Source organism: Sphingobacterium haloxyli (genome assembly GCF_002980525.1).
In the GTDB taxonomy this organism is placed as follows: Bacteria; Bacteroidota; Bacteroidia; order Sphingobacteriales; family Sphingobacteriaceae; genus Sphingobacterium; species Sphingobacterium haloxyli.
In genome coordinates this window covers 1-100,431 of sequence record NZ_PVBQ01000016.1, presented here as the reverse complement: position 1 = coordinate 100,431, position 100,431 = coordinate 1, and the positions used below count along the sequence as shown (strand labels likewise).

The window sequence follows — 100,431 nt, the reverse complement described above, 5'->3', positions numbered from 1 at the left end:
AGATAGGGATCAGAACGCTGATATACAACAGGATAGATGAATAAAATATCAACAAAAAATAGAAATAATGTGGAGAATAGTAGAAAATAAAAAAAGGCTGCTCAAAAATTACTTTTGAGACAGCCTCATTTTTATTTGTATATTCTACTTCTTATACAAACGCGCTTATTCCTGTAATGCTCCTTCCAACAATCAGTGAATTTATCTCCTTCGTACCTTCATAAGAATAAATAGCTTCCGCATCAGCCAGGAAACGAGCAACATTGTATTCTAACAAGATTCCGTTGCCCCCCATCACTTCACGTGCCCTTGACACAATGTCTCGTGTACGCAATGTGCAAAAGACTTTAGCCAACGAAGCATGCTCGTCCTTTAGTTTTCCTTCATCTTGCAATTCTGATAGTCGAAAAGCGAGCGTTTGCATAGCCGTCAGGTTGGAAAGCATCTCTACCAAGTGATTTTGAATCAACTGAAATGAAGCTATAGGCTTCCCGAACTGTTTACGTTTTAACGTATAATCCAGCGCATTTTCATAAGCACCTCGGGCACAGCCAACCGCCATCCAAGCTACCCCTGCACGTGTCATCTGCAACACCTTGGCGGTATCCTTAAAACTATTTGCGTGTGGCAAACGGTCAGACTCTTGCACCAGGCAGTCTGTCAACGTTATCAGTCCGTTTTGCACGATACGCAACGCCATCTTACCCTTTATCTTCTCCACCATAAACCCCGGGTTATCCTTACGTACGATGAAGCCTTTTACCTGATTATCATCTACATCACGGGCCCAAATGATGGTGATATCGGAGAACGTAGAATTTCCAATCCATTTCTTCTGCCCGTTTAGTACCCAACCTTCCGCTGTCTTACGACAAGTCGTGGTCAAACCTCCTGCCGTTGCGGACCCCACTTCTGGTTCCGTTAATCCGAACGCACCGATTTTCTCTAATCGCTGCATTTGGGGCAACCATTCATTTTTTTGCTCTTCGGAACCGCACATATAAATAGATCCCATTGCCAAGCCGCTTTGTACACCAAGAAATGTCGCAATAGAAGGATCTATTCTTCCAAATTCCGCGGCTATTATGCCATCCATCAGCGAAGTGCCTCCCGCGCAGCCATATCCCTTATAAACATATCCGCATACGTTCAACTCGGCCAACTTGGGGATAATTTCAAAGGGGAATTCGTCATGCAACCAATATTTATTTACGATAGGTTTGATTTCCCGTTCTAAAAAATCCCTCACCTTTAATTGGAGACTGCGGTCATCGGCAGATAACTTAGCTTCTATGTCATAAAAATCAGCATCGATTTCCGGGGCAGCCCGTTTCTTTCTATCGCTCGTCAACAACTTTGCCATTCCTTTCAGCTGTTCTTCACTCATTTTCGACATTCCGTCCATGAGCGCCGGAATATCGACTTTCTTGGACAATGCATCCAGCTGCTCTAAATTTACGTGCTTCAATAATTGAAGCATATTTTTCAGTTTTTTTATCATGTTCCGTTATTTGGGGTTACTCTCCTAATTTGTAACATTTTTTTTATGAAAAATGTTTTTTATTATTGTTTTTCAGCAAAACACTACTATATTTGCGCCGGCTTTAGAACAGGGAATATACAAAACGTGATTCGTTTTTATATATATTTTTTTATAAAAAGGCGGGTTACCTTTTATGATTGCCGGTATTAAAGTGTAATAAACAAATTTGTTTCAATAAAATAGAAAATTAAAAATGAAAAATTTATTCAAATTCGGATTTTTAGGTCTAGCTTTAACAATTGGATTCGCTTCTTGTGGCGGTCAGCAAACTCAAAACGAAGATGCTACTGAAACAGTAACTGAAGGAATTGAAAACTCAACTGAGCAATTAGCTGACTCATTGGAAAATGTTGCTGACTCAGTTAGATCAGAAGGCGATTCTATCGTTGACTCTTTGGAAAACGTTCAGTAATCCGATCGATTTAAAAAAATAAGTCAAAACCCACACAACTGTGTGGGTTTTCTTTTTTTGAAAGCGTTTGTTTTCGAGTTTTTCTTATTTTTGTTCCGTAGTTATATCGCGCCCTGGAAGGCAGGTATCTAATTTTAACTTTTATTTTCGTGATCATGAGCTTATCATCGCTAACTGCCGTCTCTCCTATCGACGGACGTTACCATAACAACACAAAGGAACTCGCAGACTTTTTCTCGGAATTTGCCTTGATTAAATACCGCGTCTTAGTGGAAGTAGAATATTTCATAGCATTGTGTGAATCCGGAATTCCGCAACTGGCACATTTTGACGGTTCACTCAACGATCGCCTCCGCCAAATTTACGAGAACTTCTCGTTGGAAGACGCGCAATGGATTAAGGAGACTGAGAAAGTAACTAACCATGATGTTAAGGCAGTCGAGTATTTTCTAAAGAATGAGTTTGAGAAACTAGGTTTGCACGACTCGCTCGAATTCATCCATTTCGGATTGACTTCACAGGATATAAACAACACCGCTATTCCATATTCCTGGAAAGAAGCGCTGCGCGAAACATATCTCCCCAACATTCAGGAGCTGATAGAAGAACTAAAATCACTTGCTGAACAGTGGGAGGATGTATCTATGCTGGCGAGGACACATGGACAACCCGCCTCTCCTACTCGCTTGGGAAAAGAAGTTAAGGTATTTGTCGAACGCATAGAGAAGCAATTGGAGTCGGTACAACAAGTTCCCTTCTCTGCAAAATTTGGTGGTGCTACGGGTAACTTCAATGCGCACCATGTAGCTTACCCTGCCACGGATTGGGTAGCCTTCGGCAATCATTTTGTAAATGAAAAGCTCGGTCTCTCCCGTTCCCAAACCACTACCCAAATTGAACATTATGATAATTTTGCTGCAAGTTGCGATGCCTTCAAACGCGTCAATACTATCCTCATCGATCTGTGTCGGGATATGTGGACATACATTTCCATGGAATATTTCAAGCAAAAAATTACAGCAGGGCAAATCGGGTCATCGGCCATGCCGCACAAAGTGAATCCGATAGATTTTGAAAATGCAGAGGGAAATTTAGGTATTGCCAATGCTTTGTTTGAACATCTGGCAGCAAAGCTTCCTATTTCACGTTTACAGCGCGATTTGACTGATTCGACCGTTTTACGGACTATAGGTGTTCCATTTGCGCATACCATGATCGCGATCAAATCCACCCTTAGAGGACTGAGGAAGCTCATTCTTAATGAATCTGCTCTCGAAGCAGATTTAGAAAACAATTGGGCAGTAGTAGCAGAAGCTATTCAAACAATATTGCGAAGAGAGGGATATCCTAAACCTTACGAAGCACTAAAAGATTTAACGCGTACTAATACGCATATCACGCAAGAAACGATTGCCGCTTTTGTGGATAGCCTGAATGTAAGCGCCGAAATTAAGGAAGAGATCAAGGCAATTTCTCCCAGCAATTATACCGGCATCGTACGATAAGCTTTGACGTCAAAATGACCTGTATTGGCATATTTTTGGCGTATATTTGTCAACTACTAGAAGATTACAAAAAATATGGCAACAATTAACGTATATACAGAATCGACTCCTAATCCTTCTACCATGAAGTTTTTAGTCAATAAATTATTGATTAACGGTAGTTTAGATTATCCCGATCGGGAAAGAGCACAAGAATCCGATTTTGCCAGAGAGCTGTTCAAATTCAACTTTGTAGAGGGCGTCTTTTTTGCGAGTAATTTCGTAACCGTTACGAAAAGCGAAGGAGTCGAATGGTCTGATATCGAGCCTTTGTTAAAAGACTTTGTAAAAGGTGCGGTGGAATCAGAACTAGCGGTTAAACCAATCGAACACTCCGAGGAGGTAAACTTCGAAGGGACGGACATCGAAGTAAAAATTCAGCAGGTTTTGCACGACTACGTTCGCCCAGCTGTAGAACAGGACGGGGGGGCGATTGCTTACAGATCATTTGACAACGGCGTGGTTACCGTAGAACTGAGAGGTTCATGTAGTGGTTGCCCTTCATCTACCATTACTTTAAAAGCCGGCATTGAGGGCTTGTTGAAAAGAATGGTACCAGAAGTAGAAGAAGTAGTTGCCGAAGCACTGTAGCCCAAAATAAAAAAACAGAAAAAAGGGAAGATTGTATGATCTTCCCTTTTTTAGTTACGGTTTTTATCAGCTACTCTACTAAAAATCATTAACTTTATAGCCAAAATAACCGAAACAATATATTTCAAAAATGAGTGCAGATATCAACAAACTAGAACAGATTGCTTCACAGGTAAGACGTGACATCGTTCGTATGGTACATGCTTGCCAGTCGGGTCACCCGGGAGGTTCGCTTGGTTGTACGGATTATTTTGTAGCGTTGTACTTTTACGCGATGAAAAATGATCCTTCCTTCAATATGGACGGCATCGGAGAAGATTTATTTTTCTTGTCAAACGGACACATTTCTCCGGTTTTCTATAGTACACTGGCCCGTGCCGGATATTTTCCTGTGAGTGAACTTGCTACGTTCAGAAAAATTGATTCACGTCTCCAGGGCCACCCAACCACACACGAAGGGCTGCCTGGCATCCGTATCGCTTCGGGCTCGCTAGGACAAGGTCTATCCGTTGCTATCGGTGCTGCGCAGGCGAAGAAATTGAACCAAGACAATAAATTAGTTTACGTAATGATGGGCGACGGTGAGCTACAGGAAGGGCAAGTTTGGGAAGCCGCGATGTATGCTCCGCACAACAAAATGGACAATATTATTGCCGCAATCGATTACAACGGTGCGCAGATCGACGGGGCGACAGAGGACGTTCTGTCCTTAGGAAACCTCCGCGCGAAGTGGGAAGCATTCGGCTGGGACGTGATGGAGGTGGAGCAGGGAAATGACATGGCAGCGATTGTACAAGGTTTAGACGAAGCCAAATCACGCACCGGAAAGGGTAAGCCTGTCATGATACTGCTACATACGGAAATGGGTAAAGGTGTAGACTTCATGATGGGATCGCACAAATGGCACGGTATTGCCCCTAATGACGAACAACTGGCGTCTGCATTGGCACAGAATGCTGAAACCTTGGGAGATTATTAATTAGATGTTAGACAGGAGACGATACTAAGAAATGAAAAAATATACTTATACAGAATCGAAAGACACCCGTTCCGGCTTCGGTGCTGGTCTATTAGAGGCAGGGAGACAGAATGACAGGGTGGTGGCACTCTGTGCCGACCTGATCGGATCATTAAAAATGAACGACTTCATTAAGGAGTTTCCAGAACGTTTCTTCCAGATCGGGATCGCGGAAGCCAATATGATGGGCATCGCTGCTGGCTTGACCATAGGTGGCAAGATTCCTTTTACAGGTACGTTTGCTAACTTTTCTACAGGCCGTGTATACGACCAGATCAGACAGTCCATAGCCTACTCGGATAAAAATGTAAAAATATGTGCTTCACATGCCGGGCTGACGCTGGGGGAAGACGGCGCAACGCACCAGATCCTCGAAGATATAGGATTGATGAAGATGCTTCCTGGCATGACGGTTATCAACCCATGCGATTTTAACCAGACGAAAGCGGCCACGCTGGCCCTGGTCAGTCACGAGGGACCCGCTTACCTACGTTTTGGACGTCCGGTCGTACCTAATTTCACACCTTCCGACCAAGTCTTTGAAATCGGAAAGGCAGTCATGCTAAACGAAGGTACAGACGTGACAATCATCGCCACAGGACATTTGGTTTGGGAAGCAATCCAGGCAGGTGAAGAATTGGAGAAGCTGGGCATTAATGCAGAAATTATCAACATTCACACCATTAAACCTCTGGATGAGGAAGCCGTCCTGAATTCGGTTAGCAAAACGGGCTGTGTGGTCACCGCCGAAGAACACAACCGCTTAGGTGGTCTGGGCGATAGCGTGGCGCAGCTTTTAGCGACGAAGAGGCCCACTCCCCAAGAATTTGTTGCGGTGAATGATAGCTTCGGCGAATCGGGAAAGCCGGCACAACTGATGGAGAAGTACGGGCTTAATGCAGCTTCTATTGTAGCAGCAGCAAGAAAGGTAATCACTAGAAAATAGTTGCAGAGAACAAATGGAAGACGCCTTAATTATATCAAAATTTGCTGATGAAAGCACACGCGAAGAGGCGTTCGGCTATTTGCTCAAAAAATACCAACAAAAAATATATTGGCACGTTCGCCGGATGGTTATTGACCATGACGATGCGGATGACGTCGTGCAGGATATATTCATCAAAGTTTGGCGAAACCTTGAAAAATTTCGAGAAGATTCCCAACTTTATACGTGGTTATATCGTATAGCTACGAACGAATGTATCACTTTTCTGAATAGAAAAAAACAAAAGCAGAGCATGTCGCTGGACGACGACAGCTCTGCTTATCTAGCAGAAACGTTGACAGAAGGAAGCTATTTTAACGGTGACCAAGCTCAAATGAAATTGCAACAGGCACTTTTAACCCTTCCTGATAAACAGCGATTGGTATTTAATATGAAATATTTCGAGGATCTCAAATACGATGAGATATCGGAGATTCTAGGCACCAGTGTCGGAGCATTAAAGGCCTCTTATCATCTGGCAGTTAAAAAAATAGAGCACTTTTTTACATCACACGATTAAACCCTAACAGGCTTTTCGACTCTAAACAAGTGACTATGAAGGAAGATAATACATATTACGATGGAATGGATGGTTTAAACCTACCGGGATCATTACGTATAAATCCCTTTGTGGTACCCGAATCCTACTTTTCACAGTTAACAGACAACATACAGTTCCACATCAAAATGGAACAGTATAATGATGTTAGACGTAGAGAATGGAATGTTCCTTCAGGATACTTTGAAAGTTTATCGGATAAGATCCTTTCTCAGACGCGCATAGAGGCCGTTGCAAAACAAGAAGCATTCGATGTTCCGGCAGGCTATTTTGAGAACCTTTCTGAGCACATTCAAGCTACAGTATTTGAAGATAAGCTAAAAGACCGAATATCTACTGAGGGCTTTACGATTCCTGAAGATTATGCTGGGATACTGGAAGAAAAGATTCTTGTACAGACAGTAAGCAAAGAAAGACAAAAAACAACGGTGCGAAGGCTGAATTCCAATAAATGGATTCGGTATGTGGCAGCAGCTTGTGTGGCTTTAGTGATTGGAGTTGCTTCCTACAATAGTATAAACGTTGAAACTGAAGAAAGTTTCAGTGAGTCACATCTGTCTTCTATTCCCGACGACGAGATTATTCATTATCTAAGTGCTTTGAATGATAGTCATGATATTCTTTATATCATGGAATGTATAGATCATTCCCATGATGTTGAAGGGGTTTGTACGCATGTAAAGGAAAATGACATTGAAGACTATTTAAATTATGCGTTATAATGTTACGTTTTAAACATTTATTTGTCACGATCAGTGCAGTTATATGCTGTATATTATCAGCAAGTGCACAGCCTCGGGATTCCAAACGATTTGCAGCAATCGAGAGTGAAAAAATTGCTTATATCACGAAAGAACTTAACTTAACGCCTAATGAGGCACAGCGTTTCTTTCCAATATACAATCAATACAGCAAAGACGTATGGACTATTCGATCGCAGAAAAAAGAAAATACCGAAAGCCCTTCTCCGAGGGGAGTAAACTCTTTTAACAGATCCAATAATAGATCAAATAGATCGGAAAAGCGGGATGTACTCTCTTACGATGCCAAAGAGCTAGAGATTAAAAAAGAATATCGAAAAAAGTTTGCTGAAGTAATCGGTTCAGCTAGGGCTTCGCAGTTCTTCGAAGTCGAACAAAGCTTCCGCGAATTGCTCTACAAAGAACTGCAAAGAAGAAACCGGTGATTTGAATAACACAACTACTCATAACAGCCTAGCGAGAGCAAGCGATCAGCCACTCCGTGTTGAATACTCCTCGCTGGTTATCAGTTACTGATTACTTTGTCACTAAAAAATGATTAGCAACAGAGAACTTTTTCTTAAAAACACTGCCCAAACCTCCTCCTCCCCCCGACTATTTGAAATCGTAAAGGCTGAGGGGGTCTATTTATACGGAGCTAACGGAGAACGTTATTTGGATCTTGTATCCGGTTTTAACGTAAGTAACATCGGACACCGGCATCCTGAAGTGTTAATGGCTATCCAAAGGCAATTGGAGAAATATCTCCATGTCACGGTGTACGGCGAGTTTGTACAAGCACCGCAAGTACAGTTTGCCACCGAATTACTAGCAACCCTTCCTCCCTCGTTTGGCTCCGTCTACCTCACAAACAGCGGTGCAGAGGCCGTTGAGGGTTCCATGAAAATTGCAAAAAAGTACACAGGCCGTCGGCAAATTATCGCGGCTGAAAAAGCCTATCATGGCAGCACTCAGGGAGCTTTAAGTTTAATCGGTAACCCCGCGTATCAGAAAGCATACGCCCCCCTACTCCCCGAAATAGAATTTATCCAGTTCAACAACATCGGTAGTTTAGATAGCATCACAAAGCAAACCGCGGCGGTTATTGTGGAAGCCATTCAGGGAGAGGCAGGCGTGCGTGTTCCATCTATTGAATTTATGCGGGCCCTTCGCAGAAAATGTGACGAGACGGGTGCAATTCTGATTTTTGATGAAATACAAACTGGTTTCGGAAGAACCGGAAAGCTGTTTGCTTTTGAGCATTTCGGGATCGTCCCAGATGTCTTGATGTTAGCAAAGGGTATCGGAGGCGGCATGCCGCTGGGTGCATTTGTCGCGCGAAAAGAGATCATGGATGTCATCAAAGACAACCCGATGCTGGGGCATATTACTACTTTTGGGGGACATCCAGTAAGCTGTGCTGCTGCATTAGCTTCGTTGCAGGTCATCCAAAACGAAAAACTGTTAGATACAGTGGAAGCAAAGGCCGCTTTGTTCCGTGCGGAGTTGAGCAATCCTAAAATAAAAGAAATTAGAGGAATGGGATTGATGATGTGTATCCAATTGGAAACCTTTGAACAGGTGTATCAGGTGAGTAGCTTTTGTGCGGAACACGGCGTGATGATCGACTGGTATCTGCACTGTGAAACAGCCTTACGCGTGGCCCCGCCACTTACGATATCGGAAGACGAAATAAAACATGCTTGCGAAATAATACAACAAGGTATTGAAAAATTCGTCTGAAAAACCTAACTTGGTTTCCATAAACCTTCACTTTATATGGAAACCAGACGAAAATTCTTAGCAAAAAGCCTCCTTACCTTAGGGGCGGCCACTATAGGCACAACGACGCTATTTGGAGCAGAAAACAACGTAGCGAAAGGAAACAAGTTACGCATACAGCAAGATGATGTCATCCTATTTCAAGGCGATTCTATTACCGATGCGGGGCGCAAGCGAGACAACTTAAATCCGAACGATACCAGCGCCTTCGGTCATGGGTATGCGATGATGGCTGGTGCGACGCTACTGAATACCTATGCCGATAAAAACATTCAGGTTTATAATCGGGGCATCAGTGGAAATAGAGTTCCAGACCTTATCGGCCGATGGGATACCGATACTCTTCAACTCCGCCCAACGGTATTAAGCATCCTTATCGGTGTAAACGATTTTTGGCGTACCATCGACAGAGGTGCTCAAAACACACCGCAGCAATATAAGCAACAATATCAGCAACTCTTGGATACGACTTTAAAACATCTCCCACAAGTTAAATTGATTATCGGCGAACCATTCGGAGTAAAAGACGTAAAACACGTCACGGATGCTTGGTATCCTGACTTTCTAGGTTATCAACAAGCAGCGAAAGAAATAGCAAAAGAGTACAATGCAACCTTTCTGCCGTATCAATCGGTGTTTGACAAAGCCGCAAGCCATGGTGCCGGTGACTATTGGACAACAGATGGTGTACATACCTCCCTGGCGGGTGCGAATCTCATGGCGGAAGCATGGCTAAGCTTGATCAAGTCATAATTTAGGGCCAGGTTCATTCCTGGCCTAAAATTCACTATTCCAATAATACAAACCATCACGTAAGATAATCTGTTGTTTATCTAGAAGCAAACGGATCATGTGCAGCTTTGTGTCGTCGTCGCCGATTGTGAGCTCATTACCAAGCTGCTTCACATCTCTTTCGCCTGCCAGCAACACCGTCTTTATCTCTTCCTGTAATTTCTCGTGTATTTCATGCCGATGTTGGCGTACCAGACATAAATCACAAATACCACAAAACGTTTCCTCCTTTTCCCCAAAATAGGTCTGCAACGCTATACTTCGGCAATCCTTCGCGTCGAGATACGCATAAATAGCTTTTATTTGTTGCTCTTTAATATCCTTTCTCTCTTCAATAAAGGACGTATCGATAAAAAGGTGTTTATAATCGACACGTGCTTGACGAAATTCTAGTTGCGGGGCATCCGTCTTGGGCAGATAAGAAGCCACTTCTAGTTGCTGAAGTCCTCGCAACAAATTCACCACCGTATCATAAGAAACTTTAAGTTTTTTCGCCAGCTCATACTCGTTCAGCGCTATGTAAAAATCAAATACGCCCCCTGTGGTACGCAAAATAAGCTTAATAAGCAGATCATACTTCGCTGACTGTACCTGAAATTTATACAACTCTTGGTAATCGATTTCAAATTTAAATCGAGATGGGATAAAGACGGCTTCAGATAAAGCAATCCATCCATCCCTTTCCAAGAACTTCAAGGCGCTCAACGTCGGAAAAATATCAATTCTATAGCGTTTACAAAAATCGACTACATCAAAATCAAAAAAAAGCCCTTTTCCCGCACCATAAGCAATTTGGAAATAATTTCCTAAGTGATGGTAAACCTGCTGTATAAAAGGTACCGGTGGAAAGCTCGATATAAAATTCTCCCACAATTTTTCGCGATCAGCTTGTTGATACATCAACACCGGAAATGCTTTTTTTCCATCGCGGCCAGCCCGGCCTGCTTCTTGGTAATAGGCTTCCAATGAATCGGGAATATCCAAATGCAATACAAACCGTACATCCGACTTATCTATTCCCATGCCAAACGCGTTGGTAGCCACAATGACACGTACCCGGTTTTCCATCCATCTATCCTGCTTTTGCGAACGGGTTTGTGCATCAAGTCCGGCATGGTAAAAGTCCGCAGGGATGCCGTGATTAACTAAATACTGTGCTACTTCTTGTGTCTCTCGTCGATTCCGAACATAAATCACGCCCGCTCCCCCGATCTTGTGTATCATGCGCAACATACGTCCCATTTTATCTTCTTCCGCTAAGACCATGTAGGCTAAATTTTCCCTACGGAAACTCTTTCGAAAAATCTGTCCTCCGACTGCGAACCCCAGCTTTTCTTGGATGTCCCCGACGACGCGCGGCGTGGCTGTAGCCGTCAATGCCAAAAAGGATGTGCTGGGATGAATCTCCCGCAACTTCGCTAACTCTAAATAAGCCGGACGAAAATCATACCCCCATTGTGAAATACAATGCGCCTCGTCGATGGCGAAAAGACTTACTTTCATATAGCGTATCCGTTCTTTTACCAAATCACTATACAGACGTTCCGGGGCGAGATAAAGAAACTTTATTCGTCCATATACACAATTATCCAATGCAACATCAACCTCTCTATGCGACATGCCCGAAAAAATAGCGACGGCTTCAATGCCTCTTTTTCTCAGGTTCTGGACCTGATCTTTCATCAAAGCGATTAGGGGGCTCACCACGATACATATACCCGCCATTTGAAGCGCCGGCACTTGAAAACAAATCGATTTCCCGCCGCCTGTAGGCATTAACGCCAAGGTGTCACGACCTTGTAACACGGCATTTATAATATCTTCCTGCAGCGGACGAAAGGCCTCATGCCCCCAATATTGCTTTAATATACCTAGGCTTTTATTTTCCATTACTTCTTCTCCCAAACATAAGCAAAATTATTTTTCAAGACATAATACGGCAATCCCAAAGCATCCGCGTTTTCTTCCACCTCCGGTAAAATCTCCGATGTATTCGATCCATCAACTATCAAAAGTCCAACACCGTTGAAGTATCCAATATCTACTGTATGATAAGATGACATATTACGCCACAATAAAATATCGCACATAATTGGCTTTTTATCTACTGGAGCGCCGTTTATAACGCCCAATATACCCACCGAAGTTCGAATCTTCATTTGTTGTTCCTTTCTTAATTTCAGTTGGTAGAAAACGATGTTTTCCGCTCGTATATAATGATTGAGATCTGGCAGAACCTGCTTAGCTAACCGTGGATGCTCCACACTATCCAACGTGGAGATCAACGCAACCTTACCGCGGTCTATCACCGCAATAGCAACATCACGCCCCACGTTATATATTTTTATTCCATTGTAAGACATATATCGTATGGAGTTAACGGCCACAGAGGATATTAAAATAGCTACCAAGATGAGCGTACACCACAAAAATTGCTTCCATTGGGTATACCAAGTGACAAGCAAAAACATAATAACCAAAAAGAATACGACAAGTTGTGCTTCCGACAAGCTTACACCCTGCGCCGTCGCAAGAGGCAATCTTTCAATAGCTTTAAGCCCCCCTAAAAGTATGTGACACAAATAGGTGAGCGCTGTTCCGAGATAACTACTGACGAACGGAAAAGGACATATTGCTAAAATTATGCCTCCATACATCAACACGGCGGTGGGTAGCGGGACAAAAAGATTTCCGAGCAGAAAATAATTAGGAAACTGGTGGAAGTAATACAGTGTTAAAGGCATTGTAAAGAATTGAGCGCTGACCGAAACTAATATAACTTGCCATATGGCACGCATCCATTTACTGTTTACGGGAAATGCCCTATTAAGCAGCGGATAGATTGTAAATAATCCAAAAACAGCCAAATAGGACAATTGAAAACCTATTTCGAAAATTGCAAAGGGGTCGAACAGAAGTAAGCAGCAGGCCGATGCGAAAAGCGAATTGAGATTTTGGTTAGACCGTTGACTCCATCCGGCTATTAACAGAAAAGAAATCATCACTCCTGCACGTAGCACGGATGGTGCCATTCCAGTCAACAAAACATAACCCCAGATCGAGATAAGAATCAGCGTGAACCGAATGGGCCTACCATGGGGATACCGATCTACAAAGGCTAGCAAAAAATTCAACAGGAAAAATACCATGCCTACGTGCAATCCAGAAACACTTAGAACGTGCACCGTACCGGTATTAATAAAGGCAGTTAATGTCTCCGCCTGAAAATTGGCCCGATAACCTAGAATCAGCGCCGAGCAAATCTCCAGCGCTTCTCTATCTGTTATAAAGCCTTCAAATTTACGGACGAAATATTGACGTATGGCCAACGCTTGCGCCACCATACTATTTCCTTTCTGACTTCCAATAACCCGCACATCTGCAGGTTGTATATAGGCCTGATGATACATGTTTTTATGCGCCAGATACCTTTTATAATTGAATTGGTTAGGGTTATGCGGCGCACGTACTTCCACGACGCTATTACGAAACAACAATTCATCGCCATAAGATAGTGTTAAATCAGGCTCATCGTTCTTCCGAGCAATACTTAGCATAATCTGTCCTGTCGCCAAGCGAGCTTCGCCCGTCTTCACAGCATAACGGACCTCCACGGGAAAGCGGACACCAGATTCGCCAAGTACAGGCTCGTCTCTAACGACCCCTATCAAATATTCCGCGTCTGCGAACATAAAGTGTCGTGACTGGTGTGCAGGGAGTTGCCGTCCGATCCAAAATACACCTAGGAAGAACAACATGAGGTAAAAAACCGGTGGAAAGACAGCTCGCCGCCATCGCTTATTATATGCTTCACTGCACACCAAAAGCAGGAACATGATCATGATACAACCACAAACGATCTGAAAAAGCAAAATCGATAGCGTTATATAATAACCGCAAACAATGCCTGTTCCGAAAAACAAAAAAACTTTAGCAAACGGTGTTTTTCGTAAAACCAAATAAACAGATTGTCCTACCATCGATATCGGAATTGCACTTTGATATCTGACCGACGAGGCCCGTCGCTTCGATCTAATCCCGAACCTACAGTTTCAACATCTAAATAGTGATTTTGACTATAACGCAGCCAGAAATCTACTTTTCGGCCGACGCGATATCGTAGGTTGATATAAGAACGACCTCCCTTCCCATTATACATCGGGAATGCGCTCGCGTACAACACATCGTTCTCGTATGCGTACAGCCTTGCATCATACGAATCGGTAGAAAACACGGCAAAACGTATATTTGCCTGTAGAGGCAGGCGAGCCGGTTTCCAGAATACATCTTGAAAGGCAAGCCATCCAAAATCAATTCTTCCCTGCTTCTCATACCGCACAGCTTCTGCCCGGTTCCGGATCTCCCATTGTTTGGACAACTTATATTGAAAGGCTAGGCGTAACTGGTCTTTCAACACGTCCACGACTGCCCTATTTGGAGGTCTCTCACTATTGTTCTCTCGCTTTAGCCGATGACGATAACGAAGCGAGACACGGCCTACCTTGTACCAAGTATATGTAAATTGAGATAGAACATCCATTCCCTCACTAGGTTCATCAACCCGATAACGCAACCATGGAAAACGGAACATGTCTATATAGTTTATCCATTCTATCTTTCTATTGGGATGAAACATGAATCCGGCATAAATACCTTCCTCGTTGACCACCGAGCTCCCTTCTCCCAACGCTTGCGCGAAAACTGCATGGTAGTTCCGTTGATAATTTCGATAATTGGCGAATACTGATATTTTCGGATGCAAACTGGTGATCAAACCATTGAGTGTGGCCCATCCCCGTCCATACTCATGGGCGGTTTCGCCAAATAGATACGTGTTTTTAAATGTATATTGGTAGTTTACACCAATATTGGTCAATCGGTCCCCCTCGAACGAATACGCATGACGAGGCGCACCGTCGTGTACAATGGTGCCATCGTATTGGGTATAGATACCTATGGCACCTACCTTGAGGCGTTTATAACGATAGGTTAGATCTAGTCCAATGACTCCTTGATTAATAGCACGACGGTTACGGAGCTCATTGGGTGTACGATGTAATCCGGATGTCGAAATGGAGCTGATGATATAACTGTTGTCTTCTGTGATTGAACGGTTTCCCGATAATTTTCGCCAGGAGACAAAAGGCGTAATTTCCCAGTTATCAAAAGATAACCGTGTGGCGAAACCAGAAAGATAGTTATGCTCATTCATAGAAGTATAGCTCCGTAGCCCTGCGCCTTGCCTGGCACTGCTCGTAATCATTGCTCCTTTACCGAAGCTCAGACCATTCCACATCACAAGCCCTTGCCCGATCTGCAACGCGTAATTGCCTAACAATACTTCCTTAAACACACCTAAGTCTTTTACATACAGGCTGACGCCATAATGATCAAAGCCATAGCGTTGCTTCTCTCGAAAAAAAGGCTCCCCTGCATCTTTCTCCATATTGATCGCCAAGCGTAAGCGATTACGGAAATTGAAACGGTAACGTAGCATATACCGATTTGCATCCCCCAGATAACGTGATCGGGTACTGTCTGTAATCAGGTAACCTTGTTGCCGCTGGAATACGGTACCGTAACGCAACATCAGCTGTTGCTCACTATCATCAAAAAGCGTCCGCCAGGTTAATCCTTTGAGTGGAAATGTAGTAGATACCGTGACGAACGGGCTTAATCGCTCAATGGTAGGCAGATCAAAATGATCAATCCCCTGCAGCTCAAGAACCGAAAGAAATTTTCCTGCCTGTTTGCGATGTGCCAAAAGACTCGCAATCTGCATAGGCGACAAAAATAAGAGCGTAGCAAGTTCCCGTTCGTCCGTTTTGTTTAGATCAATTGGTCGTGTACTATAATAGCGAAGAAGCTCAAGAAATTCATCAACTTCGATTTCTTCGTCCAATTCCTCCACAAGCTGTTCCACAATTTGTTCTACGACTTGGTTTTCGTCCCATGTTTGGCTTTTTACCAGCGTACTATACCCCGATAAAATAGCTGCGGTTAAAATAAATACGAAAATAAACCGCATAGAGCATGAGCATTAAAAATAAACCAATAGGGAGTGTCGAACCATATGATCCAATACGGTGTGTTGTCCGCCAGACTGTCCGGCAGAAAAATTCTCATTTTACACGTCAAAGCCATATTCCCACCCCAATGCAGAGCGGATAAATAATACTGCTGAACGGATAAATAGAGCATTACAACGGTTAGTGGTAATCTTCCTTTCATCACAATTCATTATAATTGATAAAGTGAAAATACAGAATATTAGAACATTATCCAATTCTCCCTATTAATCTTTTTAAAAAAGCAGATTTCATTTTGGTTTAAGCATAAAAAACGCTATCTTTGTGGCACCAAAAACATTGCGGGGTGGAGCAGTTGGTAGCTCGTCGGGCTCATAACCCGAAGGTCATCAGTTCGAGTCTGATCCCCGCTACTAACAGAATAAGCAAAGCGCGAGGCTAAGCTAAAAAAAAGAAACATTGCGGGGTGGAGCAGTTGGTAGCTCGTCGGGCTCATAACCCGAAGGTCATCAGTTCGAGTCTGATCCCCGCTACTTTGAAAAAGAGGCAATTAACAAGAGTTAGTTGCCTTTTTTCTTTTTTATCCTAATCTACTGAATAAGCCATATACATAAACAACAAATTTGTTTCACAGCGTTCGCTTAAATAGTCCATCCAAATAACCGCTTTTTTTTGCGCTTGCCTTCCCTCGGAAAGCAAAACCAGAAGCGGACACAAAACCAACGGCTAATGTCATGTACTACAATCCCTAAAAACCGGGTTTTACCTATTATTTTGTTGCTCGATCAAACCCGTTTGAAATTCGCGCTGAACGAATCCGCTGGTGTCCACACCTTTTTCATACAACGCCGTTCGGACGATTTCGGCAGCTTGGGCAAAGCCCGACTGTGTAAGCCCGTGGAATTGCGACGAGGCCACGTAAAAGCTAATACCCGAAAAGCGTTCCAAAAACCAGCTCAAATCGGTCAAATTGGTATAGCCGGTACTCCCGACCATTTTTTCGGGCAATTCCTCCGGCTGCTCGTACTCCAGCATCCACATCAGGGTGAACGGCGTACGTGGCTTCTCCCGGGTCATCCCGATTCTGAAAAACGACGATAGTTCGGCCCGTTCGTCATACAGGAAAAAATAGAGTTTCTTGGATTCGCGTGCGGCTGCGCGGGGATGATACTGGATCTGTGGAAATTGGAGGGAGTCACGCCAAAGGTATATGCGGTAACCGAGTGAGTCTTTGTCGCGGATAAAATCCCGTGCCGCACGGGTAGTTTCCGTCATGGCAAGCAAAGGAAGGTCGGTTGTCGCACTTGCATCGCTATTGGGTATCAGTACCGGTTTCAGATCGGCTGAAGCATCATTGCTGAATAGGTACACATTCCCGTCATCCGCAATGGTGCGCCTGAGCGCTTCCTGTTGTTCGCTGTATTGTGTCAACGCATTTTGCTGTAGCCTTTCGATAGGATCCGGGTTAAGTTTTTTGACAATATCGGGAATATAGGTTCTGGCAAAAATGAACATTGATAAGACCAGCGACACCGGAATCACGATGTTCCTTGCCCGATTCTGCCGTTTACGAGCCGCTTCCAGCTCTTCCCGCGCTTCGGTATGGATGGCTGCGGCGACTCCCTTTTTGTTATTGGCGGGCACGGTCCGCGAAACAAGTATATCGTGCAGAGTTGGGGCATCGATCTCGGACCTTGTGCCAATCTCCGGAATCCGACCAGCATCTGTAACGCTTCCATGCTGTTGCCAGGCATCCATATGGCTGACAAACGTATCCAGAAATGCCATGTAAATTGGGATTTCCTGCTCGTATTCCTTCACGTGTAAATCGAAGCGATATCTTTTACCGGCTTTAGTGGATAGCAACAGCGAAGGCGCTGGTTTGTCAAAGTTCAGACGGGAGAGACCCTTCCGGATTTTATAATGATCGATATCATCAAAACGTATCTGGCCAAATATCCGGGAGCTGAACCCACCTGTCACAAAAGTGATTTCCTCTCTTTCATTCCTTGCGCGGGTCTGTTTTACGGCAAAATAAACGATGCTCCCAAACCAAACAGCCACTCCGAAAATAAGACATATGCCGGCGTATCTTGTATCCACACGGTAATGCTCCAGGAATAGCGCAACAGGAACGAGCACCAAAAGTCCCGCAAACAACGTGATGAGGATGGCGTAGGTGTAACGTACGTTTATGAAATAGAAGGTATAAGACCGCTGTGTATGCATATGTGGTTTCTTCCTATTTTTTAATATCCAAGCTTTCCCCGGCAGATACCCGCATATGGGCCGTATCAGCCGCCTGATGGTGAACAACGGGTGCAGCGCAGTCGCTAGCAATCAGGTTACGTAGCCAAGAAGTGCAACAGCGACAAAATGAATCGGTACATCGTCGTAAATTGTAAGTACGCAGCAAAAATACCACTTATGACACTGTATGGAAATAGCGAATTTCAGGGGTTTTGTAGTCAAACGGCACCGCATATCGCAGGAAGTAAACATTGCGGCATTCCATAACCTCAAAATAAGCTTCTAATTCGCGATGACAACAACTTACCCGCACTATCCCCAGGCGTACCAAAATCAAGGGCCGGCGAAGTGCCGGCCCTTGATTTTTTAGCAAACAGAATTATATCGACGCCTATTATTATTTGATTTCAAACAAGTCGGAAATTGACCCGTGTTCGTTTACGTTTTTAATCGCGCCTGCAAATAAATCAGCCGTAGATAACACCTTAATTTTACTGCAACTTTTTTGCTTCTCTGGATTAAGTCGAATGGTGTCACTGACAATCATTTCTGTTAGGACCGAGTTCTCAATTGTATCATACGCTTTCCCTGATAATACCGCATGCGTACACACCGCCCTTACCGAACGAGCGCCATTTTCCATAATTAATGCAGCCGCTTTTGATAACGTACCAGCTGTATCACATATATCGTCAATCAACACTACGTCCTGATCCTTCACCTCTCCGATAATCGACATCGATTCGATTTCATTGGCACGTTTACGACGTTTGTCACAAATAATAACCTCAGCATTGAAGAATTTAGCAAATGTCCGAGCACGATAAGACCCCCCCATATCCGGAGACGCAATGGTGAGGTTTGGCAAATTCAACGATTTTATATAAGGCACAAATATAATGGAACCGTCAAGATGATCCACCGGAATATCAAAGAATCCTTGTATCTGTGCAGCATGCAAGTCCATAGTCATGATACGATGCGCGCCGGCGGCCATGATAAGGTTTGCAATTAACTTTGCACCAATGGCTACACGAGGTTTATCCTTTCTGTCTTGACGAGCATAACCGAAATAGGGAACAACTACCGTGATATAATGAGCAGAAGCGCGCTTTGCGGCATCAATCATGAACAAAAGCTCTAAAAGATTATCGGTTGGTTGGTTCGTGGATTGGATTAAGAATACGTCGCTTCCGCGTACTGATTCATTGTAAAAAGGCTGCATTTCTCCATCACTGAACTTGGATAAGGTCATGTCGCCGAGCGGCTTCCCATAAGATGTAGAGATTTTTTCCGCTAATTCCACTGTCCCAGACCCTGCGAACAGCTTCACCGTGTTAAATTGCAAAGGCATTTCTTATGCGTGTTTTATATGTTTGTTGGATTACTAATATTTCCAATAGAAAAAGAAAATCAAAAAGTTGTCCGACCTGGATTCGAACCAGGACTAAATGAACCAAAATCATTTGTACTACCCTTATACTATCGGACAAAAAACGCCAAGATTAACTCAGCTTTGCCGCAAAGTTAGCCAAATGTTTCTTAAAACAAAAGAGTTAAATTACAATGGGTTAAAGAGGTTCTGAAATAAATTTGCTAATCAAAAAAAATACCGTATTTTTGCACCTCAAATTAGATAATTAAAAGATGAAACCGATCCCGATTTATCGGGGAGCTCTCATCAACCATTAAAAATTAAAAAAATTAGATGAAATCAATTGCTATTAGCGGTTCTGTTAGACAGAACGTAGGGAAAAGAGATGCAAAAGAATTGCGTTACGAAGGAAAGATTCCTGCAGTTCTTTATGGTGGCAAAGAACAAACCCACCTAGCTGTATCCGCAGCTGATTTGAAATCTGTTCTTTATACTGCTGACGTAGTATTCGTAGAATTAGATATCGACGGCAAAAAAACACGCGCCATTGTTCAAGACGCACAGTTCCACCCGCTTACCGACCTGGTAACACACGTGGATTTCTTAGAATTGTTTGACGACAAGCAAGTTTCCGTAAACATTCCTATCAAATTAACAGGAGATTCTCCCGGTGTTAAAATGGGGGGTAAACTTGTTCAGAAACTACGTAGCCTTCGCGTAAAAGCGTTACCAAACGACCTTCCTCAAGAAATTGAGGTTCCTATGGAATCCTTAGAGGTTGGTAAATCTTATCGCGTAAGACAAGTATCCTTGGAAAATGCGAAAGTTCTTAACAATGCTGACGATACCATCGTATCTGTAGTAATGTCTCGTGCATTGCGTCAAGCAGAGCAGGAAGCAGCAAAAGCAGCAAAAGGAGCTAAGAAATAGTACCCAGCATTTAGACAAATAAAAAAGCATCGCATAAGCGATGCTTTTTTATTTGTCTAATATCTAATCTTTATCTTTGCGTCCATGAATTATTTAATTGTCGGATTAGGCAACATAGGCAGGGAATATACGGACACGCGTCATAACATCGGGTTCATGGTAGCAGACGAAGCGGCAAATCAAGCCGGAGCAACCTGGTCGTTAATGAAGCTTGCTTACTATACAGAATTTAAATTAAAAGGCAGAAACGTATACATGATCAAGCCTACCACTTTTATGAATTTAAGCGGCAAGGCTGTAAACTATTGGATGCAGGAGCTGAAAGTTCCGATAGAGCACGTACTGGTTGTGGTAGACGACCTAGCGATTCCATTCGGTTCTCTACGCATCAAGCCCAAAGGCTCCGCCGCAGGTCACAATGGGCTCCGTTCTATAGAAGCTACTTGCGGTGGGCAAAACTACCCTCGTCTGCGTTTTGGTATCGGCGACAATTTCCCCAAAGGCCGTCAAGTGGATTATGTATTGAGTCCTTTTGATGCCGACGAGCAAAAGGAATTGCCCGCACTCATTGACCATGCTGTGAAAATGATACAGAGTTTTGTCCATATCGGCATCGAATTGACGATGACGAATCTGAATACGAAGTAAGGAAGATCCACCGGCTTGGGATGTTCCGGTTTACCGGGTTGTTACCTTGACCAACCCGTCGTGTTCACTCAAGCTGCCTTTTTTGTTATGCGCCTTTAAATAATCTTTGGCCTGCTCTTCTGTTAGGGTAACGATACTTGTTTTATCCTCTTCCTTTATCTTTGCATACACTTTTTTGGAAACCAGCTCGCCGTCTACCATATAGGCTGGATTCTTCAATGGCTTGGGTGCAACAAAACCCCATACACGTCTTCCTCTTCGATTTGCATCCGCGGTAGCTCCCATCGTATCGACTGTCACCGCTTTGCTATCAGGGTCCCTATATCCTTTTACGGTGATGACAGGAGCATCTCCTTGCGTATTTCCACCACTTTTAGTCGCAATGACTAATACTCCGTTTTTTCCTTTATCACCATATACTGAGATTGCCGATTTATCTTTCAATACTGTGATGGATTCTATTTCATTAGGATCCAAGGCGTCCAATGCGGTTTTGCCTTTTGACTGCACTTCATCATCTATTACGTACAAGGGCACAGTACCCGATTTCAGTCCCCTCGATAACAATAACGGCTGTTTTGTCGTATCCAACGGGTTCTTTTTTACTCCCTGTACCCTAAAATGACCAATACTATTGACCACCTCCGCTGAAGTTGTCCTGTCATTATCTCCAACAGTACCACTTAAAGTATCGGTCATTTCCTTCTGCGACTGTTCTTTTTTCCGAACAGCGTCCTGCCTAGCTTTCGCTATAGTAGTAATTTCAACAACTCCGTGTGCAGCTTCATTGCCATATTTCACTATAGCTTCCGCACTGTTCTTCCATACACTTACGCTCTCAATATCATCCGGATTCAACGCGTCTAAATCAAAGCCAGACAGCATCTGTTTACCGTCGACGATATACAACGGCTCTCTCTGGAGTCCCTTAACGTCCAGTTTACTTTCCTTGCTTGACAAGGCCTCTTGTTCAGACTTTGTCATATCTGGGCCGACAACCACACCTTCCAACGACTCCTGATCGTGATCATACCTTTCATTTTTTTCTTCAGCTTTGAAAGAATCTAATCGTTTTTCCCTAACCACTTCCGCCGCTTCTGTAATCTTCACATCAGCCTTGCTGATCGTAAATGCTCCTGCCGAGAAAATGAAGATCGGTAGCAGGAAAGCATATTTGCTCAATTCGAGTTTCGACGATTTTTTCTTGTTCATCATCATAATGCGCTTTTTTAAAAATTTAAAATTAAATTGGCTGCTCACGCCCAACGAAGCACCTTGTTTCGATACGTTCAGCAGTGAATACTGGTAGGTTTTCCGATCCACCCCCTTATTCAGCACTTGTTGATCTGTCAAATATTCCAAATTTTGACGTACGGCTCTGCGCATAAACCAAACGAAGGGATTATACCAACACAGTATCAGTAAAATTTCAAACATTAATATATCTATGCTATGAAGGCCTTTCACATGGATATTCTCATGTTCAAAAATGCCATAGAGTTCCGATTCTTGATGTTGTTCCTTATGGAGGTAAATCTTGTTTAAAAACGAAAAAGGAACAATGGGAAATAGCACATGTTGATACCAGTATGTTTTCCATATAGCTTTCCGTGAATGGAGATGAATACGCAATAAGCTCAGCAATTGTATACACAACCGGGTAACAAACCACAATCCAACGACCGCAATACCACTATATATCGCGTTCTCCAACGTATAAACGGACTCTTCTACTTGACGCATATAGAAACCGGGCAGATACGCCATCAATTCCCCTACCGGTTCTATATGGTCTCGAAAAAGGGATTTTATATCTAAAAAAGGATATGCGAACGAGAAAAAGCCACCCACAAGAAAGTATCCCCTATTTAGACGATAAAACGTCAATCTTTTCAATAAGACGGAATACCCTATATATACAACAGCTAATAAGATATTCACCTGAATGATATAGGCGAGTAGGGAATACATAAGCTAAGATTTATTTTTCTTTATCATGTCCATGATTTCTTCTAATTCAGCTGCGGAAAGCTTCTCCTCTTTCACAAAAAAAGAAACCATTTCCTTGTAGGAATTTCGAAAATAATCTCCTACGAATCCGTGCATAAATTTTCCTTTATACTGCTCTTCCGAAATGATAGGCTCATAGCGCTTTGCGTTGGCATACTTGACAGCTTTCACGTACCCCTTACGTTCTAGATTCCTAATAGTCGATGCCAAGGTGGTATAAGGAGGCTTTTCTCCCTTTAAATTGTCCAATACTTCTTTCACAAATCCACCGTTTAGCTGCCAGATCGACAACATCGCTTCTTCTTCTTGGATCGTTAACTTTTCCATAATCAAAATACTAATCTTTCACAATGTTACGAAAGATTCGTAGACAAAACAAATGTTTTAACAAAAAAATAATATATAGACTTACAATTCTTTGTCATTTAAATTGCCTCGCTATTAGATTTTATCGTCGATTTTTATACATTTGTAGAAAGTAGATTATTTTAGATTAATAACATATGTCGGATAAAGCAACAATAAATTTAGGCGGAAAATCTTACGAATTGCCAATTATTATTGGTACTGAAAACGAGAAAGCGATAGATATCTCCAAGCTGCGAGATCAATCAGGATACATCACATTGGACCCGGGATTTAAAAATACAGGAGCCACCAAAAGTGCAATTACCTTTTTAGATGGGGAGCAGGGCATTCTGCATTATCGCGGTTATCCTATCGAACAGTTAGCAGAAAAGTCTACTTTTCTTGAAGTGGCTTACTTATTGATATACGGAGAGCTTCCTACCAAAGACGTTCTAGAAAAATTTCGTTCCGATATCAGAAAGCAGATGATGATACACGAAGATATGAAGAATTTCTTCGTCGGTTTTCCTTCCAAATCTCACCCTATGGGCCAGTTGTCCTGTTTGGTAGGTGCGTTATCTGCCTTTTATCCTGAATCATTAAATCCGAACGCTACAGAAGAAGAAGACAACAAGACAATTATCAATCTAATAGCAAAGATGCCGACTATTGTTTCATGGATACAGAAAAAATCACTGGGTCAGCCCGTGGTTTATCCTAAAAACAACTATGGCTACATTGAAAACTTCCTGAATATGATTTTCGGAGAAGTGACGGGCGAAACTAATTTTGATCCCGTCGTTATTAGCGCAATGCATAAATTATTGATCTTGCACGCGGATCATGAGCAGAATTGCTCTACATCTACCGTCCGCATAGTGGGCTCATCCAACGCTAATTTATATGCTTCCATTTCAGCAGGTATCAACGCATTATGGGGGCCGCTACACGGAGGCGCAAACCAAGCGGTTATCGAAATGTTGGAAGCCATTAAAAATGATGGTGGTGATGCTGAGAAATACCTTGCAAAAGCGAAAGACAAAAATGATCCATTCCGCTTGATGGGATTTGGACACCGTGTCTATAAAAACTTCGACCCCCGTGCTAAAATCATCAAAAAAGCTTGCGACGATATTTTAGAAAGACTGGGCGTCCAAGACCCTGTATTGGATATCGCGAAAAAGTTAGAAGAAGCCGCACTCAACGACCAATACTTCATCGATAGAAAACTATATCCTAACGTTGATTTCTATTCAGGTATTATTTATCGTGCTTTAGGTTTCGAGTCAGACATGTTTACCGTATTGTTTGCCTTAGGCCGGCTTCCGGGATGGATTGCACAATGGAAAGAGATGCGCGACAATAAAGAACCTATCGGGCGTCCACGCCAAGTGTATGTCGGCGAGACGAAACGCGATTACGCCAATTTCGATAAGCGATAAACAGATAAACAAAAAAGACACGATTTATAATCGTGTCTTTTTTGTTTATTGTCATTGTTTCTTGTGCCAACGCATCACCACGATATCGTCCATAATCATGGTCAGTGTGGAATCCTGTGCGTCAAACGACGTCACACGCTCGATATTTTTAAAGAACACTGACTCGCCATTTCCTGGACAGGCCATTTTCGTCGACATCAGTGGGCCAAATGAAATAGCATGACCATCGACATTCACCGTTCCCGAAAAATTATTACAGCTGCTGTTGCCATTCACTTTATTATTTGCCAGATCAAACGTAATTGTTGGTTTCCGAGCGGCATATAAAGTATTAAAATCGGTTTCCGGCTCCATAATATAGTCCAGCTCCCAAGTGCCGGTCAACTTATCCGATTGATCCGCAACTAATGCAAACTTAGCCAATGCTTCTCCATCTCTCCCTTTCGATAGCGTCATTGTGTCCTCCATTACTTTATAGGTATCTGCTTCATCAAATAACGTACGTAGCCCGTTCTCGATGCTCATATCTTCGCATGCCATCATTGTCGACATACCGCGCGAGAATGAAATTCCGTTGTTCTTCTTTAGGCTATACTCACCTCCTACACCGTTACAACCTCCGCTCGCTCCATAACGACCGCTTTTTTCATCCAATTCCAAATAAGGCATTTTCCCATTTACTGTCGCCGGAACGGCACTGCCGTTCAGTTCAACCAATTGCCATTTCTTTCCTACCAACGCCGATACATTGTTACTGGCCGGTTTCCGGACCGCACAACCTGCCAACAAAATCATAAACAAGAGGCCGACATAAATAAAGTTATTCTTTTTCATTTGTATGTAGTTATTTGTAAGTATACGAAAAGTATTCGTTGTTCTTTCATTAAACAACCCTTTAAACGAAAGGTTTGAGAAGGGCGCTACAAGGTTACCATTTAATGGCCTGAAATAAAATCTACTATTTTAGTATATTTTTTTTCAAATATTATGGCGTTTTGCTACGTTTTCCGTATGTTTGCATCTAATTAAGAACTATTCTAAAAAGACAAATTGGCCGATTTCATTGTCCATATTATTGTGCCTGTTGCAATCTTTGCTTTCATTGCGGGGTTCACGCTGTTTGCCGTATATGCGGAGCGTAAAATCGCAGGCTTTGTACAAGACCGTTTAGGTCCAATGGAAACAGGAAAATATGGTCTTATGCAAACGTTGGCAGACATTTTAAAACTGCTCCAAAAAGAGTTTATCACGCCATCGGCGGCCGATAAGATATTGTTTGCAGTTGCCCCAATCGTGATATTTGTCGCCGTATTCATCGGCTTTAGTGTCATCCCGTGGGCGCCTGATTTCATCCCGGCGAACACCAACACAGGGCTCTTTTTCATCATGGCTATTGTAGCGATTGATGCTATAGGTATTTTGATGGCCGGCTGGGGTTCTAACAACAAATATTCGCTGTTGGGATCTATCCGCGCCATTGCACAAATGGTATCCTACGAACTACCTGTAGGACTTTCACTTATCGCGGCGGTCATGATTACGCAGACATTAAACCTTAATGACATAGCCTACCTGCAAGGAATTGCATCACCCGAGCAAATCTATTTTATGGGATTTTGGAACGTAACCGATATCGGTGGAATTTTCGCCTGGCATATTTTTCAAGCTCCTCATCTCCTGATTGTTTATGCCATTTTCTTTATCGCGTCGCTTGCGGAATGTAATCGTGCTCCTTTTGATATTCCAGAAGCAGAATCAGAGCTTATTGGTGGCTTCCATACGGAATACGGCGGAATTAAATTTGCTTTTCTGTTTCTAGCAGAATACGCGATGATGTTCCTAGTGGCGATATTGGGCGTGGTGATTTTCTTAGGCGGATGGAACAGTCCGTTACCCAACGTCGGGAGTTTACGTCTTGCCGACTGGACAACGGGGTTAGGTTGGGGAATTGTATGGACCCTGTTAAAATCACTGACAATCGTCGGTATACAGATGTGGATTCGTTGGACACTACCTCGTTTTCGGGCCGACCAACTGATGACATTATGTTGGAAAATTCTAATCCCGCTAGCGTTCGTTTGTCTCGCTATATCAGGATTATGGCGAATATTAGTTATGTTGTAAACGGAAGAGAGCTTTGGTATTAAAAACAACCATACAAGGATTTATGACTGCCGTTAAAGGTTTATTTTTAACGGTTAAACACCTCTTTGGTGCGCGCAAATCCCGTAATACGTTCGATATTCGTGACGAAAACTACTTCAGCCAACAAAAAGGTGTAACCACTGTACAGTACCCAAAGGAAAAAATGCCTATTCCCGAAGTTGCACGTTATCAATTGCAAGTTGACATTGAAGATTGTATTGTCTGCGATTTATGTGCAAAAGCATGTCCGGTAGATTGTATCGATATCCAGGCGATCAAATCAGTAGGTGTCATCGGGAAAACGTCAGATGGTAGCGTCAAACGGCTATACCCTGAGAAATTTGATATCGACATGGCAAAATGCATGTACTGTGGTCTATGTACAGTCGTATGCCCTACAGAGTGTATCACTATGACCGACCAGTATGACCGCAGCACATCAAAACTAACGGATCTGATCTACGGTTTCTCCGATATGACAGATGAAGAGATAGCGGAACGAAAAGAAGAGTGGACACGCTTTCAAGCTGATAAGGAGGCGGCTAAGAAAAAACAATAATGGAATCCTTATTATTCTACGCTTTCGCTTGCATGGCCATTGTTTCTGCTCTTTTGTTAGTCAACATACGCAATACCGCCCGTGCGCTGTTTCTGCTTTTCATCGTGCTTTTCGCCATGGCCGGGCTTTACCTTTTCGCATTAGCAGATTTTATCGCCATAACCCAGATTTTAGTATATGTAGGTGGAGTGCTTATTCTCTTAATATTTGCTTTTATGCTGTCCAATAAAGAATTGCTTACCGATTTGCAATCTGCATCCAAGCGGTTTATTTCATTGCCTAGTTGGCAGGCACTAGTTCTAGCCTTCGCTTTTCTCGGGGTGATGATATACAGTTATATCAGCTGGTCGCACCACATGCCGCAATGGATTACACAATCCGAGGCCAAAGGGTCAATCATCCTGTCCACAGATAACAATATCAAAGCATTGGGTTTCAAGTTCATGACCCAGTACGTACTACCTTTTGAAATTATATCTGTTTTCCTAATGTTGGCACTTATCGGGGCTGCGCACGTATCGCGAAAGGGGGACAACACATGATAAGCCTCACCCATTTTTTAGTCGTCAGCGCGTGCATTTTTTGTATCGGTTTGTATGCAGTACTTGCTAAACGCAACACAATTATGATTTTGGTGGGTATCGAACTCATGATTAACGCTGCTATACTGAACTTTGTAGCGTTCGGAAAATACGATAAGATAAATTATGGCGGTCAAGTATTTGCGTTGTTCGCGATCGTTCTTGCAGCCGCGTCCGTCGCTGTGGGGTTAGCCATTATCTTAAATGTGTATCGGCATTTTAAGACCATCAATCCTCAAGACATCCACGAATTGAAAGATTAAGCGTGAACACATTTGTCCCCATATCGCCCATTATTGCCAGCATCCTCGTGATCTCGTTTCCTTTGTTGGCTTTCGTTCTGCAGGCCATGCTTGGTAAAAAAGCGATTTCAGGCAATATGGCTTTAATAGCTATCTTAGGAAGTACCATCATCAGTCTATTCGGTGTATTCTTACCTGTGTGGAATAACACATCGCTTCAACAAAAATGGGAATGGTTCACTATTGGAGATCATACACTCCATGTAGGTATACTTGTAAATAACCTCACCGCGTTGATGCAACTGGTTGTCTGTGTTATTGCGTTACCTGTACATATTTACTCGCGCGCCTATATGAAGGGTGATACCGGAATACACCGTTATTGGATGTACCTAAGCCTATTCTGTTTCGCCATGTTAGGGCTCACGGTATCCCTCAATCTGTTGCAACTTTATATTTTCTGGGAACTAGTGGGCTTCGCCTCCTACTTGCTGATAGGTTTTTGGTTTACTAGAGAAACTGCAGCACAGGCCAATAAAAAAGCGTTTATAATTAATAGAATCGGAGATCTTGGTTTTCTAATCGGGATAGCCCTCGTTTATGCTCATTGTGGCACGCTAGATCTTTCTGCGTTGTTTAACCAAACAGGTTTCTTTAAAGACATTAATATCGGCCTTATCTCATCTATTGATAAGAACGCCCCATGGGTTACTTTCGCGGGGTTAGCATTTTTCTTGGGTGCTATGGCTAAATCGGCCCAATTTCCCCTGCACGTGTGGTTACCCGATGCGATGGAAGGACCTACTTCTGTATCATCCCTTATCCATGCCGCAACGATGGTAGCAGCAGGCGTATTTTTACTATGCACCGTTTTTCCACTTTTTAATGAAACGGTTTTGCTCATTATTGTTATTATCGGCACGCTCACTGCCCTCACAGCAGCTCTTTTTGCTTTGGGACAATATGATATAAAAAAGGTGCTGGCCTTTTCGACCATTTCCCAGTTGGGCTTTATGATGGTCGGCGTCGGCATCGGCTCCTGGGATGCAGCCATGTTCCACCTTACCACGCATGCTTTCTTTAAATGTTTGCTCTTCTTGAGTGCGGGTGCTATCATACACGAAATGGCCCATTTAAAGACAAAGGCAAGGCTGAACATCGATCCGCAAGATTTACGTCACCTGGGCGGTCTGAGACGTTTTATGCCCAAAACCTTTTTCTGCATGGCCATTGCTTCTTTATCCCTTGCTGGATTCCCATTTACATCGGGGTATCTTTCCAAGGACAGTATCGTGATTACTGCATACGAGTGGGCTATTCATTTTGGTGGTGTTTACGTATTGATTCCAATCGTATTGATTATCGTCAGCATACTTACGGCCTTCTACATCGGACGGCTTATTTTCAAGGCATTTTTCGGTTCTTTTAAATACGATTCACATGTTCAAGGAGGCTTTGCACTCCACGAAGCGCCTGGCGCAATGCTTATCCCGATGTTTTTCCTTGCTGCAGCTAGTCTATTCCCACTTTTCGGATTGTCATTAGCGGATTATCATAGTTCCTGGATTATGCAGACATTGGACGCTGACACCGCGTATCCTACGCTTGCACAAGCGCATTTATTCATCCCCGCCGTTTTAACAGGAGGAGCTATCTTGGCATGGCTTGTCGGATGGCACTGGTATGCAAAGGCGAAATATCCCCTTTCCGAGAACAACAGGCTGGTACACTTTGCGAATAAACAAGGTTATTTGAACGAATTTAACGAACGTATATTCGTAAAAGGAACACTAAAACTTAGCCGTATGCTATATATTTTTGATCGTTACGCGGTAGACGGAACCACCAAGCTTTTTTCCTGGTTTGTACGTCGGCTTTCTGCAGCCATTTATTGGTTTGACAAATATATCGTCGACGGACTGGTCAATTCGTTTGCCCAGATGGCGTACTATATCGGTCACCTTGTCCGGCATGTTCAGAATGGGCAGTTACAGGGGTATCTGGGCTTCGCGCTGACGGTTGTTATTTTGGGAATACTTTATCTGATAATTACATAAAAATGGGCTTGTTATCCATATTGATATTTTTACCATTAGTTGCTACGTTACTGATCCTAGCCATACCGTCATCGGCGAAAGCGACATATAAATACATTGCTTTAAGTTTCACCCTTGTGCAATTCGGTATATCGCTTTATCTGTACGGAAATTTCGATGCGACGTTGGGCGGTATCCAACAAGTGGATGCTTACCAGTATGTCGAGCAGCTAGCATGGATACGGATGGACTTAGGTAATATTGGAAAACTAGAAATAGATTACTTCATCGGTATAGATGGTATCTCGCTCCCCCTTATCGTATTAAGCACACTCGTAATGCTGATGAGCGTTGGCGCTTCATGGAACATCGATAAAGGCCCCAAAGGTTATTTCGCCTTGTTGATGATATTGAATATGGCGGTGATGGGTGTTTTTTCTGCATTGGACTTTTTCTTGTTCTATGTATTCTATGAGGTGATGCTGCTTCCGCTTTATTTCCTCATTGGAATATGGGGCGGAGAGCGGCGTGAATATGCCGCCATCAAGTTCTTTATTTATACCTTATTAGGATCAGTACTCATGCTTTTGGTGATCGTTGGGCTTTATTTCTCGGTCATCAACCCAGCAACGGGAGCTCATACGTTCAACATGTTGCACATGATGAACCCCGCCAACTATGTCGATGGTTCTTTCTTTGCGTATATAGCCAACTACCATGAAGTCTTTGGTATACCCGCTCGTTTGATCGGCTTTATTATTTTGTTTTTTGCGTTTGCTATCAAAGTACCGATTGTGCCGTTGCACACCTGGCTACCAGACGCACACGTGGAGGCACCTACGCCCGTTTCCATCATTCTTGCGGGTGTATTGCTAAAGGTCGGTGGATATGGTATCATTCGGGTCTGTTACAGCATCTTTCCCGATATAGCCGCCAGCACCAACTGGTGGCTCGCACTGATCGGGGTCATATCGATATTGTACGGTGCACTTAACGCTTTGGCACAAAAAGACCTAAAACGCATGATTGCCTATTCCTCCGTATCCCATATGGGATTTGTACTATTGGGAATCGCCTCGCTCACTGCGGAAGGACTCTCAGGCGCCATGTTCCAAATGGTTTCTCACGGATTCCTCAGCGCGGCATTGTTTTTCCTGGTCGGCGTGCTATACGACCGCGTACACGACCGCTATATCTATAACTTCCGCGGCCTCGCCTTACTGATGCCTAAATACACCGCTTATGTGGCTATAGCATTTTTTGCCTCATTAGGTCTGCCCGGTTTTTCTGCTTTCATTGGCGAAGCTTTCGTCATCATAGGCGCGTTCAATGCCGAAAGCATGTCAACTGGCGTACCGCGTTGGATGGCAGTGGGTGGCTCTATTGGTATTCTATTAAGTGCGGCATATTTCTTATGGACATTACAGCGTATGTTTTTCGGTCAAACACGACTACAAGGCGGACAAGCCTGGCAAGAAGCATTGACCGATCTGAATACCCGCGAACAGGTTATCTTGTTCCCTACAGTTGCGCTGGCATTGCTGCTCGGTATTATGCCCTCCCTTGTGTTTGGCAACCTCAACGCTTCGGTAATACAATTAATTGATTTAATAAGACCGTGAACATCTCTATCCCCAACATACTCGATCAAATTATAGCTTCTGTACCGCTTTTCAAACCGGAACTGACGTTGATTATCGGTTTTATCGTATGTATCTTCGTGGCTCTTTTTATCGAAAAACGTTGGAAAAATAGCACTTTTATTGGTTGTATGGTTACGTTGGCATTTTCAATGTACTACCTCATTGATCAACTTCCTAATACGGGAACCGGATTTTCGGGTATGTGGTTAGTCGATCCACTGAGTACCTATGCCCGCCTGGTGATTATTTGCAGTACACTGGTCATCGCCGTCTTTCTACAACAACGCCACCCGGGCAATAATGGTGATGTATACAGCATCTTGTTGGCCGCTACCTTAGGCATGCATGTATTGACCTGTACGAGCAACTGGTTAATGGCTTTCATCGGTATAGAAATGGTATCTATCGCTTCGTATATTTTAGTGGGTTATTTTTCGCAAAATAAAGTCCAATCAGAAGCCGCAATGAAGTATGTTCTTTTTGGGTCGGTATGTGCCGCCGTGATGCTCTATGGTCTTTCACTCATCTATGGATTAACGGGCAATCTGGACTTCCAGTCGGCCGCGCAACTACAGGGACTAATGGATGGGCCCGAAGCTATTATCACCTTGGCTTTACTTTTTATATTTGTCGGGATCGGATTTAAGCTTAGCTTTGTCCCTTTTCATGTATGGAGCCCGGATGTCTACCAAGGCGCACCTACCGCGATTACCGCTTTTTTATCCACTATACCAAAAGTTGGGGCAATTGTCTTATTTGCGCGCCTTTACCAATCCTGGTCATCCACAGCATTCTATTTTTCAGAACTAAGCACTTGGTTTATCGTTGGAGTGGCTATCGTTACGATGCTCGTCGGTAATCTCGCTGCACTTCGACAGCAGGACGTTAAACGGATGATGGCATATTCATCTATCGGACATACCGGCTTGCTTCTTATGGCCGTATTTGCTTATCAAGATGCTTTCAGCTACTTGCTATTCTACATTGTAGCATACGTCGTCATGAATTTAGCTAGTTTTATCTTTATCGACCAGATTGAGCAACAAACAGGCTCTACTTCCCTCCTTTCCTACGCAGGTCTAGGCAAAAAGATGCCGTTATTATTTACGGCATTTACCTTGGTTGCTGTCTCGCTTATCGGCATACCGCCAACAGTAGGTTTTGTAGCAAAGCTGATGGTGTTCACCTCCACATTTTCCGTCTTTCAATCATCAGGCGATACAGGTGTTCTCTTAATGCTTATTGTCGGCGCATTAACGTCGGTTATCTCGCTGTTTTTCTATTTCAAGATTCCGCTGTACGCCTTCTTGCGGGACAGCGATCAGCCCGTAACAGCCAAAAAACAAATCAGTGTTTTGCTTATCATAGCGTATATTCTAACGGTATTGGTTATTCTATTTGGGCTATTTCCTAATTGGTTAATGTCCTATTTATCAACTTCTTTTTCTTGATAAAAAGAAGCAAAAATCAAGGCTGAATATAGTTTTGCTATTTTTCTTTGTCTATTCCTAAACATTATAAAACTCGCTTCGCTCAGACATTATACTGTTTTTAACGGAATAGCCTATTGAAAAATGGTCGCAAAACAATATAAGGCCAATTTAATCCGCCCAGTCGCAATTGTTTATTAACCGTTTTGTTTACGCAATTGCACAATCCCCTCCTTAACCTCCAATGTCGCATCCAAATTTTTGAGGTATGTAGAAATTCATCCTTAGTACTACCCCTCTTCTCAAAGATTTGAAGCGACGACTTTTTTTGCATACTTTTTTTGAGAGAAAAAAAGTATGAAGAAAACATTATCTTTGCCTTCATGATCAGTGCAATTGCCAACAACATATTTCAACGCGCCATTGAGGATTATCATCGCTACGATAATATTGACCATCCTATGGAGAACCCATACGACAGTCAGTCGCTAGAACATCTATTGTATCTAAAGTGCTGGATTGACACTGTGCAGTGGCACATGGAAGATTTCGTTCGCAATCCGGATATTGCACCTGAAGACGGGCTGAGCTGGAAGCGCCGTATCGATAAACAAAATCAAGTACGTACGGATACGGTAGAATATATCGATAGTTACTATTTACAGCAGTTCCATGATGTGAATGCGAAAGAACATGCACGAATCAATACCGAAAGCCCTGCTTGGGCTATCGATAGGTTGTCTATTTTGGCGCTGAAGATATATCACATGGAGCAGGAAACCAAACGAACCGATGTTGGCCAAGCACATATTGCATCTTGTCAGTCTAAATTAACTATATTGCTTGAGCAACGTAAAGACCTGTCACAAAGCATTGATGAATTACTTACCGATATAGCGTCTGGAGATAAATACATGAAAGTCTATAAGCAGATGAAGATGTATAACGATCCATCCTTGAATCCGGTACTCTACGGAAAAAAACAATAAGAAAGATGGAGACAGCCCGCGTATTGGTTATTCGCTTCTCAGCGATGGGGGATGTGGCGATGGTGGCCTCTGTTTTACGAGAGCTCAGCGCGCAACATAAGCGGATACAGCTCGTGATGGTAAGTCGACCACAGTTTGCCGCCTTTTTTGAAGGTATTCCTAACCTTACTTTCCACCCTATATTTCCAGATGAACAACACAAAGGAGCCAAAGGGCTATGGCGGCTTTTTAACGAGCTGAAAAAGTACGATATTGATTACGTAGCCGACCTGCATAACAACATTCGTTCGCGGATTCTCACCTTGTTCTTTAAAACTGCTGGTTATCGTCTAGCCATTCTCGATAAAGCACGCCATCGAAAAAAAGAGCTAATAAGAAAAAGACATAAAGTTTTCAAGCCCCTACGCCCCACTGTTGAACGTTATGCCGACGTCTTTAGAATGCTCGGGTTTTCATTGAAATTAAGCCATCAACTACAAAGAGAAGCACGTCCCGTACCCGATACCTATTCATCTTTACTGACAACAAAAACGATCAAAATCGGTATTGCGCCCTTTGCGCAGCATCCTTACAAAGTCTGGAATGTGAACCATTGGGATGTCATTTTCAGAACATTCCCAGCCTCAGCATATACATTTTTCATCTTTGGTGGCGGAAAACAAGAACTAGAACAGTCAACAAGGTGGGACGAACAATATCCACATGTACACAATACGATTGGCCAGTTGGGCGTAAAACGCGAGCTTGACCTCATCAGTCATTTAGACTTAATGATCAGCATGGACTCTTCCGGCATGCACATGGCTTCACTAGTAGGTACACGTTGTCTGTCTATCTGGGGAGCGACACACCCTTATGCGGGCTTCTTAGGCTATGGGCAATCGAAAGACGATTGTATCCAAGTAGAACACCCAAACCGTCCAAGTTCCATATATGGAAATAAATCATGTATTTGTAAAGGTGTCGAAGCGATCGAGTTAGTGACTCCGCGGATGGTCGTGGAGAAGATACAAAAAGAAATTCTTCCTATTTCCAAAGGTATAGGCCAATCGGGAGGCTAGAATCAACGGTGTACGTTCTATTTTTCTGGACAGCGATCGCCAATAATAAGTCATATTCTTCTTTTTGTTCCCCCAGGAATCCTCCCACCAATGGATAGCAATTGTATTCGGAGTAATACAACTTTCATCATACGTCTCCATCCACGAAAAGGGATAAAAGTAATCCTTTGTAAGTACAAGCACATCTTCTAATCGATGGGTTTCATAGGTTTCTACCCCATACCTCTTCATCAGGATTTCACTTGATACGACAGGAGCTGCCATAGGGTGATACTTCATACGTTGTAACTTCTCGGTTTCCTGTAAGCAAAGTTCGACAAAGCTACTACCTTTTTCAGATCCAATAATCGCCGTGTTAAAAGGAAACTTCGACACCCCTATCTCCGTTTGGAAACCGATAAAGGCTCTTTCTCCGAGTAAATGATCAAATGTTTTTATTACTTCTACATCCGTATCGAAATAGATGCCTCCGTACTTAAAAATAGCATATAAACGCATGTAATCCGCGATAAATGCCCATCGCTTCTGTTTATACAACACTTTTAGAAAAGGCATGCTGTCGAAAGGCGTATTGGATTCATCCCATCTAACAACATCATAATCAGGCAAATGCCTTTCCCACGATGTAATACACTTTTGAATGGTTTCACTATAGTCCCCTCCCCCATACCAACAAAAATGAATTATTTTAGGAATCATCGTTTTGCTTTCTAATTTATTTATCTTTGCCCAAACTTAGGTAAAATGCGTAGCATTCACCAATGCCTAAAAGAAAAAATTATTGATATGGGCGTAAGCGGACTGGTTATTACCTTCAACGAAGAAAAACATATTGAAAAATGCATCAAGGGTTTACAGAAGGTCTGTGATGAGGTTATCATTATCGATTCTCATAGCCAGGATAAAACCGTCGAAATCGCCACATCGCTAGGAGCAACCGTTATTTCCCAGTCTTTTCTAGGCGACGGACCGCAACGTACCTTCGGGCTGCAATTCTGTAAAAACGAGTGGATACTAAATGTAGATACCGACGAGTTTCTGGACCACGATTGCTATCCGTTCTTTGAGAAAAAGGAATACCTCCAGCTTCCTTATGATGCTTATAGCTTCAAACGAAGGAACTTTCTAAAAAACAAAGAGATAAATTTTGCAGATTGGTATCCGGATTATGCTTGTCGTTTTTTTAACAGAAACACAGCTAGCCCTTCCTCCCATCTGGTACACCAACGTATTATTGCTACTAACCTGAAAAAATCCGACATGCACTTATTACATTATGCATGGGATAGTTTCCACCAGTTGATTGCCAAAAAAAACCAGTATACCGATTGGCAAGTAGAAGAATTTATCAAAAAAGGAAAAAAAGTGAATGCACTTTCTCCTGTGCTCCATGGCGTTACAGCGTTCTTTAAAGCCTATTTTTTAAAAAAAGGTATTTTTCATGGTATTGATGGTGTAACGTTTTCGTTAATCCAATCGTTCTTCTCTTATATGAAGTATGCGAAGATGCTAGAAGTACAGCGACAACGTAACAAATAGGTGGCATATATTTTGCAACTTTAGCACTTCAACATATTCGGGGGCTGAGATACGGACTAAACATTAATAAATGATAAATTTTTTACCAACGCTTAAACACAGTACACAACCGGCAAAAAACAAAAGAGCTGTTGCACTATGCGTGGACAGCGCCTATCTGCCATATGCCTCTTTCGTTGCAAGTCAGATTCTGGAAAAAGAGACAGCGCGTGATTTCGACATTGTAATCTGTCTGCCCGATACCGAAAAGATTCCGGTATCTACCCAAGAGAATATCCGCTATTGTACCGTTGATTTCTCCGTAATCGATGGGCTTCCGGTCGGTCGGCTTTCTTCGGCAACTTACCATAAAATATTTTTACCGGCTCTTTTTAAAGACGAATACGAGCAAATCTTATATCTGGATGCTGATGTTTATGTAAGTGCCCCATGTATTTCACAGATTCTGGACAGCAATCAAGAAGGTAAAGGACTCATGATGGCTATCGATATATCGGAGATCGAGCGTAAGTCGGGCTTTAACTTCCATAATGCGTATCTAAACCGCTATATCGCTTTAAAGCATCAATACAGGAACGCCGGCGTGATTCTATTTAATACCAAGCGTCTGCTTAAAATAGGCTACTTGGAGAAGATGATGGCCTACGCACGAAAAAACAGACAAAAACTTCTACGGCACGATCAGACATTGATTAACACTGTGCTATATGACGAAATTGGATCTTTATCTTTTTTATATAATTACCAGCTTATCGACACAACTATACCTTTATTAGCAGAATTTCAGCCGAAAATCTTTCACTTTGTAGGCGAATTGAAGCCTTGGAATACAGAACATGGCTTTATTGGCTCCTTCCACGCCGAATATGAGCGTTATATCGGACAACATTTCCCTGCTCATCAGATCGTCTCTAAAACGGAGTTTCAACTGAAGTATGAAAGCCGTAAGAAAAAACGCAAATACAAAAATGTTGTTCGCGAACGGATGTCCTTGGGTGTATTTGTCGGCAAGGAAAAATTGAAACATGTGCTTTCTTTCTTTGACGAGAAATCTCCGGATAACGTTATGAACAACCCGAAGATACGTCGGATTGTATCACGATTCAGAAGCACGATCGATACGTCAATTTATGAGTGTGAAATGGGTGCTTCGAGGGTTTAAGAGGTAAGGGAACAGTCTATTTTAACCGACAAAAATGTTTAGGCAGAAAAGTATACTCTTTATTGCCCCTGATGAAGTTGTATTCCCAAGTGCTTTTGAGAAAAACTTGAAATTCTTGGGATTTGAAGTTCATATGATCACTCCATTAGATGCCAAAAACTTTCAATATAAGAACACCGGGCAACGACTCCATAATTTTTGGAGAAAAACTTTTTTAGGTGACAGAGGCTTTAAGCGGAAACTTATTCTCGAGCAACACAAAGAGCAACTACTTAATGACCTGAATTCCATAGGAAATATGGATTACGGTCTCGTTATCCGTCCAGACCTTTACCCTTTCGAGTTTATAGAGTCAGCAAAGAAAAAATGCAAGGAATTTGTGGGCTATCAATGGGATGGTCTAGGTAGATATCCAGAGATACAGCAGTACATGTCTTTAATGGATAGATTTTTTGTATTTGATGCTCGTGATTTATCAAGAAAGGGCACACTTCCGACCACCAATTTTTACTTCGATTATATAATCCCTCCTGTTTCCAGCATTCGAAACTATGCACATTATCTTGGTAGTTATTTGGAAGGTCGCATTGATATCCTAAGTGACATCAATACAAAACTGGAGATATTGAAAGTAGATAAGAATATAAAAATTGTTTCGGATAGGAATCGGGTTATGGAACTTGTGACATCAAAAAGCTTAACACCAACTTCCGAAGTCCTCTCCTATGAAGAAAATCTACGAGATGTTTTTAAAGCGAACGTCCTTATAGACATACAAAATCCCGTACATAGCGGATTGTCCTTTAGGATTTTTGAAGGAATAGGGTATAATAAAAAAGTAATTACAACCAATGCTGACGTGGTCAACTATGACTTTTATCATCCAGAGAACTTTTTAATTTGGACCGGACAAAGTATACAAGAACTTTCAAAATTTATAGCAACCCCATACAAACCTCTAAATGACACCGTCAAACAAAAATACAGCTTCTCCAATTGGATAGCGTATATGCTTAATCTGGCTCCTTATACATCGATAGAGCTTCCAAGAGCGTTATAAGAAATTATTATGATTTATTTTTTAACTTTGGGAAAATGTTCATTCATCATCCAGATGGATAATAATTTTCAATAGAAAAATATTAAAATGGCAAAAAGTTTTTTTCGTTCCCTTCTATATCAGTTTACAATACGATTTAATTCATCCGTACTAAAACAGCGGAAAAACCCCAACAGTATCCCTGTCATTATTATTAATTATAATCAGCTTGACAATTTAAAAAAGTTAGTAGACTTCCTTTTAGAAAGAAAAGTGGACAATATTGTTATTATCGACAATAAGTCAGATTACCCACCCCTATTGGAATATTACAAAAAAATTCAGCCTAGAGTCAGTGTCGAACTAATGAACAAAAATCACGGACACATGGTATTTTTTGAGAATGAAGACCTTCAAAAAAAGTATGGACAGGGGTATTATTTTATCACGGATGCCGATATCCTGCCGAATCCCAATTTACCTGCCAATTTTATCAAAATGATGATAAAGAAAATGGATAAGTACAATAAGAAAATCGTCAAAGTAGGTCTGGCCTTAGATATAGATACCATTCCCGACTATTATCCTTTGAAAGAGAAAGTCGTTAGCTGGGAACGAAAATTCTGGGAAAAAGAGTTAGAAAAAGATGTATTCCTAGCCGACGTCGATACGACGTTTGCATTGTACAAGCCCTTCTATCCCACTAAATTTAAAGTTAGACAACGTAACTTCTATCGAGCAATACGGTTAGGGGGAAATTTCACGTCAAAACATATAGGCTGGTATCTAAACCCCAAAAATCTAACGGACGAGCAAATACATTACATGAAAACCTCCTCAACTTCCAATTCTTGGAAATTTGATGATGAGGGAAATTTAGATTCCCCCTCAGCCTACTAGAAAAATATCTATTTTATATTTAGCACCTCTTTTATCCAATGGGAAAAACTATATCTCAGTCGTACGGAGTCGTCAATAGGATTAAAAGGATTATTGACGAATTTTAAAAGTTCTGTTTCATTAAGCGTATCGTAATTCAGCACATAGAAATTTTTAGGCGTATAAAAATCGTATTTAACAACGCTTGCGTTCGTTGTAATAATCTTTTTCTGATATTTTAGTCCTTCAAAGATTCGAAAGGAAAGACCTTTATGGTCACTAATAACAAAATCTACAATGACCTTCGCCTGTTCGACTCTTTGTAAATACTCCTCAAAAGGAACTAAATCAATCAGACATTCAATACCTCGCCGCTCATACTCAGGCATGCGATCCACGTCTTTGGGCAGAAACACAATCTGAAACTTAACGTTTCCCAAACAACGCTTAGCCAAGTCAAAAAATCTCAATAACAGCTCTTCTCTGGTTTCATTATAAAAACCTAGAAAGTATAAATCATAGACTGGATCTCTACCTTCTCCTCCATCATCGTCAAAATAAAAATTATGGGAAAGACAGGTTTTTACTTTTCCGTCCGATATTAAATCTTCCTCATCAAATACATAGAATCGGTCAAATAACGGTATCCGATCATAAATAGAAGGGTTTCGTCCTAGACCATCATAATGGTAAGAAACTATGAAATTAGATTTCTCCTTGGCTTTGAGCAATACATCTTCATGAAAAAAATCGGCCCGCATTACCAAACAATAATCAAATTGATCATACATATCAATTTCTTTAACCAAACATTCCGCTGTATGAATCTCCTTTAGTTTTTTCTTATAATTTGTGTTGCCGTCTAATACTTTTCGGAATAGGTTAGACAATCGTTGTGAGATGTTTTTATATCTAAACTTAACGGAGTTATGAAGGATTGTGGTGACCTCAAAGCCCAGTTGCTTTAAATTCCTCTCTATCAACACATACAATCTATAATCATCAGGAACGAGAAGTAGGATTTTCTTTTTCATCAAAGGAACTCTATCATTTATTATTAATATGCTAACTTAATAAAAAAACTCATTAATGCAATTAGTAAAGCCAATAGGGCTCAGCCTAAACCCATCATATATTATTTGAGATAATGGTGATTTTGAAAAAAAAGATTAGTTTTGCAACCATACCAAACTATATTTTATAATGTTAAAAAAGTATTTTTTATTTACGCTACCGATTTTATTTTTCATGTCCTCTTGTAATAAGGAAACGCTTCCAATTGATAATAAGAAAATAGAGAACCAGTTACCCATCGACAACAGTAAGAATGAATTTCGCTATTATAAAGAGCCCAAACAAGATTTATCGAACGCACATTCAGAAAATGTATCGTCTGTAAATATATCAACTCAAACCAGTACAGCAGGTTGTACCGTTGAAAAACGAACGCAATCGGCGACATTTGATAAGCTGGCCCTATTGGATCCAACGTCTGAAATAATGTATATCGGATCACTCTTAAATGGAGAATCAATCCAAGAAGGTGCGTACGCTCCGTTCTTTTTACCTTCTACTCATCAAATGAAACCTGTTACTTTTTCAGTTTCCATACAAGGATCGACAGGTGTCATAGCTAAAACCATTACACCTACGTTATCAAATTTTAGAATAGCGATGCAGGATATAACCAACGCCACGATTAACGGACAACAACCAGCAAACTTCACGTTTGAATTAACCCAGGCTAGATCAAAATCAGAAATAGAAATGAGTGTTGGAGCGAATTTAAAGTTCGGTAGCATTTTCAATTCCTTTGCAAACTTCAAGGAAAGTACAACTTCAACAAAAAACTATTATCTATTAAAGATGTTTCAGAAATTTTTTTCTGCCGATATTGATATTCCATCAGATGGCAATTTATTCACCAAACCTGCCGATTTCCAAGGTCCGGTTGCTCCTATATACATATCGTCGATAGACTATGGAAGAAGCGCATATCTTTTGCTAGAAAGTTCTTATGATTCGGCTAGCGTGCACAAATCTCTGTCTGCTTCTTTTTCTTATTGGAAAATTGGAGGCGGCACAGACCTAAGTCAAGATCAAAGAAAGGTTATGGAAGATCTAAGAATCAGTGGAACCGTAATTGGCGGTTCTTCAAATGAAGCTGTAAAAACTATCAACGGAATTGAAGGTTTCAAGGATTATGTAATAAACAGTGGTAACCTTACCTCAGATTCCAGAGGAGAGATTATTGCTTACAGACTTAGGAATGCCAAGAATCACGGCATCTATAAAACAATGATTAATGGTGATTATTATTTAAGAGATTGTTCCTCCTTACTGTTACCGCTTCGACGCTACTATAATGGATTAGAGCACCTTTACACTACACGACCTCAAGATGAGCTGCTCTCGGGATATGTCTTCGAAACAAACGAAGGTCATCTTTACAGGTCGCAAGTTCCTAATACCGTCCCCTTCCACCGATATTATAATGGTTATGATCACTATTATGTCCATGAGCTAGGTAATTATGTAGGGTACAAATACGAGGGTATAGAAGGTTATTTATATAAAGAACAAGTCGCTGGTGCTGTACCATTGCACAGATACTATAACGGGAAGGATCACTTTTACACTAAATATAAAGGAAATATTACGGGATACGTATATGAACGAATTGCTGGGTATGTAATACCTTAAACTCTTTATTTCCATTATTCATCCTTATTTGAGGACGTCCAAAAAGGATGTCCTCATTGTATCTGTGAATTTGGATCCGTTTACATTTTTGTAAAAAATGGATATATGAATATGTAAACCAATAATGACTATCAAAGGCAGACACGTCAACTATCTTCATTCAATCCCTTGTTCTCGCCCTGAAAAGACATAGCAGCAGAGACGAAATGTTATGCTGATTAGTGATTCCGACTACCGATGGTGGTCCATTAGAACGAAAGGTGTCGTTCTAAGCACTTTCTTCCATTGGTTTTATGCAACTTCCTTTCCAACGATATTGAATTTTCTCTAAAGCCGGCATGAGGCATTTAGCTAAACGTTCTGATCAGCTTGGATGTGTACACGTTTACACAATGTGACCAATCTGCATTTTGGAAAAGCTCACGAAAACAGTATCTTTACCCCTAGCAAACGTAACCAGTCTTACGGATATAATTCAGATGAAAATTGTCAAATTCTTAGGGGGGCTTGGAAACCAAATGTTCCAATATGCATTCTATCTTACCCTACAAAATAAGTTTAAAAAGGTCAAAGCAGATCTAACAGATTTCGAAACCTATCCACTTCACAATGGCTTTGAACTGAACAGCATTTTCGGTATCGAGTTAGATACCGTGTCCAAGTTTGAACTAAATCTCTATCTTCCACACAACCGAAAATGGATATGGCGTAAGCTAAGGCGATTATACCGTACCAAACACGCCTATATGGAAGAAACCATGTCGTTTGCTTATGACAAGGCAATCTTTAGCGATACACAAAACCGTTACTATTGGGGGTATTGGCAAGATGTTGATTATGTCAACATGGTTGCGCAGGAGCTTCGCGAGCATTTCCGCTTCCCAGTTCTTAACGACTCGAAAAACAAGGAGCTTCTCCGTCATATTCGACAGCATACCACCGTAGCGCTCCACGTGCGTCGAGGAGATTATTTAAATGAAGTAAATACCCATCTCGGAAGCGTCTGCGATACGGCCTATTACGAGAGAGCCATCGCTTATATCCTTGAAAAGGTAGCTTCCCCCCTATTTGTCGTGTTTTCCAACGACATTCCCTGGTGCCAAGAAACTTTCGCGCATATCGATGCAGTTTTTGTCGACTGGAATACAGACCGGCAGAGCTATATAGATATGCAATTAATGAGTTTGTGCAACCATAATATTATCGCAAATAGTAGTTTTAGTTGGTGGGGGGCTTGGCTCAATAGCAATACCGACAAAATCGTGGTATCCCCCAATAAATGGATCAACACCGAACGCGAGAACAGTGATGGTCGGGGGCTTATTTTAGATAGTTTTGTCACCTTTTAGAAGCTGCCACGCTAAATAACTAAAGGCCTACCGGCACAATCACTTCCGTCCAAGAGAAAGTAGATTCGACAATTGCATTGACATCTTTTTCCCTCTACTTTACGCTCTTTTAAGAAAAATAACCTATATTAGACGTTCATTACGATCGTACATCGTACGATGCAGATCATATATTGGCTGTTCGGGGCTTCTTCCCTAAAGTCAACCATAGTGAAAAGCGTTATATAAGCTGTTTATCCGATAGGACTATTGCATACGCAATGAAATGGGTCTCCGATATCCATCACGCAGCCATATAACGCCAATGATTGCGTAAACATGTCCAACGAGAATAAAAATAAAATCACCGTTTTTATGGCTGCTTACAATGCAGCTCCTTACATTGCCACGTCGATTGAAAGCGTGCTTAGGCAATCTTATCCGCATTTTGAGTTATTGATCGTAGACGATGGTTCTACGGACAATACGACCCAAATTGTACGAAGTTATGATGATCCCCGGATTCGGTTGATTGAAAATGGCGAAAACAAAGGGCTTCCTTTCACCCGAAATGTCGCGCTCTCAGAAGCTAAAGGAGAATTCATGGCAGTGCTCGACAGTGATGACATTGCTTTTCCGAACAGGTTGGAAACACAACTTCAACACTTTCTAGACCGATCTAAATTAGCGGTATTGGGAGCTTGTGCCTATATTATAGATGAGGAGGGTAATCGCACAGACCAAAAGATGGTGCCGATCTGCGAGTCTGAAAAACTTCATGCCGGGCTCTTGTTCTACAACTCGTTCGTCCACTCTACTGTCATGATGCGCACGGCCGCTTTTAGAGAGATGGGGGGATATCCCAATCACCCCGTTGCCCAAGACTATGGGTTGTTTTCGCGGATAGCATTAAAATACGAAGTGGACAACATTCCCGAATATCTCGGTGAATATCGCATACACGACAGCAATATCACCGATCGGAAAAGACATCTCGCCGAAACACAGCTACGGGCCATCCTATTTTATCAGCTAGACAAATTACTTCCTAATACGGATCATATCGATCCAGATATACTCCGTGCGCCGGTTATCGGCAGCAAATATTCACCTCAAGAATATTACGCACTCTACAGAGAAATCATTCTTCAAAACCGTAAACGAAAACAATACCCCACCCTGGAGCTGGAGCAAATCCTTTACAACAATTGGTATATGATTGTAATGGAGAAAGGGAAATCCAAGACACTCCCTCTTCTCTTACGAACTCCCGTATTCAATCGGTCCCACGCCACAGCTAAACATATCCGAAAAGCATTCAAACAATCGCTCCGATATATACTGGGAATCCGTCCGTAGTCCTAGAGCCCCACCAAACAGTGCCATTTTTCTTTTAAATGTCGATCAATTTTTTTTTATTCCTAAATAAAAAACTGACACAAAATAACCTTATTTTAGCTACACAAATTTTTGTCAATTATTAATTGAAGAGTATGAATGGAGCGTCGCATTGCATGATATATTATGCCTAAAATTACTGTATTCATGGCGGCCTATAACGCTGCCTCATTTATTTCGGAAGCGATTCAAAGTGTACTTAACCAAACCTTCACTGATTTTGAATTATTGATCGTAAACGATGGATCTACCGATAATACAACCGAAATAGTCCGAAGTTTTCAGGATCCAAGAATCCGCTTGATTGAAAATGAAAGAAACAAAGGGCTCGCCTTTACACGAAACGTGGCACTACAAAAGGCCAAAGGAGAGTTTTTGGCAGTACTCGACAGTGATGATATCGCATTCCCAAATAGGTTGGAAATACAATTGCAACACTTTTTAAGCCGGTCCAAATTAGCTGTTTTAGGCGGATACGCCTACGTTATCGATAAGCTGGGGCAGCGGACGGGTCAAGAGATGCTCCCGATATGCGGTACAGAAAAGTTACATGCTGGCCTATTGTTCTATAACTCCTTCGTACATTCTACTGTTATGTTGCGTATGTCCGCTTTCTTGGAGGTGGGTGGGTATCCATCTTACTTTGCCGCCGAAGATTATGGTCTTCTCTCCAGAATAGCATTGGAACAGGAGGTCGATAATATTCCCGAATATCTCGTAGAGTACAGGCTACATGACAATAATATTTCCATCCAAAAGAAAGATATACTTGAAGCACAACACACCGCCATCCTGTTGTACCAACTAAACAGATTGTTGCCTAATGCCTGTGATACCGAATCCGATATATTACTCACTCCGGTACTCGGAAGTAAATACTCATTGAAAGAGTACTACACACTTTATCGGGAAATTATCCTGCAAAACAGAAATCATAAGCAATATCCAGTAGAAGAACTGGAACGTATCTTTTTCAACAATTGGTATGCCATTACGATGGAAAAAGGAAAATCCGCCACACTGCCCTATTTTCTTCACACACCAGTGTTCAACCCGCGATACGTTACCGCCAAACAAATTCGAAAAGCGTTCAAACAATCATTGAAATATTTGCTAGGAATTCGCAGATCATAAGAAGGTCTACGAGCACTTATGTATAAACGTAGACACGTCCCCGCTTTGAACTCCTGATCGTCGACGATGGCTCTCCAGATAATGCGCCCCAAATTGTCTGGAGTTTCGATGACGACCTTCTGTGAATACAATAGATTCTTCATGAAAATCGACATACCAGCTCCATTTATTAAGAAAAAGAAACATGAATTAAAATAAATGCTTTATCTTGGCGCTTAAATGCAAACATTCCATTATTCTTGAGCAAATGCACACATCAAAGACCAAGTCAATATTCCCCTTAGCGCTAACAGTTGTTATTGCACTAACCTCCTGCGAGAAAAATACATTGAACGATCCCAAAACAACGAATCCTGAAACTACAGAACCAGAAACAAACACACCGACCGAGCTCAAGTTTTTGATCAAGAATCTATCTGACAACAAAAATACTACAGATGAGGAAGGATATGGAGATTACAACTTCTTGGGATTCGGCTATGATGTAACTGGCAAGCATTCACATAAGACTTCCATTAAAGAACCGGTAATTAATACCCCGTCATTTGCGCAGGATAATTCCGGTAGTTTCGATGTACTTCGTGTACTTAATTCGAGTTTCAAATCTATATATGCAACTGATGCGGAAAATTTTACTAAATGGTTAGCAGAGGGCACACCGAATATCGGCTATTTTAAAGGAAATATCACACATCCGTTCCCCGATACAGATCCACAGGAAGATCAATACATCTATGGTCTGTATGATTCGTATATAAAATACAGACGTCTCACACTATATGGCAGGAATAGTCAACTAATACCCTATTTAACCACAGACTTTCAAGCGGACAGTAAATCATTGGAACCAGCGGAACTTGTCAAAAAATATGGCACCCACGTCTTACTTTCTTTGTTTACAGGAGCAAAGTTTAGTTTAGATTACCGAGCCGAATATACGGGAACGGAGCGACGTAATGCAGTAGAAAGCAGCTTTCGAGTAGCTTTAAACGATTGTTTTGGATTATTCTCCGGCTTCCTTGATCCAATAGACTCCACAGCGTTCAAGGACGTTACTAATCCGACAATAGCTTTCGAAGCGATTGGCGGTGATCCATCGAAAATTTTCGTAGACAAGACCTCCATTTCAAAACCTAAAGTTGACAGAACAGAATGGGCGAAAACGATAAGTGAGGATAACGCTCGATTCGTTTACATTAACGGCTTAGAAAATCTATTACCGATCTTTGATCTAATTGAAGATGCTGAGAAAAAACAAGAAGTGGAGGCTTATATAGACGAATACACCAAAACAAGCGCGCTTACGCTGTAGTTATTCGATCATATCGGTTCGGCGTGTATTTCGTGTCCAAAGCCATTCACATCCGTGTCTTCACCCTTAATAAGGGCAATATTAGATTTTTCTGAACGCCAAATTGTTAGCACCTGCTCTTCTTTGAGCTTTGATTTGAAAAGCTTCAATAACTCGTCATGGACGGGTCCATCTGTTATATGATATTTTGCTTCTCCATACAATTCCGTAATATAAGAATCAAGCAGTTCCACTTCCCGATCTCCAATCTCCGCATTAGGTCTTCTATAATCAAACGAATCAAATCTCACGCTAAGCCGGGAGGATAATACATCATCTCGTAAACGGGTTAATATCTGAAATGAATAGTCTTCCATCCCGTTGTTCGTATACCCAATCATCTTGTTGAGATTTTCGTCCGATCGATCCCAATTAATATTTAAAAAATCACCATCTGCAAAAATCTCCGTTACAGCAGAATCCTGCACAACAAGCTGTCCGTCCTTATAACCGTACAAAAACGTCTTATAGTTTCCCGGCAAATAAAAATAGTGACTCCATTCGATCCTGAATTGAGAATTAATCGTACCATTTTTTTCTAGAAGATGTACCCCATCTTCATTTCCTTCTACCTGCCATATCAAAGAATCCAAAGCGTCAGCATAACGTAACAAAATAGCAAATCCTCCATTAGGCCCCGTATAAGTACTGTCCTCTAAGCTAAACCCCACCTGCTCATAAATATGTCCCTCACTCTTATCAGTTGTCAATATTAGGGGTAACACGTGGATTTCTTCTTCTGGTTCTGGATCGATTTCATCGTCTGGCAATACTACATTATCATCCTTGTCAGAACAACTTCCAAACAACAGTGCGGACATCACCAAAAAGCAAATCTTTTTTAACATACAAATCAGGACTAGAATAGGAGTAAATATAAAAAACATTTCAACCAATCATTAATCTTTTACCGTTAATCTCAGTCAGATTATCAATAAATCAAAAATCTATGTATAAACTATTCACTTTTTTAGCCGCTAGTATTTTATTATTCTTGGGATCATGTGCTGCATTGAGACATGGAGATATGAGTTTGATCAGTTTGGGAATGCCAAAGGAAACAGTTGTTAAACGAATCGGAAAACCCAACATGGTCGTCATGGCGCAAGTTACGGAAGACGGGCCACTCGAGGTATACGAGTATATGCCTATTGAACGCAACTCATATACGGATACCTTTGAACCACGCCCTATATGGGTGTATTTCCTCAACGGAGAAGTGATCGAATGGGGTCCCGGAGAGGATTGGCAAATTGATAACGCGTTTACCAAACGTATGTTGGAGAGATATCATAATCGTAAAAGGCCACGATAGACGTGAATAAAGATTAATCCTAAAGAAACCGCAGATTAACTCAATATAAAATAAATTTTATATCAGACTTTTTTTGAGAGTACAGAACGCTCGCTAAATTGACCGTGGCAACTTTTCCAAATGAAAGTCTGTTTTTAGGAAGTGACCACCCTAGTTTGTGCAAAACAAACTTTCATTTGGAGCGATCAAACGTCCAATTTTTTAAATGACCGCGGTCATTTCGAGACATTTATGCACAAAAAAGCCGGCATCCTAAGACGCCGGCTCAACCATTAAACTATAAAATGAGAATTACTCGCTTTTCCTGAAAGTTAAATCCGCTATAGCCTTCTTGATTCGCATGCCGTTCTGGAACAGCACACGTTTGCGGTGGATATTGGCAGCAGTCACGTCTTCTGCCGTGTCACTGCCAATACTGCCCGTCCCTAAGCGGAAGGAACCCAGACTGCCCAAACGGACGATGTAGCCTTGCGAGATGTTACGCGGGATTTCCCGTACCAAGCTGTACAATACCGCCATAACATCCGATTCCGTGACGGACGAAGCATGGGAGATGTCGGAAGCCAGATCTTCCAAAGTGATCTCACCGCTTCTTACCGGACGTGCATAGAACTTCTTAGGGGCAGCCGCATCCTGCGGGTTGCTGATTTCCTGTACATTGAATTTAATTGCCATAATACTTACGTTTAAAAATTTAAAAAATGTTTGTCGGTAGGGTTCACTGCTCCGTCGGCGAGCTCTTTCCGTTGGACGTTCCCGTTACCTTGTCTTCTTGTTCGTCTCCTCGCGAGTGGATGAATGAACAGCACAAACATAAATCTTCCTCCAAATCTCTTTGTCCGAAATGGCCGGAAAAGGCCGAAATGGTAGTAAATGTCCGGATATGACCGAAATGTCCGGATTTGGCACTTCAGCTCAATCCAGAGTTAACGGTGATAAGAATTAAACGATGTGGGATTACTCTTTTTCCTTCTCCAGCCAAGCTAAAAAAGACTCCACCTCGGTCTTCGAAACAAACACATCGGCTGGGTATCCTTCCGACAGCTGGAGTGTAATACCCTTATCTGCATTGGGATGATAGCCCACGATAATCGAACGGCTAATAACACAGTTGCGGTTAACCTTTCTATACTGGAAATCATCTAGATGCTCATGGAGCTTTTTCAACGACAGATTGTTCTCGTAGTATTGTTCTGGCGAATTATAAACTTTATTTATGCCATCCTGATGGGTAATGAGTTTCACTGCAATATCTTTTAGAAAAACCTTCTGACCATCTACGACAGCAATTAACGGATTATCTGAGATCTTGTTTTCCATCGCTGTTGGTTCATCTCCCTCCTCTCCATTTTCGTTTTCTCTCGTTTTAACTTTTTCTAACGATGCGTAATACTCATCTTTCAAAGATAACAGTGCGCAACAAAGCCCACAGACAATAGGAAGTATCAACGAATACGGCACCTGGAATACATTTCGCTTCATCCGCAGGAGGCTGCGGTCGGTTATTTGGATATACATACGGTCATAACACTCCATAAAAAACATCGCAGACGCGATGATCATCACTGTAATAACATACATGCGTATATGGAAATTGTTTTTCCAGCGTTCTTTCCCATCAAAGTATTTTGTACACCCATAAATCCACTCCACAACCATCACAATCAGCACCAATGACCAAAATACATCAATGAAATAATCCGGTTTCGCGACGACATGTTGCCCCAGCTTCCAGCCCTCGCCAATGCGATGCCCCACTAAAGGCATCATAAAAGCGACAGCACAGGAAACACCGAGACGGCTCCACCATCTGCGTGTTTCAACCTTGTCAGGTTGTGTTTCTTCCTGCTGTTTTTCTAACGATGTATCCGCCATAAAGTAGCCCTTTCATAATTTGTCGTGTTTAATATTTCTTTTAGGTATGATAATTATATAAAAATCCGATCAGAAAAACAAATCAAATCGCGGCAATTCACATTTTTTCATTTCAAATCATAGCTATCGGCCAAAAAATACGGAAAGAAACGAAAGCCTTATTTTCTTTGCTTTTGAGGATACGATAAAGTATGTAAACTAACGATATACGGAACGTACCGGGGTTCGGAACCATCCTCCCGATGGTAAAGTCCTCCACGAGGTAGCCACAGGCAGTGAGACCAGCTACTGTTATCCGCCGGTACGTAGATAGGGTGATCGGATGTGGTGGACAAAGGGACGCGGGTACAGCGATAAAGTGCAAAAAAGCCCAATGGGCAGGGGGAGCCAAGGCCGCTCCGCTGAACAGTAGGCAAATGGATGAGGGTAAAAAAATGGATGCAATGAACAGTAAAGGCACAGCAAAAACGAGAACAACAGATTTCCTCCACAGCATTGGAGAACTGCAGCTGTATATACAGATTAGACTGTACGCCCTGTTCTTGCGGATATCCATGGCGGTTCCATTAGTGAGCGCAATTCTCTTTCTGCAACTGCCCCCTTGTCGGATTGTCTTAGCCCAGCAGAGAGTCGTTAAGCGATTTTATTACCCACGTAAGTTTGCACCCTTCACGGGTAGCTAGGTCTTTTGGCTTCAAGGAAGCCGATAGACCAACAAACAGGATTCCTCGACCGCATCACTGTGAGGCAAAACCGGGGTGCAGATAAAAAATTATGTCATGAAAAAAATCGTGATTCTACTTACAGCGATACTAGGTGTCGCGTTTGTAGCGGTGGCTTTTAATAAGGCTGTCGAGAAAGAAATTGAAAAAGTAGTTCTTACGGACACTTATTTCGAATTTGTAGGAGCTCCCGGAGAAGAGGGTGATCCATCAAAATGGGAAGCCACGAATGACGCCAGCGGCTGCAGCGGTCAAGATCGAGCCTGTAAAATACAGGTAAAGTCGAGCTTCCTTCAGGAAATGGATGGAGAAACGCATATTAATACCGATATGCTACCTGAATTGCCAACGGCATTGAGTCCCGATGGAGTAAATTTAGTTCCGTCACCGAATGCTGCCGGAACTTCTCCTACACAACCGATAGTACCTAATCAGATCTATAATCAGGATTAGGGCTAGAGTAGGAAAATGGAGAAGCATTGTACAACAGAACAATACTTCTCCATTTTTAATTACAGCAGCAAAAAAACTGTTTTGGCCTTTTATCAAAAGTTCCCTTTTTAATTCTGGAGCATACCGCTTAATGCTATCACATCAGTTGGTAATGGCCGAGCATACTTGCTTTCATTAGGCAACAATAGATATTCCTCTCCATTAACATATCTTTTCAGAAGAATATTTCGACCTTCCTTGTTCAAGCGCTTTACGTCCATCCATCGTAAACTACGCATCACTAACTCCTTCCTCCTTTCCACTAAAACCATATCCAATGCCTCTTGCTGGGTCATTTCCATATTTAGGGCAGGTCTTATTCCATTGCTATACCGATGAGTGCGTAGCCAATCTATTAATTCCAAGCCCTCACGGACAAAATTCTCCCGAACCATACATTCAGCCCTAACTAACATCATCTCTGCCGTTGATATTCCAGTAAAATATTGGGAACTACTCTGTGAATAGTTTCCTCTCATAGCCGCTCCATTAGCGGTGTTCCTAAAGAAAACTCTACGTCTTAGATCCGTATCGTCGTAAGAATAGATCAACATTGTGTCTATAACAGCATATGTTGGACTTACAGCGAAATAAAAACTACCGATAACCGTTGAAAATATAACTTCCTTATTAAATATGTTAAATGGATTTACCGAGCTTGTAGGAGCAGGTATGTTTATATCTGTGTTAAAATTCATTAATTCGTTATTAAGCTGCAGACAGGAATCCGCATAGAGGCCTGCGGTTTCATATTGCCTCATTGATAAATATGTTCTTGCGAGCAGCCCATAAGCAGCGGCTTTTGAAGGAGTGACCGGTACCTCGGCTATGTTCGGCAAATATTTTATCGCATCATTTAAATCCCCAATTATCTGTTGGTATGTATCCTTCACACTTTTCCTTACCGAAGGTTCATTGACGTCAGGATTTGTTTTTATAACCATACCCAGATCATTGCCCGCTGTTGATTCATCATACGCTTTCCCCCAGATCCATATTCCCTGAAGGAATGCATTCGACCGAAAGACCAAGGCAGCAGCTCTAGCTCTGGCCCATCTAACTTCCTGTTTCTCTTCAGCGGACATTTTCTCCAGTGCCTCCAGACAGACATTCGCATAAAAAACGGTTTCGTAGGTTGTTCCCCAAGGGCTCGAAGCCTGCCCATAATCCGTCTCTTTCCAAATGTAAGTATCCCTTGATGAATTTTTTGTTATCCGATCGTATACTTGATCGGGAATATAAATATCATCGGCAGACGCTTCCCCGAGACAAGGACTTCTGAAGTTCATAATCTGTGTATTATTAAGAATGGCTTCAACATCTTCGATTGTTGAAACCGTCGCGTAGTTATTCGATGACTTGAGGTCTAAAAAACTATCACAACCAGCCATAAAAACCATAATTGTAGCAATAGTTATAGCAACAATCATTTTTTTATTATACAATCTATTTTTCATTTTCATCTTAATTTGTTGCTTAGAGATTAATTCGTCCACCTACCGAAAATGACATCCTGTTGTCCAACACCTCCGTACGATCCTTTCTCCATAAATGTCCCAAATCGCTTATGTTAACAAACACATTGATTACGGGCCACCCCTGCCTCCACCTTGACGTTGGAATTCTATAATCGACATTTATAAATTCAAGATAAATATGATCTCCTCTTGAAACGGTCGGTGTCGAGTATCTATAAAACCTTTCCCTGTTTTCGTTCAACGGATAGGTCATCGATGGAACCGTTGTGAGTTCTTCATCTCCTAGATTCTTCCATCTCTTTGCGTAATCGGGGTGACCTACACCTTGTGTCAGCAGTTGGCTATAAGCGACCGTTGATCTTCGATAGTAATATCCCAATCGATAAGAAAGCAATGCTGTCAGAGAAAATCCTCTATAGGAAAAGGAATTCGACAAACTCCCTTGATAAACCGGTGTTGAAGAACCGTGATAGACCACATTTTTATCAATCCCCTGAACACTTACTTCATTGAATATTTTTTGATAGTCTACACTTATATCATCCTCAAGATAACCTTGAGGATTACCTTCCCCATCAAGCCCACCCCAACGATAACTTGCCAAAGAATAAAGAGGTCTGCCAACTACGGGTGTAATGGAAGTCCCGTTCCCAATGAGACTGCCTAGTCTGGAAGCCTCTGTTATATGATAGGCAGCTGTACGGTTCCTAACGATATTAAAAATATAAGTTGTCCTCCAGCCTAATGCCCGGTTGAGATTTACCGACGTCAGTCTTAAATCAATCCCCTTTCCGATCATGTCGGCACTATTCATGATTACAGTAGTATAATTTCCACGCACCGTATAGTCATAAAGTGTAGGTGCGTATAAGTCCGTACCTTTCTTCCTATAGAATTCCAGAGAACCCGACAACCTCCCTTTCGCGATAGCGAAATCAAGTCCGATATTCAACATCCCTACCTTCTCCCAGCGAAGTTGATTATTTGGCACCTCGGAGATTACAGCATGTGGAAGCAATGTCGTTATACCATTTGGATTCGCATAGGATATTATTGATTGGGACGTTTTTGTGGGATCAAGATTTCCACTATAACCGAAAGTACTACGAAGGGAAAGTCTGTCCATCCACGGTACATCAAAGAATTCCTCCTCATGCACATGCCAAGATAGACCTGCTGACCATAAGGGGTTCCACTTGTCATTTGCCTTTAAGCCAAAAATATTTGAAGCATCCTTACGCGTACTGAAACTAGCTGTGTAACGCTGATTGAAGGTATAGGCCACATTTCCAAAAAACGAAACGAATCTGTTTACCTGTAGATACTCATTTGCATTGCCCCCTAATACCCGCATTTCTCCGGTAACCAAAGTCGGGTAGGCATTGACGAAATCTACCTGCTGTGACTGATATGGATCTGGATTATATCCGTAAACGGGTTGCTGCGGCACATAGTTTTCATTAGTCTGTCTAATTTCGCTGCCTACAAGCGCAACAACCTCATGCCGGTCCCATTTTTTATTAAAATCAGCTTGAAACCTTGCGTTTTGTGTCCATAGGGAACTCGTACTTCGGCTAAACATTCCTCCCAAGGGAACTATTCTTTTAACCGTCCCCTTATCATAATCAATCTGACTGTACTGGTTGATAAGATTCCGCATTTTGTATGATCCGACTTCATCATGCAGTTCGCTTTCTCCTCGCTGTCTTTGATATTGATACATGGCGGTAAATTTGAGGAATGGGAACATCCGGTAATGAAATCCGATGTTGGCCATAATATCCTCTCTTGTATCTTTATTGGAGGAATACCTGTAGTCGTTTAAAGGATAATAATTCCAATCAAGTAGCATCCCCTGTCCCACAGTGTCTATATAATCTTGCCTCAGGTAGCTATAGACGGGAAGTGCGTTTCCTGCCTCATCGGCAAATGATAGATATGGTACATTTTTTCCATTTACCTTGACGCTGTTAAACGCCGGACGTTGCTTCCCTCCCGATTTGGCGTAAGTATAATAAGCACCCACATCAAGCTTGATTTTTTCGTTAACCGTATAGTTATGCTGTGTCCGAAGGTTTATTTTCACATCCTCATTCCCCAGCTCGCTTTCCCGGTTCTGATAGCCCAGTGAAAAAGCATACGTCATTTTCTTTTCTCCACCGCGGATGTTGGCAGAATACTGTTGCATCCGCGCCGGCTCGTAAAAGTACCTGTTATATTGGTTCCTGCTATCGGAAGCCTTTAGAACATCGATCATGCGCACGGAATCCTGACTTGAAAGGAGACCTCTAGCGCGGTCGTGGAATATATTCACGGCAGGGGTTATTGGTGTCTTTAGAATATCGCTCCATAAGAGGTCGGTATTATAAGCTCCCTGCTTATAAAAGAATTCTTCCGCTTCGATATATTCAGCAGGTGATAAGGCAGGAATTTTCCAAAGGTCAGTTTTTTGCGTTATTTGTGATATCGCATGCAGTTCGACTTTAGTACCTTGGTTCGCTCTTCCTTTTTTGGTGGTAATCACAATAACGCCATTCCCAGCCCGTGTACCCCATATGGATGCTGCTGCCGCGTCCTTCATTATGGTTATATTTTCCACATCATCAGGGTGAATGTTTTCGATGTCTCCTTCATAGGGGAAATTATCGACTATGATAAGCGGATCCAGCGGACCGTTAATAGTACTTACTCCGCGTACGCTAAGATTGTGTTTTCGTCGATCCGTGGAACTATTGAAGGTCACGCCGGAAACCATGCCATCTAGACGTTCCAGTATATTTGTCCCTACCTGTAAAGCAATTTCGTCTGCATTTAGCACTTCAAAGGAACCCGTTGCCCTTTCTTTGGGAATACTTTGATAGCCGGTGTTTACCTCAATATTTTCTATTAGATAGGAAAGCCGTTTTACCTCAATGAAATGAGGCCCAATATTATCGAATGGGTAATGTAACGTTTCAATACCCGTTCCTGTAATAATCAATGCTCCTTTAGTAGAATCCACTTGTAGTTCAAAGCTACCGTCATCGTTAGAGGAGGACACCGGAAGGTTCGTATTAGCAATCCTCAACGTTACTATGACCCCTTGTCCTTTTCCGTCGGTTACCTGTCCTTTCAGGATTGACTGCGCCATAGCATCATCCATTGTTGTTAACAATCCGATTACGTAAGCAAAAAAACCTATTTTCTTTGCTTGATCTATCATATTATAAAGAGACATCGTTGTAAGAATTTTGGAGTTTTACTTTATGAAAAAAAACGTATGGGATTGGCTGAACACTCAACTTATGGGATAGGCCGCTGTTTTCTAAAAAGCGCTGGATTGTTTCTAAGTCAAGCTTGTCAGCAGGGTCTGGCAGTTTAAATGTTATCCGTTTCCGTGCAAGTTCATTATCAACAATAATGGGAACTTCGGAAATCTTGTTTAACATTCGAACCAAATATCCTACGGATACTGCTTTTTCAGAAGTTTGGCCTAGTTTTTCAGAAACATCCGTGAGTTGGCATACCTGTTCTTCGCGCGTTTGACGCTTTACCATGACTCCAAATGTATGCACCAAGTCTGAACGCATCACCGTTTTGAGTAAGTCGATCGAGTCGGAATCGAATATAAGTTCGTAACAATATTTACTGCTATAATTTGCAGGAGATTTATATTGGTGTATAAATGTGTTATCAACTGACGCATCGAAAATAAAGCGGCTGACATTTACATCTTCTAGTATATCGGCAAACGCATATTGATAGAGAAAGTTCAAAGGTGTGTTTAAATAATACATCCGTTGTTTCCTTCCTACACTATCGAATCCGTATCCTGTCCCTATTCCCTCTATATAAGCCGTCAACAGCGAAGAGGATTTCAGCTTATCTACTCCTATTTTATCCAGTTGTTCCATTAACGACTTACTCTTGTCGAATTCCAGATTATCCCGTTTCTGATGAAAGCTGACCTGCTTTCCATGTAATATCTTTTCCATATTATCTTTAGTTAGTTCCGCTGAACTGGAACTGGCCAATAGCTTTCCCTCTCCATTTAACCATATATAATGTGGCAGTAATCTATGAGGAAATAGATGTTGGAAAATAGAATCGTGGTTTATAAACGGAAGGTTGCTATCCAGTTCAAGCGATTCGAATGTGTTTTTTATCTTTGCTTCAGTATCACCACTTTGCACGCAATTCACCATCAAGAACTGCACTTTATCGTCGAACTGTCTTTGTAGAGCGGAGACTTTAGGAAACGATCTTAGGCAGCTTCCGCACCATGTAGCCCAAAAATCCAGTATAATCAGCTTTTTATTCCTATAGTCATCCAGTGTAATCGTGCCCTTACTATCGGGATGGTTCACGACCTGTAAAGGCAAATGCCGTAACTCCTCCGGTATGGTATCCCCTATTTGTAAAGGCTTAATCTCAATTTGCCCTTCAGCAGCCCGCGTTTCCGCGGACTGCGCCCAGGCTTCTGATAGATTAAACAACATGAAACAAATCAATGCCAACACAAAAGGCATTGATTTGTTCTTCATTGCCTCTAACCTTACCACTCTCCCACTTTTACTGTGCCGCTGATCTACGCCAGAGGTACATGCGTTTAGTAGGTCAGTAGTGGATCTCCAGTAGCTTCTTAGTAGATCTCCAGTACCTTTTCGGTACACTCCCCGTACACTAACGGTACACTCGTGGTACATTAACGGTACCTCAGCTATCTTACGCAAAAGTTGCGTAAATAGTACTACATCCTTACTGCATCTATACTTGATCCTCGCTTTAAGCGCGCCTAAAAAACGGTAAAAAAACCACCTGTTTCTTCGGGTGCTGTTCGGGTGTCCTTCGGGAGCGCTTCGAGTCCGCTTCGGGACTGGTTCGGGACACCTTCGGGACTCCTTCGGGTGAGCTTCGGCTGTTCTTCGGGTACTACCCGAACAGCACTCGAACACTTCCCGAACAGCACCCGAACAAGTGTCGAATAAATTCCGAGGATTTCTCGAAGAAACGTCGACAACCGGCCGAACGGTTGCCGAAGGCAATCCAAATGATTCGCCTCCTACTGGATGGGTTAAAATTTTTGATAATCGAGGTGGTTTTTCTTTTCGGAAACTAGCTCCTCCTTCGCGTTGGCTAAAGGCCAGTCCTCTCCCACCCTTGTAAAAATGTTTCATTTTTCATGGATTAATTAAACCTTAAAAGGAATGAAAGAGCTCGTTTCACTCGGTTTTCGAGGTTGTTTAAGGTGTGGACTAAGGCGCTTCGGCGATTTTTTCCTTTGCTAGCTCATCACTGTGCCTAAGCTGTACCTAGGCCACACAATTAGTAAAATTGATTTGATAGGAATGCGAATTTTGACGGTCTTCATATTGGTGTTAGTATATGGTTTTGCACCATCGCACTCTTGGTTTACGGCTTTAGATACTCCGGTTATTCGGGGTTTCTGATAATGTTCTTGTACTGTTGTTTTTTTGAGGTTTTCATTGCCTTTTAAGTTTATCATACCTAAAAAGCTTAGAGGAAGTTATATTATGCAGGCTCTCTCCGTACGCTCGACACCCCCTAGGAGAGGTAGAAACCGAAGTTTCTAAGCATGTGTACGGAGAGAGCCCACATTTGATATGACAAATATACAAATAGTGGGCATTTTCTCACCGCAGCTTTACATGCTTTAAGATTTCCTAGGTCTGTCGAGCAAAGCTTCTTAGTGCAAAAACACGATACATCACATCATCTAAATATGTGAATGTATAGGCAAATATAAATAAGCAGGATTAATAATGCAAATTAATTGAATAATTTTTAAGACAAAATAATTCGTGATTTTGAATATGGGAAATCACGAAGGAAACATTATTGGAAATAGGATTCAATTAATAATGGAAATCTTAGGTCTGGAGGTATCTGGCTTCGAAATGCTGACTAGTGTCTCTTCAAGTCACCTATATGCTATACTTAATGGTAATCGTAGACTTACAATGGAAGTAGCGAATCAAATAGGTGAAAAAATAGGCTTTGATGGGTGGAAAATACTCCATGTAAACTATGAAATACCATTATCTATCAGACAAAATTCAAATATCTTGCGTTTCTACAAAGAATACTCATCTGTTCCTGACTATTTTATTGACACCCGAGATGAAAGAAAAAAGTCCTATTTCGTCAAACAACTTGTTATATCCTCAAACTTTTTTAATGAGGAAAGATACGTGTGGGAAGTTAAAAATAAGACTAAAGAAGCAAATAGGAAATTCACAAGTAAAGAACTAAGCCAAATTTTGAAAAGCCTATATGAAAATAAATTTTTGAATAGACAAAAAAGACAATATAGAAATAAAAAAGGTGCTGTTTTAGAAAGGTTGGTTTGGGTTTATTATAAAGATTAGACCATTAAAAGAAGATTCGCAAACAGATTCCTAAGTCTTCTCAGCCGTAAGCTTTCGACCGAAAGCAATGTCTAAGAGGATATGCTCCAGCTTTTCATCACTCACGTTTAATTTTTATCTTTGTTTGCTACATAGCGATCTTTTCAGTTCGTTATGTTATCTTACGCATTATTGGAAGATAAAAGAAGAATAGTCATTCTGACCATAGAGATATAACCTTTACAGAAAGAATAATTAGTGACGTATATGGAAATTACTGCTGAATATAAAGATTGGATTACTGAGGTCAAGGCGAAAGTTCGTTCTTCTCAGATCAAGGCTGCTTTGGCAGCCAACTCAGAACTTATAAGGTTCTATTGGGAACTTGGTCAAATGATCAGTGAGAAACAAGTCAAATGGGGAGATAACTTGATTGACCTTGTAGCGAAAGAATTAAAATCAGAGTTTCCAGATATGAAGGGATTGTCTCGAAGTAACCTCTTTTATGCCCGCCAATTTTATATATTTTATCAGGACACAGAAAAGTCCAACGATTCGTTGGACAAATTATCCAACAATATGTTGGACAAAGTCCCTTGGGGACACAATATACTGATATTCAGCAGATCAAAGAGTATTATCGAAGCTTTATTCTATGTTCAACAGACGATAGAAAATGGCTGGAGCAGAGACATATTAGCACTACAAATAAAATCCAAATTGTACGAACGGACAGGAAAGGCAATTACAAATTTCACAACAACACTACCCGATACTAAATCCGAACTCGCACAACAAACACTCAAAGATCCTTATATTTTCGACTTTGTCAACATGACAGCAAGAAGTAAGGAAAAAGACATTGAAGAACAGTTGACACAAAACATACTACGGTTCTTGCTTGAGTTAGGCAAAGGATTTGCATTCATCGGCAGACAATATCGACTGGAATTAAGTGATAAAGAGTATTTCATCGATTTATTGTTTTACCATATCCCTATGCAATGTTATGTGGTCGTTGAATTAAAGAACAAAGATTTTCAGCCAGAATATGCTGGAAAACTTAATTTCTATCTGACACTGGTTGACAAGACACTCAAGCGTCCAACCGAAAATCCGACTATCGGTATATTACTCTGCCGAGATAAAAATAACCTTGAGGTTGAATATGCTCTACAAGATATAAACAAGCCAATGGGTGTTAGCGGATTTGAAATAACCGAAATATTGCCCGATGAACTAAAGAGCAGTCTTCCAACAATAGAAGAAATTGAAGAGCAATTGAAAATCGACGGCAATGGCGAAGACTGATTTACGTGAGATAGCCTTAAATACACCATTATGTAAACATTTATATAAAGTCTGATCTATAGAAACTACAGAAGTCCAATTGATATACAGATAAAGCTATTCGATAATTACGTATCATTTTTCAATCCGGGAAAACTTATGGGAGACCTTACCACGCAAGATCTAGAAAAAGACAATTATCGTGCCTACGCCCGGAATAAGCTGATAGCGGAGGCTTTTTATCTAACAGGGGATATCGAAAAGTATGGAAGCGGCTTTTTGCGCATCCGTCAAGAGATTTCCACCTATCCAACCATGAAACAGCCTGTTTTTGAAAACTTCCAACATGGGTTTAGGGTCATTGCCTATGCGCATAATATAGAAACTGTGGGAGAAACTGTGGGAGAAACTGTGGGAGAAACTGCAAAAGGAACCTCTGCTTTAGTACTCTCTTATATAAAGGACAATCCGCACATCAGGAGAGACGAACTCGCTGAAAAAACCCAGCTCTCCGTTAGGGGGGTCGAATACCAATTGGCAAAGTTGCGTCAAGCTAAGTTAATAGAAAGGATTGGCTCTACGAAAAGTGGATATTGGAAAATAATAGAGTGATTTCATGATAACTGCATTTCAAATAGCGAATTTCTTGGGGTTCAACTCCATGGAGGCAACACATTTAGCTGCTGTCGGGAACTTGTCAATAAGGAAGCGCGGATAAGCTGACGACCAATATAACGTTCAAAAATCAGCAAAACATACAATTTTCCTTTGGTGACAGTACAACCAACAGTATCGTGGAATACTTGTTAGGGATTCGTCGATAAAATTGATAATAGGCAATATTGACAGCTTAATATCAAATTTTCTATTTTAAACTGACAAAATGAATCGTTTTTGTTATCTTCAAGCCAAATCATAACGAATGGAATATGGTTTGCAGGAGAAAGAGAAACAGCAAAAAAGTTAAAAGAAATAACGACTATGTATTGGATTATATTTATTGGGATTGCGGTTATCAGTTGGATTGTGCAATCGAGGTTTAAGAACAAGTTTAAAAAATATTCAGAAACCCCCTTGAGTTCGGGACTTTCCGGCGCTGAAATTGCTCAGAAAATGCTCCATGAAAATGGGATCTACGACGTGAAGGTTCTTGTAGCTAACGAGGGCGGTCTGTCCGACCACTACAATCCGGCAAATAAGACGGTGAACCTCAGCAACGAAGTATACCATGGCCGTAGCGTAGCTGCTGCTGCCGTTGCGGCGCACGAAAGTGGTCACGCCGTACAACATGCGACTGCCTATTCCTGGTTACAGTTTCGTTCGGCGATGGTACCTGTTGTGAGTATAGCTTCTCGCCTAACTTCTTGGGTATTGATAGGTGGTGTTTTGTTAATGGCCTTTAGCGGGAATCCATGGATCTTAGCAGTTGGTGTGGGAGCGCTTTTCTTGACGACACTATTTGCCTTCGTGACCTTACCGGTAGAGTTCGACGCATCGGGCAGAGCACTGAAATGGCTGGAGTCAGCTAATGTTACACACAGCCGAGATGAACACGATGGCGCGAAAGACGCGTTGAAATGGGCCGCAATGACTTATGTGGTGGCAGCTTTGTCAGCACTGGTAACATTATTGTACTATGCTTATATCCTCTTCGCTAGAAGAGATTAATGATAAGATGGATATACACATAATAAAAAATGCGACTGACTCCGTCGCATTTTTTATTGTTTAATGGATTCCCCGTTGAATGATGAAATAAAATTCGACACTATTTTGTAACTTTGGCACTTAGCACATTTTAAGACGAGAAATAAAACATGTTTCAGAATTTACAGGATAAACTGGATAGAGCCTTTAAAGTATTAAAAGGGCAAGGAAGTATCACTGAAATAAACGTCGCGGAGACGATGAAAGAAATTCGCAAGGCATTGTTAGATGCCGATGTGAATTATAAAACAGCCAAAACATTTACCGACGAGGTCAAGCAAAAAGCGTTAGGTCAGAATGTACTCACCAGTATTTCGCCGGGGCAATTGCTGACTAAAATCATGAACGATGAACTGACTTCCCTTATGGGAGGAACAGTCACCGATCTGGATATAACACACAACCCTACGATTATACTGATCGCGGGTTTGAACGGTGCGGGTAAAACCACATTCTCCGGCAAGCTGGCTAACTATCTTCGTGACAAAAAGGGTAAGAAGCCGCTGTTAGTTGCAGGAGACGTTTATCGTCCGGCTGCGATTGACCAATTGCAAGTATTGGGTGAACAAGTGAACGTTCCTGTCTATGTCAATCGCGACTCCACCGACCCTATAGCTATTGCTATGGAAGGTGTAGCGGAAGCCAAACGCAATGGAAATAACATAGTTATTATTGATACAGCCGGACGGTTGGCCATCGACGAAGCTTTGATGACCGAAATAACGGCAGTGAAAGAGGCAACTCAACCGCATGAAATCCTGTTTGTGGTGGATGCTATGACGGGACAGGATGCTGTCAATACGGCTAAAGCGTTCAACGATCGTCTGGATTTCACGGGGGTAGTGCTGACGAAATTGGACGGTGACACACGTGGAGGTGCAGCGTTATCCATCAAATCCGTAGTCAATAAACCGATTAAGTTTATTGGTACCGGCGAGAAAATGGAAGCGCTAGATGTATTCCACCCAGACCGCATGGCCTCTCGTATCTTGGGGATGGGAGACGTAGTTTCTTTGGTTGAACGTGCACAACAGCAGTTTGATGAGAAAGAAGCGGCAGAGCTACAAAAGAAAATCCGGAAAAATAAATTTGACTTCAACGATTTCAAGTCCCAGATTCAACAAATTAAGAAAATGGGTAATATGAAGGACTTGATGGGAATGATCCCCGGAGTCGGCAAAGCCATTAAAGATGTAGAAATAGAGGACGATGCTTTCAAACCGATCGAAGCAATTATCGACTCTATGACGCCTTTTGAAAGAGAAAATCCAGATGCGATTGACACAAAACGCCGCATGCGTATAGCGAAAGGTTCAGGAACAGATATTAACGAGGTGAATAAGCTCATGAAGCAGTTTGCAGACATGCGTAAGGTCATGAAACAAATGTCTAATCCGGCTATGGCAGCGAAGATGATGCGTAATATGCCCAAAATGCCTGGAAAACCTTTTTAAAATAATATTTTGTAATTTTGCCTTATGGATGACCCCGCGCAGCTCTCGGAATATGGAAAGATACTATTAATAGCGATAGTAGGTATCCTTTTGGTGTGCGCAACCATTTTGTTGGCAAAAATACTATCGCCAAAGAAACCAAATCCTGAAAAACTAAGTACATACGAATGTGGTGAAGAGGCCACTGGAAACGCCTGGATACAGATAAACCCACGGTTTTATGTCATTGCTTTGGTCTTCCTACTATTTGATGTGGAACTGATTTTCGTATTTCCTTGGGCAACGGTTTTCGGGAGTAGGGAATTGGTCGCTGCCGATGGGCGTTGGGGATGGTTTACCTTAGTGGAAATGGGTATGTTTTTGGGTATCCTAGTCGTGGGATTGGTATATGTATGGAAACGGGGTGACATTTCGTGGATTAAACCCGCACATGTAGAACCTCGTGTTTCTGTAGGTATTCCAGCTACGGCCTACGAGCAATTGAATAACAAACAATATCACGTCCGTGACTATAAGGCAGCAGTTCTTGAGGATACTGCTGATACAGGTGTAAAAGTGGCTCGCAGTGGAGGGTTGGCATTTCGGCCAAAATTCAAGAAGTCAAATTGATTAAAACATGGATGCAGCACAAAATGGAGGGGTAATCATCGCTAAGATGGACGATTTGCTGAATTGGGCAAGGTTATCGTCTATGTGGCCGGTGAGTTTCGGGATCGCTTGTTGTGCGATCGAGATGATGGGCGCTATGGCTTCGACCTATGACCTAGATCGCTTAGGCGTGTTTCCGCGTCCATCTCCTAGGCAATCGGATGTAATGATCATTGCGGGCACCGTGACCTTCAAGATGGCCGATAGGATAAAAAAACTCTACGAACAAATGCCAGACCCCAAATATGTCATATCGATGGGTTCCTGTTCAAATTGCGGCGGTCCGTATTGGCAACACGGCTATCACGTGGTAAAAGGTGTAGACAAGATTATTCCTGTAGATGTATATGTACAGGGGTGCCCACCGAGACCAGAAGCACTAATCGGTGCATTTTTAGAACTTCAAAAGAAAATACAGACAGAAAATATATTACAAGATCAATATTTTTCTGAACAAGCTTAATATATTTTTAAAAACACTATGGCAAAAGATTTTTATGGCGAGTTGCAATTAGGTATTCTTGGCGGAGGCCAGTTGGGCCGCATGCTCATACAAGAAGCTATCAATTATAACGTAAACGTGCATATATTGGATCCTGATAAAAATGCACCGTGCCGTAAATTGTGTAACCGTTTTGAATGCGGTTCCTTAAATGATTTTGATACAGTCTATAATTTTGGTAAAGATTTAGACATGATCACCATCGAAATCGAAAAAGTAAATGTAGATGCTTTAGAGAAGTTGGAGGGCGAAGGTGTTATTGTATATCCACAGTCCCGAATCATTCGATTGATTCAAGACAAAGGTTTACAAAAACAATTTTTTAAACAGAACGATATTCCTACCGCAGCTTTTCAGCTAATTTCTAACAAAGAAAATTTATATGAAACGGCTATCCCTTTACCGTATATTCAGAAGCTCCGCAAGGATGGCTACGATGGTAAGGGCGTAAAAAAGATCAATAATCCATCAGCAATAGAACAGGCCTTTGAAGAGCCTTCTTTAGTAGAAGAGTTAGTTGATTTCGAAAAAGAAATTGCCGTAATTGTTGCCAGGAACGATAAAGGCGACGTATCGACCTTTCCGTTGGTAGAGATGGAGTTTAATCCAGATGCGAATTTGGTGGAGTTTTTGATATCTCCATCGACATTACCTTTTGAGATCCAGACGCAAGCTGATGAAATTGCTAAAAAGATAGCAGAGGACCTACAAATTGTCGGACTCTTGGCAGTCGAAATGTTTCTTACAAAAGAAGGCGAGATTTTAGTAAATGAGCTTGCTCCTCGCCCACACAATAGTGGGCATCATACGATTGAGGGAAATATCACCTCTCAATTCGCACAACATTTGCGTGCGATTTTCAATTTACCACTGGGCGCTACGACGGCGAGAACGAATGCAGTAATGATAAACCTATTAGGTGAACCAAGGTATGAGGGGCTTGCTAGATACGAGGGCGTGGAGGACGTACTTGCCGTTGAAGGCATATTTGTTCATTTATATGGAAAGAAGTATACAAAACCTTTTCGCAAGATGGGTCATGTGTGCATTGTGAATGACGACCGTGATTTAGCGATAAAAAATGCACGTTGGGTACAAAAAACATTAAAGGTAAAGGCTTAAAAAGATGAACCGAGAAAATATTGCACAAGTAGGTATAATCATGGGTAGCAAATCCGATCTTCCCGTGATGCAGGATGCCATCGAAGTATTGAAAGAGTTGGGAGTGACTTTTGAAGTGTCCATTGTTTCAGCCCATCGTACACCCGAACGTATGTACGAATACGCGAAATCAGCCGCAACACGCGGACTGAAAGTTATTATCGCAGGAGCCGGCGGTGCCGCGCATCTACCGGGAATGGTTGCTTCAATAACCCATTTACCTGTAATCGGTGTTCCGGTAAAATCCTCCAATTCTATTGACGGTTGGGATTCGGTGCTTTCTATATTACAAATGCCTAATGGAATTCCGGTGGCAACCGTCGCATTGAATGCCGCAAAGAATGCAGGAATTTTGGCGACCCAAATTTTAGCAACTTCTTCGGAGGAACTAGCAACGGCGGTCCTGGCCTTTAAGGCAGGGCTGAAAGCAAAAGTCGAAGAAACTGCTGAAGAAGTCGAGAATATGGGTTTTTAACCCATATTCAATAGCATATTATGTTCCTCGATCATTTTCCGTAAATTGTTGAGTGCATAGCGCATCCGACCAAGTGCCGTATTGATACTCACATCGGTTATTTCAGCAATTTCTTTGAAGCTCATATCACAAAAATGTCGCATAATTAGAACCTCTTTTTGGTCGTCAGGTAACTTTTGAATAATCTTTCGCAAATCCACATCGCGTTGATTAGTCATTAATTTCGACTCGGCGTTATCGTCAGCAAACTCCAACACGCCAAAAATATCATATCCCTCGCTGCTCACCACCGTGGGGCTACGTTTTTCTTTCCGAAAATGGTCAATCACCATATTTTGAGCAATACGAACTACCCAAGGCAAAAATTTACCTTCGTCGTTATAACGTCCGGATTTTAGTGTTTTGATTACCTTTATAAAGGTTTCTTGAAAAATATCTTCCGCGAGATATTCGTCTTTCACTTGTAGATAGATAGATGTATATATTTTCGTCTTATACCTATTCAGTAGTACCTCTATCCCCGACTCATCCCCTGATACGTATGCCTGAATCAACTCAAGGTCACTCTTATCTTTTAACGTTTTCATAGTAAATCACCAGATTTATGTTTGAATTTATTTTAAAGAGTAAAGTGTTTTATAGGCGTCCTTCCGTTTGTATAATCATACCTCAAAGCAAATGAAAAATAACGATGATTCAAATTAAACAATTGTTTTTTAACATTTATTCACACATGTTCTGCATTTCTGTATACAACAAATAAATGTATAGAATGGTTTATTTATTAGCCGCTTTATGCTGTAGATACCATAAAAAAAGGTGAGCAGTATGTGCCCACCTTTATATAATTTAATAATACTAGTTACTATCTATATAATGGGAACTGTGCCATCAAAGTTTTCACTTTACCGTGGATAGCTTCTAAGGCAGCCTCATTCGCTCTGTTGGCCAAAGCTTCATCAATCAATTCACCAATTTGGATAATTTCGTTCTCCTTAATACCACGTGTGGTAACAGCTGCCGTTCCGAAACGTACACCCGAGGTTACAAAAGGAGATCGAGTATCAAATGGTACCATGTTTTTATTCGTTGTGATACCAGCTTTGCCTAACACCGCTTCGGCATCTTTACCCGAAATATCCTTGTTACGTAGGTCAACTAACATCAAATGGTTGTCTGTACCACCGGAAATGATCTTGTAATCACGGTCTACAAAGAATTGAGCCAATGCCTGTGCATTCTTCTGCACTTGTTTAGCGTATGTCAAGTAATCATCGCTCAATGCTTCGCCATATGCTATCGCTTTAGCTGCGATCGTATGTTCCAAAGGTCCTCCTTGTGTACCTGGAAATACAGCCAAATCCAGCAACTGGGTCATCGTACGGATCTCTCCTTTCGGTGTTTTAATGCCCCAAGGATTTTCAAAATCTTCTCCCACCATAATCATACCGCCACGAGGACCACGTAATGTTTTATGTGTAGTTGTAGTTACAATATGGCAATGCGGAAGCGGATCGTTCAACAAACCTTTTGCAATCAATCCGGCAGGATGTGAAATATCCGCCAATACCAATGCTCCAATTTCATCAGCCACCTTACGGATACGGGCGTAATCCCAATCGCGAGAATAAGCGGAAGCACCACATATGATCATTTTAGGTTTTTCGCGCAGCGCCGTCTCTTCCAGCTGTTCGTAGTCAATAAGACCCGTATCTTCTTTTACTCCATAAAATAATGGTTGGTAAATTTTACCCGAAAGATTTGCCGGCGACCCGTGTGTTAAATGCCCTCCGTGCGATAGATCAAGTCCTAAAATTTTATCACCCGGTTTTAATGTGGCTAAGAAAACCGCCGCATTAGCTTGCGCTCCAGAGTGAGGCTGTACGTTTACCCATGTTGCACCAAATAGCTTTTTTGCACGATCAATGGCAATCGCTTCAACTTCGTCAACCACTTCACAACCTCCGTAGTAGCGTTTCCCAGGCAAGCCTTCCGCATATTTGTTCGTTAAAACCGAACCAGCGGCTTCCATCACTTGTTTGCTTACAAAGTTCTCAGAAGCGATCAATTCGATGCCTTCTTCTTGGCGCTTTAGCTCATCTGCTATTAGGTTAAAAATGACCTGATCTCTTTCCATTATGTTATTATTAAGGAGTATTATAAAAAACTTCTATATTTTGATGCAAAGATAATATAAATCCACAAAAAATTTAGGAATGTTGTATTATTGTCAAAAATGGTCAGCTTCCAAAAGCTTCTTTAAAGAAAGATGTAAATTTGTAACAACGACATACATTAAACGACACGTAATGAGTACAGAAACTATAACAAATACGGCTCCCGTAACCTTGACTGAAGGAGCTGTAGCGGAACTGAAAAAGTTGATCGACCAACAGGAAATCGGCGCAGATTTCGGCTTGCGTGTTGGCGTAGAGGGCGGAGGCTGTTCCGGGATGAGCTACATACTGGGATTTGACCAAAAGAAAGACGGCGACAACGAATATATGATAGCAGGAATGCGCGTTTTCATGAATAAGTCCCACGGGCTCTATTTGGCAGGTATGGAAATAGACTTCAAAAGTGGTTTGGAGGCCCGCGGTTTCACATTCAACAACCCAAACGCCTCAAGTACATGCGGCTGCGGAAGTTCATTTTCAGCATAATTAAGGTGGCGGGCCAATCTCGCCCGCCTTACTTTTAAAAAACATCGCTTAACCTCCCAGCAGAAACAACCGTTAGCTGGTGCCCGGACGTTTCCTCGGTCAGGACACAAACCAAACCAAGTACTACTATTTTCAATTTAAAATCACTAAATTAGCGACCTTTAAAAAACAATCGCAATTTCGGATGTATAAGGAATATAAGCAGTTAAACCTGCCTGAAATAGGTAGAGAAATACTAAAACGGTGGGAATCGAATAATATCTTTGAAAAAAGTATATCAAATCGTCCGGCCAACAAACCCTATACGTTTTACGAGGGTCCTCCCTCCGCGAACGGTATGCCGGGCATCCACCATGTAATGGCGCGCTCAATCAAGGATATCTTTTGCCGCTATAAAACTTTAAAAGGTTTCCAGGTGAAGCGTAAAGGTGGATGGGATACACATGGCTTGCCTATTGAGTTGGCCGTTGAAAAAACATTGAACATCACTAAAGAAGATATTGGTAAAAAAATCAGCGTCGAAGCTTATAATGAGGCTTGTCGGAAAGAGGTAATGAAATATACCGACGTGTGGAATGACCTCACGCAAAAAATGGGCTACTGGGTCGACCTCGGTGATCCCTATATCACGTATCAAAACGAATACATCGAGACCCTCTGGTATCTACTGAAAGAACTTTACAACAAAGGTCTTTTATACAAAGGTTATACGATACAACCTTATTCTCCTGCGGCGGGAACCGGACTAAGTTCGCATGAATTAAACCAACCGGGAACCTACAAAGATGTAAAAGATACTACCATTGTTGCTGAATTCCGGTTAGACAAAGCACAGGTACATCCACTCATGGCTACCTTGGTAGAATCTGAGGATGAAGATGTGGCCTTTATCGCATGGACGACGACGCCGTGGACGTTGCCCAGCAACACAGCTTTGGTCGTTGGTAAAAACATTGATTACGTCAAGATAAAAACCTTCAATCAGTACACAGGTCTGCCAGTATCTGTTATTTTGGCTAAAAATCTTATCGGCAAGCACTTTAAAACGGAGGGGCAACAAGCGCCGTTCCAAGATTATAGTGTAGGTGATAAAATTGTACCGTGGGAAATAGCTGCGGAATTTAAAGGTGATGCGTTGGTAGGCTTACGCTATCAACAACTAATGCCTTATATAACCAGTGAAGAGTTGATCGAAAAAGCTTTCCGGGTCATTCCAGGGGATTTCGTGACCACAGAGGACGGTACCGGTATTGTGCATGCTTCACCGACCTATGGAGCGGATGACTTTCGTGTGTGTAAAGAGAATGACGTTCCGGCAATTTTGGTACGAGACGAAAATGGCAAAGATATGCCTACCGTCGATCGTACGGGTCGTTTCATCAAAGAGATAACCGATTTCGCAGGCCGTTTTGTTAAAGAAGAGTACTATTCTACAGAAGAGCGTGCAGATCCAGCTTTTCGCCCGACGGATGTCCTTATAGCTATCAAGCTCAAAGAAGAAAACAAGGCTTTTGATGTCAAGAAGTATGAACACACCTATCCACACTGTTGGCGTACCGATAAGCCGGTGCTGTATTATCCGCTAGATAGTTGGTTTATCCGAACGACAGCCGTAAAGGAAAAACTGGTTGCACTAAACCAAACCATCAATTGGAAACCAGAAGCTACCGGCTCCGGGCGCTTCGGAAACTGGCTGGAAAATTTGGTAGACTGGAATCTTTCCCGCTCTCGTTATTGGGGCACACCCCTTCCGATATGGCGTTCAGTGGACGAAAATGAAGAAATCTGTATAGGTTCATTGCCAGAGTTAAAAACATTGCTCGAGCAAGCTATACTGTCGGATGTACTCAACACAGAGGAGAAAGCTGTAAATCAATCTTATCTGGATAAATTCGGAACGGACACGTTAGATCTGCATCGCCCATATGTAGACGATATTGTCTTAGTTTCTGACAACGGCCAAAAAATGTTCCGTGAACCGGACTTAATTGATGTATGGTTTGATTCTGGAGCAATGCCTTATGCACAGTGGGGAATCGATCATGACAAGCTAGCTCGGGGCGAAGAATATCCGTTCAACGACGGCTACGAGCACGCTTTTCCGGCTGATTTTATTGCTGAGGGGGTCGACCAAACACGCGGGTGGTTCTTTACTCTTCACGCAATTTCCACCATGATTCGTGGATCGGTAGCTTTTAAGAACGTGGTATCTAATGGCTTGGTACTAGACAAAAACGGAAATAAAATGTCCAAGCGTTTAGGCAATGCTGTTGATCCCTTCATTACCATCGATAAATACAGCGCTGATGCAACCCGTTGGTATATGATCAGCAATGCAGCACCTTGGGACAACCTCAAATTCAATGAAGAAGGTCTGGATGAGGTCCGTCGCAAATTTTTCGGCACCCTATATAATACCTATGCTTTCTTTGCGTTGTATGCCAATATCGACAATTTTAACTACAGTGAACCAGACATCGCTATCGAAAAGCGTCCGGAAATTGATCGCTGGGTTATTTCTTTACTGAACAGCTTAACCAAAGAAGTGGATGAACACTACGCTGACTTTGAACCCACTAAAGCTGCGCGTGCTATACAAAATTTTGTCGACGAGCATTTAAGTAACTGGTATGTACGCTTATGTCGTCGCCGTTTTTGGAAAGGTGAATATACCGACGATAAAATTTCGGCATACCAAACGCTCTACACCTGTTTGGATACCGTAGCGAAGTTAATGTCTCCTATTTCACCATTCTTCTCCGACCGTTTGTACCTCGATTTAAATGCAGGTGCTGAAAAAGAATCCGCTGAATCGGTACACTTGGCAGATTTCCCTGCTTATCATGCGGATCTAGTAGATAAAGATCTAGAGGAACGTATGGCGCTAGCACAGGATATTTCGTCATTGACGTTATCTTTACGAAAGAAAACGGGTATCAACGTTCGCCAACCGCTAAATAAGATTTTAGTCCCGGTATTGAATAATACCTTTCAGGAAAAAGTCGAAAAAGTCAAGGAGCTTATCCTTTCGGAAACAAATATTAAGGAAGTATCGTTCATTACGGACACCGCGGGCATAATCAAAAAGAAAATAAAGCCCAATTTTAAAGTTCTTGGCGCAAAAGTAGGGAAAGATATGAAAATGGTAGTAGCCGCCATCCAGTCCCTACGTGACGAGCAAATTGTAGAATTAGAAAACCAGGGGACCTTGGAATTAACAGGCACACCCTACCATATCACACCGGAAGATGTGGAGATTATAGCCGAGGATGTCGCTGGTTGGCAGGTTGCAAATCTTGGGAAATTAACCGTAGCATTAGATATTCATATTACACCGGAACTTAAAAAAGAAGGGCTATCTAGGGAACTGATTAACCGTATCCAAAATCTGCGGAAGGAGAAGGGTTTCGAGGTCACCGATAGAATTAATGTTGTATTAACTCAAAATACTGAAATACAACAAGCTGTAGAAGATAATTTATCGTATATTTGCACCGAAATTCTGGCAAACTCTGTTGATTTTACAGAGGCATCATTGGAGTCTGGAGATACTATCGAAATTGATGGTAAGGAGTTAAGAGTAATTGTTGATAAAATTTAATTATTAGAATGAGTACAGAAAAAACACGCTACAGTGATGCTGAACTTCGAGAATTTAAAGATATTATTCTTGAAAAGCTTCGCATCGCAAAAGAAGAGCTCGCAGCTTTAACTTCAACGCTGAGCAGCAGCAATGCTAATGGAACAGATGATACCGCTGGAACGTATAAAACCTTGGAAGATGGTTCAGCCACATTAGAAAAAGAACAGACAAACCAGCTCGCAGCTCGTCAAAAAAAGTTTATTGACAATTTAGAGGCTGCTTTGGTACGTATCGAGAACAAAACGTATGGTATCTGCCGCGAAACGGGTAAGCTAATCCAAAAGGAACGTTTAAAAGCAGTACCGCATACGACCTTGAGCATTGAAGCAAAAAACAAACAGTATTAACAATTAAAAGAAAAATAAAATGGAGATGTTCAAAATACAACTTTTAAACGTCTCCACTTTTATCTAATTATGAAAGGCTATAACCGACCACTCTTACTGATTGCCGTTATCTTGTTTATCGACCAAGTATCGAAGTTTTGGGTGAAACTCAATATGACCATCGGGCAAGATTTCAATATCATTGGCAACAAGTTCCTCATTCATTTTATTGAGAATAACGGAATGGCCTATGGTATGGAATTTGGTGGAGAGTTCGGGAAACTTTTCCTCACGCTATTCCGAATCGTCGCCGTGATTGGTATAGGATATGGGCTGCATTACATGGTTAAAAACAAATACCATCGAGGCTTTATTCTAAATGTGGCATTGATATTTGCCGGTGCTTTGGGCAATATTATTGATTCTACGTTTTACGGCACTATATTTAGCGAGAGCACATTCTACGAGAAAGCTGTTTTATTTCCAGAAGGCGGAGGATACTCCTCTTTGTTTCACGGGAAAGTTGTGGATATGCTTTACTTCCCGCTGATCGAGGGAAATTTTCCTGATTGGTTTCCTATTTGGGGAGGAGAACATTTCCTATTTTTCCGACCGGTATTTAATATCGCAGACTCCGCCATCTCCGTCGGCGTATTCCTTATTTTGATTTTCCAGAAACGTTATTTCAAAGAGGAGCACGAGGAAAAAGAAAGCGTGAACAGCGAAGTTTTGGAAGATTAACTATCTTTGGGACATGAAGAACAAGTCCCCATTTTCTTTTTACTTAATAGCGTTATATTTTCTATTATTTATTCCTTTCCAGTCTGCTTTTGCGCAGATTAATCAAGAAAATCTTAAAAAGCATATCTATTATTTAGCCGACGACAAAATGAAGGGTCGTGGCACGGGCTCTAAACAGGCAAAAAAAGCTGCAAAATATGTCGAAAGACATTTCAAGAAATACGGGTTGGTTCCAAAGGGCGAAAAGGGTTACCGTCAGTCATTCGAAGCACGGGTACGCCGTGTCGTGGTGAAAGACAGTATCCGCCAAGCGGACAACGTTATTGGCTACATTGACAATGATGCTCCATATACCATCGTTATAGGCGCTCATTACGATCATTTAGGAGACGGACGTCAAGGTGGCTCAAGGGACTCGCTCGGTGTCGGCGAAATACATAATGGAGCTGATGACAACGCGTCAGGCGTTGCTGGGTTATTAGAGCTTGCCCGTCATTACAGCGATAATGACACCAAAGAAGCCTTCAATTTATTGTTTATTGCTTTCGGAGCGGAAGAGCTTGGATTGGTTGGCTCTCGGTATTTTACGGAGCATCCTACGATTCCATTGGAAGACATTCACTGGATGTTGAATATGGATATGATTGGTCGATATAATCCCGATAATGGAGTTGCTGTTATCGGCTACGGAACCAGTTCGGAATTTCCGGCTATTTTTAAAACGATAACGAGCGACATCAAATTTAATCTTAGTCGTGATGGAAACGGCGGTTCTGATCAGACGTCTTTTTATAGGAAAGATATTCCCGTTTTGTTTTTCCACACCGGAGGACACGAAGACTACCATAAACCGGGTGACGATCCAGAAAAAATTGATTACCATGCGCTAGAATCGATCTTAAAACTAGAGATCGATGTCATCGACAATTCCATGAAACAAGATAAAATGGATTTCCAATGGACCAATTAAAGCAAACGATTCTTATTACGGGTGCCAACGGGTTTCTCGGACAGAAGTTAATCGAAAGACTAATCGATGAACCACGTTATCGTATAGTAGCTACTTCTCAACGTGAAAACAGGAATTTTATCCAAAAGGGCTACACCTATATTCCATGTAACTTAACCGATGATGTTTCTCTTCAGTCTTTATTGGAAGAAGTTCAGCCGGATTTTATCATCCATACTGCCGCAATGAGTAGCGTCGAGGCTTGCGAAAACGACGCTGCACTATGTGAAAAGATAAATATAGAAGCCGTCTATAAATTGGGGCAATACTGTGCGCGATATGATAAGCATCTTGTTCACTTATCGACCGATTTTGTATTTGATGGAAAAGAGGGACCCTATAAAGAAACCGACGGGACTAATCCTTGCAATGCCTATGGAAAAAGCAAGTCGGTATCAGAAACGCATTTGCTATCTACGGATTGTCGCGCTGCTATCCTACGGACTATTTTAGTGTACGGCATAAACGGAGACACCAAGCGTTCCAATCTAGTTTTATGGGCGAAAGCACAGTTAGAAAATAACAACCGCATCAATGTCGTAAGCGACCAATGGCGAATGCCTACCTTCGTAGACGATTTAGCTGGCGCTTGTATTGCAGCAATGGAAACGGAAGCACGGGGTATATATCACATCTCAGGCGACGAAATGATGTCTATATTGGATATCGTCTATCGAGTAGCGGACTATTGGAAATTAGACAAGTCTCTCGTCAACCCTATCCAAGCAGTTGATATTGGACAGGAAAACAATCGTCCTCAGAAAACAGGATTTATCCTTGACAAGGCAAAAGCGGAATTGCGCTACTCTCCTACCCCATTTACCCAATCGCTAAAGCAGATAGAACAACAGCTTAGTTTTTATAATAGATAATAACCACGACAGTACATGAAAACAAAATTCGCAAAAGAATCTTATACGGAAATGAACGAGCTCGTCCTTCCTAATGACACGAATACCTTTGGTAACTTGATGGGAGGCCGGTTGCTGTACTGGATGGATATTTGTTCCGCTATGGCAGCTCAAAAACATTCCAACAGTCCCGTCGTAACCGTATCGGTGGATAATGTTTCCTTTAAGCGCTCCATCAAACTGGGCGAAGTAGTTACTATACAAGCAAAGGTGTCACGCGCGTTTAGTTCGTCCATGGAAGTACGCATGGAAATCTTTGCACACAACCTACCCGAAGGTACGCGTGTAAAAACTAATGAAGCTTATTATACATTCGTTGCTATTGATGAAAACACCAAGCCTAGAAAAGTGGCCGAATTGATTCCAGAATCTGAGGACGAAATCAGACTATTCGACGAGGCATTGCAACGTCGGGAACTACGGTTGATTCTAGCGGGGAAGATGCAAATCAAAGATGCGAAAAGTCTTAAGCAACTGATCAATTCCGCATCAACACATTAGTTGTTCACTTTCTGTTCCGCGCTCAGAGACAACGTTATTCACTTCCCAGCTCCACGATGCGGTCAAATTCCGCCGGCTTCAGCGGCATTACGGAAAGCCGTCCCTGACGCACCAATGCGATATCTTCTAAGAGCGGGTCGGCTTTTACCATTTCTAACGTTACGGGCGTTTTGAACGCCTCAACGGGCGCTAGATCAACGACCACCCAGCGTTCATCATCTGTAGTGGGGTCTTGGTAAAATTCCTTAACAACTTTGGCTACCCCTACTACTTCTTTCCCTTCGTTACTATGATAAAACAAGACCAGGTCATCTTTCTTCATTGCTTTGAGATTGTTTCGCGCCTGATAGTTACGCACCCCATCCCAAAATGTTTCTCCGTCTTTATTGAATTGTTCCCAACTATATTTAAACGGTTCGGATTTCACTAAGAAATAGTTCATTTTTCGTCCTCCAACACTTCCATTTTTTCCGCAAAATGTGCGCAATAGTCTCGCAGATCTCCAATCACCTTATCCGCCATAGGGTCGCCACCCGATGCACGCAGGAATGTGTCTCCCAGGGTTTGCAGTGTTTCATAAAAGAACCGCTTCATTTCATCATAAGGCATATCCTTTGTCCATAGGTCAATACGCAAAGAATTTTTATATTGGGCGTCCCAAAGCGCCAAGAACATAGCCTTTGACGGCATCTCTTCGGCGGTTTCTCCGTCCGTCGAGGACCAATCAATACGCTCCGGGATGTTCTGTTCGTCTAATGTGACGTTTAGTTTTATTTCTGCTTGTTTCATTTGTAAATTATTATTCATTCGTGTATGCTTCCAATGGTGTTCCCTGAATGCTCCGCCTTTCATAGCACCCGTATAACCACCATCAAGATGCTCACTACCAGTATAAACGCAATTTGGGCAAACCACAATTTTTTCAAATCCTTGAAAATCATACGAAACCCCAAATCTATCAACGACAAAATTACACATAGTGTAATTAGCCAGCCCCATGAGAATGTCATTTCCGTGTCCAAATTCATTTCCGAAATAACCCAAACTAGCACACAGGCCAACGTAATATTCAAGGGGGTGAGCTTCATTGGAATTATTTTTTTCTAAACTTAGCTGGTTTACCTTTACGGTTGGCCGTTTTTCCTTTCGCAGGCTTTTTTGCCCTTGAATTTTCCTTCATCGCGTGCTTCTTTTCGTGAAAAGCACCTTTAAAATCTGGGTTCTCTTTCCGCTTCTGATTGTCGATTTCGCGCGCTATAGCCTGGCTTTCCTGATAATCTGTTTTTTCGACAAAAACCTCGTCAGGAATTGGATGCAATGGGATTTTCTGCCGGATGAGCTTTTCAATTTTGTTGATGTAATATTTTTCTGCCGGATTACAAAACGTTATCGCGTCGCCCTCATGGAATGCCCGTCCTGTTCGTCCAATTCGATGTACATAATCTTCTATCACAATGGGCACATCGAAATTAAATACATGACTGACATTAGAGACATCCAAACCGCGTGCAGCTACATCTGTCGCGACCAAAATGCGGATATTCCCCTCTTTGAAAGCATTAATTGAGTTTATGCGTGTGTTCTGCCCTTTATTAGCATGAATAACCCGAACTTGCTCTTGCCCATATTTTCGTTCCAGATAATGGAAAACATTGTCCGCTACTGTTTTCGTTTTACAGAAGACGATAATTCGATGGAATGATTCATCATCTTGTAAAAGATGCTGCAGGAGGTTAAGCTTTGTCTTCAGGTTAGGCACTTCGTAAAGTGCTTGTGTTACCGTTTGTGCAGGGGTCGCCTGCTCGGTCACTTCTATTACCGTGGGGAAGGCCAGGAAATCGCCCGCTATTTTACGGACGAGTTCGCTCATCGTAGCAGAAAAAAGGAGGTTTTGTCTTTTTCGGGGTACAACTTCCAATATGCGATGGATTTTACCGATAAAACCCATATCCATCATCTTGTCAGCCTCGTCCATCACCAAGAATTTCAGCGATTTGGTAATAATGTCTCCCTCCAGATAGAGATCTAAGAAACGTCCGGGGGTTGCTACGATGATATCGCATCCTTTTGCTAACTGTTCTTTTTGCGTTTTGGGGCCTAACCCTCCGTATAACAGCACGGTACGCAGGTCGAGATAGGCAGAAAACAGACGGATATGCTCTTCAATCTGCATCGCTAGCTCACGGGTTGGCGACAAAATCAACGCTCTGGGGGAATCCCCTTGCGCATATTTCAATTTCATTAACATTGGCAACACAAAAGCGGCTGTCTTTCCCGTACCTGTCTGCGCAATGCCCATGACATCTTGCCCTGCAAGAATCGGCGTAATCGCCTTTTGTTGAATTTCCGTAGGAACAGTATAGCCCGCCTCCGTAACTGCATTTTGCAGTTGTCGGTTGAGCTTAAAATCTTCAAATGATGCCATCCAACAAAGATAAGGAAAAGCACTATTATTTTGATTTAATAAGGAATTAAATCAAATTTGCATATCAAAAATTGGTTGAATATGAAAAAAATTTGGATTTGTATACTCCTTATTACAGTGAGTATGACCACTTTCGCCGATGAGGGGATGTGGTTTTTAATGCATTTAAAACGCCTGAATGAGGCGGATATGCAGAAAAAAGGGCTGAAATTGACCGCTGAAGAAATCTACAGTATCAATAATTCCTCCCTTAAAGATGCCATTGTACAGTTTAACGGAGGTTGTACAGCAGAAATCGTTTCGGGAAAAGGGCTAGTGTTCACAAATCACCACTGTGGTTATGGAGCCATCGCCGAACTCTCCACTCCGGAGAATGATTATTTAACAAATGGATTTTGGGCGAAATCGCTGGATGAAGAATTGAAACCAAAATCACTTTACGTTCGCTTCTTTGTACGCATGGATGATGTTACCAAACGGATATTGAGCTTGGTAAATGATAATATGAACGAAAAAGAACGGGAAAAAATCGTTAACCAAGAGATTGCTAAAATTGAACAGGAAAATAGCGAAAACGGTAAGTATGTCGTCTCCGTAAAATCGTTTTACAACGGAAACGAATACTATTACTTCGTTTACCAAGATTACACGGATGTACGTTTAGTGGGAACACCTCCCAATAGCATTGGTAAATTCGGTGGAGACACAGACAATTGGGAGTGGCCAAGACATACGGGCGATTTTTCTATCTTCCGCGTGTACGCAGATAAAGACGGTAACCCCGCAGCCTATTCGGAAGACAATGTGCCATTAGTACCGAAGCACTTCTTACCTATCAGTATCGGGGGCGTCCAAGAAGGTGATTTCTCGATGATTTTAGGCTATCCTGGACGTACAAACCGTTGGATGCCTGCTGCCGGGATTGATCAAAATGTGGAGTATGCATACCCCGCGTGGGTAGAGGCCTCCAAAGTAGGGATGGACGCTATGAAGAAGCACATGGACAATGATCAAGCGGTAAAACTAAATTATGCTTCGACCTATTCAGGTGTTGCGAATTATTGGAAAAACCGCCAAGGAATGATTGACGCGTTGACCAAACATCGTACGGCAGAAACCAAACGTAAGCAAGAAAGAAAATTCCAAAAATGGGCGAAGAAAAAAGCGAACCGAGAGAAATACAGTACCGTACTCGCCGACATCAATGCATATTATGCCGCGACCAACGAGAAAGCAAGGCACGACAACTACTTGATCGGCATGCTTCGTTCTTCGACATTCGCTCCGCTCCCGTACAGCTTGGGGAATGCTTTAAAAGCGTATGCCGCTGCTAATGAAAAAGGCCGTGCAGATATGCTCCCACGTCTGGAAAGCGGGATTGCAGAAACGTTTGAGAACCTCTATCTCCCACTGGAAATAGATGTATTGTCTGACGAACTAAATCTCTATGCCGCAAAAGCAGGTAATATCGCCCCATATATTCAAGAACTTGCATCTAAAAATAACGGTAATTTCAAAACCGATATCCAAACAGCTTTCGACCAAAGTGTTTTTGCTTCAGTTGACAAATTAAAATCGTTCTTGATCAACCCATCAGAAGATGCAATAGAAAAAGATCCGCTATACCTGATTTCCGTTTCTTTGATGGACAAATACCGCGAAAGAACGCCAGAAATAGAAGCACTAGAGGATAAATTCCAGTCGGCTTATCGTAAATACATAGCTGGGACATTAGAGGCTAATCCGAAGAAAAAGTACTATCCGGATGCGAACTCCACATTGCGGTTGACTTACGGAACCATCCGAGCTTTACCTAAGGATTCCCGCAACGATGCGAAAATTAATAACTATACGACCTTAAAAGGTACGATCGCAAAGTACCAACCGGGTGATGAGGAATTTGATTTACCACAGCGCCTGATAGACCTGTATGAAGCGAAAGACTATGGACGCTATGCCGATAAAGACGGTTATATGCCGGTAAATTTCTTAAGTGATCAGGATATTACGGGTGGAAACTCCGGGTCTCCAGTGTTAAATGGCAATGGCGAGCTAATCGGCTTGGCCTTCGATGGCAACATAGAAGCCATGGCGGGAGATGTTATTTTTGACCCTGTGCTACAACGCACTATATCGGTCGATATCCGTTATGTGTTGTTCATCATCGATAAATTTGCGGGAGCACAAAATATCATCGACGAGCTAAAAATTGTAGAATAATACCGTCAAACGAAATTTATTTTTTGATTTTTAATACAAAAATTGCACTTTACAGCGTTGTTTTTGTATATTTAGCTTGTATTTTTAATCAGCTTAAATATAATATTCATAGAAACTAAATTATTTTAAAAAAAATGGAAAACTACAACAAACTAAAAGAATTGGTAGCATCTATCGAAGGGGATGCAGATAAGTTCTTCAACAATGGTAATTCTGCTGCAGGGACACGTGTACGTAAAGGTTTACAAGAAATCAAAACCTTAGCGCAGGAAATCCGTAACGAAGTTACGGAGAAGAAAAACGCAGGAAAATAGTCTTTTGGCTTTTCGTTTATAGAATCCCGATTGGTATACACAATCGGGATTTTTTTTCGAGGACATTTTCGCTTCTCTAAAGAAACATCGCTGCTAATAACAAGTTAAATTGTTGGTCAGTCATCCAGCGTCCTAAAATGTCTTTCAACCGACCGTGTGCTTCTTTTCTTGTCATGGGCTGATCCCTTTTCCGACCAGTAACAGTTTTTATATTCGGAGCCCCAAACTTCACATCTGTAGCGTAGATATTGAAATGCTGTTCTGGCACAACCAATCCCAAAATCATTCCAGGAAGCCCATGTACCGTACCCGGTCCGGCAGACAACGGAATTTGATCGGTATAGAAAGCCACTACATACACGGAATCCAAGGTTACACCGTTTGCTCTTCGGCAATCATATCCTGCAATATTACGGTATTCATTTGTAATCTTCCATTTAACGTGAAGCAGTGAGTCCTGGATAAGAACCGGAGACCCTCCTATTTCAAAGGTGGATTTTGAAATAGATTTTGAAAGATCTTGATAGAGCGTCTGCTGGTAATCCAGCAAGCCTGACCTCAAAAGATTTGAAAGGATAGGATCATGGGTTTCGGCCACACTTTCCATACTCATTTCGCTTCCACGAAACGAGACTTTCTTTTTCAAAACAGCTGTTTCGGAAACCCTATCCATCAGCTCCTGATAATACGTCTTACCAAAATTATCATCCTTTAACGTGGAAATATGTCTTTTCAACAGGTTCTTAACATGCACCGTCTTATCGTATGTTATAGTTCCTTCCGTAGGGAAATATGCATGTTGCGCCGTTGTCTGTCCAGCGATCAGAACAATTGCGGTAATGGTCATCAATAAGATTGCGTTTCTCATTATTCTTTTCCTCCTTTCATGGATGTAAAGTCCCAACTAACCTTCAGCATAAAATACCGCGATATTGTGTTATAGGTGTTTTGCGAAATCATACTGCCCGACTGAAATCTTCTGAATCCCCTATTCTGGTTAAAAATATCATTAACATAGACGTCTACTACTAGGCTTTCATCTTTTAAGAACTTCTTGGATATTCCGGGCCTAAACAACAAGAGCTCAAACTTCTCGTTTAGCGCTTTCGTCGGTGCTTCGTAATTATAAGACATATCTCCGTAAAGACTAAGCTTCCACGGCAATTTCCATGAGTACCAAACATTGGTGCGATAAACAAACCCAGAGCTATTTAATTCAGGTTGTAAGGAGGTTTCCATTAATCGCCATCCCGGGTGGAAACCAACATTAAAATCAATATTTTTCGTTGTATTCTTGGAAAGATTCAGTCCAAAAGAATAGTCATAGTTTGTGTTCTCATTCAGCTGTGAATTGATATAATTATAAAAATTATTGTAACTTCCGTTCCCTGAAATACGTGCTTTCAACTGCATTTTCTTACTGACGTCGAAGCCTCCACCCAGCCAAATGCGGCCATTATTAGCTACATATCCATCTAGATTTTCATAAAATAATGTCCGCACGCCGTTTTCAATCATCACATTTTGTTGAATTGCGTTTTTAGTTTGTCGCCATTCCACGTCGACATATAAATTGGTGCCCTTCATCATATTATAATTGCTGTAATAAATGTTATATCGGTCGTTACGTGCCGGAGTCAGATCTTGATTCCCCACGACTATATTTAATGGATCCTGGTTCTGGCGAAGCGGCTGAATCTGCGAAAGCGAAGGCAGCGTATTCGAATGGTTATAGTGGAAACCAATCCTTTTATTGCTACTTAAATTATAACGCAATCTTGCCGACGGATTATACGTAAAAAAATCTCGGCTAGCGTTGAGGTCTTCATAATTATTTTGTTGGAACATATCGTCGTTCCTAAAATTGTTCGTAAAATTGACTTCAAACTTTTCCAGTTTATAATTAAAAGCGACATTCACCGCGTTTCTTACCGTATTGAAATTAAAATCGCTACTGAATTCCTCATCAAAATCCGTATAATTGCCATTGCCATCATTGTTATAAGAGGTATTGATAGCATGTGCCTTGGACATATTGTATTCATACCCAACCGAAGAGTTCAATTTGGAGGTAATCGGCTCGGTATACGTTAAGGAAGTGGTTATACTGTTCGATTGACGATTCATTTCTTTTCGCTGGTCAATAGGATCAGTCAATACATTTCCATCTTCATCATACGTGTTAAGGATCGAGTTCAAAAAGCCGGATCCGTTATTATCACTGATATTGCCTCCAAACCGAAAAGATGCCGAACGTCCGATTTTTTTGAATCGTCGAGTAAGATAACCGCGGTAGCTAAAATCTGTATTATCGGATATGGAGCTTTCCGTGCGTTCGTTCTCGTTTATAGCTTCACCGTCCTGGTTTCTAGACGAAGCTGTGGTATGGCTATTCGATTCTGATCTGCCTTTATTTGCTGATAGATTGAGTGTAAGCGTGGTCAACGAGTCTATTTTCCAGTCATATTTCGTATTAAAACGGTGTCTACGCGCATCGGTTTCTCTATTGGATGTACTGACCGTATTCAACTCCTCATTATCCGGCAAACTATTTCTAGATATAGAACTCTCTCCCACATCATTTTGAATCATACCATATTTATAACTCCCGTTCAGCTTATGCTTATTCTCTTTCCACGCGTCCAGAAAACTGACGCCCGTACTTAGTGCTTGCGGTCTACCCTTGCCATCCCAATAATCAAAACTATCACCAGATGAAATAAAATACATTCCTCCATCGTCGGTCATTCCCGACTCCATAGTTGACATGCCAAATTTTTCGGCTTCCTGCCAGTTCAAGCTTAAATTGCCATCATTTGCCCCCATGAGGTAAGCTCCTATTTTTTGGCTACCGTTAAATTTGTTAAGTGCAAGCTTTCCCAAATAGAAATCATCCGTTCCTCCTGCACCTTCAACCTTTCCAAACATCCCTTTTTTCGCATCCTCTTTTAATTTCACATTGATGGTCTGTATGCGTTCTCCGTCGTCCACACCCGTCCGTTCAGTTTCTTCCGATTTCTTCTCATATAGTTGCACTTTGTCTACCATATCTGAACGGATGTTGCGTGTCACGAGTGTCGGATCATCGCCGAAAAATTCCTCCCCATCCACCAGTACTTTCTCTACAGTTTTCCCTTGAGCGGTTATTTTTCCATCCGCATCCACCGAAATACCGGGTAGAACTTTTAGTAGATCCTCTACTTTAGCATTTTTTTCTACGACAAAACTCGAAGCGTCATATTCCGTCGTATCTCCTTTTATAACAACGGGGATCCTACCGGTTACGATAACCTCTTCAATTAGATGGCTCACACTCGTCAATTTCACATCCCCTAAATTCACGTCAGCATCTTCATCAATATGTTTAAAATAATCGCCGTATTTTGGATAGCTGATAATTAGCAAATACGGAATAGTATCTGGCTTGTGTAATTCAAATACGCCATTATCACCGGCTCTTGTGTGATCCACAAGGATAGAGTCTTTTGCCTGCAATAACATAATGGTAGCATTGCCAAGCGAGGTTTGGTCACTTTCATCCAGTACCTTACCCCTAATGTTGGTCTGTGCTCGTAAATGCGTGGCACAAGCCAGAAGCAAGAATACAAAAAGCGATATGGATAATCTTTTCATTAAATTGGTAGCTAAAATTCAAAAGTTTAACACATCTACGAAAATATCATAATTATATGACAATTTTTCTTTATTCTAAAAATTTAGCATTTTCTTAACATCTTTAAGATACCTCTTCAGCGATAAAAAAAATAAAACCTGCATAAATTACCATAAACAAAAGGAGATAAAACAATTTATTTTAATGAAAATTATAATTGGTACCTTTGTAAAAACACAAAATTATGCAAACAATAAAAGAATATGTCCAATCCAATAAGGATAGATTTTTAGAAGAATTATTCGCATTATTACGTTTCCCATCCATAAGTGCCGATCCCAAATACAAAGAAGACATCGTAAAAACGGCGAGCTTCGTGGCCGATAAGTTGAAACAAGCAGGCGCTGATAAAGTGGAAGTTTGTCCTACCGCCGGGAACCCCATCGTGTACGGAGAGAAAATAGTAGATCCTTCTCTTCCGACGGTTTTGGTATACGGCCACTATGACGTACAACCAGCCGATCCATTGGAATTGTGGGATACACCTCCCTTTGAACCGACTGTCCGGAATGGGAAAATCTACGCCAGAGGGGCTGCAGATGATAAGGGGCAGTTCTATATGCATGTCAAGGCATTTGAATACATGATGAAAAATAACGCTTTGACCTGTAACATTAAATTTATGATCGAAGGCGAAGAGGAAGTAGGTTCCGCGCATTTAGGCGACTTCGTTAAAGCCAACAAAGACCGTTTAAAGAACGATGTTATTGTCATTTCTGACACCTCGATGATCAGCCTTGAACAGCCGTCAATCGAAACCGGATTACGCGGACTTTCCTACGTAGAAGTAGAAGTAACGGGCCCTAGCCGCGATCTGCATTCCGGTGTATACGGGGGAGCGGTAGCGAATCCCGCAACGGTTCTCGCTAAGCTAATAGCTTCATTGCACGACGACAACAATCACATTGCTATTCCCGGGTTTTATGACGATGTGGTAGAATTAAGCAAAGAAGAAAGAGACGCATTGAACAAAGCACCTTTCGATATCGAGGAATACAAAACAGATTTAGGTATTGACGAGGTGTGGGGAGAAAAGGGTTATACGACCATCGAGCGCGCCGGAATCCGTCCTACGCTGGAGGTAAACGGTATATGGGGCGGCTATATCGGCGAAGGTGCAAAAACCGTATTACCTTCGAAAGCTTATGCTAAAATATCCATGCGATTGGTTCCTAATCAAAATTCCGAAAAGATCACCGACCTGTTCAAAAAACATTTTGAAGCTATCGCACCGGCTTATGTAAACGTGAAGGTAAAACCGCATCATGGTGGCGAGCCGGTGGTCACCCCGACAGACAGCATAGCGTACCGAGCGGCGGAAATGGCATTGGAAGAATCTTTCAATAAAAAACCCATTCCAACCCGTGGTGGTGGTTCCATTCCAATTGTCGCATTATTTGAAAAAGAGCTCAATGTAAAAACAGTGTTATTAGGTTTTGGCTTGGATAGTGATAATTTGCACTCGCCAAACGAAAAATATGGCATAGAAAACTATCTGAAGGGCATCGAAACCATTCCATTATTCTTCAAATATTATGCTGAATTAAACAAATAATAGCTTATAATTGTAGAGACGCCATATACAGCGTCTCTACCTTTTAAATATGGTCCGATTCTTAAGAAAGATCCATCTTTACGCCTATTTTGCTGCGGTCCTATTTTTCTTTTGTTTGGGCTATCCATTTCTATATTTTTACGCCCGAAATCCTAAAAAACATTATCGAAAACTTGTATTCTTTCGGAGATGGATAAGTTTGGCGGGAATCTATGCCGTCGGTATACGTGTCCAGGTAAAATACGAAACGCCTATTGACTGGTCCAAAAACTATGTCTTATGTGCCAATCACACTTCTTTTCTCGATATCACTATTTTAAACTACCTGTGTAAATATCCTTTTTCCTTTATGGGAAAAATAGAACTCTTAAATAATCCAATCACTCGTATATTCTTCCAGACCATTGATATTCCCCTCAAGCGGGACAGTAAAATATCGGCCTTTAAAGCTTATAAGAGGGCTCTTGAACTTCTTCGGGAGGGTAAGTCATTGGCTATTTTCCCAGAGGGAAAAATTGACGATAATTATCCTCCGGACTTGCACCACTTCAAATCCGGTGCTTTCCGAATGGCCAGTGAAAATCAGACCTCCATTCTTCCCATTGTCATTCAGGATGCTTGGCAAATATTATGGGATGACGGAAAAACCTACGGCACAAAACCTGGCGTCATCCATGTGAGCGTGCTAGCTCCTATTGCGCCCAACGCGGAAGGTAGTGAGGCGTTCAGCTCCTTGGAGGCCGAGGTATACCACAAAATGCGGGAAGCATGGAAAATCTATAACAAATAAATTGTATCTTAAGCCCACTTAACGCGAAACGCATGGAAGAACATTATTTAATTCAAATAGAAGATATTGGAAGAGAATACGTCATCGGAGCAGAAAGAATACATGCCCTCAAATCGGTATCGCTCAATATAAAAAAGGGTGAATTTGTAGCGCTAATGGGGCCATCGGGTTCTGGTAAATCCACGTTGATGAATATTTTAGGCTGTCTGGATACACCGACTAAAGGACAGTATATATTGAATAACATTAACGTTTCTGAGATGAGTGAGGACGAGTTGGCGGAGGTCCGTAACAAAGAAATCGGCTTTGTCTTTCAGACCTTCAATCTCTTACCTAAAAATTCAGCGTTGGAAAATGTGGCTCTTCCCTTGATTTATGCAGGCTATAATAAAAAGGCACGGGAAGAAAAGGCACTACATGCTTTAGAAAATGTGGGGTTGGGAAATCGCGTCGACCACAAACCCAACGAATTATCCGGTGGACAGCGGCAACGGGTAGCTGTAGCACGTGCGCTCATCAATGATCCTTCCATCATTCTGGCTGACGAACCCACAGGGAACCTGGACACCAAAACCTCCATCGAAATCATGGGACTCGTAGAAGACATACATGCAAGAGGCAACACGATTATCTTGGTAACCCATGAAGAGGATATTGCACAACATGCACATCGCATTGTCCGCATGCGCGACGGGCTTATTGAGGATGACTATCCGAATCCAGACATCAAATCTATACACCCTCGGCTTGATGCACTTAAAAAAAAGGGTTCTGATTTTGAAAATATATAATTTTATTTTACTGTATTACAATCAATTACATTGAAACGCAATTAATAACAATCGTTTGACTTGATTTAGTGGATAATAATGTTATTTTTGCGAAAAAAAGGGATTCACTAAAATAGTAGATATATGTATTGGACACTAGAACTTGCTTCACATTTGGAAGACGCGCCATGGCCAGCAACTAAAGATGAGTTAATTGACTATGGCATTCGTTCGGGGGCTCCAGTTGAGGTCATCGAAAATCTCCAAGCCCTGGAGGATGATGGAGAGCCTTACGAGAATATTGAAGAGATTTGGCCGGACTATCCTACAAAAGACGATTTCTTCTTTAACGAAGACGAGTATTAAAAAGGAGAAGGTATTAATCCTTCTCTTTGAAAAGCGGTCTTACTTAAAAAGCACGCTTTTTATGCAAAAAATATTACCAGTTTTTTTTCTTCTTTTCTGTTCTGTTCAGCTCATTACAGCACAATCTACGGAAACGACGGCCCAACATGATATCGCTCTTATTAAAGATTTCATCGCTGATATAGCGGATGAGACCCAACGACCGGACCTAATCTTAAGCAGGCATGTATTATTGGAGCAAACAGACACAGATGAAGGATACGACTATCTGGAGGCTAGTATAGAGGAAATACGTATTAATCTCCAACCAAAGAATCTCGATGAAATAGCGTATATTCCTTTTCAGTCCTTACCAAAACGGGAAACACGCGACATTGATCCAGAAGGAAAACCCACCGATAAGATGTATTTCTTGTGGTATCGGAAGCGTCAAATGCTCGCTGTATACATCGCACAGGATAAAATTGCATCTTTTACGCTCGTATCGAAAGGCAACAAAGCACATTTTGTGACTTATTAAAGAAGATCGTAAACGCTTTTTTGAATAATTTTTCACAATTTTCCTTGCATTTGATTAACAAATATTAGACATTTGCTATTAGATAGTGTTAAAAATGAAATTTAGTAATGTAAATAGAGCTTGGTGGTGGCACAACAGATAACGTTGTGGCAAAAACCTATTGCTTGAAATTTTTACATCAAAGGATAGTGGGCTTGCCTAAATTAGGCAAGCCTTTTTTTATAGACTTTTGTCCTGCATAATATGAAAGAAATACTAGCTCATTTATTTGAGTATAAAACATTCACAACCGAAGAAGCCTACAGTATTCTTACCAATATCGCGATGGGTAAGTATGACTCACATCAAGTAGCGGCGTTCATGACGACATACGGTATGCGAAGTATCCGCGTAGAGGAACTTAGCGGCTTTCGCAATGCCATGTACGACCTCTGTCAAAAGGTAGAATTTCCCGGATATGATTTGATTGATTTATGTGGTACCGGTGGTGATGGTAAAAACACCTTTAATATTTCCACGTTGGCATCCTTCGTTGTGGCGGGAGCAGGCTATCATGTGGCGAAACACGGCAACGTAGGGGTCTCTTCAGGCTGCGGTTCCTCCAATGTAATGGAACATCTAGGCTATTCATTTACGAATGATCGTGATAAGCTTCAGCGCCAGTTGGATGAAGCGCATATCTGCTTTTTGCATGCTCCGCTTTTTCACCCAGCTATGAAAACAGTTGCACCGATTCGACGTGCATTGGGTGTCAAAACATTCTTCAACATGCTAGGCCCCCTTACTAATCCTACAAATCCTAAGTTCCAAGCGGTGGGTGTTTTTAGCTTGGAACTTGCCCGGTTATACCATTATTTATATCAAGAAACATCCAAACAGTACAGCATTATCCATGCGCTCGACGGTTACGATGAAATATCGCTGACGGGCGATTTTAAAATTATCGATAATCAAGGCGAGAAATACATCACCGTAGAAGAGCTCGGTTTTTCCCCGGTAGCTTCGACCGATCTCGCCGGAGGAAACACCGTGGAAGACGCAGCTGCTATATTCCATCGCATAATTAGCGGAGAAGGAGATGAGAAACAGAATAACGTTGTATTGACCAATGCCGCTTTCGCCATAAAAACGATACATCCAGAAAAGACGTTCGGCGACTGCTATTATGAAGCAGAGTCATCCTTATTAGGTAAAAAAGCATTATATCGTTTTCAAAAGTTGATCTCTACGTGATATGAAGGAGTTAAAAATAAAAGTATGCGGTATGCGCGAACCGACAAACATTCAAGCACTCGCCTTGCTCCCTATCGACTATATGGGATTTATCTTTTATGAAAAATCCACTCGCTATACACTAGAACTTCCCAGTGTTTCCATTCCAACTTCAATAAAAAAAGTAGGCGTATTCGTAAATGCCGAGAAGGCATGTATAAATGAAAAAATCGCACAGGGGCTGCAAACTGTGCAATTGCACGGACAAGAATCACCTGCGTTCTGTGAACAACTAAAAAAAGAGCATATTGAAATCATCAAGGCTTTTGGGGTAGATACCGATACATCTTGGGAAGCCTTAGCGCCTTACGTGGGGATTGTCGATTATTTCCTGTTTGATACCAGCAGCCCCCAACACGGTGGAACAGGCCGCCCTTTTGACTGGGGACTATTAGAAAGTTATCCTTATGAAACCCCCTATTTTCTGAGTGGCGGACTCGACCTTACAAATATTCCAAACGCATTAGCCATCAAAGATGAACGCCTGATTGGTTTAGACATCAACTCCAGATTTGAGATCAGGCCGGGATTAAAAAACCTTGAAAAATTAAAAGAAGCATTGAAAATAATCAGACATGAGTAAATATCACGTAAATAAAAAAGGATATTATGGCCCATTCGGGGGTGCTTACATTCCCGAAATGCTATATCCTAATGTGGAAGAACTCCAACAAAAGTACATGGACATTATGCAGGAAGAGAGCTTTCTGCAAGAATTCCAGGAACTGCTGAAGGATTACGTAGGACGCCCCTCCCCGTTATATCTCGCCAAACGCTTATCAGCACGTTATGGTGCGAATATCTTTCTCAAGCGAGAAGACCTAAACCATACCGGAGCGCATAAAATCAACAATACGATCGGACAGATACTCCTCGCTGAGCGCTTAGGCAAAAAAAGGATCATAGCGGAAACAGGCGCCGGTCAACACGGTGTCGCAACGGCTACTGTATGCGCCCTAAAGGGATTAGAATGCGTAGTGTATATGGGTGAAATCGATATCCAGCGCCAAGCTCCTAACGTCGCACGCATGAAAATGATGGGTGCCACGGTAGTTGCTGCACAATCGGGGAGCAAAACGCTGAAAGACGCTACCAACGAAGCATTACGCGATTGGATAAATAATCCTATAGACACACATTATATTATTGGCTCGGTTGTAGGCCCACATCCTTATCCCGACTTAGTCGCTCGCTTTCAATCTATTATATCCGAAGAAACAAAGAAACAGCTCACCGAAAAAACGGGTAATAGTTCGCCGGATTACGTTCTTGCCTGTGTAGGCGGTGGTTCTAACGCAGCAGGAATGTTCTACCATTTTCTGGAAGATGAAGAAGTCCAGCTTATTGCCGTAGAAGCTGCCGGACACGGGGTAAAGAGTGGTGAGTCAGCAGCCACAACCGCTTTAGGCAAAGAAGGTGTGTTGCACGGAAGCCGTTCTATCCTGATGCAAACAGAAGATGGGCAAGTTGTTGAGCCTTACTCCATATCCGCCGGATTGGATTATCCGGGCATAGGACCCCAGCATGCGTGGTTATATAAAAGTGGGCGCGGAAAATATGTTAGTATTACAGATGATGAAGCGATGCAAGCTGGGTTATTGCTCACAAAATTGGAAGGTATCATACCCGCGATCGAAAGCTCACACGCCTTAGCTTATCTAGAAAAAATGACGTTTCATGGTAATGAGAACGTCGTGATTTGTTTATCGGGCCGTGGTGATAAGGATTTGGATAACTATATGAAATATTTTGGATTTTAAACACTATGCACACACAAGATATATTTAAAAGCGACGAATCAAATGGATTACTATCCATCTACTATACGGCTGGTTATCCGAATTTAGATAGTACAATTGCTATTGCAAAGAAGTTGGAAAGCGCAGGTGCAGATTTCCTCGAAATTGGTTTTCCCTATTCCGATCCGATAGCCGATGGACCAGTTATTCAACATAGTTCCGAGGTCGCCTTAAGGAATGGCATGACGCTGCAACGTCTTTTTCAACAACTGCAGGACTTAAGATCACACGTATCTATTCCTGTTTTTCTGATGGGATACTTTAACACCGTTCTACAATACGGCGTAGAGAACTTTTGCAAATCTTGCCAAGCGGTGGGCGTGAATGGTGCCATTATCCCGGATTTGCCCATATATGAATATGAGGAGCTATATCAAGATACGTTTAAAAAATATGGCATTAACAACATTTTCTTGGTCACGCCGCAGACATCCGAAGAAAGGATCCGAAAAATAGACAATCTCTCTCATAGCTTTATTTATCTTCTATCATCCAATGCCACCACAGGTAAAAATCTAGAAGTCGGAGTGCAAGCGGAACAGTATTTTCGACGTTTGAAGAATATGGACTTGAAGAATCCCCTTGTGATCGGTTTCGGCATCTCGGACCGCGAAACATTTCGAAAAGCAACCACTTATGCAAAGGGTGCGATTATTGGCAGTGCATTTGTTCGACTATTATCGGATGACGATTACATGAATAAGATCGAATCTTTTATTAAAGGGATCAAAACGCAATAGCTCGAATAAAGCGTTTGGCCTGTCCTTAACTCCGGTCTTAGGACGGGCTAAATTTGCAATATCATCAATCTGTTTTTGAACACAATTTTCCAGAGATAAAAATCTTTTCTATCTTTGTTATAATGAGAGCATTCTTATCGAGCATAGTTTTATTCTTTTACATGTTGACATGTACGGGAGCGACTATCTACATGCACCAATGCCATGGGGGATCGTTAATTATGCTACAGGATAACGCTGACGAACATCATCAAAGCTGTCCTATTTGCGTGGATCATGGACATGAAAAAGAAGCTTCTTCATCCCATGCCTGTAATACGAAGGGTGATGACTGTTGTAAAGACATCAAAATTGATCTAAAAAAAGGTCAAGAAAAGGTTGAAAGTGCACCTGCTGCTTTTAGTTTCTTGACATTATCACCAGCGACGCTTTCTATTATTTGGATAGTGGTTTTTCAGTCGCATTTTGACACACAAAAAGCAAGCACCGGACCTAGTCAGTTCTCAGTGGCAAAACGGTCTACACCGACTTATCTTCTCCACTGTAATTTCCGAATTTGATTTTTCGGGACTTCTAAAAATCCACATCTGCGCGTTACTTGAAAAAAAACTAAAATCCTCATTTACGCAAGTAAATCCAGGTTTTATTGTTTTCAAAAGCCTTAATCTACGAATTTTTAGAAATTCCCTCTATCGCAGCCGCAAATCAGCGTATTTGCATATTAACGTTTTAACAAACAATCAAATGACGAATAACAATGAAGCGAATATATAAAGGACTTATCACCTTATTTTTTATCAATATATATACAATCAGTTTTGCCCAGCAAGATAGCACCATCACTTTTGAAGTGGCAGGAAATTGCGCCATGTGTAAACAACGGATTGAGAAAGCAGCGAAAATAACAGGTGTTTCTAATGCCTCCTGGAATGTCCAAGACGGCATGGCAACAGTAAACTTCAATTCGAACGTTACGTCCTCCAATGATATTAAGCAGTCGATTGCTGACGCGGGACATGACACCGATGAAGTACGCGCAAAACAAGAAGTGTATGAAGCGCTTCACGAATGTTGTTTATATGATCGTCTTGGAGAGGAAAAAAGCCATAACGAATATAATGACGACCATCAGAACCATGACCATGAACACGTTGTTCGGGGCGTGGTGGTCCAGGAAAATAACCGGGGCGATCTCGCACCTATCGCGGGTGTCAACGTGCATTGGCTTGAAAATAAGGCGACGCAAAAACAAAGCAACGTAGAAGGCGTTTTTGACATCAAACATGAGAAAGGCTACAGACATCTGGTAATTACCTACGCGGGGATGCAGCCCGACACCGTCGAAGTAAAGAATCTGCACGAGATATTGGTCATCCATGCGAAGGACAATGTCTTAGGCGAAGTAGTCGTTTCCAGAAGACAACGTACAGCTTATGTGGATAAAATGAATGCCAACCGTGTAGAAACAATAACGGCAAGGGAACTATTCAAAGCAGCTTGTTGCGATCTCAGTGAGAGTTTTGAAACCAATGCATCGGTGGACGTAGTCGCAAGTGACGCCATAACGGGCGCTAAGCAAGTACAATTATTAGGCTTAAGCGGTATTTACACGCAGCTAACAGTCGAGAATCTTCCGGGTCCGCGGGGATTTGCTGCACCATTGGGTTTAAATAGTATGGCCGGGCCATGGATAGAAGCTATACACATCAGTAAAGGTATGGGGTCGGTGGCGAATGGCTTCGAAAGCATGTCGGGGCAGATTAATGTGGAATTAAAAAAACCACACGATACAGACCGACTTTATTTTAATGCATATGCTAACAATATGGGGCGTACGGATGTCAATTTAAACCTTGCACAAAGACTAAACGACAAATGGTCTGTCGGCCTTTTGTTACACGACAATTTCATGTACAACAAGAACATGAATTTTAGTAACAATGGTTTTAGAGACATGCCGGTAGGTAATACGTTTTCGGGTGTAAACAGATGGCATTACGAAGACGGCAAGGGCCTAATCGCGCAGTTTGGCATTAAGTATTTGAGCGACGATCGTACAGGAGGCGAAATCGATTTTAACAAAAATAGCGATAAGCTGACGACCGATCGGTATGGGTTGGGATTCGATATTGACCGCATAGAAGGTTTTGCTAAGATTGGTTACGTCTTTCCAAGCAACAAACTACGCAGTATCGGCTTGCAACTCGCCGGATCACATTTCCGTCAGAATAGTTTTTTCGGCTTAACGACCTATGACAATAAACAAAATAGCGGGTATGCGAACCTACTATACCAAGATGTTATAGGTAACGTGCAACATAAATACAGGGCTGGACTCTCAGTATCATACGACAAATACAATGAAAATATCTTACAACACGATTTTCATCGGACAGAAACCGTCTCGGGGGCATTTCTAGAATATACTTATGCTCCTACGGAGAAGTTCGATGCCGTCCTGGGTCTCCGCCAAGATTACAATAGTATTTACGGCTGGTTTACAACACCAAGAGCAGTACTTCGTTACGCGCCCACTAGTACAACTACGTTACGCTTAAGCTCCGGAAGAGGACAACGTACAGCTAACGTTTTTGCAGAAAACCTGGGCATATTTGCATCCAGCCGCGCAATAGACTACGAAAATCTCGGCACCAGTGACGGTACTGCCTACGGACTAGAACCCGAAGTATCTTGGAATACCGGCTTTACTTTTGATCAGGACTTCCGATTATTCGGCAGAGAATCAGGTGTATCCCTCGAGCTTTTCCATAACAATTTCACTAATCAGGTGGTGATAGATTGGGAGAACCCGAGAACAGTATCATTCTACAATTTGGACGGCAAGTCCTACTCCAATAGTTTACAAGCTGAATTTAGGTTTATGCCAGCACAACACTTCGAAACAAAGATGGCATATAGATTATTAGATGTGCAAACAGATTATAGAAACGGGCGTCTACAAAAACCATTGACAGCTAAGCATAGAGGATTCGTCAACATGGCTTACAATTTACACAGTGGATGGAGTTTTGACTACACGCTAAACATGGTTGGCAAAAAACGTCTGCCGTCTACTGTCGATAATCCGATTGAATATCAATTGGGAGCTTATTCCGACGCCTACGTAACTATGAATGCGCAAATTAGCAAAAGCTTCGGGGCAGAAAAAAACTTTACCATATATCTTGGTGGAGAAAATTTAACAAACTTTTATCAAAATAATCCGATTCTAGCATTTGAAGAGCCATTTGGCAGCCATTTCGACACGAACTTGTTATGGGGTCCGATAACAGGTCGAATGTTTTACACGGGGGTACGATATACTATTAAATAATATACCATAGGGGCAACTTTTTTGCCCCTATAATTTTTTCAGCTCTTGATATAGCCGTGCCGTCGGTAATCCCACCACATTGTCATATGAACCGGTAATAGTTTTTATTCCCGTATATCCAATCCATTCTTGAATACCATATGAGCCAGCCTTATCAAAAGGGTTATAGTTTTTAATATAATAGTCGATTTCTTCTTCGGATAAGGGATAGAATTCGACAGCGGTAGTCTCTACAAAGCTTTTTACACGGCCATGGTATTGCAATGCTACGGCGGTAAACACTTCGTGGCGGTCTCCTTGTAATCTACTCAACATCTGAAATGCTTCTTTTTTCTCACGAGGTTTCCCCAAGATTTTGTCTTTGTGTACGACCACCGTATCTGCCGTAATAACCAATGTGTCGTAAAATGTAGTACTGTCAAAACCTCGCATTTTATGAACAGCAATATACTCTACTATTTCGTGAGGAGATTGCCGTGCATCAAAATGCTCATCTGTCTCCTTGACAATAACCTGAAAATCAAAACCCATCTTTTGCAGGAGTTCTTTCCGGCGGGGTGATTGCGAACCTAAAACTATAGGTATATCTTTGAACTTCTGGATTAACATCTAAATACTTTTTATATTATCGTCGTCATACCATTTATTTTGCAATTTTAAGATTTTTTCAATTACGTCTCGAACGCAACCTCCGCCACCAAGCTTTGGAGAGACATAATGTGCTACAGCTTTTATCTCCTCCACCGCGTCTTGCGGACACATCGCCAGTCCTACTAGTTTCAAGCATTCCAGATCCGGCATATCGTCTCCCATAAAACCTACTTCCGATAATGCGACATCGTAACGCCGAATAATTTCTTGCATTAATGTCAATTTATCTACTACACCGAGAAAAACGTCTTCTACGCCAAGACCACGAAGACGGTGTATCACACCCTGCGACTTCCCTCCACTGATCACGGCGATCCGAAGCCCGTGTTTTATTGCCAATTGAATAGCATAGCCATCTTTAACGGAGAACCGTCTCAGTTGCTCACCTTGCTCGGTAACAAGTACTGAGCCGTCTGTAAGCACGCCATCAATATCCAAAAAAAGAACCTTGATGTGAACAAAACGTTGTAAAATCATAAAGTAACTAATCGATAAAAGTCAAAATCTTATTTAAATACGCCATATCATCAAAAATTTGTCACATATTGATTGCAAACACAACTAACCTTGGAATACGCTTGACAAATATCAATTTTCGACGTACTTTTGTATCGTAATCAATAAGCAAGAGCGCTATAAATGATTACAGCATAAAAATTGTCTTTTCATAATTTAGGTTTATAATTGGTTAGTAGCAAACCCTGGCGCCCATCGCCAGGGTTTTGTTTTATGAACAACGTTAATGTTATCCTTTCGTCTACGATTTTCCTTTGTCACCCGATGTAGGTTTGGAAATAGACGAGCGCATATCTGTATCAGCCTGTATATTCTGCATTTTATAGTAATCCATTATACCCAGATTGCCACTACGAAAAGCTTCCGCCATAGCTAATGGCACTTGCGACTCTGCTTCTATTACTTTCGCTCTTGCCTCCTGGGCTTTAGCACGCATTTCCTGTTCGGTAGCAACAGCCATAGCACGACGTTCCTCCGCCCTTGCATTTGCCACTTTCAAATCGGCTTCTGCCTGATCTGTTTGTAATTTCGCACCAACGTTTTCCCCAATATTAATATCGGCGATATCAATGGAAAGAATCTCAAACGCGGTTCCCGAATCGAGACCTTTGGATAAGACCGTTTTAGATATCCGGTCCGGGCTTTCCAGTACCTCCTTATGATTCAATGCCGAACCTATCGTCGAGACAATACCTTCTCCCACACGGGCAAGGATCGTTTCTTCGCCCGCACCACCGACCAGCTGGTTAATATTGGCGCGCACCGTTACTCTTGCCTTCGCAATCAACTGTATACCATCTTTAGCCACTGCCGCTACCGGCGGTGTGTTGATAACATTCGGATTCACGGACAGCTGGACCGCGTCAAAAACATCCCGCCCTGCAAGATCAATCGCAGTTGCCAATTTAAAATCGAGCGGAATATTTGCTTTATCCGCAGAGATGAGTGCTTTGATCACTTTATTTACATTGCCTCCGGCAAGATAATGCGTTTCGATTTCATTGCTAGAGATACGGAGCCCCGCTTTTGACGATATAATCATTGCATTCGACACCAACGCCGGCGGTACTCTCCGTAAGCGCATCAACACCAGATTCAAAAGACTGATTCTCACATTGGAAAGTTGAGCCGTGAACCAAAGGTTTACCGGCAATAGATACAGTAGCAGGAAAAAGGCTATAACTCCCCCTACCACTATTAAAATTAAACTAATTTCAGAACCCATAAGATATTCATTTTTAAGTAACTTCTTAAAGATATCATTTTATTTTCTATTTTTGTTCAAAGAGCATACGTTAAACTATTTTAATTTACATAAAATGAGAAAATTATTTGTTTTTCCAGCGATTGCTATCGCATTGTCGTTCGCGGCATGTGGCGGTTCTGAAAATAAAAACAATTCAGCTACAACAGAAGAAACGGCTACAACCAGCTCGGACGGTGCCGCAACAGAAACCGTTCCCGGTATCGAAAACGTAGAATTATCAAATAAAATTGTCGTCGAAGGTAACGACCAAATGAAGTTTGATAAAGAGCTGTTACGCGTGAAAGCTGGCGAAGAAGTTGAATTGACGCTAAAAAATGTAGGTGAATTGCCTAAGGAATCGATGGGGCATAATTTCGTGGTATTGGCTTCAGGAGTGGACGTAGCGACATTTGGCTCAGAGGCTGTTGCTGCTGCTGACAATGACTATATTCCTAAAACATCGTTAAGCTCTGTCGTGGCGCACACGAAACTACTAGGACCAGGTGAAGAGGACAAAATTACGTTTACATTAGAAAAGGGCGTATACACATTCATATGTAGTTTTCCAGGGCATTTCGGTGTAATGCAGGGTAAAATCGTTGCCGAATAATAAGATATTCATAAACAGCTTGAAAAAAAAGAGGCTGTCTCAAAAGTAATTTTTGAGCAGCCTTTTTTTATTTTCTACTATTCTCCACATTATTTCTATTTTTTGTTGATATTTTATTCATCTATCCTGTTGTATATCAGCGTTCTGATCCCT

92 protein-coding genes and 2 tRNA genes are annotated in these 100,431 nt (G+C 41.8%); 66 read left to right on the top strand and 28 right to left on the bottom strand.

Annotated features, from left to right (window positions below; genetic code table 11):
* Positions 1-151 precede the first annotated feature (151 nt).
* A complete protein-coding gene (locus C5745_RS16790) occupies positions 152-1,501 on the bottom strand; it encodes an acyl-CoA dehydrogenase family protein (protein WP_105718170.1) in 1,350 nt (449 codons plus the stop codon).
* A 235-nt stretch (positions 1,502-1,736) separates the two neighbouring features.
* Between C5745_RS16790 and C5745_RS16785 the strand changes: the two genes are divergently transcribed.
* From C5745_RS16785 to C5745_RS16740, 10 genes are all read left to right on the top strand, one after another.
* Positions 1,737-1,955, top strand: coding sequence for a hypothetical protein (locus C5745_RS16785; protein WP_105718169.1), 219 nt, complete (start codon positions 1,737-1,739; stop codon positions 1,953-1,955).
* A gap of 155 nt (positions 1,956-2,110) precedes the next feature.
* Positions 2,111-3,460, top strand: a complete 1,350-nt coding sequence (purB, locus tag C5745_RS16780) for an adenylosuccinate lyase (RefSeq protein ID WP_105718168.1) — start codon at positions 2,111-2,113, stop codon at positions 3,458-3,460.
* Positions 3,461-3,535: 75 nt separating this feature from the next.
* Entirely contained in the window at positions 3,536-4,090 is a 555-nt protein-coding gene (locus C5745_RS16775) for a NifU family protein (RefSeq protein ID WP_105718167.1), read from the top strand.
* Between the two features lie 130 nt (positions 4,091-4,220).
* Entirely contained in the window at positions 4,221-5,069 is an 849-nt protein-coding gene (locus tag C5745_RS16770; RefSeq protein WP_105718166.1) for a transketolase, read from the top strand.
* 31 nt (positions 5,070-5,100) lie between these two features.
* Entirely contained in the window at positions 5,101-6,054 is a 954-nt protein-coding gene (locus C5745_RS16765) for a transketolase family protein (RefSeq protein ID WP_105718165.1), read from the top strand.
* Between the two features lie 13 nt (positions 6,055-6,067).
* Positions 6,068-6,613, top strand: coding sequence for an RNA polymerase sigma factor (locus tag C5745_RS16760; protein ID WP_105718164.1), 546 nt, complete (start codon positions 6,068-6,070; stop codon positions 6,611-6,613).
* 35 nt (positions 6,614-6,648) lie between these two features.
* A complete protein-coding gene (locus tag C5745_RS16755) occupies positions 6,649-7,374 on the top strand; it encodes a hypothetical protein (protein WP_105718163.1) in 726 nt (241 codons plus the stop codon).
* Entirely contained in the window at positions 7,374-7,838 is a 465-nt protein-coding gene (locus C5745_RS16750) for a hypothetical protein (protein WP_105718162.1), read from the top strand. Before C5745_RS16755 ends, C5745_RS16750 begins: the two co-directional genes overlap by 1 nt.
* Positions 7,839-7,947: 109 nt before the next feature.
* Positions 7,948-9,135: an aspartate aminotransferase family protein gene (locus tag C5745_RS16745; RefSeq protein ID WP_105718161.1), complete on the top strand. Its 1,188-nt coding sequence runs from the start codon at positions 7,948-7,950 to the stop codon at positions 9,133-9,135.
* A 36-nt stretch (positions 9,136-9,171) separates the two neighbouring features.
* Entirely contained in the window at positions 9,172-9,927 is a 756-nt protein-coding gene (locus tag C5745_RS16740; protein ID WP_105718160.1) for an SGNH/GDSL hydrolase family protein, read from the top strand.
* 24 nt (positions 9,928-9,951) lie between these two features.
* Here C5745_RS16740 and C5745_RS16735 read toward each other — a convergent pair whose 3' ends face one another.
* The 3 genes from C5745_RS16735 to C5745_RS16725 all read right to left on the bottom strand — a co-directional run bounded on the left by C5745_RS16735 (position 9,952) and on the right by C5745_RS16725 (position 15,994).
* Positions 9,952-11,871 carry a RecQ family ATP-dependent DNA helicase gene (locus C5745_RS16735; protein WP_317046850.1) on the bottom strand — a complete coding sequence of 640 codons (1,920 nt, stop codon included), beginning with the start codon at positions 11,869-11,871 and terminating at the stop codon, positions 9,952-9,954.
* Positions 11,856-13,838, bottom strand: coding sequence for a ComEC/Rec2 family competence protein (locus C5745_RS16730; protein WP_165793118.1), 1,983 nt, complete (start codon positions 13,836-13,838; stop codon positions 11,856-11,858). Before C5745_RS16730 ends, C5745_RS16735 begins: the two co-directional genes overlap by 16 nt.
* A 101-nt stretch (positions 13,839-13,939) precedes the next feature.
* Complete coding sequence (locus C5745_RS16725; protein WP_105718157.1) at positions 13,940-15,994, bottom strand: ComEA family DNA-binding protein; 2,055 nt, start codon at positions 15,992-15,994, stop codon at positions 13,940-13,942.
* Between the two features lie 341 nt (positions 15,995-16,335).
* On the opposite strand from C5745_RS16725, the gene C5745_RS16720 reads away from it, so the two are divergent.
* Both C5745_RS16720 and C5745_RS16715 read left to right on the top strand, forming a co-directional pair.
* Positions 16,336-16,408: transfer RNA gene (locus C5745_RS16720), tRNA-Met, on the top strand.
* A 47-nt stretch (positions 16,409-16,455) separates the two neighbouring features.
* Positions 16,456-16,528 (top strand) — tRNA-Met (locus C5745_RS16715).
* Between the two features lie 229 nt (positions 16,529-16,757).
* On the opposite strand, the gene C5745_RS16710 is transcribed toward C5745_RS16715, so the two are convergent.
* Positions 16,758-18,224 carry a hypothetical protein gene (locus tag C5745_RS16710; RefSeq protein ID WP_133166367.1) on the bottom strand — a complete coding sequence of 489 codons (1,467 nt, stop codon included), beginning with the start codon at positions 18,222-18,224 and terminating at the stop codon, positions 16,758-16,760.
* 418 nt (positions 18,225-18,642) lie between these two features.
* A complete protein-coding gene (locus C5745_RS16705; protein ID WP_105718155.1) occupies positions 18,643-19,599 on the bottom strand; it encodes a ribose-phosphate pyrophosphokinase in 957 nt (318 codons plus the stop codon).
* Between the two features lie 354 nt (positions 19,600-19,953).
* Here C5745_RS16705 and C5745_RS16695 point away from each other — a divergent pair, with 354 nt between their 5' ends.
* Positions 19,954-20,550, top strand: a complete 597-nt coding sequence (locus C5745_RS16695; RefSeq protein ID WP_105718154.1) for a 50S ribosomal protein L25/general stress protein Ctc — start codon at positions 19,954-19,956, stop codon at positions 20,548-20,550.
* An 84-nt stretch (positions 20,551-20,634) separates the two neighbouring features.
* Positions 20,635-21,198 (top strand): aminoacyl-tRNA hydrolase, encoded by a 564-nt coding sequence (gene pth, locus C5745_RS16690; protein WP_105718153.1) that lies wholly within the window; start codon positions 20,635-20,637, stop codon positions 21,196-21,198.
* A gap of 30 nt (positions 21,199-21,228) precedes the next feature.
* Here the strand turns inward: pth and C5745_RS16685 are convergent, their stop codons facing one another.
* Together C5745_RS16685 and C5745_RS16680 are read right to left on the bottom strand one after the other, a co-directional pair.
* Positions 21,229-23,169, bottom strand: coding sequence for a M56 family metallopeptidase (locus C5745_RS16685; RefSeq protein WP_105718152.1), 1,941 nt, complete (start codon positions 23,167-23,169; stop codon positions 21,229-21,231).
* 3 nt (positions 23,170-23,172) lie between these two features.
* Positions 23,173-23,535 (bottom strand): BlaI/MecI/CopY family transcriptional regulator, encoded by a 363-nt coding sequence (locus tag C5745_RS16680; protein WP_105718151.1) that lies wholly within the window; start codon positions 23,533-23,535, stop codon positions 23,173-23,175.
* 176 nt (positions 23,536-23,711) lie between these two features.
* Here C5745_RS16680 and C5745_RS16675 point away from each other — a divergent pair, with 176 nt between their 5' ends.
* On the top strand, positions 23,712-24,998 hold the full coding sequence (locus tag C5745_RS16675; protein ID WP_105718150.1) for a citrate synthase: 1,287 nt from the start codon (positions 23,712-23,714) through the stop codon (positions 24,996-24,998).
* A 51-nt stretch (positions 24,999-25,049) separates the two neighbouring features.
* On the opposite strand, the gene C5745_RS16670 is transcribed toward C5745_RS16675, so the two are convergent.
* On the bottom strand, positions 25,050-25,832 hold the full coding sequence (locus C5745_RS16670; RefSeq protein ID WP_105718149.1) for an META domain-containing protein: 783 nt from the start codon (positions 25,830-25,832) through the stop codon (positions 25,050-25,052).
* Positions 25,833-26,048: 216 nt separating this feature from the next.
* Here C5745_RS16670 and nuoH point away from each other — a divergent pair, with 216 nt between their 5' ends.
* The 9 genes from nuoH to C5745_RS16625 all read left to right on the top strand — a co-directional run bounded on the left by nuoH (position 26,049) and on the right by C5745_RS16625 (position 35,684).
* Positions 26,049-27,122, top strand: coding sequence for an NADH-quinone oxidoreductase subunit NuoH (gene nuoH / locus C5745_RS16665; protein ID WP_105718148.1), 1,074 nt, complete (start codon positions 26,049-26,051; stop codon positions 27,120-27,122).
* A gap of 43 nt (positions 27,123-27,165) precedes the next feature.
* Positions 27,166-27,702 carry a 4Fe-4S binding protein gene (locus tag C5745_RS16660; RefSeq protein WP_105718147.1) on the top strand — a complete coding sequence of 179 codons (537 nt, stop codon included), beginning with the start codon at positions 27,166-27,168 and terminating at the stop codon, positions 27,700-27,702.
* On the top strand, positions 27,702-28,244 hold the full coding sequence (locus C5745_RS16655; RefSeq protein WP_105718146.1) for an NADH-quinone oxidoreductase subunit J family protein: 543 nt from the start codon (positions 27,702-27,704) through the stop codon (positions 28,242-28,244). Before C5745_RS16660 ends, C5745_RS16655 begins: the two co-directional genes overlap by 1 nt.
* Positions 28,241-28,546, top strand: coding sequence for an NADH-quinone oxidoreductase subunit NuoK (gene nuoK, locus C5745_RS16650; RefSeq protein WP_105718145.1), 306 nt, complete (start codon positions 28,241-28,243; stop codon positions 28,544-28,546). Before C5745_RS16655 ends, nuoK begins: the two co-directional genes overlap by 4 nt.
* A gap of 2 nt (positions 28,547-28,548) precedes the next feature.
* Entirely contained in the window at positions 28,549-30,582 is a 2,034-nt protein-coding gene (locus tag C5745_RS16645) for an NADH-quinone oxidoreductase subunit 5 family protein (RefSeq protein WP_105718144.1), read from the top strand.
* A gap of 2 nt (positions 30,583-30,584) precedes the next feature.
* On the top strand, positions 30,585-32,183 hold the full coding sequence (locus tag C5745_RS16640; RefSeq protein ID WP_105718143.1) for a complex I subunit 4 family protein: 1,599 nt from the start codon (positions 30,585-30,587) through the stop codon (positions 32,181-32,183).
* A complete protein-coding gene (locus tag C5745_RS16635) occupies positions 32,180-33,655 on the top strand; it encodes an NADH-quinone oxidoreductase subunit N (protein ID WP_105718142.1) in 1,476 nt (491 codons plus the stop codon). Before C5745_RS16640 ends, C5745_RS16635 begins: the two co-directional genes overlap by 4 nt.
* Positions 33,656-34,017: 362 nt before the next feature.
* Entirely contained in the window at positions 34,018-34,623 is a 606-nt protein-coding gene (locus C5745_RS16630) for a DUF4254 domain-containing protein (RefSeq protein ID WP_105718175.1), read from the top strand.
* A gap of 5 nt (positions 34,624-34,628) precedes the next feature.
* On the top strand, positions 34,629-35,684 hold the full coding sequence (locus C5745_RS16625) for a glycosyltransferase family 9 protein (protein ID WP_105718141.1): 1,056 nt from the start codon (positions 34,629-34,631) through the stop codon (positions 35,682-35,684).
* Here C5745_RS16625 and C5745_RS16620 read toward each other — a convergent pair.
* On the bottom strand, positions 35,601-36,383 hold the full coding sequence (locus tag C5745_RS16620; protein WP_105718140.1) for a glycosyltransferase family 32 protein: 783 nt from the start codon (positions 36,381-36,383) through the stop codon (positions 35,601-35,603). The genes C5745_RS16625 and C5745_RS16620 overlap by 84 nt on opposite strands.
* 45 nt (positions 36,384-36,428) lie before the next feature.
* Between C5745_RS16620 and C5745_RS16615 the strand changes: the two genes are divergently transcribed.
* The 4 genes from C5745_RS16615 to C5745_RS16600 all read left to right on the top strand — a co-directional run bounded on the left by C5745_RS16615 (position 36,429) and on the right by C5745_RS16600 (position 40,324).
* Entirely contained in the window at positions 36,429-37,223 is a 795-nt protein-coding gene (locus tag C5745_RS16615; RefSeq protein WP_207795829.1) for a glycosyltransferase family 2 protein, read from the top strand.
* Between the two features lie 70 nt (positions 37,224-37,293).
* Positions 37,294-38,385 carry a glycosyltransferase family 8 protein gene (locus tag C5745_RS16610; protein ID WP_105718139.1) on the top strand — a complete coding sequence of 364 codons (1,092 nt, stop codon included), beginning with the start codon at positions 37,294-37,296 and terminating at the stop codon, positions 38,383-38,385.
* A 34-nt stretch (positions 38,386-38,419) separates the two neighbouring features.
* Positions 38,420-39,445, top strand: a complete 1,026-nt coding sequence (locus C5745_RS16605) for a hypothetical protein (RefSeq protein WP_105718138.1) — start codon at positions 38,420-38,422, stop codon at positions 39,443-39,445.
* An 87-nt stretch (positions 39,446-39,532) separates the two neighbouring features.
* Entirely contained in the window at positions 39,533-40,324 is a 792-nt protein-coding gene (locus C5745_RS16600; RefSeq protein WP_105718137.1) for a glycosyltransferase, read from the top strand.
* 8 nt (positions 40,325-40,332) lie between these two features.
* On the opposite strand, the gene C5745_RS16595 is transcribed toward C5745_RS16600, so the two are convergent.
* A complete protein-coding gene (locus tag C5745_RS16595) occupies positions 40,333-41,337 on the bottom strand; it encodes a hypothetical protein (RefSeq protein WP_105718136.1) in 1,005 nt (334 codons plus the stop codon).
* A gap of 214 nt (positions 41,338-41,551) precedes the next feature.
* Between C5745_RS16595 and C5745_RS16590 the strand changes: the two genes are divergently transcribed.
* The 5 genes from C5745_RS16590 to C5745_RS16570 all read left to right on the top strand — a co-directional run bounded on the left by C5745_RS16590 (position 41,552) and on the right by C5745_RS16570 (position 48,178).
* Complete coding sequence (locus C5745_RS16590; RefSeq protein WP_165793117.1) at positions 41,552-43,006, top strand: thiol-activated cytolysin family protein; 1,455 nt, start codon at positions 41,552-41,554, stop codon at positions 43,004-43,006.
* A gap of 410 nt (positions 43,007-43,416) precedes the next feature.
* Positions 43,417-44,355, top strand: a complete 939-nt coding sequence (locus C5745_RS16585) for an alpha-1,2-fucosyltransferase (RefSeq protein ID WP_105718134.1) — start codon at positions 43,417-43,419, stop codon at positions 44,353-44,355.
* 318 nt (positions 44,356-44,673) lie between these two features.
* On the top strand, positions 44,674-45,693 hold the full coding sequence (locus C5745_RS16580) for a glycosyltransferase family 2 protein (protein WP_105718133.1): 1,020 nt from the start codon (positions 44,674-44,676) through the stop codon (positions 45,691-45,693).
* Positions 45,694-45,858: 165 nt separating this feature from the next.
* Positions 45,859-46,866, top strand: coding sequence for a glycosyltransferase family 2 protein (locus tag C5745_RS16575; protein ID WP_105718132.1), 1,008 nt, complete (start codon positions 45,859-45,861; stop codon positions 46,864-46,866).
* 247 nt (positions 46,867-47,113) lie between these two features.
* Positions 47,114-48,178 (top strand): MAC/perforin domain-containing protein, encoded by a 1,065-nt coding sequence (locus tag C5745_RS16570; protein ID WP_105718131.1) that lies wholly within the window; start codon positions 47,114-47,116, stop codon positions 48,176-48,178.
* An 8-nt stretch (positions 48,179-48,186) separates the two neighbouring features.
* On the opposite strand, the gene C5745_RS16565 is transcribed toward C5745_RS16570, so the two are convergent.
* Entirely contained in the window at positions 48,187-49,065 is an 879-nt protein-coding gene (locus C5745_RS16565) for a hypothetical protein (RefSeq protein ID WP_105718130.1), read from the bottom strand.
* A gap of 101 nt (positions 49,066-49,166) precedes the next feature.
* On the opposite strand from C5745_RS16565, the gene C5745_RS16560 reads away from it, so the two are divergent.
* Positions 49,167-49,532: a hypothetical protein gene (locus C5745_RS16560; protein ID WP_105718129.1), complete on the top strand. Its 366-nt coding sequence runs from the start codon at positions 49,167-49,169 to the stop codon at positions 49,530-49,532.
* 291 nt (positions 49,533-49,823) lie between these two features.
* Here the strand turns inward: C5745_RS16560 and C5745_RS16555 are convergent, their stop codons facing one another.
* Both C5745_RS16555 and C5745_RS16550 read right to left on the bottom strand, forming a co-directional pair.
* Positions 49,824-50,207, bottom strand: a complete 384-nt coding sequence (locus tag C5745_RS16555) for an HU family DNA-binding protein (protein WP_105718128.1) — start codon at positions 50,205-50,207, stop codon at positions 49,824-49,826.
* Between the two features lie 282 nt (positions 50,208-50,489).
* Entirely contained in the window at positions 50,490-51,407 is a 918-nt protein-coding gene (locus C5745_RS16550; RefSeq protein WP_105718127.1) for a LytTR family transcriptional regulator DNA-binding domain-containing protein, read from the bottom strand.
* A gap of 275 nt (positions 51,408-51,682) precedes the next feature.
* On the opposite strand from C5745_RS16550, the gene C5745_RS16545 reads away from it, so the two are divergent.
* Together C5745_RS16545 and C5745_RS16540 are read left to right on the top strand one after the other, a co-directional pair.
* On the top strand, positions 51,683-52,090 hold the full coding sequence (locus C5745_RS16545; protein ID WP_133166365.1) for a hypothetical protein: 408 nt from the start codon (positions 51,683-51,685) through the stop codon (positions 52,088-52,090).
* A 96-nt stretch (positions 52,091-52,186) separates the two neighbouring features.
* The gene (locus tag C5745_RS16540; RefSeq protein WP_105718125.1) at positions 52,187-52,582 is read left to right on the top strand and encodes a hypothetical protein; all 396 of its coding nucleotides are present in this window, start codon (positions 52,187-52,189) and stop codon (positions 52,580-52,582) included.
* A gap of 107 nt (positions 52,583-52,689) precedes the next feature.
* Here the strand turns inward: C5745_RS16540 and C5745_RS16535 are convergent, their stop codons facing one another.
* Genes C5745_RS16535 through C5745_RS16525 form a run of 3 tightly spaced genes read right to left on the bottom strand, consistent with a single transcriptional unit; the run spans position 52,690 to position 59,255 of the window.
* Complete coding sequence (locus C5745_RS16535) at positions 52,690-54,051, bottom strand: RagB/SusD family nutrient uptake outer membrane protein (RefSeq protein WP_207795828.1); 1,362 nt, start codon at positions 54,049-54,051, stop codon at positions 52,690-52,692.
* Between the two features lie 46 nt (positions 54,052-54,097).
* Positions 54,098-57,301, bottom strand: coding sequence for a SusC/RagA family TonB-linked outer membrane protein (locus tag C5745_RS16530; protein ID WP_165793115.1), 3,204 nt, complete (start codon positions 57,299-57,301; stop codon positions 54,098-54,100).
* 1 nt (position 57,302) lies between these two features.
* Positions 57,303-59,255: a TlpA family protein disulfide reductase gene (locus C5745_RS16525; protein ID WP_105718122.1), complete on the bottom strand. Its 1,953-nt coding sequence runs from the start codon at positions 59,253-59,255 to the stop codon at positions 57,303-57,305.
* Positions 59,256-59,912: 657 nt separating this feature from the next.
* On the opposite strand from C5745_RS16525, the gene C5745_RS16515 reads away from it, so the two are divergent.
* From C5745_RS16515 to purE, 9 genes are all read left to right on the top strand, one after another.
* A complete protein-coding gene (locus tag C5745_RS16515) occupies positions 59,913-60,467 on the top strand; it encodes a hypothetical protein (protein WP_105718120.1) in 555 nt (184 codons plus the stop codon).
* A gap of 246 nt (positions 60,468-60,713) precedes the next feature.
* A complete protein-coding gene (locus tag C5745_RS16510) occupies positions 60,714-61,757 on the top strand; it encodes a PDDEXK nuclease domain-containing protein (protein WP_105718119.1) in 1,044 nt (347 codons plus the stop codon).
* A 51-nt stretch (positions 61,758-61,808) separates the two neighbouring features.
* Positions 61,809-62,348, top strand: coding sequence for an ATP-binding protein (locus C5745_RS16505; RefSeq protein WP_317046851.1), 540 nt, complete (start codon positions 61,809-61,811; stop codon positions 62,346-62,348).
* Between the two features lie 369 nt (positions 62,349-62,717).
* On the top strand, positions 62,718-63,404 hold the full coding sequence (locus tag C5745_RS16500) for a zinc metallopeptidase (protein WP_105718173.1): 687 nt from the start codon (positions 62,718-62,720) through the stop codon (positions 63,402-63,404).
* A gap of 149 nt (positions 63,405-63,553) precedes the next feature.
* Positions 63,554-64,897 (top strand): signal recognition particle protein, encoded by a 1,344-nt coding sequence (ffh, locus tag C5745_RS16495; protein WP_105718117.1) that lies wholly within the window; start codon positions 63,554-63,556, stop codon positions 64,895-64,897.
* A gap of 24 nt (positions 64,898-64,921) precedes the next feature.
* Positions 64,922-65,506: an NADH-quinone oxidoreductase subunit A gene (locus tag C5745_RS16490; RefSeq protein ID WP_105718116.1), complete on the top strand. Its 585-nt coding sequence runs from the start codon at positions 64,922-64,924 to the stop codon at positions 65,504-65,506.
* Positions 65,507-65,513: 7 nt separating this feature from the next.
* A complete protein-coding gene (locus tag C5745_RS16485) occupies positions 65,514-66,008 on the top strand; it encodes an NADH-quinone oxidoreductase subunit B (protein ID WP_105718115.1) in 495 nt (164 codons plus the stop codon).
* A gap of 18 nt (positions 66,009-66,026) precedes the next feature.
* The gene (locus C5745_RS16480) at positions 66,027-67,169 is read left to right on the top strand and encodes a 5-(carboxyamino)imidazole ribonucleotide synthase (protein ID WP_105718114.1); all 1,143 of its coding nucleotides are present in this window, start codon (positions 66,027-66,029) and stop codon (positions 67,167-67,169) included.
* Positions 67,170-67,173: 4 nt separating this feature from the next.
* A complete protein-coding gene (gene purE, locus C5745_RS16475) occupies positions 67,174-67,683 on the top strand; it encodes a 5-(carboxyamino)imidazole ribonucleotide mutase (RefSeq protein WP_105718113.1) in 510 nt (169 codons plus the stop codon).
* Here purE and C5745_RS16470 read toward each other — a convergent pair.
* Complete coding sequence (locus C5745_RS16470; protein WP_105718112.1) at positions 67,680-68,270, bottom strand: RNA polymerase sigma factor; 591 nt, start codon at positions 68,268-68,270, stop codon at positions 67,680-67,682. The two genes, purE and C5745_RS16470, sit on opposite strands and share 4 nt — an antisense overlap.
* 278 nt (positions 68,271-68,548) lie before the next feature.
* On the bottom strand, positions 68,549-69,820 hold the full coding sequence (locus C5745_RS16465; protein ID WP_105718111.1) for a serine hydroxymethyltransferase: 1,272 nt from the start codon (positions 69,818-69,820) through the stop codon (positions 68,549-68,551).
* Between the two features lie 172 nt (positions 69,821-69,992).
* On the opposite strand from C5745_RS16465, the gene C5745_RS16460 reads away from it, so the two are divergent.
* The 7 genes from C5745_RS16460 to C5745_RS16430 all read left to right on the top strand — a co-directional run bounded on the left by C5745_RS16460 (position 69,993) and on the right by C5745_RS16430 (position 77,477).
* Complete coding sequence (locus C5745_RS16460) at positions 69,993-70,346, top strand: HesB/IscA family protein (RefSeq protein ID WP_105718110.1); 354 nt, start codon at positions 69,993-69,995, stop codon at positions 70,344-70,346.
* A 184-nt stretch (positions 70,347-70,530) separates the two neighbouring features.
* Complete coding sequence (gene ileS / locus C5745_RS16455) at positions 70,531-73,947, top strand: isoleucine--tRNA ligase (RefSeq protein ID WP_105718172.1); 3,417 nt, start codon at positions 70,531-70,533, stop codon at positions 73,945-73,947.
* 8 nt (positions 73,948-73,955) lie between these two features.
* Positions 73,956-74,336, top strand: a complete 381-nt coding sequence (locus tag C5745_RS16450) for a TraR/DksA family transcriptional regulator (RefSeq protein ID WP_207795827.1) — start codon at positions 73,956-73,958, stop codon at positions 74,334-74,336.
* A gap of 69 nt (positions 74,337-74,405) precedes the next feature.
* Positions 74,406-75,056, top strand: coding sequence for a lipoprotein signal peptidase (locus tag C5745_RS16445; RefSeq protein ID WP_105718108.1), 651 nt, complete (start codon positions 74,406-74,408; stop codon positions 75,054-75,056).
* Between the two features lie 13 nt (positions 75,057-75,069).
* Positions 75,070-76,026 (top strand): M20/M25/M40 family metallo-hydrolase, encoded by a 957-nt coding sequence (locus C5745_RS16440; RefSeq protein WP_105718107.1) that lies wholly within the window; start codon positions 75,070-75,072, stop codon positions 76,024-76,026.
* Complete coding sequence (locus C5745_RS16435) at positions 76,014-76,937, top strand: SDR family oxidoreductase (RefSeq protein WP_105718106.1); 924 nt, start codon at positions 76,014-76,016, stop codon at positions 76,935-76,937. The genes C5745_RS16440 and C5745_RS16435 overlap by 13 nt, the downstream gene beginning before the upstream one ends.
* 15 nt (positions 76,938-76,952) lie before the next feature.
* The gene (locus C5745_RS16430) at positions 76,953-77,477 is read left to right on the top strand and encodes an acyl-CoA thioesterase (protein ID WP_105718105.1); all 525 of its coding nucleotides are present in this window, start codon (positions 76,953-76,955) and stop codon (positions 77,475-77,477) included.
* Positions 77,478-77,511: 34 nt separating this feature from the next.
* Here C5745_RS16430 and C5745_RS16425 read toward each other — a convergent pair whose 3' ends face one another.
* Genes C5745_RS16425 through C5745_RS16410 form a run of 4 tightly spaced genes read right to left on the bottom strand, consistent with a single transcriptional unit; the run spans position 77,512 to position 79,902 of the window.
* Positions 77,512-77,919 (bottom strand): EVE domain-containing protein, encoded by a 408-nt coding sequence (locus C5745_RS16425; RefSeq protein ID WP_105718104.1) that lies wholly within the window; start codon positions 77,917-77,919, stop codon positions 77,512-77,514.
* Positions 77,916-78,266: a gliding motility protein GldC gene (gene gldC, locus C5745_RS16420; RefSeq protein WP_105718171.1), complete on the bottom strand. Its 351-nt coding sequence runs from the start codon at positions 78,264-78,266 to the stop codon at positions 77,916-77,918. The genes C5745_RS16425 and gldC overlap by 4 nt, the downstream gene beginning before the upstream one ends.
* A gap of 59 nt (positions 78,267-78,325) precedes the next feature.
* Positions 78,326-78,565 (bottom strand): hypothetical protein, encoded by a 240-nt coding sequence (locus tag C5745_RS16415; protein ID WP_243403379.1) that lies wholly within the window; start codon positions 78,563-78,565, stop codon positions 78,326-78,328.
* Between the two features lie 5 nt (positions 78,566-78,570).
* Positions 78,571-79,902 (bottom strand): DEAD/DEAH box helicase, encoded by a 1,332-nt coding sequence (locus tag C5745_RS16410; protein ID WP_105718102.1) that lies wholly within the window; start codon positions 79,900-79,902, stop codon positions 78,571-78,573.
* Positions 79,903-79,983: 81 nt separating this feature from the next.
* Here C5745_RS16410 and C5745_RS16405 point away from each other — a divergent pair, with 81 nt between their 5' ends.
* Together C5745_RS16405 and C5745_RS16400 are read left to right on the top strand one after the other, a co-directional pair.
* Complete coding sequence (locus C5745_RS16405; RefSeq protein WP_105718101.1) at positions 79,984-82,122, top strand: S46 family peptidase; 2,139 nt, start codon at positions 79,984-79,986, stop codon at positions 82,120-82,122.
* A 134-nt stretch (positions 82,123-82,256) separates the two neighbouring features.
* A complete protein-coding gene (locus C5745_RS16400; protein ID WP_105718100.1) occupies positions 82,257-82,436 on the top strand; it encodes a histone H1 in 180 nt (59 codons plus the stop codon).
* Positions 82,437-82,512: 76 nt separating this feature from the next.
* Here C5745_RS16400 and C5745_RS16395 read toward each other — a convergent pair whose 3' ends face one another.
* A complete protein-coding gene (locus C5745_RS16395; protein ID WP_105718099.1) occupies positions 82,513-83,304 on the bottom strand; it encodes a GLPGLI family protein in 792 nt (263 codons plus the stop codon).
* Complete coding sequence (locus C5745_RS16390; RefSeq protein WP_105718098.1) at positions 83,304-86,069, bottom strand: outer membrane beta-barrel protein; 2,766 nt, start codon at positions 86,067-86,069, stop codon at positions 83,304-83,306. Before C5745_RS16390 ends, C5745_RS16395 begins: the two co-directional genes overlap by 1 nt.
* Before the next feature lie 224 nt (positions 86,070-86,293).
* On the opposite strand from C5745_RS16390, the gene C5745_RS16385 reads away from it, so the two are divergent.
* The 11 genes from C5745_RS16385 (at position 86,294) to C5745_RS16335 (ending at position 97,255) form a co-directional block, all read left to right on the top strand.
* Positions 86,294-87,664 carry a dipeptidase gene (locus tag C5745_RS16385; RefSeq protein WP_105718097.1) on the top strand — a complete coding sequence of 457 codons (1,371 nt, stop codon included), beginning with the start codon at positions 86,294-86,296 and terminating at the stop codon, positions 87,662-87,664.
* Positions 87,665-87,863: 199 nt separating this feature from the next.
* The gene (locus C5745_RS16380) at positions 87,864-88,454 is read left to right on the top strand and encodes a lysophospholipid acyltransferase family protein (RefSeq protein ID WP_165793114.1); all 591 of its coding nucleotides are present in this window, start codon (positions 87,864-87,866) and stop codon (positions 88,452-88,454) included.
* A gap of 32 nt (positions 88,455-88,486) precedes the next feature.
* Positions 88,487-89,245, top strand: coding sequence for an ABC transporter ATP-binding protein (locus tag C5745_RS16375; protein WP_105718095.1), 759 nt, complete (start codon positions 88,487-88,489; stop codon positions 89,243-89,245).
* 123 nt (positions 89,246-89,368) lie between these two features.
* Positions 89,369-89,590 carry a DUF2795 domain-containing protein gene (locus tag C5745_RS16370; protein WP_017258669.1) on the top strand — a complete coding sequence of 74 codons (222 nt, stop codon included), beginning with the start codon at positions 89,369-89,371 and terminating at the stop codon, positions 89,588-89,590.
* A gap of 61 nt (positions 89,591-89,651) precedes the next feature.
* A complete protein-coding gene (locus tag C5745_RS16365; RefSeq protein ID WP_105718094.1) occupies positions 89,652-90,110 on the top strand; it encodes a hypothetical protein in 459 nt (152 codons plus the stop codon).
* Positions 90,111-90,353: 243 nt separating this feature from the next.
* Positions 90,354-91,343 (top strand): anthranilate phosphoribosyltransferase, encoded by a 990-nt coding sequence (trpD, locus tag C5745_RS16360; RefSeq protein ID WP_105718093.1) that lies wholly within the window; start codon positions 90,354-90,356, stop codon positions 91,341-91,343.
* Positions 91,344-91,374: 31 nt separating this feature from the next.
* Positions 91,375-91,965 (top strand): phosphoribosylanthranilate isomerase, encoded by a 591-nt coding sequence (locus tag C5745_RS16355; RefSeq protein WP_243403378.1) that lies wholly within the window; start codon positions 91,375-91,377, stop codon positions 91,963-91,965.
* The gene (gene trpB, locus C5745_RS16350; protein WP_105718091.1) at positions 91,958-93,142 is read left to right on the top strand and encodes a tryptophan synthase subunit beta; all 1,185 of its coding nucleotides are present in this window, start codon (positions 91,958-91,960) and stop codon (positions 93,140-93,142) included. Before C5745_RS16355 ends, trpB begins: the two co-directional genes overlap by 8 nt.
* A 5-nt stretch (positions 93,143-93,147) precedes the next feature.
* Positions 93,148-93,921 carry a tryptophan synthase subunit alpha gene (trpA, locus tag C5745_RS16345; RefSeq protein ID WP_105718090.1) on the top strand — a complete coding sequence of 258 codons (774 nt, stop codon included), beginning with the start codon at positions 93,148-93,150 and terminating at the stop codon, positions 93,919-93,921.
* Positions 93,922-94,142: 221 nt separating this feature from the next.
* Positions 94,143-94,481, top strand: coding sequence for a hypothetical protein (locus tag C5745_RS16340; protein WP_133166363.1), 339 nt, complete (start codon positions 94,143-94,145; stop codon positions 94,479-94,481).
* 197 nt (positions 94,482-94,678) lie between these two features.
* Positions 94,679-97,255 (top strand): TonB-dependent receptor domain-containing protein, encoded by a 2,577-nt coding sequence (locus tag C5745_RS16335; RefSeq protein WP_105718088.1) that lies wholly within the window; start codon positions 94,679-94,681, stop codon positions 97,253-97,255.
* A gap of 27 nt (positions 97,256-97,282) precedes the next feature.
* Here the strand turns inward: C5745_RS16335 and C5745_RS16330 are convergent, their stop codons facing one another.
* The 3 genes from C5745_RS16330 to floA form a co-directional block, all read right to left on the bottom strand.
* Positions 97,283-97,864, bottom strand: a complete 582-nt coding sequence (locus C5745_RS16330) for a Maf family protein (RefSeq protein ID WP_105718087.1) — start codon at positions 97,862-97,864, stop codon at positions 97,283-97,285.
* Complete coding sequence (locus C5745_RS16325) at positions 97,865-98,383, bottom strand: KdsC family phosphatase (protein WP_105718086.1); 519 nt, start codon at positions 98,381-98,383, stop codon at positions 97,865-97,867.
* 280 nt (positions 98,384-98,663) lie between these two features.
* Positions 98,664-99,647, bottom strand: coding sequence for a flotillin-like protein FloA (floA, locus tag C5745_RS16320; protein WP_105718085.1), 984 nt, complete (start codon positions 99,645-99,647; stop codon positions 98,664-98,666).
* A 94-nt stretch (positions 99,648-99,741) separates the two neighbouring features.
* Here floA and C5745_RS16315 point away from each other — a divergent pair, with 94 nt between their 5' ends.
* Positions 99,742-100,278 (top strand): plastocyanin/azurin family copper-binding protein, encoded by a 537-nt coding sequence (locus C5745_RS16315; RefSeq protein ID WP_105718084.1) that lies wholly within the window; start codon positions 99,742-99,744, stop codon positions 100,276-100,278.
* Positions 100,279-100,431 lie beyond the last annotated feature (153 nt).

What these genes read in the sequence shown, in the direction of transcription:
- C5745_RS16510 (WP_105718119.1), top strand. Translation starts at nt 60,714, where the DNA reads ATGGAAATTACTGCTGAATATAAAGATTGGATTACTGAGGTCAAGGCG.
- C5745_RS16525 (WP_105718122.1), bottom strand. Translation starts at nt 59,255, where the DNA reads ATGAAACATTTTTACAAGGGTGGGAGAGGACTGGCCTTTAGCCAACGC.
- C5745_RS16685 (WP_105718152.1), bottom strand. Translation starts at nt 23,169, where the DNA reads ATGTATTCCCTACTCGCCTATATCATTCAGGTGAATATCTTATTAGCT.
- C5745_RS16680 (WP_105718151.1), bottom strand. Translation starts at nt 23,535, where the DNA reads ATGGAAAAGTTAACGATCCAAGAAGAAGAAGCGATGTTGTCGATCTGG.
- C5745_RS16385 (WP_105718097.1), top strand. Translation starts at nt 86,294, where the DNA reads ATGCAAACAATAAAAGAATATGTCCAATCCAATAAGGATAGATTTTTA.
- C5745_RS16315 (WP_105718084.1), top strand. Translation starts at nt 99,742, where the DNA reads ATGAGAAAATTATTTGTTTTTCCAGCGATTGCTATCGCATTGTCGTTC.
- C5745_RS16580 (WP_105718133.1), top strand. Translation starts at nt 44,674, where the DNA reads ATGTCCAACGAGAATAAAAATAAAATCACCGTTTTTATGGCTGCTTAC.
- C5745_RS16770 (WP_105718166.1), top strand. Translation starts at nt 4,221, where the DNA reads ATGAGTGCAGATATCAACAAACTAGAACAGATTGCTTCACAGGTAAGA.
- C5745_RS16340 (WP_133166363.1), top strand. Translation starts at nt 94,143, where the DNA reads ATGCTACAGGATAACGCTGACGAACATCATCAAAGCTGTCCTATTTGC.
- C5745_RS16695 (WP_105718154.1), top strand. Translation starts at nt 19,954, where the DNA reads ATGAAATCAATTGCTATTAGCGGTTCTGTTAGACAGAACGTAGGGAAA.
- C5745_RS16500 (WP_105718173.1), top strand. Translation starts at nt 62,718, where the DNA reads ATGTATTGGATTATATTTATTGGGATTGCGGTTATCAGTTGGATTGTG.
- C5745_RS16390 (WP_105718098.1), bottom strand. Translation starts at nt 86,069, where the DNA reads ATGAAAAGATTATCCATATCGCTTTTTGTATTCTTGCTTCTGGCTTGT.
- C5745_RS16540 (WP_105718125.1), top strand. Translation starts at nt 52,187, where the DNA reads ATGAAAAAAATCGTGATTCTACTTACAGCGATACTAGGTGTCGCGTTT.
- nuoK (WP_105718145.1), top strand. Translation starts at nt 28,241, where the DNA reads ATGATAAGCCTCACCCATTTTTTAGTCGTCAGCGCGTGCATTTTTTGT.
- C5745_RS16630 (WP_105718175.1), top strand. Translation starts at nt 34,018, where the DNA reads ATGATCAGTGCAATTGCCAACAACATATTTCAACGCGCCATTGAGGAT.
- C5745_RS16615 (WP_207795829.1), top strand. Translation starts at nt 36,429, where the DNA reads ATGCGTAGCATTCACCAATGCCTAAAAGAAAAAATTATTGATATGGGC.
- C5745_RS16330 (WP_105718087.1), bottom strand. Translation starts at nt 97,864, where the DNA reads ATGTTAATCCAGAAGTTCAAAGATATACCTATAGTTTTAGGTTCGCAA.
- C5745_RS16325 (WP_105718086.1), bottom strand. Translation starts at nt 98,383, where the DNA reads ATGATTTTACAACGTTTTGTTCACATCAAGGTTCTTTTTTTGGATATT.
- C5745_RS16605 (WP_105718138.1), top strand. Translation starts at nt 38,420, where the DNA reads ATGTTTAGGCAGAAAAGTATACTCTTTATTGCCCCTGATGAAGTTGTA.
- C5745_RS16760 (WP_105718164.1), top strand. Translation starts at nt 6,068, where the DNA reads ATGGAAGACGCCTTAATTATATCAAAATTTGCTGATGAAAGCACACGC.
- C5745_RS16395 (WP_105718099.1), bottom strand. Translation starts at nt 83,304, where the DNA reads ATGAGAAACGCAATCTTATTGATGACCATTACCGCAATTGTTCTGATC.
- C5745_RS16375 (WP_105718095.1), top strand. Translation starts at nt 88,487, where the DNA reads ATGGAAGAACATTATTTAATTCAAATAGAAGATATTGGAAGAGAATAC.
- C5745_RS16535 (WP_207795828.1), bottom strand. Translation starts at nt 54,051, where the DNA reads ATGATTGTTGCTATAACTATTGCTACAATTATGGTTTTTATGGCTGGT.
- C5745_RS16485 (WP_105718115.1), top strand. Translation starts at nt 65,514, where the DNA reads ATGGATGCAGCACAAAATGGAGGGGTAATCATCGCTAAGATGGACGAT.
- pth (WP_105718153.1), top strand. Translation starts at nt 20,635, where the DNA reads ATGAATTATTTAATTGTCGGATTAGGCAACATAGGCAGGGAATATACG.
- ffh (WP_105718117.1), top strand. Translation starts at nt 63,554, where the DNA reads ATGTTTCAGAATTTACAGGATAAACTGGATAGAGCCTTTAAAGTATTA.
- C5745_RS16670 (WP_105718149.1), bottom strand. Translation starts at nt 25,832, where the DNA reads ATGAAAAAGAATAACTTTATTTATGTCGGCCTCTTGTTTATGATTTTG.
- C5745_RS16705 (WP_105718155.1), bottom strand. Translation starts at nt 19,599, where the DNA reads ATGCCTTTGCAATTTAACACGGTGAAGCTGTTCGCAGGGTCTGGGACA.
- C5745_RS16410 (WP_105718102.1), bottom strand. Translation starts at nt 79,902, where the DNA reads ATGGCATCATTTGAAGATTTTAAGCTCAACCGACAACTGCAAAATGCA.
- C5745_RS16430 (WP_105718105.1), top strand. Translation starts at nt 76,953, where the DNA reads ATGAAAACAAAATTCGCAAAAGAATCTTATACGGAAATGAACGAGCTC.
- C5745_RS16600 (WP_105718137.1), top strand. Translation starts at nt 39,533, where the DNA reads ATGGCAAAAAGTTTTTTTCGTTCCCTTCTATATCAGTTTACAATACGA.
- C5745_RS16590 (WP_165793117.1), top strand. Translation starts at nt 41,552, where the DNA reads ATGTCCTCTTGTAATAAGGAAACGCTTCCAATTGATAATAAGAAAATA.
- C5745_RS16750 (WP_105718162.1), top strand. Translation starts at nt 7,374, where the DNA reads ATGTTACGTTTTAAACATTTATTTGTCACGATCAGTGCAGTTATATGC.
- gldC (WP_105718171.1), bottom strand. Translation starts at nt 78,266, where the DNA reads ATGAAACAAGCAGAAATAAAACTAAACGTCACATTAGACGAACAGAAC.
- C5745_RS16675 (WP_105718150.1), top strand. Translation starts at nt 23,712, where the DNA reads ATGTCGGATAAAGCAACAATAAATTTAGGCGGAAAATCTTACGAATTG.
- C5745_RS16655 (WP_105718146.1), top strand. Translation starts at nt 27,702, where the DNA reads ATGGAATCCTTATTATTCTACGCTTTCGCTTGCATGGCCATTGTTTCT.
- C5745_RS16775 (WP_105718167.1), top strand. Translation starts at nt 3,536, where the DNA reads ATGGCAACAATTAACGTATATACAGAATCGACTCCTAATCCTTCTACC.
- C5745_RS16415 (WP_243403379.1), bottom strand. Translation starts at nt 78,565, where the DNA reads ATGAAGCTCACCCCCTTGAATATTACGTTGGCCTGTGTGCTAGTTTGG.
- floA (WP_105718085.1), bottom strand. Translation starts at nt 99,647, where the DNA reads ATGGGTTCTGAAATTAGTTTAATTTTAATAGTGGTAGGGGGAGTTATA.
- C5745_RS16765 (WP_105718165.1), top strand. Translation starts at nt 5,101, where the DNA reads ATGAAAAAATATACTTATACAGAATCGAAAGACACCCGTTCCGGCTTC.
- ileS (WP_105718172.1), top strand. Translation starts at nt 70,531, where the DNA reads ATGTATAAGGAATATAAGCAGTTAAACCTGCCTGAAATAGGTAGAGAA.
- purB (WP_105718168.1), top strand. Translation starts at nt 2,111, where the DNA reads ATGAGCTTATCATCGCTAACTGCCGTCTCTCCTATCGACGGACGTTAC.
- C5745_RS16465 (WP_105718111.1), bottom strand. Translation starts at nt 69,820, where the DNA reads ATGGAAAGAGATCAGGTCATTTTTAACCTAATAGCAGATGAGCTAAAG.
- C5745_RS16445 (WP_105718108.1), top strand. Translation starts at nt 74,406, where the DNA reads ATGAAAGGCTATAACCGACCACTCTTACTGATTGCCGTTATCTTGTTT.
- C5745_RS16490 (WP_105718116.1), top strand. Translation starts at nt 64,922, where the DNA reads ATGGATGACCCCGCGCAGCTCTCGGAATATGGAAAGATACTATTAATA.
- C5745_RS16355 (WP_243403378.1), top strand. Translation starts at nt 91,375, where the DNA reads ATGCGCGAACCGACAAACATTCAAGCACTCGCCTTGCTCCCTATCGAC.
- C5745_RS16515 (WP_105718120.1), top strand. Translation starts at nt 59,913, where the DNA reads ATGGGAAATCACGAAGGAAACATTATTGGAAATAGGATTCAATTAATA.
- C5745_RS16405 (WP_105718101.1), top strand. Translation starts at nt 79,984, where the DNA reads ATGAAAAAAATTTGGATTTGTATACTCCTTATTACAGTGAGTATGACC.
- C5745_RS16745 (WP_105718161.1), top strand. Translation starts at nt 7,948, where the DNA reads ATGATTAGCAACAGAGAACTTTTTCTTAAAAACACTGCCCAAACCTCC.
- C5745_RS16450 (WP_207795827.1), top strand. Translation starts at nt 73,956, where the DNA reads ATGAGTACAGAAAAAACACGCTACAGTGATGCTGAACTTCGAGAATTT.
- C5745_RS16365 (WP_105718094.1), top strand. Translation starts at nt 89,652, where the DNA reads ATGCAAAAAATATTACCAGTTTTTTTTCTTCTTTTCTGTTCTGTTCAG.
- C5745_RS16425 (WP_105718104.1), bottom strand. Translation starts at nt 77,919, where the DNA reads ATGAACTATTTCTTAGTGAAATCCGAACCGTTTAAATATAGTTGGGAA.
- C5745_RS16725 (WP_105718157.1), bottom strand. Translation starts at nt 15,994, where the DNA reads ATGCGGTTTATTTTCGTATTTATTTTAACCGCAGCTATTTTATCGGGG.
- C5745_RS16620 (WP_105718140.1), bottom strand. Translation starts at nt 36,383, where the DNA reads ATGATTCCTAAAATAATTCATTTTTGTTGGTATGGGGGAGGGGACTAT.
- C5745_RS16460 (WP_105718110.1), top strand. Translation starts at nt 69,993, where the DNA reads ATGAGTACAGAAACTATAACAAATACGGCTCCCGTAACCTTGACTGAA.
- C5745_RS16470 (WP_105718112.1), bottom strand. Translation starts at nt 68,270, where the DNA reads ATGAAAACGTTAAAAGATAAGAGTGACCTTGAGTTGATTCAGGCATAC.
- C5745_RS16785 (WP_105718169.1), top strand. Translation starts at nt 1,737, where the DNA reads ATGAAAAATTTATTCAAATTCGGATTTTTAGGTCTAGCTTTAACAATT.
- trpB (WP_105718091.1), top strand. Translation starts at nt 91,958, where the DNA reads ATGAGTAAATATCACGTAAATAAAAAAGGATATTATGGCCCATTCGGG.
- C5745_RS16400 (WP_105718100.1), top strand. Translation starts at nt 82,257, where the DNA reads ATGGAAAACTACAACAAACTAAAAGAATTGGTAGCATCTATCGAAGGG.
- C5745_RS16660 (WP_105718147.1), top strand. Translation starts at nt 27,166, where the DNA reads ATGACTGCCGTTAAAGGTTTATTTTTAACGGTTAAACACCTCTTTGGT.
- trpA (WP_105718090.1), top strand. Translation starts at nt 93,148, where the DNA reads ATGCACACACAAGATATATTTAAAAGCGACGAATCAAATGGATTACTA.
- C5745_RS16570 (WP_105718131.1), top strand. Translation starts at nt 47,114, where the DNA reads ATGCACACATCAAAGACCAAGTCAATATTCCCCTTAGCGCTAACAGTT.
- C5745_RS16575 (WP_105718132.1), top strand. Translation starts at nt 45,859, where the DNA reads ATGCCTAAAATTACTGTATTCATGGCGGCCTATAACGCTGCCTCATTT.
- C5745_RS16435 (WP_105718106.1), top strand. Translation starts at nt 76,014, where the DNA reads ATGGACCAATTAAAGCAAACGATTCTTATTACGGGTGCCAACGGGTTT.
- C5745_RS16740 (WP_105718160.1), top strand. Translation starts at nt 9,172, where the DNA reads ATGGAAACCAGACGAAAATTCTTAGCAAAAAGCCTCCTTACCTTAGGG.
- C5745_RS16710 (WP_133166367.1), bottom strand. Translation starts at nt 18,224, where the DNA reads ATGCATACACAGCGGTCTTATACCTTCTATTTCATAAACGTACGTTAC.
- C5745_RS16565 (WP_105718130.1), bottom strand. Translation starts at nt 49,065, where the DNA reads ATGTTAAAAAAGATTTGCTTTTTGGTGATGTCCGCACTGTTGTTTGGA.
- C5745_RS16480 (WP_105718114.1), top strand. Translation starts at nt 66,027, where the DNA reads ATGGCAAAAGATTTTTATGGCGAGTTGCAATTAGGTATTCTTGGCGGA.
- C5745_RS16625 (WP_105718141.1), top strand. Translation starts at nt 34,629, where the DNA reads ATGGAGACAGCCCGCGTATTGGTTATTCGCTTCTCAGCGATGGGGGAT.
- C5745_RS16610 (WP_105718139.1), top strand. Translation starts at nt 37,294, where the DNA reads ATGATAAATTTTTTACCAACGCTTAAACACAGTACACAACCGGCAAAA.
- C5745_RS16550 (WP_105718127.1), bottom strand. Translation starts at nt 51,407, where the DNA reads ATGGCGGATACATCGTTAGAAAAACAGCAGGAAGAAACACAACCTGAC.
- purE (WP_105718113.1), top strand. Translation starts at nt 67,174, where the DNA reads ATGAACCGAGAAAATATTGCACAAGTAGGTATAATCATGGGTAGCAAA.
- C5745_RS16640 (WP_105718143.1), top strand. Translation starts at nt 30,585, where the DNA reads ATGGGCTTGTTATCCATATTGATATTTTTACCATTAGTTGCTACGTTA.
- C5745_RS16370 (WP_017258669.1), top strand. Translation starts at nt 89,369, where the DNA reads ATGTATTGGACACTAGAACTTGCTTCACATTTGGAAGACGCGCCATGG.
- C5745_RS16790 (WP_105718170.1), bottom strand. Translation starts at nt 1,501, where the DNA reads ATGATAAAAAAACTGAAAAATATGCTTCAATTATTGAAGCACGTAAAT.
- C5745_RS16440 (WP_105718107.1), top strand. Translation starts at nt 75,070, where the DNA reads ATGAAGAACAAGTCCCCATTTTCTTTTTACTTAATAGCGTTATATTTT.
- C5745_RS16595 (WP_105718136.1), bottom strand. Translation starts at nt 41,337, where the DNA reads ATGAAAAAGAAAATCCTACTTCTCGTTCCTGATGATTATAGATTGTAT.
- C5745_RS16530 (WP_165793115.1), bottom strand. Translation starts at nt 57,301, where the DNA reads ATGATAGATCAAGCAAAGAAAATAGGTTTTTTTGCTTACGTAATCGGA.
- C5745_RS16555 (WP_105718128.1), bottom strand. Translation starts at nt 50,207, where the DNA reads ATGGCAATTAAATTCAATGTACAGGAAATCAGCAACCCGCAGGATGCG.
- trpD (WP_105718093.1), top strand. Translation starts at nt 90,354, where the DNA reads ATGAAAGAAATACTAGCTCATTTATTTGAGTATAAAACATTCACAACC.
- C5745_RS16560 (WP_105718129.1), top strand. Translation starts at nt 49,167, where the DNA reads ATGTATAAACTATTCACTTTTTTAGCCGCTAGTATTTTATTATTCTTG.
- C5745_RS16335 (WP_105718088.1), top strand. Translation starts at nt 94,679, where the DNA reads ATGAAGCGAATATATAAAGGACTTATCACCTTATTTTTTATCAATATA.
- C5745_RS16755 (WP_105718163.1), top strand. Translation starts at nt 6,649, where the DNA reads ATGAAGGAAGATAATACATATTACGATGGAATGGATGGTTTAAACCTA.